The organism is Luteococcus sp. Sow4_B9, assembly GCF_052116585.1.
Taxonomy (GTDB): domain Bacteria; phylum Actinomycetota; class Actinomycetes; order Propionibacteriales; family Propionibacteriaceae; genus Luteococcus.
Map to the genome: position 1 here is coordinate 114,731 of NZ_JBQKKT010000004.1, position 112,037 is coordinate 226,767.

The following is a 112,037-nucleotide window of genomic DNA, read 5'->3' on the forward strand; positions in this document are numbered from 1 at the left end:
ACGATCACCGACTGATCGACGGCGCCAAGGCCGCGCTCTTCCTGGCCGCGGTGAAGAACCGCCTGGAGGAGGGCGACTTCGCCGGCGAGCTCGGCGCCTGATCCCAGGAGCCCGCAGCACCGAAGGACCCGCACGGGCCCGCACCCCATGGGGTGCGGGCCCGTGCCCGTCCCGGGTCGGGGCGGTGGTGGGCTGGGCCGCTGCGCGAACCCAGCCCCCCCAGGCGGTCCCGCTCTGCAAGAAGGCTGAGGAAGGCTAGGATTGGCAGCCGGCGGCCGCGATGGCCACCACCAACGTCGAGCGATGATCCGGAGCAATGATGGCGAGCGAGAAGGCCAAGGAACTGGCGGCCAAGCAGAAGGCCCAGGTCAAGGCGGAGAAGGAGCGCAAGAAGAACTCCACCGACCCGCGTGACTGGGGTCAGATCCGCCAGATCAAGGAGAGCTACCGCATCACCGCGGAACACGACCCGCAGTTGCCGATGGTGCTGGCGGCGGGCTTCTTCGGCCCCTTGTTACTCGGCATCCTGCTGGGCTTCCTGGTCAAGCCGATGTGGGCCTGGGTGCTCCTGGGCATCATGGCCGGCCTGACCCTGGCGATGTTCCTGTTCACCCGTCGGGTCAAGAATTCCGTCTACAAGCGCTATGAGGGGCAGCCCGGTTCGGCCGAGATCGCCCTCAACATGCTGCCCAAGGGGTGGAGCTCGACGCCCGTCATCAACGCCACCCGCCAGATGGACGTGGTGCACCGCGCCGTGGGTCCGGGCGGCCTGATCCTCGTCGGCGAAGGTGATCCCCAGCGTCTGAAGTCGCTGCTGGCCACCGAGGTCAAGCGTCACGAGCAGACTGCCTACGGCGTCAAGGTGCACACCATCCAGATGGGTGAGGAGCCGGGTCAGGTACCGCTGGCCAAGCTGGCCGACCACATCAAGAAGATGCCCAAGCAGCTGGACCAACTGCAGATCGACGACGTGAACAAGCGTCTGCGCGCCATGGACGCCGTCCGTTCGCGGATGCCGCTGCCCAAGGGTCCGCTCCCCCAGCAGACCTCGCGTCGTGCCATGCGCGGCCGCTGACCCGTGGCAGCCCAGAACATCCTCAATGCCGAACAGGTCACCAAGACCTACGGCACCCGCACCCTGCTGGACCAGGTCTCGCTCGGCCTGGCCAAGGGAGACGTGATCGGAGTCGTCGGACGCAATGGCGACGGGAAGTCCACCCTGCTCAAGGTGCTCACCGGCGCGATCGAACCCGATTCCGGCCGGGTGACCCGCACCGGCAGTGTGTCGATCGGGGTACTCACCCAGGCCGAACAGGTCCGTGAGGGCGAGACGGTTCGCGACCTGATCGTCGCGGGTGAGCCCGACCACGTCTGGGCCCGGGACGCCTACCGTCGGGCCGTGGTGGAGCACCTGCTGGCCGACATCGACCTGGACGCCGAGCTCTCCCGACTGTCCGGTGGTGAGCGTCGACGTGCCGGGCTGGTCAGCCTGATGTTCGGCAACCATGACCTGCTGGTCCTCGACGAGCCAACCAACCATCTGGACGTTGAGGCGGTGGCGTGGCTGGCGGACCACCTGAACACCCTGCAGCAGCGCAACATCGCCATGTTGGTGGTCAGCCATGACCGCTGGTTCCTGGACGCCATCTGCAACCGGGTCTGGGAGGTGCATGACGGCGTCGTGGATCCCTACGACGGTGGCTATGCCGCCTACGTGCTGGCCCGGGCGGAGCGGGCCCGACAGGCCGCCGCCAACGAGGCCCGCCGCCAGAACCTCGTCCGCAAGGAGCTCGCCTGGCTGCGTCGCGGTGCACCGGCCCGCACGTCGAAGCCGAAGTTCCGGATCGAGGCGGCCAACACCTTGATCGAGGACGTTCCTCCCCCACGGGACCGGTTGGCGCTCGAACAGTTCAGCGTGAGCCGTCTGGGCAAGGACGTCTTCGATCTGGAGGACGTGACGCTGCGCTTCGGGGAACGGACCCTGCTCAACCAGCTCACCTGGTCGATCGGTCCGGGAGACCGGATTGGGCTGCTGGGCGTCAACGGGGCCGGGAAGACCACGCTGCTGAGCCTGCTCTCCCACGATCTCGAACCCACGTCGGGGCGGGTCAAGCAGGGCAAGACGCTGCGGCTGGGCCATCTCAGCCAGCATGTCGGTGAGCTCGACGACGGCGAGACCGTGCTGGAGAGCGTGAACCGCATCAAGGCGGAGACCAAACTGGCCACCGGCAAGGACGCCAGCGCCTCCAACCTGTTGCAGGAGTTCGGCTTCACCGGCGAGAAGCTGGTCACCCGCATCGGTGAGTTGTCCGGCGGCGAGCGGCGTCGGCTGAGTTTCCTGCGGATCCTCATGCAGGAGCCCAATGTCCTGCTGCTGGACGAGCCGACCAATGACCTGGACATCGACACCCTGACCGTGATCGAGGACTATCTGGACACGTGGCCGGGAACGATGATCGTCGTCAGCCATGACCGGTACTTCCTGGAGCGCGTCACCGACCACATCTACGCCCTGATGGGCGACGGCCGGTGCGTGCTGCTGCCGGGCGGAGTGGACCAGTACCTCGAGCACCGACGCACGCGGGACGCGGGCCCGGGCAAGAGTGTCACCGTGGGAGCCACTGCGGAGGTGCCGGCCAGCGGTGCTCCGTCCGGCCCCAGCGCGGCACAGGTGCGTCAGGCCAAGAAGGAGATGAACCGGATCGACGGGCAACTCACCAAGCTGCGGGCCCGGATGGAGAAGTTGCACGCGCAGATGGCGGGCGCGGCGAGCGACTACACCCGACTGGCCGAACTCCAGGCGGAACTCCAGGTGGCCACTGACGAGGCCGACGAGTTGGAACTCGCCTGGTTGGAGGCTGCCGAGACGGCTGAGGGCTGAGCCGGCAACTTCGTTCATCTGCTTAGCTGGTTGGAAAGCGTGCGTCAGATCTTGGTCGGCACGTCACCCGCACGTCACTGTTGCATCCATAGCGTGGTGCTGCGCCCATCGGGGCGCAACACCCCCCTTGGAAGGAAGAACAGCGATGTCCACTCCTGCCCGCTCCCGTCGTGCCGCCCTGCTGGGCGGCCTGTCCGCGCTGGCGCTGACCGCCAGCCTGGTCTCCCCCACACCCGTCGCCAGCGCCGTTCCCGAGCAAGCTGCCGACCAGACCTACCGCGGCTCCGTCCAGGTGGTCCCCGGCAAGAACCCGAAGTCGCGCGTGCTGAAGGGCACCGTCTACGTGGATGCCGACCGTGACTCGGTCAAGGATGCCGATGAGAAGGGCATCCGCGGCGTGGCGGTCTCCAATGGTCGCGATGTCGTGACCACCGATCGCAACGGCAACTACACCCTGCGCGTGGATGACAACACCACCGTCTTCATCACCCAGCCCGCCGGCTACCAGGTTCCGGTCGACGAGGCGAATGTGGCGCAATTCTTCTACAACCACATGCCCCAGGGCTCGCCGAAGCTCAAGTTCGGCGGTATCAAGCCCACCGGCCCGCTGCCCAAGGCCGTCAACTTCGGCCTGGTGGAGAGCCCCGCCACCGCCTCCGGTGAGCAGGACTGCATCATCGGTGGTGACATCCAGACCTACAAGAAGAAGGAGGCCGAGTACGCCGCGAAGGGCGCCTTCACCGATCTGGCTGCCCGTGACGACTACCGCGGCTGCGGCGCCCTGTTCATCGGCGACATCGTGGGCGATGACCTGAGCCTCTACCCCGGCATCCGCGAGCTGACCAGCAAGCTCAACGGCCCGGCCCGTTTCCTGCCCGGCAACCATGACCTGGATTTCGACGCCAAGAGCCGCTCGCACGCCTTTGACACCTTCCGCAACAACTTCGGCCCCACCTACCACTCCTACGACGTCGGCCGTGCCCACGTCATCTCGCTCGACACCGTGCAGTACCCCGCTGTGGGCCGCAACTACAACGGCGCCCTGGGCAAGCAGCAGATCGAGTGGCTCAAGAAGGACCTGGCCCGCGTGCCCAAGAACAAGCTCATCGTGGTGGCCGGCCACATCCCGCTGCTGACCTATGCCGACCAGGGCAGTGAGCAGCACCAGATCGACGAGGTGGCCCAGGTCTACAAGCTCCTCAAGGGCCGCAAGGCCGTCGCCGTCTCGGGCCACACCCACAGCATCGAGAACATGGTCAAGGGCGACTCCCTTGCTGGCTGGGAGGACATCTTCGGCGTCGCCGGTCTGCCCTTCCACCACATCACCTCCGGCGCCATCTCCGGTGACTGGTACAGCGGCCGCCTCCTGGAGGGCGGCTACCCCGTGGCTGTCCAGCGCGACGGTGGCCTGCCGGGCGTCGTGACCCTGGACATCAAGGGCAACCGCTACACCGAGCGGTTCACCGTGCGCGGTGACAAGGGTGGCGACCAGATGGCCCTGGGCCTGAACACCCCCGCCTACCGCGAGTGGTACCGCAAGAGCCGGCCTGCCAAGGGCAAGCCGAAGCCGGGCAATGCCGCCGCCATGGCCGATCCGCTCAAGGTGTCCAAGGCTGACCTTTCGGGCAGCTGGCTGACGACGAACTTCTTCATGGGCTCCACCGGCTCCACCGTCAAGGTCTCCATCGACGGCGGCCGGGCCCAGACGGCAGTCCGCACCCAGCCGATGACCGGTGAGGGCCAGTACGTCGGACCGGAATACTCCGACCCGTCCGCGGTGCAGGAGCAGCTGGTCAATGGCGGTTCACTGGCCGACCGCTCGATGCACCTGTGGCGCCAGAGCCTGCCGACCGACCTGGAGGTGGGCAAGCACACCGCCACCGTCCGCGCCACGGACCGCCACGGCCGGGTCTCCACGGAGAAGATCACCTTCGAGGTGACCGAGTGATCTCCTGACCCGTCAGGCGCAGCGAGGCCGCGACCCGATGGGTCGTGGGCGTCGTCGCTCTTCCGGGCAGCCCGGCGGTCAGGACCCTGTGACGTCGGCGTAGACCTCGCCCAGCTCCTGCGCGATCCGCTCCGGGGCGAAGCGAGCCACCACATCGGCGCGGATGTCCTCGCGATTCCAGTCCCGGAAGTGTCCAACGAAGGTTGCGAGGTCCCTGGCCACGGACTCGGCACAGGTGCAGTCGGCGAACATGCCGACCCCCTCGTGGATGATTCCCTCCGGCCCGCCGGCCCCGCTGGCCGCCAGGACGGGCAGGCCCGATGCCATCGCCTCGATGTAGACCACGCCGAAGGTCTCCCACTCGCTGAGCATGCAGAAGCCGTCGGCCCGGGAGAACTCTTCGGCCATCTCTGCCCGGGAGAGTTGTCCGCGCAGTTCCACGCGTCCTTGCAGACCGGCCCCGGCGATCCGGCTCTCGATGGCGGCGCGCTCCGGCCCCTCGCCGATCAGGGTGAGGCTGACCTCGGGGCGCTGCGCGAAGGCCAGCGCGAAGGCCTCCACCAACAGCTCCATCCTCTTGCGGGGCAGCAGATTTCCCGCGCTGACCAGACGGATGCCGTCATGTGGGCGCGCCGGCCGTGCCGCGAAGGTGTCCACGTCGACGATGTTGGGCACCACCCGCACCGGACGGTGGAAATTGTCCGTCAGCACGTCGGCCAGGGCCTGGGAGACGGCCACCACGGCATCGGCGCCCCGGTAGGCCTCGGCCGCCTTCAGGCGCAGCCCAAAGGGGATGTGGTGTGGGTGGAACTTGGAATTGTGCTCGGTGACCACCAGCGCAAAGCGGTTGCGGCGCGCACTGCGCGAGGCCGCCAGCGCGTACTTGGTGAAGTGGGCGTGCACCACGTCGGGACGGCCGTGCCGCTGCACGATCCGGTCCAGCGCCAGATCGAAGGCGCGGTCCAGCACGGCCTGGTCGACCGCGTCGGGCACCCGCCCCAACGGAATGCTGACGGTGTGCACGTCGATGCCACCGACGACGCGGTGGAAGATGCCGAAGGGCCGCAGGCGACGCACCGAACGCACGTCGAGGGCGGCGATCGCCACGCGGTGGCCGGCCGCCCGCAGTGCCCGCGCCTGATCCAGCTCGAAGATGCCCCACAGCGGGGTTCGACGGCTCGGCACCCCGCGGGCGACGATCACGATGAACACGGCAACTCCCGTCGTCAGCGGCGGTTGATCACGACGGTGCCGAGCGACAGGTCGTCGAGACCCCGACGATCTGCCCCGATCACCACCGCCGGCAGGAGGACGACCTTCATCAGGGCGCGCAGGAAGGACTTGGCCCAGCCGATCTGTTGGTGGTCGAGCCGCACCACGGCGATCCGGCACAGCAGCTGGCCGAAGGATCCGGAGGTGAGGGCGGTCAGCACCGTCTTCTGCAGGAAGTAGATCCCCATCGGCGCGAATCGCCGCCAGTCGAAACCGTGCAGCACCGCGTCGCCGAAGAGGAGCTGCGCGAGGATCATGCTGGCCGCCCAGTCGATCACCAGTGCGGCCAGGCGCGAACTCCAGCTGGCCAGCGATCCGCGTCCGTGTTCGGGCAGGCCGATCCCTTCGCCCGGATACCCGTCGTCCTCGACCACGCTCGCACTCATGGGGGCGAGCCTACCGGGTGGGCCGTTGCCGGAGCTGGAGGGTGTAACACCGCTGTTACACCCCCGGAACCCTTGGGCAATCCGGTCCGGGTAGCGTCATGGCAACACCCGAGAAGTCCATCTGGAGGAAACATGTTCCAAGGCGCCGATGACCTGTTGGCCTACATCAAGGATGAGGCCGTCGAGACCGTTGACGTCCGATTCTGCGACCTGCCCGGTGTCATGCAGCACTTCACCGTGCCCGCAGCCGCCTTCGGCCCTGAGGTCTTCGAGGAGGGCCTGTCCTTCGACGGCTCCTCGATCGTCGGCTTCACCAAGGTCCACGAGTCCGACATGGCGCTGATGCCCGACCCCACCACCGCCTACATCGACCCCTTCCGCCGGTCCAAGACCCTGGTGGTCAACTTCTTCGTGCACGATCCGATCACCAAGGAGCCCTACGCCCGCGATCCCCGCACGATCGCGAAGAAGGCCGAGGCCTACTTCGAGTCGACCGGGCTGGGTGACACGGTCTACTTCGCTCCCGAGGCCGAGTTCTACGTCTTCGACGACGTGCGCTTCGAGACCAAGACCAATGGCTCCTTCTACGAGATCGACTCCGAGGCCGGCGCCTGGAATACCGGGCGCGTCGAGGAGGGCGGCAACCGCGGTTACAAGGTGAAGCTCAAGGGCGGCTACTTCCCCGTGGCCCCCGTCGACCACTTCTGTGAGCTGCGTGACGAGATCGTGGCCCACATGGAGGCGCTGGGGATGCAGACCGAGCGTGCACACTCCGAGGTGGGCACCGGTGGCCAGGCCGAGATCAACTGGCGGTTCGACACGCTGCTGGCCAGCGCCGACAAGGTGATGCTGTTCAAGTACATCGTGAAGAACACCGCCTGGGTGAACGGCAAGACGGCCACCTTCATGCCCAAGCCGATCTTTGGTGACAACGGCTCCGGCATGCACGTGCACAGCTCGCTGTGGTCCGGTGGACAGAACATCTTCTACGACGAGAACGGCTACGGCCAGCTCTCCGACGTGGCCCGCTGGTACATCGGCGGCATCCTGAAGCACGCCCCGGCGCTGCTGGCCTTCACCAACCCGTCGACGAACTCCTACCACCGTCTGGTGCCGGGCTTCGAGGCACCGGTGAACCTGGTCTACTCGGCCCGCAACCGCTCGGCCTGCATGCGCATCCCGCTGACCGGTTCGAATGCCAAGGCCAAGCGCGTCGAGTTCCGCTGCCCCGACCCCTCGGCCAACCCCTACCTGGCCTTTGCCGCCATGCTGCTGGCCGGGATCGACGGCATCCAGAACCGCATCGAGCCGCCGGAGCCGATCGACAAGGACCTCTACGAGCTGCCCCCCGAGGAGCACGCCCAGGTTGCCCAGGTGCCCGCGTCGCTGGACGAGGCCCTGAAGGCGCTGGAGGCCGACCACGAATTCCTGCTGCAGGGCGATGTCTTCACCCCCGACCTGATCGAGACCTGGATCGACATCAAGCGCGGCGAGATCGACGAGATCCGCCAGCGCGTGCACCCCTACGAGTTCGACCTGTACTTCGCGATCTGATCCTCCAGCGATCCGATCGACGCAGTCACTGACGGTGGCCGTCGCCCCAGCCCGGGCGGCGGCCACCGTCGTGTCCCGGGCCGTGCGGGGCCCGGTGTGCTCGAATGGGGTGGTGATGCCCGTTGCCGTCGAGGATGCCGGTCCCCCGGACCCACCGTCGTCCGCTCCCCGCACCGGACTCGTGCCCGACGAGCCGGTGCTGCGGATCGATCTGGACTCTGCCGGCCAGGCGTCACTGGCGGAACTGGCCGCACCCGCACCCGGTGACCTGCTGCGGATCGCGATCCACTGCGAGACCGACGGTGACGACTTTGCCGCCACCCGGGTGTGGCCCGCCGTCAAGACCAACGCCCGGACTCACCGGCTGGCGGACCAGCACGGTCACCGGCCCGATGCCGATGCGCCGGTGACCTGTCTGGTGGCGGAGCAATGGAATCTGCTGGAGTGTCCCCTCCCCCACGACGCGGTGACCACGGAGCCACTCCACCTGGTGCTGGACTGCCCGCAGGGCCGAGGCCGGGTCTGGGTCCAGCTGCTCGGGGTGGCTGCCCCACCGCCAGATCCGCAGTCGCCGGTCGAGCACGTGCGAACCACCCGAGGGACCCACTCCGGGCCGCGGATGAGCCGCGGCAACACGCTGCCGGCCACCTGCCTGCCGCACGGTGGCGTGCTGCTCACCCCCGTGACCGATGCCCGCACCCACCGATGGATCTACCAGTGGCACCCGCCGGGTGGGCTGGCCCTGGAGGCACTGGCGATCAGTCACCAGCCGAGTCCGTGGATCGGTGAACGAGGCGCCGTGCAGGTGATGCCCTGGCAGGGCTTGCCGCACGTGGCGCCTGGCGACCGTCGCATTGCGTTCCGCCACGACGACGAGTACGACCGGCCCCACCACTACCGGGTCCGGCTGGCCGACGACTCGACGGCCGAGATGGTGCCCACCCTGCACGGCGGCATGATGCGGTTCACCTTCCCCGACGACCACGGATCCGCGGCAGGCCAGAGCGGGGTCATCCTGGACATGCCCGGGCACGGCCGCTGGTGGTCCAGGCCACTACCCGACGGTCGGTTGGCGGTCTGGGCGCGGATCGAGCCGGAGCCGGCCTTCGGTCGTCGACGACGTGACCCCGTGACCTTCTGCTACGGCGAGACCCGCCAGAGCGCATCGGTGCTGCCCCAGCGCTGGCCGCGCCGCCGGCAGGCCATGGTGCTGCGCCATGAAGGTCGCGGCGTGCTGGAACTGACGCTGGCCACCAGCCACATCAGCGTCGATCAGGCCCGGCACAGCCTGACGATCGAGACGCAGAGTGCCAGCTTCGACGAGCTGCGCGACCGCGCGCGCCAGACGTGGGACGAGCTCCTGGGACGGCTGGAGCTGCCGTCGGCCACCCGGCAGCAACGCACCACGGCGTGGAGCAACCTGTACCGGTTGCACTGCTGGCCGATGGCCTTCCACGAGAATGCGGGCACCGTCCAGGAGCCGCGCTGGGTCCATGCCTCACCGTTCGCCCCGGCCAGTGACCTGCAGCGCTGGCGGACCCCAGCCACCCACACACATCTGCCGGTGCTACCCGGCGAGCTGTATGTCAACAATGGCTTCTGGGACACCTACCGGACCTGTTGGCCGGCGCTCGGACTGTTCTTCCCAGACCTGGCTGGAGGTCTCGTCGATGGCCTGCTGCCCGCCTTCCGGGAGAGTGGCTGGATGGGCCGGTGGACGGCTCCCGGCCACGTCGACTCCATGGTGGGCACCAGCAGCGATGTCATCCTGGCCGACGCCGCCGTCCACGGCCTGGCCTTCGACGAAGTCACCGCGCACGCCTCGGCGCTGCGCAATGCATCCTGTCCGCCGCCCGACGTGACCGTGGGACGCAAGGGCATCGGCGAAGCCCGCTTCCTGGGCTGGGTTCCCAGCGAGGTGCAGGAGGGCTTCAGCTGGAGCATCGAGAACTCCATCTGCGATGCGGCGCTGGCCCGGTGGAGTCATCGCCTGGCGCAGCGGGCCCAAGGTGCGCGATGTGCAGAACTGATGGCACAGGCCTACTGGCTCGTGAATCGGGCGTTGGCCGTGCAGCAGCTCTTCGATCCCGGCACCGGTTTCCTGCGGGGACGGCGTCGCGACGGCCGGTGGAGCAGCAGCCACCATGATCCCCTGCGCTGGGGCGGCGACCACACGGAGAGCACCGCCTGGACGATGAGCGCCAGCCTGCCCCATGACGGAGCCCTGCTGGCCCAGCTGCACGGGGGGATGGAGCAGGATCCTGCCGCAGGGGAAAGGGCCCTCGCCGCACACCTCGACGCGCTCTTCAAGACCCCCGAACGAGCGGACCGTCCCGGCGGATACCGTCGCGTGATCCACGAGATGCGCGAGGCACGGGCATTGCGGATGGGCCAGTGTGCCCTGTCCAACCAACCGGCCCACCACCTGCCCTTCATGCATCTGCACGCCGGGCAGCCCTGGCGCAGCCAACAGATCGTGCGCGAGCTCTTGGACCGGGCCTTCGTCGGCGACGAGATAGGCCAGGGCCATCCCGGGGACGAGGACAACGGGGAGATGAGCGCCTGGTGGCTGCTGGCAGCCTCGGGCCTGTTCCCCCTGGCGCCGGGCAGCGGCGAATACGTGCTGGGTGCACCCCTGTTGCCCACCACCTGGCATCGTCCCCACGGCGCGCTGCGGGTCACCACGAGCGGCAGGGGGCAGCACGTCGCGGCGGTGCGGATCGACGGCCGGGCATGGGAGTCGGTGACCGTGCCGGTGGAATGCCTGCAGGGTGAGGTCCACCTGCACGTCGAGCTGTCCGAGCAGCCTGCCGGGTGGGGAACCGCGAGTCACCCATCGAGCCTGTCCACGGGCGCCCTCGCCCGGGAATGGGGCGGTTGGCGCCCGGATCGATCAGCGGAGGCGGACTGGGCCCACCGCAGTCTGGTGGACGACATCGGTGACCATCCGGTCTGCCTGCCGCCTGGGAGCGTGCTCCGTGGTGAGTGGGCTGCTGCTTGGTCGGCTCGGCTGGTGACCGTGACCGCGGCTGATGCTGCCGAGGTGCTGGTGCGGGTCCGTCGCGTGGGCGGATGGGAGGATCAGGCGCAGCGGCTGCCCGCGGCCCGGTGGCCCGGACAGACGGTTCCCTCGCTGCTGGCGAACTGGCCGGCGCCGGTGGATGCGATCGAACTGGTGCTCCCGGGCGGCGGACGTCTGTTGCAGGTGGAGGTCTACTGAGGCGTCGTCACTGCACCGCGCGCAGCGGTGACTGGTCGCGACGCATCCGGCCGGAGGATCCGCGCACGGCAAGTTCGGGCAGGACACCAATCTGGGTGGTCGGCTCTCCCCCTTCGGAGAGGGCCACCAGCGCTTCGGCAGTCAGCGCACCCATGGCTTCGGAACGCCGACGCAGCGCACTGATTCCCGGCCGCAGCATCCGCAGGGCCGGCGCATCCTCGAAGCTGGCCATGGCGACGTCCTCTCCCACCTGCAGACCAACGTCATGGCAGGCTGCGACACCACCCATCGCCAGCAGCTCGTTGTCATAGAGGACCGCAGTGGGCGCTTGAGTGCCGCGCAGCAATCGTTGGCTGGCGCGCATCCCGGCCATTTCGTCGCCGGAGTCCACGTGCACCACCTGGGCAGCCATCTGCTGGCTGCGCGCCCGGGCGCGGAAGGCGTCCGCACGCCAGGTGACGTAGTAGCGGGCCCTGGGTCCCGTGACATAGGCGATGCGGCGATGGCCTCGGCTGGCGAAGTGGTCCACCAGGAGGTTGGTGGTGGTGACCTCGTCGGCGCAGACCGAGCCGATCCGGCTGGTCTGGGGCCCGCCCATCATGATGCCGGGCATGCCGATCTCCTCGAGGGCCTCGGCGCGCCCGTCGCCCAGGGCGGGGCGCAGGAGCACGACGCCGTCGACGCGCCCCTCTCCCCACCAGGTGCGGTAGGTCTCGATCTCGTCCTGGACGGAGGTCACCAATTGGAAGACCACGGTGCGTTCCATGGGCTGCAGGGCTTCCTGGAGACCTGCCATGAAACGCATCACGAAGGTTTCCGTGAAGTCCTCACCGGGACCACGTTGCAGGGCGATCCCGAAGGCGCCGGCGCGGCGGGCGCTCAGCGCGGCCGCCGCGGCGCTGCGTTTCCAGCCCAGGTCCATCGCCACCTGCTTGATCCGGGCTCGCGTCTCGTCGGAGACACCGGGACGATCGTTCAGCGCGAAGGAGACCGCACCGGGGGACACGCCAGCCACGCGGGCGATGTCCTTGATCGTCGTTCTCTTCACAGCTCCACTATTCCGTCCGTACGGTACGGCTTCAACGCCGGACGGCTCTTCAGACACAATCCGGCAGAAGATCACCCCGCGGAATCACCCCGCACGTCCCACCTGGCCCCGCCGCGCCGTGGAGCACACCTGGCCGCACCCCTGTGACATAATGCCCACTGGCGAGCACCAGCACGCCCCCAGAACTGAAGAATCGGTCCCGAGGATGTGAGGAAGCCGGACGAGCCGGCACGGTCGCGCCACTGTGTCCACCCCTGCCAGCAGGGGTGGGAGTCAGGAACTCCACCCCGGGACAGACCCGAACGACGAGACGCGCAATCTCGAGAAGGAGTCAACCCCCATGCACATCGCAGAAGGTTTCCTGTCCCCCGCACAGTGTGTCCTCTGGTACGCCGCCAGCGCCCCCTTCGTGGTGCACGGCGCCAGGGCCGTGATCGAGGAATCCCGCAAGAGCCCGGAGAACAAGCTCCTGCTGGCCGCCGCCGGTGCATTCACTTTCGTGCTTTCGGCCATCAAGCTGCCCAGCGTCACGGGCAGCTCCTCCCATCCCACCGGCACAGGTCTGGGAGCTGTTCTCTTCCGCCCCCCGGTGATGGCCTTTCTGGGCAGCGTCGTGATGCTCTTCCAGGCGCTGCTGCTGGCGCACGGCGGCATCACCACTCTGGGGGCCAATGTCTTCTCCATGGCCATCGCGGGCCCGTGGATCGGGTGGACCGTCTTCGTGCTGTGCCGCCGAGCCCACCTGCCGTCGACGGTGGGGATCTTCGGTGCGATGTGCTGTGCCGATCTGGGCACCTATTGCGTCAGCTCCGTGCAGCTGGCGCTGGCCCACCCCGACGCCGTGAGCGGCTTGGGCGGAGCGCTGGCCAAATTCCTGGGGACCTTCGCCGTCACCCAGATCCCGCTGGCGGTGATGGAGGGCCTGCTGGGTGTGCTGGTCTTCCGCTTCCTGTCCCGCGTGGCACTGCCCGACCTGCAGCGTCTCGGTGTCGTCGCCCACCAGCAGCCCGCCACCCCGGAGGCCGTCCGTGTCTGAGAACCACCTGTCTGAGAACCACCAGTCTGACAACCACGCGCCTGACAACCAGCTGCCCGAAAGCCGTGCCGTTGACCCCCGGCGGTTCGCGAGGCGCACCAGGGATGTCTGGGTCACCGCCGCCCTCGTGGCGGGCATCGTGGCCATCTTCCTCACCAGCCTGGCGCTGGCTCCCCGATCGGATGCCCCGGAGGGTGAGGCCTTCCCCGGTACCGATGCCGTGGTCACCGACACCCTCTCCCAGGGTGGTGTGGAGCCATGGTTCGAGCCCATCTTCGAACCCGGCTCCAGCGAGGTGGAGTCAGGCCTGTTCGCGCTGCAGGCGGCGCTGGGCGCCGGCGTGCTCGGCTACGCCCTGGGCAATCTGCGGGGCCGACGGGCCGAGCGCGAGCAGCCCCACACCGTGGACCGCTGAGGTGGCCCTGACGAGCGTCGACGACGCCGCCTGGGCCAGCCCGTGGCGTCGACGACGAGTGGGCGAGAAGGCGCTGTTGAGCCTGGGGCTGGTGCTCACGGCGCTCTTGGCCCCGCCCTGGCCCGGCACGGTCCTGGTCTCGCTGGTGGCCATCGCCGCCATGCTTGGTCCTGCCCGCATCCAGCCCATGGTGCTGGCCACCGTCATGCTGGCGCCACTGGCCTTCCTGCTGGTCGGGGCCCTGTCCGTGGCGGTGGGGATCGGCTCCACGGCCCCCGAGAGCGCCCTGCTGTGGCGGTGGGGGCCGTTCAGCCTGGGCCTCGACGGGCTGCGTCGCGCCGCAGAACTGCTGGGGCACGGCATCGCCGGGGCCCTGGCCCTGATGGTGCTGGCCACCACCACCCCCATGGTGGACCTGCTGGACTGGGGCCGACGCTGGCACATTCCCGATCCCCTGCTGGAGGTGGCCTCCCTGACCTACCGCCTGCTGTGGGTGCTGCTGGCCAGCACGATGGCCATCAGGGCCGCCCAGCGGGCACGGCTGGCGGACAGCGCCCCCCTGCGTCGACGGTTTGAGGCTGCCGCGAGTGCCACGGGCGCCGTGCTGGTGCGCTCCTGGGAGCGGGCCAGGCGCCTGGAGGACGGACTCGCGGGGCGCGGTCACGAGTCGACGCTGGCGACGCTGCCGCTTGAGCGCCAGCCCTCCCCCGCCTTCCTGCTGGCGACGTTGACCACACTCGCCGGCATCTGGGCGCTGGCGCTGACCGTCGGAGGTCACCGGTGAATCTCCCCCACGGAGCGGATCCGTCCGCAACGCCTTTGGTGCGCGCCATCGAGCTGACCGCGGGCCACCCCGGCCATGACGTCCTGCGCGGCGCCTCGTTCAGCCTGCCGCACGGGTGCAGACTGGCCCTGCTGGGGGCCAACGGTTCCGGCAAGACCACGCTGCTGCGGTGCCTCTCCGGCGCCCATCGGCCCAGCCGCGGCCGGGTGGAGGTGGAGGGCAGGGTGCTGCGCCATGACCGAGCAGGCCTGCGCGAGCACCGACGCCGGGTACAACTGGTACTGCAGGATCCGGACGACCAGTTGTTCAGCGCCGACGTGGCGCAGGATGTCTCCTTCGGGCCGATGAATCTGGGGCTGGACGTGCCCCAGGTTCGCAACCGGGTCTCGGAGGCCCTGGAACTGCTGGGCATCTCCCACCTGTCCGAACGACCCACCCACCAGCTCTCATACGGGGAGCGCAAGCGCGTGGCGATCGCCGGCGCCGTGGCGATGCGGCCGCGCGTGCTGCTGCTGGACGAACCCACGGCGGGTCTGGACCCGGCAGGCGTCGAGGAACTGCTCGAGGCGCTGGATCGCCTCATGGAGCAGGGAACCACCGTCGCACTCTCCACCCACGACGTGGACCTGGCACTCGCGTGGGCACAGGAGGCGGCGGTGGTCCGCGACGGTATCGTGCAGCAGGGCCCGGCTCCTCAAATCCTGGCCGACGCGGACCTGCTGCGCGCCGCCCGGCTGCACCGGCCCTGGCCGCTGGAACTGGCCCACCGGCTGGGCCTGCGGTCACATCCGCGGACCCTGGACGAGGTGCTGGCCGTACTACCCGGCGCCCCATCACAACACGGTGAACCGCCACAGACCTTGTCCGCCCCCACCCAGCCGTCACTGCCCTGACCGACGACACCGAACCCACCCCGCCGAACCCACCCCGCCGAACCCACCCGATCGAGGAATCACATGGACCAGTCCACCGAAGCTCCCCCAGCCAGCCTTGCCGCCCTGGTGCCCGGCACGGTCACCCTGGTGGGCGGCGGCCCCGGCGATCCCGGACTGCTGACGGTGGCAGGTCTGCGTGCCCTGGAACAGGCGGACGTGGTCCTGGTGGACCACCTGGCACCGCAGGAGTCTCTGGCGCACTGCCGCCCCGACTGTGAGCAGATCTGGGTGGGCAAACTGCCCCGCGGCGAGTTCGTCCCGCAGGAGCGGATCAATGAACTCCTGGTGGAGCATGCCCGGGCGGGCCGACGCGTGGTGCGGTTCAAGGGCGGCGACAACTTCGTCTTCGGCCGCGGCGGTGAGGAATGGCAGGCCTGCGCGCAGGCCGGGATCGCGGTGCGGGTCATCCCGGGCGTGACGTCCAGCGTCGCCGCACCGGCCCTGGCCGGCATCCCGGTGACCCACCGCAGCCTGGTGCAGGGCTTCACCGTCGTCAGCGGCCACGTGCCGCCGGGCGACGAGCGGTCCCAGCTGGACTGGAGTGCCCTGGCCCGGACGCGCACCACGCTCGTGGTGCTGATGGGTGTGAAGTACCTGCCGGAGATCACCCGGGAGCTGCGCGCCGCGGGCATGGCAGCAGACACACCCGTCGCCGTCATCGCGCAGGCAGGCCACCCGCAGATGCGGCAGGTCCGCGGACCGCTGGACCAGATCGCGGAGCTGGCCCAAGATGTCCGGCCGCCCGCTGTGACCGTGATCGGCGAGGTGGCCGGGCTTCAGCTGGGCTGAACCTGCGCCACCCACGCAACCAGGTCGTCCAAGGAACTGGTCTGGGCCCCGGGCTGGGCCGGCCGACGGAGCATGACGACGTGCACGCCCAACTGTGCGGCCGCCACCAATTTGGGGGCGTGCGAATCGCCACCCAGATCGCGCACCACCATCACCCGTTTGCCGCGCAGCATCGCCAGCTCGCGCTGCAGGTCCAGGGCACCGCGAACCTCCACCACCCGCCAGCCGGCCGGGCGCGGGAAACCATCGTCGACGAAGACCCGCGCGGTGACCGGCTCCGGCAGCAGGTGGTAGTGCCACAGTGGTTGCCGGCCCACGCCCAGCAGCACCGGCGCCCCCACCTGACCGGCCACCCGGCAGGCCTCCTGATGGCTGTCCACCCAAGTCCATGACCGGGCGTCGGCACGAGCGCTCCAACTGGGGCGCGTGAACCGCATGATCGGGATCCCCAGCAACTGGCAGACCCGGTGCGCCGTGCGGGTCATCGTGCGCGCATAGGGATGCGTGGCGTCCACCACTGCCGTCACTCCTTCCCGACGCAGGCACTCGGCAAAGCCCGCCTCCCCACCAAATCCGCCCCGACGGACCCGGCCCGGGGGCAGTTCGTCGACGGAGTCCGCGGGCAGCGAGCTGAGGACGTCGAGGCCCAGGTGGTGGAGCGCCACCGCAGCGCGACGTCCGACGGTGGTTCCGGAGAGCACCAGCACGGTCATGCGCCCATCCAAGCACCCAGCGGTGCCCCCACAGCTGCACGTGAGCGCGGATCAGTCCAGCCCCAGCTCGAAGTCCCCCCAGGCAATCTCCCCCAACTCGATCTCCCCCAATCAGGGCTCGAGCCCATCCGGCCGCCCCAGCCAGACACTGGCGGGCATGCCCACCTCGTGCTCGGTGAGCAGCACGTCGTGGAAGGCACGCTCGATGCGGCTACGCGTCTGGGCGTCGGCTCCGGTGACCAGGATCCGCGTCCGGCGACGCGCCCCATTCCACCGGCCGGCCGTCATCGGGTCTGCTTGCGGCCGTAGCGACGGTTGAACTTCTCCACCCGACCCTCGGCGTCGATGGTGCGCGAGCGGCCGGTCCAGAAGGGATGGCTGCCGCTGGAGATCTGAACGTCCACCACCGGCAGTACCCGCCCGTCGTGCCTCTCGACAGTGGGGTGCCCTTCGGGCCGGGAGGCCACCAGGGTGCTGCGCGTGAGGAAGCTCTGGTTGGCCGACCGGTCTCGGATGACGACGGGGCCGTAGTCCGGATGGATGGACGACTTCATGGGTGAATCCACTCCCTTGGTGCTGCTGGAACCCCGGATGTGGAGTTCATCGGGTTGACGTTGCATTGCGCATGATTATCATTTTCAGCCTCGCTGTCAAACAACCACTGCCAACCAACAACAAGGAGGACCCCATGGCACGAAAGTCCGATGTGCGCCCCATCATCAAGCTGCGCAGCACCGCAGACACCGGCTACACCTACGTCACCAAGAAGAACCGCCGCAATGACCCCGACCGCCTGACACTGCGCAAGTTCGATCCGGTGATCCGCCAGCACGTCGAGTTCAAGGAGACCCGCTGATGGCCAAGACATCCACGATCGCCAAGGACCGACAGCGACGAGAGATCGTCGCGCGCTTCGCCGAGCGCCGCGCCGAACTCAAGGCGACCATCAAGAATCCGAAGACCAGCCAGGAGAAACGCGAGGCCGCCCAGCTGTCACTGCAACGACTCCCCCGCGACGCGTCACCTGTGCGACTGCGCAATCGCGATGCAGTCGACGGCCGCCCCCGCGGCTACCTGCGCAAGGCCGGAGTGAGCCGCGTGCGCTTCCGCCAGATGGCGCACGACGGGGAGCTGCCCGGCATCACGACGTCGAGCTGGTGATCGCATGGACGCCCCGGGCGCACGATGTCCGGATCAACGGCCTCGTCACAACGCGACGACGAGGCCCTCCCGGCGTGACGAAAGCGCGAGACATAGCAGACCAAGAACAGCACCAAACCCAACCAAACAGACATTTGCCCAAACTTCGATCCCGCCATTCCCAGGAGCACGGCGCGTGGGGTAACTTCTGCCGGAAAGACACCCGACGAGACCGCCGATGGTCCGTCGCGGACGTGTCCCAGCAGGGAATCGCGGGTGACACCCCGCACGAACGAAGGATTCATCCATGGCCACAGAACAGGCCAGGCAGATCATCGAGCAGATCGGTGGGCCTGGGAACATCAAGAGCCTGACGCACTGCGCCACCCGCCTCCGATTCGAGCTGAACGACGCCTCCGTGGTGGACAAGGCGAAGGTGGAGTCGATCCCCGGCGTCATGGGCGCGGTCCCCCAGTCCGGAGACCGCTACCAGGTGGTCATGGGCGGTGCCGTCGCCAATGCCTACAGCGAGATCATGGCGCTGCCGGAGATGTCGGGCGCCGGCAATGCCACCAAGACCACCAAGAGCGCCGAGGACATCAAGGCCGAGGCACGCGCCGGTGGCGTTCGTGGAAGCCACGCCAAGGTGGACGCCTTCTTCGAGTTCCTGAGCGACTCCTTCCGCCCGATCCTGGGCGTGCTGCTGGGCGCCTCACTCATCATCGCCATCACCGCGGTCCTCGACGCCCTGAAGATCGTCGACTTCCGCGCCGCCGACAAGTCGGCCAGCTGGGTCTTCGTCGATGCGATGTGGAACAGCGTCTTCTACTTCCTGCCGATCATGGTGGCCTACAACGGCGCCAAGAAGCTCAAGGTGGATCCGTGGATCGGCGGCGCCATCATGCTGGCCCTGATGACGCCCGACTTCGGCAAGCTGGCCAACGCTGCCAACACCACCTGCGTCACGCCCTCCTTCGGCGGTGACCCCATCTGCACCGCACACATCTTCGGCCTGCCGATGAAGCTCGCCAACTACGGCGGCCAGGTCTTCGTTCCGCTGATCATGGTGGCCGTCCTGGCCCTGCTCTACCGCTTCCTGCAGAAGATCTTCCCGGCCAACCTCCAGATGGTCTTCGTGCCCTTCTTCTGCCTGCTCATCATGATCCCGCTGACCGCCTTCCTGATCGGCCCCTTCGGCGTCTGGCTCGGCTCGACGATCGGCGCAGGACTGGCCTACATCAACACCCACTTCCCCTTCGTCTTCGCCCTGATCATCCCGATGGTCTACCCCTTCCTGGTGCCGCTGGGCCTGCACTGGCCGCTGAACGCCATGATGCTGGTCAACATCAACACCCTGGGCTATGACTTCATCCAGGGCCCCATGGGTGCCTGGAACTTCGCCTGCTTCGGTGCCACCGCCGGCGTGCTGGCCCTGTCACTGCGTGACAAGGACATCGTGATGCGCCAGACCGCCTCCGGCGCCCTGGCCGCCGGCCTGCTGGGCGGCATCTCCGAGCCCTCGCTCTACGGCATCCACCTGCGCTTCAAGCGGATCTACCCGTCGATGCTGGTGGGTTGTTTCGTGGGCGGCCTGGTGATCGCCGTGGGAGGCGCTCTGGGCCTGGCCGCCGGTGGCATCAAGACCAACGCCTTCGTCTTCACCAGCCTGCTGACCATCCCGGTCTTCAAGCCGATGATGCTCTACGTCGTCGCCATCGCCGCCGCCTTCTTCACCGCCATGGCCACGGTGATGGCTCGTGGCTACATGACCAAGGAGGAGCGCGCCGAGGCGCTGGCCGAGCGTCAGGCCGCCGCATCGGATCCGCTCGCCGCCGCGTCCGGCATCGAACCGGCCCCTGTGCCCGGGGCTGCCGTCGCCGGCCATGACACGGCAACGACGGGAGCGGCAACCGTAGCCGCTGCCGGCACCGCCACGGACACCGCAGTGGCCGACAAGCCCGCCAAGCAGCCCAAGCCCGCGATGGTTCCCGGCACCGTCACCGAGGTGACCGCCCCGCTGGCCGGCCGGGTGATGCCCCTGGCCGAGGTGCCCGACCCCGTCTTCAGCGCCGGCACCGTCGGTCTGGGCGTCGGCATCGATCCCACCGGTGACACGGTCTACGCGCCGGCCGCCGGCAAGATCGTCGTCGCCCAGAAGACCGGGCACGCCTTCGGCATCCAGCTGGACAGCGGCGTGGAACTGCTGGTCCACGTCGGCATCGACACCGTGAACCTCGAGGGCCGCGGCTTCGACGTCAAGGTCGCCCGCGGCGACCGGGTGGAGGCCGGCACCCCGCTGGTCACCTTTGACCGCTCGGTGATCGAGGAGGCCGGCTACTCACTGGTCACCCCGGTGCTGGTGACCAATGCCAAGAAGTTCGCCGCGGTGGACCAGCTGGCCACCGGTGAGGTGCAGGTGGGCGACCGTCTGCTCAGCACGTCGGCAAAGCCGGCCGCCTGACCATCCAGCACGCACGAGGGCGGGTTGGGTCCGGTTGGACCCAACCCGCCCTCGTCGCATCCTGCCCCGGGAGCTGTCCGCCCGGCTCATGATCAGGGACGGATCTCCCGGGGTCATGATCAGGGACGGATCTCCAGTGGTTCATTGAGCTGGTCAGTGAGGCGGCGCGCCAGCCGATGCAGGGTGGCCACCTCGTCGGACTGCCAGCCGGAGACGGCCTGCTCCAGCAGCTCCAGCCGCTGGTCGTGCACGTCCTTGAGGGTCTGGCGGCCGGCCTCGGTCAGCGTCGCCACCTGCACCCGCCGGTCGCCGTCCTGGGCCACCTTCTCGACGAGCCCTCGCTCCACCAGCCGCGAGATGCGGCGGGAGACGGTGGACAGCTCGTGATTGCCCATCTCCGCCACGTCACCGATGCGGCGTGGGCCGGCATGCAGGTCGATCAGTAGCGCCAGATGCCCCTCGTCCAGCCCGGGGGCTGCCCGCCGGTCCGCCTCCCGCGTGACGCGCAGCGCCCGCGCAAGACCGCAGAGGGTCTCGACGAGATCGAGTTCGGGCTGCTCGTGGAAAGTCACACCGTCGATTGTGGTGGACAGTGATGAAAAGCCCAAATAGTTGATCCTTCACCTATTTGGGAGAACTCTGGCCTAGACCGGGAGCTTCTTCCAGATTCCCTGTGGCACAAGGGAAGCCAGCGCCATCGCCGGCCCGAAGAGCTTGGGCACGTGCACCACCGATCGGCCCGAGCGCAGGGCCGCGACCGTGGCGCGCGCCACATCGCAGGGCTCGACGGTGAAGGCCACCGGCTTGTTGCCCGCGATCATCCCCGTGGCCACCGCCCCCGGCCGCACCACCAGGACCCGCACCCCGGTGCCCGACAGGGCGGTGCCCAGGTTCAGGTAGAAGGCGTCCATGGCCGCCTTGCTGGCACCGTAGACGAAATTGGAGCGACGCACGCGCACCCCCGCCACCGAACTCAGGGCGATGATCGTGCCGCCTGCCTGCCCGGCCATCGCCGCGCCCAGGGCCACGCCGATGCCGACGGCCGCTGTCGCATTGATGGTCACCAGCCGTTGGGCCGTCGCCACCCGCCTCCAAGCCTCCTCCTGGTCTCCCAGCACGCCGAAGGCCACCACGGCATGGCTGATGCGACGGCCAGAGAAGACCTCGTCGACGAAGGCCTCGTGGCCCCCCAGGGCCTCGGCATCGAAGTCGACCGCCTCCACCCAGCTGGCACCGGCCGCGCCGAGCCTGGTGGCGAGCGCCGCATCCTCGTCGCCACCGTCGGGACGGGGGCGACGGGCCAACACCACCTCGGAACCGGGGTGCTCGGCCAGCAATTCCTCGACGATGGCCAGGCCAATCCCGGACCGTCCGCCCAGCAGCAGGATCGCGCTCATCGGTCCCCTCCCCAGAAGTAGGTGTCGACCACCTGGCTGGCATGGCGGGTGGTACGGCGGTACTCGTCGAGCAGCATCGACGCCTGGCCCCGCTCGTGCCCCAGCAAGGTGGCGATGGCCTCCACCTCGCGGGTGTCACTGGGGATCACGTCGCTCGCCCGGCCCCGCACCAGCATGATCTTGTTGCGCAACCGGCTCGCCAGGCGCCAGGCGTCCTCCAGCGATCGGGCGTCGTCAGCCTCCACCAGCCCTTCCTCGACGGCTGCATGAAGCGCGCCCATGGTGGAGGTGGTGCGCAGCGAGGGCAGCCGGTGGCCGTGCTGCAGTTGCAGGACCTGCACGGTCCACTCCACGTCGGAGAGCCCGCCCGGGCCCAGCTTCGTGTTGCGCCGGGGATCGGTGCCGCGCGGAATCCGTTCGGTCTCCATCCGGGCCTTCAGGCGACGGATCTCCGCCAGCCGGGTCCGGTCCAGCCCGCCCTCGGGATAGCGCAGCGGCGCCACCATCTCCAACAGGGCCCCCGTGAGCTCCTCGGAGCCCGCGCCGTGCGAGGCGCGGACCAGCGCCTGGGCCTCCCAGGTGACCGACCATCGCTCGTAGTAGGCCCGGAAACTGGACAGGCTGCGCACGATCGGGCCGTTCTTGCCCTCCGGGCGCAGGTCCGGGTCGATCTCCAGCGCCGGATCCGGCCCTCGGGCGGCCAGCATGGTGCGCAGCTTCCCGACGAGGGCCGTGGCGCGGCGGCCCGCCTCCTGGTCGTCACTGTCGGCCATCACGAAGATCGCGTCGCAATCGCTGCCCGGGCCCATCTCGCGGCCGCCCCAGCGCCCCATGGCCACCACACCGATCTCCGGTGCATCCGGGATGCTGCGTCGCGCCACCGCCAGGGCGGCATCGATCGTCGCGCCCGCCAGATCGGCCAGACCGGTGCCCAGGTCATCCAGACTGACCACGTCCAGGATGTCGCCGGCCACCAGACGGAAGAGCTCGGCGCGACGAACGGCGCGCACCGCCGCGATCGCCTCGTCCGAGTCGTCGTAGCGTTTCACGGCGCTCTGCATCGACGCCGCCAGCTCCTCCCTGGTGCGGGGAACCAGGTCTTCGTCCCGGGCCAGATAGCGGACCGTCTCGGGGGCTCGCTTCAGCAGGTCCACCGCGAACCGGCTCGACGAGAGCAGCCGCGCCAGTCGTTCGGCCATCTTGCCCTCGTCGCGCATCGCGCGCAGGTACCAGGGGCTGGCGCCCAGTGCCTCCGAGAGCTGCCGGAAGCTGAGCATGCCGTGGTCCGGATTCGGCCCCTCGGCAAACCAGGACAGCATGGCCGGCATCAGCTGGCGCTGGATCTCCACGGCCCGGTTGCCACCGGTCGTCAGGGCCTCGACGTGGCGCAGGGCGGCCGCCGGATCGCTGAACCCGATCACCCGCATGCGGTCCTTGGCCTGCTCGGTGGTCAGCTTCAGCTCGTCGGTCTGCAGGCTGGTGACCGCGGCCAGCAGGGGCGAGTAGAAGACCCGCTGGTGCAGCCGCAGCACGCGACGGCTGGTGGACCGCCACGTCTTGAGCAGTTCCTCTGGGCCGCCCTGCATCCGCAGGGCGCGGCTCATCACACGCAGCTCCCGCTCGTCGTCGGGCAGCAGGTGGGTGCGGCGCAGCTTGTAGAGCTGGATCCGGTGTTCCAGCGCCCGCTGGAAGCGATAGGCGGCGTCCAGTTCAGCGCCGTCGCTGCGCCCGATGTAGCCATGAGCCACCAGCGACGTGAGCGCCGGTAGGGTGCCGCGTTCATGCAGACGGTCGTCTGCGCGGCCGTGAACCATCTGCAGCAGCTGGACGGAGAACTCCACGTCGCGCAGGCCACCCGGGCCCAGCTTGATCTCGCGATCCACCTGGTTGGCCGGCAGCAGGCTGATCACCCGCTGTCGCATGGCCTGCGTCTCGGCCAGGAAGTGTTCCCGCTCCGCGGCGCGCCAGACCAGGGGACCCACGATCTCGACGAACTGCTGCGCCACCGCCCGATCCCCCGCCATGGCCCTGGCCTTCAACATGGCCTGGAATTCCCAGTTCTTGGCCCACTTGCCGTAGTAGGCCTCCATGCTGGCCAGGCTGCGCACCAGCGGCCCCTGCTTGCCCTCGGGACGCAGGTTCGCGTCGAGCTGCCAGATGGACCCGGCCGCCGAATGGGCCGAGCAGATCTGGGCCAACTTGGCCGCCAACCGGGTGGCGATGGCCACCGCCTCGGCCGACGTGGTCTGCTCATCGGCCGGCTCGGCCACGTGAATGACGTCCACATCGCTGATGTAGTTCAGTTCCTGGGCCCCGCACTTGCCCATGGCGACGATCCCCAGCCGCACGTGCTCATGGCCCGGCACCTGGCTACGGGCAATGGCCAGGGCGCCGTCCACCAGCGCATCGGCCAGATCTGCGAGTTCAGCGGCAATGTCATCCACCACGGCCGACGGGTCATCACTGGTGAGGTCGCGGGCGGCGATGCGCACCAGCTGGTCACGGTTGGCGAGCCGCAGCGCATCTGCGGCGCGCTGACCGTCCGCCACCGGCACCTCGGCCCGCGGGTCCGCGCCGATGGCCGCCAGTACCGATTCACGGATCCGCTGCGCGTCATGCCGCTCCGGCCCGTTGCGCAGCACGGACAGGGACATGGGATGGGCCACCAGGTGCTGGTTCAGCGCCTGCGAGCCACCCAGCACGGCCAGCAGTCTGGCCTGAGCGGGCTCGTCAGTCAGCACACTGGCCAGGAGCTCCGCCACCGATGCGTCCTCGCACTCGTCCAGCCGGTCGAGCCCCCGCAGCGCCAGGTCCGGGTCTGCAGTCTGGTCGAAGCGACGCAGGAACTCGGTGACGTCCTGCGCGCCATCACCGCCGAGCGCGCCGATCCGGCCCCGCTCACCGATGGCGCGCAGGGCCACCAGGGACTGGTCCACCTCCAGGAAGCCCCGACGGGCCAGTTCCCCCGGTGTCGTGGAGATCCGCATCGATTCCTCCTGCTCGTCGCTCACCGGAAACCATCATGCCCCCACCGGACCTCACCCCGCAGGGTGGAGACCGTTCGAACTAGCACTGCTTGCAGCTCGAAACCAGTCCCCAAATGCGGTTTGATGAGGGAAGATGAGGATTTCTCATTCGTCTGCAGGTCATGTCGGGGTAACTGTATGGAAACCCACGTGACAAAGAATCAGGAGCATGAGCATCATGGCTGCACGGAGCGATCGCACCCTGCGCACCACCTGCGAGGTGGTCGTCGGGCAGTGTCGCGTGCTCAGCCAGGAAGACATCTCGATGCACCCGCTGGCCCGGGCCCGCGTCGTCGTGCTCCTCGACGACCTGCTGCAGGTGATCGAGAACCCCACCACCTCCCGCGCCCAACGCTGGACGCACCTGCTCGAGAACCGCGATCTGGTGCGCAACGAGAACCGGGTCCGCCCGCTCGACGAGCTGACCCGGGAGCTGGCCGAGAACAACTCGCCAGCGGTGCTGCAGCGGCTGGCCGCCGCTCGAGCGGCAACCCTGCAGGCCAGCGTCGAGGGCCCGCTGCCGATGAGCGTGAACACCCAGTTCGGGCAGAGCCTGACGGTGGACTACCTGCGCGCCACGCTCGTGGAGCTGGCCGTGATCGCCGATTCCTCGGGCCGGGGAACCCTGCAGCCCGCTGCGCTGCGGATGTGCGTGCGTCTGCTCTCGCAGGCGCTGGGTGAGCGCTTCGCCGGACAGACCATCGAAGTGCGGATCCCCCCGGCCAGCGCCGTCCAGGTGGGTGCCTTCGGGGAGGGTCCGCGACACACCCGGGGCACCCCGCCCAATGTGGTGGAGACCGACGAGCTGACCTGGCTGCGTCTGGCCACCGGACTCACCACCCTCGACGAGGCTCTGGACCAGGCCCGAGCCACGGCCTCCGGCACGCACTACCGTGCGCTGGAACGGATGCTGCCCGTCGTGCCCCTTCAGCACATCGCGGGCTGACGCCGCACGGGCCTTGACCCTGACCAGTCCTCCTCGCCAGTCGTCCCGGTCAGTCGTCCTCGCCGTAGTCCAGGCGACGCACCCCGACACCGCCCCAGAAGGCCACGCCCGTGATGGTCACCACCGGAGCATCCGGTGGCAGGGTGGACGGGTTGATCGCTGGGCCCTCCATGCCGAAGCCGCCCATCACCGGGAGTCCCTGGATCCGCACAGCCACGTCGGGCGGCACGATCACCTCGATCCCGCCCATGATGGCCACCGCGTAGATCGTCGTGGACTGCTGGTTGAAACGCGCCTCGCGAAGGTCCAGGGTGACGCCGCCCATGATCGCCACGGCCGTGTGCGTCCCACCAGCCACCCACAGGCCAGACCGTTCGGTCCCGGACATGATGCCGATCGTCACCGGCAGGCCAGCCTGGTCCGTGACCCTGGGGCCACCAGTGGCCGGCAGCGCGCCGTGGCTCCGCTGCAGCGCCTGGCCAGGCGTGCTGCTGGCAGAGGGGAGGTCGGCGGCGAGCTCTGACAGTTCGTCCAGGTGCACGCAGCCCCAGGCCCGCTCCGTCCGCTCGCTGAACTCGTCCAGACTCAGCATTCCCGCCTGGTAGGCATCCGAGAGGCGCGCGACGACGGCCTCGCGGTCACTGTCACCGGCTCGCAGGCGCGGCAGGCGCCCCTCCTGATCCATGCGTCCAGCCTAGGGCCGGACAGGTCAGGGACCGGCCGATCCGTCCCCGGCAGAAGCCAACCGTCAGGCCTCAGAGCCTGGGCAGCAGGGTGGCCAGCTCGTGGGCCGTCACCTGCCGTCGATAGGAGTCGAACTCCGCCCTCTTGTTGCGCAGGAAGAAGTCATAGACGTGCTCCCCCAGGGTGCTGGCCACCAGCTCCGAGTTCTCCATCTCACGGATGGCCTCGTCCAGGTTGCGCGGCAGGCTCCTGATGCCCATGGCCCGGCGCTCACGGGCGGTGAGGGCCTCCACGTCCTCCATCACCTCGTCGGGCAGCTCCATCTCGTGCTCGATGCCGGAAAGACCGGCCGCCAGGGTCAGGGCATAGGCCAGATAGGGATTGGTGGCGGAGTCCAGCGAGCGCAGCTCGATGCGGGCACTGGAGGACTTGTCCGGCTTGAACATCGGGATGCGCACCAGCGCGGTGGAGTTGTTGCGACCCCACGAGATGTAGGACGGGGCCTCACCCTCCCCCGCCAGCCGCTTGTAGGAGTTGACCCACTGGTTCGTGACCGCGGTGATCTCCGGTGCATGGTGCAGCAGCCCCGCGACGAACTGCTTGCCGATCCGCGAGAGTCGGTACGCGTCCGAGGCGTCGTAGAAGGCATTGTTGTCGCCCTCGAAGAGGCTCATGTGGGTGTGCATGCCGGAGCCAGCGTGCTGGGTGAAGGGCTTGGGCATGAAGCTGGCCTGGATGCCCTGGCTGACGGCCACCTCCTTCATCACCACCCGGAAGGTCATGATGTTGTCGGCCATGGTGAGCGCATCGGCATAGCGCAGGTCGATCTCGTGCTGCCCGGGGGCTGCCTCGTGGTGGCTGAACTCCACACTGATGCCCATCTGCTCCAGCATCTGGATGGCATCGCGACGGAAGTCCGTCCCGTCGCCCAGTGTGGTGTGGTCGAAGTAGCCGCCGGTGTCCAGCGGGGTGGGCTCGACGCCCGGAAGCACGGGCTCCTTGAACAGGAAGAACTCGATCTCCGGGTGGATGTAGTAGGTGAAGCCCATCTCCGAGGCCTTGTCCAGCGCACGCTTGAGCACGTGTCGCGGATCGGCGAAACTCGGGGATCCATCGGGCAGCGAGATGTCGCAGAACATGCGAGCCGTGTTCGCCTCGGTGCGCCACGGCAGCATCTGGAAGGTGGACGGATCCGGGTGGGCCACCATGTCCGACTCGTAGATGCGGGCATAACCCTCAATGGCCGACCCGTCGAAGCCGATGCCCTCCGCGAAGGCGCCCTCGAGCTCGGCCGGGGCGATGGCAACGGACTTCAGGAAGCCCAACACGTCGGTGAACCACAACCGGACGAACCTGACGTCGCGTTCCTCCATCGTGCGCAGTACGTACTCTGTCTGCCTGTCCATGGCCCCAGTCTGCCAAGGATCGTGTTTCAGGCGGGTTACGGGTACCTGCCGACGGGACGCGGCACCGCACCTGCCGGGCACGGATTGCGAGGAGACCTAGGATTGGGGTCATGTCGATGCCTGGCTGGTACCCGGATCCTGCAGGAACACCGGGCCGTTTCCGCTACTGGGACGGCACCTCGTGGTCTGCGGAGACCACTGGCGATCCTGCCTCTGCCCCGCGCCCGGGGCAGCAGCCCCAGGCCTTCGCTGGCGGCGCCTCCGGTTCCGGCGGCCAGAACTCGTCGAACCGCGGCCTGCTGGTGGGCATCGCCGTGGTGCTTGCCCTGGCCCTGCTGGTCTGGGCCCTGTTCTTTCGCGGCGACGGTGGCTTCAAGGCCGTTCCCGAGGACACCAACAGCTCCTCGCCCCAGGGGCCGGTCTGGGACGAGACCTCACCACCCACCCCGGAACCGTCGGGCATCAGCGAGCCGGCCCCCACGGGCGGCGCCATGGTGAAGTGCCCGATGGACAGCGGCTCGGTCCTGCCGATCCAGGGCGACGAGCTGCACGGCGGCGGGCTGGTCATTCCCCGCCTGGGCGGCTGGGACGAGGCCACCCGCTCCACCTTCCTGCTGCCGTGGACGGAGAACCTGCAGGCCCAGACCAAGACCATCTACTCCTCGCCCCTGGGCACCCGCTGGTTCTCGGTGCAGGCGGTCGGGGCACTTCCGGTCGCGGAGGGCTTCGAGGAGCCCCGCAACAGCGCCCGGATGATGATGAGCTGCTTTGCCACCTCCGGCTACTACTCCGGCTTCATCGGCCGCAAGGACCTGCAGAGCAAGGCCGTCGACATCGACGGTAAGAAGGGCTGGCACCTGCGCAGCGAGGTCTACGTGGAGATGCCGGACCTGCCCCAGGTGGAGGGGGATGTGATCGACGTGATCGTCGTGGACACCGGCTCCCCCGAATCCCTGGGCGTCTTCGTCAGCTCCGCCACCATCGGGGACGCCGAGACCCTGGCAGAGATCGACGACTCGATCAGCCGGATGCGCCCGGAGTGACGCAGCGGGCGCCGACCCGGTCCTGACCGAGCCGACGCCAGGGGTGATCCTCAGTCCTCGATCGGACTCCCGTCGAAGCGGACGCGCGGCTCGTCGTCCTTCTCCTCGTCCTCGTCCTCATCGGGATCGTTGAAGCGGGGATCGGTGACCCACTGGTCATTGCGCTCGGCCACGTGCTCCATGGCCTTCTCTGCATCCTCACGCGTGCGGTACGGGCCCAGGCGGTCCTCCGCCTTCTCCTCGCCCTCACCGACGACGCGGTGCTGCCTCAGGGACCAGTACCACTGCTCACGCTCGGCCATGATTGCCTCCTGACTAGACTGCTCGGGTGACTGTCATCAAGCCCTTTGCCATCAGCCCTCGTCGGGCCGTTCCGTCCTCGATCGTTCGTCCCGAGTACGTTGACAGGCCTGCTCCCCAACCGTACATGGGCAGCAATGTGCAGTCGCCGGAGATCATCGAGAAGATGCGTGAGGCCGGGCGGATCGCCCACGGAGCCATGCACGAGGCCGGCAAGGCCGTCGCCCCCGGCGTGACCACCGACGAGCTGGATCGCATTGCCCACGAATACATGCTGGACCACGGCGCCTACCCGTCCACGCTGGGCTACCGGGGCTACCCCAAGAGCATCTGCACCAGCGTCAACGAGGTCATCTGCCACGGCATCCCCGACGCCCGCCCGCTGGAGGACGGTGACATCGTCAAGATCGACGTGACCGCCTACAAGGACGGCGTGCACGGGGACAACTGCTACACCTTCCTGTGTGGCGACGTCGACGAGGAGTCGCGGCTGCTCGTCGAGCGCACCCAGGAGGCGATGAACCGGGCCATCAAGATGTGCCGCCCCGGCCGCCCCATCAGCGTCATCGGCCGCGTCATCGAGAGCTTCGCCAAGCGTTTCGACTACGGCGTCGTGCGCGACTACACCGGCCACGGCGTGCACACCGCCTTCCACTCCGGCCTGGTCATCCTGCACTACGACGAGCCGCGCCTCGACACCCCGATGGAGGTGGGCATGACCTTCACCATCGAGCCGATGCTCTGCCTGGGCGACTACCGCAGCCACCAGTGGGACGACGGGTGGACCGTGGTCACCAATGACGGCTCCCGCGTCGCACAGTTCGAGCAGACCATCGCCATCACCCCTGACGGCGCGGAGATCATCACCCGGCTGGACTGACGGCTGGACCGACGGCGCCGCCTGCCGACGATCCTTTCCTGAAGTTTCGCGGAATCGCCCCGGGGCTGACCCCATCCTGTGGCCCCGGGGCATTTCGAAGCATGCAAGGGATCGGGGCATTGGGGCGCGCGACGATGTCGCGTCGCGCAGCCACGGGGGCACGAAACTCCCGAAATACTTCCCCCGTGGTCACACGACCACATGGCCGTTTCTCGGGGGAGATCCACATGACCATGTCTCGTCGCACCTTCCTGCGCGCCAGCGCAGCCGGGGCCATGACGCTCTACACCACCAATGCGCTCGGTCTGCCCGAGGCCGTGGCCGAGGGGATTCCCGGAGGGAGCCTGCCGGCCACCCAGATCCCGCAGTTCCGCAACCGGCTGGTGGTGCCACAGATCGCCCCCTGCTGGAATCGAACCTGGACCAACTACGGCGCAACCGACTACTACGAAATGTCCCTGCGCCAGTTCCGTCAGCAGATGCTGCCGACGGGCATGCCGCAGACCACGGTGTGGGGCTACGGACCGAGCTATGACGACGGCCGCGGCTTCCATGCCCCCGGGCTGACCATCCTGGCCCGTGCCGGCGGCGCGGTCCGCATCAAGTGGACCAATGACCTGGTGGACGCCAACGGCAACTACCTGCCCCACCTGTTCGCCGTCGATCCCACCCTGCACTGGGCCAATGTGCCCCAGGAGCCCGCCGGTGGCATGCGGATGACCGACATGAAGCCGGACTACACCGGCCGTCGCTATGTGCGCCCGGAGAACTACACCGACCCCACCACGCAGTACACCTCCTACACCGGCCCGGTGCCGATCGTCACGCACCTGCACGGCGCCGTGGGCGTCAAGGACCACTCCGACGGCTACTCCGAGGCGTGGTACCTGCCCAATGCCCGCAACATCCCCGCCGGCCACGCCCGACACGGCCGGTGGTGGGACTTCCTGGCCGCAAAGGCACGCCGCGAAACGGGCGTCGTGTGGAGCGACGGGCAGCAGGTCGCGACCTATCCCAACGGCAATCGGGTGAGCACCCTGTGGTTCCACGACCACGCGATGGGCCTGACCCGCCTCAATGTCTACTCGGGCGCCACGAACTTCTACCTGGTGCGCGGCACCAATGACGACGTCCTGGACTCCCGGACCGGCCGGACCGCCATCGCACCGTGGCTCAATGAGCGCGACGAATACCTCAAGAGCTCGCCCAACCCCGGGCACGACATCCCGCTGGCCATCCAGGACCGCTCGTTCAATGCCGACGGCTCGCTCTTCTACCCCGACTCGCGCGCCTTCTTCGACAACTACCAGGGCCCGTACTACCCCGAGGCCCCGGGCATCGCCCCCAACTGGGTGCCGGAGTTCTTCGGCAACACCCTGATCGTGAACGGTCAGACCTGGCCCTTCCACCGTGTCGAACAGCGCCGCTACCGCTTCCGGGTGCTCAACGGCTGCGGCTCGCGCACGCTCTACCTGGACTTCCGGGGCATCCCGGGCGTCGAGGTCTGGCAGACCGGCAATGACGGCGGCATGCTGGACCGCGCCGTCAACGTCTCGGCGCTGCCTGGCTGGAAGGCCAACCGCGTGATGCTGGCCCCAGCCGAGCGCGTCGAGCTGCTCGTCGACTTCACCCGCGTCCCGACCGGCCGCCACATCCTGCGCAATGTGGGCCCTGACGCCTTCTTCCCGGGCGGCCGCCCTGCCGAGAATGGCGAGACGCCGCGCGTGAAGCTCTATCCCTTTGCCGAGCGCGACGTGGTCTTCCCGCCGGCCGATCCCGCCACCACCGGCCGTGTGATGGCCTTCGACGTGGTGCCGCCCACCAGCGTGGACACCACCACCCCGGGGCGCTATCTCCAGATGCGAGCCGTCCCCAAGCTGCCCGCCCCCGTGCGGACACGGCGCCTGTCCACCACCATGAGCTTCCACCAGGTGGGAACCGACCCGGCCCCCTATGCCTCCCACACCATGCTCGGTGTGCTCAGCGGCACCCCCGGCGGCCAGATGAAGATCACCGGCACCATGTGGGGCGATCCCGTCACCGAGAACCCGGCCGTGGGCGACGTGGAGGACTGGGAGATCTACAACCTGGTGCAGGACGCCCCGGTCCCCCACCCGATCCACGTCCACGAGACCACCTTCGAGGTCATCGAACGCCGCATGGTGCACTACGACTGGGAGACCGGCCAGATGACCATGGGGCCGCAGGTTCCGCTGGAGCCGGGTGAGACCGGCCGCAAGGACACCGTCTTCGTCTACCCCGGCGAGATGATCCGGATCCGGATGAAGTTCACCACCGCCGGCCAGTACATGTGGCACTGTCACCTGCTGGAGCACGAGGACAACGAGATGATGCGGCCCTTCCGCGTCGGCCCGTGGCAGGACGGCCAGCCCGCCGACATGGACCACCACGGCACGCACGAGATGTGACACGACGATGGCCCCGATCCAGTGGACCGGGGCCATCGTGCTGTCTGGGGAACGAGTCCGCCTGTAAGCCGGGTTCTGTCCTCGCGGTTGCCCGCGATGGGTGACCATCCATCTACGACGCCTGTTGCCAGACGCCTTCGACTCGCGTCGTGCGACCTACCCGGACGCTCGGGCGGGCAGCCCTCGATCACGTCCGCGACCCACCGCAATGGGTCTTCTTGGTCTTGCTCCGGGTGGGGTTTGCCTGGCCAGCCCAGTCACCTGGGCTGCCGGTGGTCTCTTGCACCGCCGTTTCACCCTTACCAGCCACCACCCTCTCGGATGGCCACTGGCGGTCTGTTCTCTGTGGCACTGTCCCGCGGATCACTCCGGGTCGGTGTTACCGACCACCCTGCCCTGTGGAGCCCGGACTTTCCTCGACGGGATCACTCCCGTCGCGGCCACCCGGCGAACTCGTCCGTCGTCCAGTCTACGACCCGGCCGGTGTGAACGTGACCACGCCGCGCTCCAGGTCCGCATCCTTGACCCGCACGGTGATCTCGTCGCCCAGGGCGATGCCCTTCATCCGGAAGCGGGCCTCGGTGGCCGGCTCTGCGATCGAGATGGTGCCCTCGCCCTTCTTGGAATCATAGTCAACGACGGTTCCGGTGAAGGTCTTGCCGGCATGACTGGACAGCACCAGCGCCTCCACCAGGTCCACGATGCCGCGCTCGAACTTCTTGGCGCGCTGGTCGCTGGCGCGCATCTCGTCGGGCAGGGCCGGGAGCGCCGTCAGCACCCACTCAGGGATGGGGCTGCCGGCACACAGGTGCACGCAGATCTCGCCGACATAGCGATCCACCAGACGGCGCAGTGGCGCCGTGCAGTGGGCGTAGTTGGCGGCCAGCGCATTGTGCTTGAGGTTCTTGCCCACGGACTCCTCGTCCAGCACCGTGTAGGCGGCGCCGCGGAAGAGGCGCGTGCAGGAGGTCATCATGGCCAGATGAGTGGGCTTGCTCACGTCGAGCGAGCGGACGAAGTCCGGATAGTCCATCGATCCCGGCCAGCTGATCCGCAGGCCCTTCGCGATGCCGCGCAGCCGATCAACGTCACGCTGCTCGGCCGGCGGCAGCGTGCGCAGCACACCGGTGCCCGCCTCCAGCATGATCCCCGCGGCCGCCATGCCGGTCAGCAACGAGATCTGGGCATTCCACCCCTCCACCGGCAGCGGGGAACGGAACTCGACGTGCCACTGGTCACCGTCGGCGACGATCTCCTGCTCCGGCAGGTCCAGGCTCACGCCACCCCGGGTGATCTCCTGCTGCTGGCGCAGCTGGCCCACCTCACGCAGCAGAAGCAGCCATTCGGGCGCCTGAGCGTCGTCCAGCATCTGCTGCACACCGGCATAGGTCAGCTTCTCCCGCGAGGTGACCATGGCCCGCTGCACCGTGGCCGAACGCTGCGCACCATCGGCGTCGAGCTCCACCTGCCACAGCAGGGCGGGGCGCGGCTTCCCGTCGGCCAGCAGGCTGGCGGCTCCCTCCGAGAGGACGCTGGGATGCAGCGGCACCCGCTCGGCCGGAGCGTAGAAGGTCTGGCCGCGGCGGTGCGCCTCCAGGTCCACCGCGCCACCCGGCTCCACCCAGGCCGCGACGTCGGCGATGGCGTACCAGACGCGATAGCCGTCATCGGCTCGCTCGATGAACAGGGCCTGGTCAAGATCCATCGATCCCTCGGGATCGATGGTCACCAAGGGCAGGTCGGTGCGATCGATGCGGTCGCCCAGGCCCCAGACCTGCGGATCGACGCCACGAATGGCCGCTTCCTCGGCGGCGCGCTGCACGTCCGACGGGAAGTCCCGCGGCACCTCCAGCTCGTCGCGCAGACGATCAATCCCGGCCCGAATGGCCTCGGGCACCTGCTGGACGATCCTGATGTGTCGTGCTGGCATGTGGTCTCCTCAGGTGGCGGGCGGTCGGCGGATGGTCATTCCGGCAAGCCGGATTCCCTCTTGACGGTCATTCCGGCAAGCCGGATTCCCTCTTGACGGTCATTCCGGCAAGCCGGATTCCTTGGTCCTCACGAGGATGCGGTCGCACTCCTCGCAGCGCAGCACCTCATTCGGTGCGGCGGCGGCATAACGACGCAGATCGGCCAGACTGGCCTCCAGCTGGCAGCCGGTGCAGCGCTTGGCCTTGAGCTCGGCGGCACCGATCCCCATCCGGTCACTGAGCCGCTGGTAGGTGGCAACGAGCGGGGCCGGCAACAGCCGGACGGTTGCCTCGCGCTCGGTGCGACGCTCCGCCAGCTCCGCATCCAGATCCTTGAACTGCGAGTCCCGCTTGGCCATCAGGCCACGAATCCGGTCCTCCAGCTCCTTGCGTCGCCCATCGATGTCATTCACCTCGGCCGCCAGGTCCTCCACCACCTGCATGGCGTCCAGCTGGTCATCCTCCAGCTTGCGGATCCGGCCACCCAGGTGGTCGATCTCCTCGGTCAGGCCCCGCAGTGCCTTGGGATCCCCGACGCTGCCATCGTCGACGCGCTTCTGGTTGCGCTCCAGACGCTCCCGGGCCGGGACCAGGTCATCCTCGACGCGCTTGGCGTCCAGCTCCGCGTCGCTCAACCGGGTCTGCGCAGCCACCTGCTGCTCCACCAGCTGGGCGCGCTCCGCCATCAGGGTCTTGATGGTCTCCAGCTCGGGCAGCGTGCGGCGGCGATGCTCCAACTGGTTCACCTGCAGGTCAAGGGCGGCAAGGTCGAGCAAGCGCAGCTGGTCAGCCGGTTCGGCGAGCATGGTCTTCTCCTCAGTACATCCGGGTGAACGGTGGCGCACCCGTGGTGGAAGCCTACCCATTCAGCGCGTCGGACTACGCTCATGAGGCATGAGCACGCCCCACCAGAGGTTCCCACGACGGGTCTACCAGCAGGGCGACGACCCGGATCCGCGTTTCTCGCTCGCCAACGAACGCACCTTCCTGGCCTGGATCCGCACCTCGCTGGCCCTGATCGCCGGCGGCACGGCGCTGGCCATGATGGCCGACAAGACGTCCACCCCGGTCCGGTGGGCGGCCATCCTGCTGATGCTCGCGGGCATCCTGGGGCCGATCCAGGCATGGCTGAGCTGGTCGCGCACCGAACTGGCCATGCGGCTCGGACGCCCCCTGCCCAGCTCGCCGCTGGCCGTGCCGCTGGGCGTCGTGGTGATGCTCGCCGGACTGCTGGTGCTGTGGACCATGCTGTGACTCCTTTCGATCCGGGCCTGCAACCCGAACGCACTGCCCTGTCCTGGCAGCGGACCAGCCTCGCCCTGCTGGTCGGCTCCCTGACGGCCGCCCGGGTCGCCATGCCCGCGGCGGGGCGCTGGGCCCTGCTGGCCGGCGCTCTGGGGTGCACCTGTGCCCTGCTGCTGATGGCGCTCTCGCGACGACGTCACCGCCGCGGCACCGCCTCCCTGGAGGGGCCGGGGCACTTCCTGGCCACCGGCGGGTGGCTGCCCCTGGCGGCCTCACTGATGACCTTGGCCGGCGGGCTCTTCCTGACCGTGGTGCTCCTGCTCGGGTGAGCGGGAGATGGTGAGGAATCCCCACCGCCCAGCGTTCTGCCCTGTGCGTAAAGAGCCTTGCGAGACTGACATCGGGCATCGGGGGACACATAGCCTGAGGTGAATTCCGGTGCCAGCCGTGCCGGATCCCAGCCCTGTCCGCCCACTCCCCTGAGCGAGGTTCCGTGCTCGAGATCCTGAAGCAGGCCGGCGCTTTCCTGGTCACCGTCTTCGTCCTGACCAGCATGCTCAACGTCGGCCTGACCCAGAAGCCGTCCAAGATCCTCGGCCATCTGGACAACCGCGGCTTCCTGGCCTCCATGGTGCTGGCGAACCTCGTCGTGGTGCCCGCCCTGATGGTCTTCGCACTGGAACTGGTCCCGCTGGCGGCGCCCTACGTGGCCGGCCTGTTGATCTTCAGCCTGGCCGCTGGCGCACCCTTCCTGATCAAGCTCACCGCCGTCTCCGAGCACGACATCTCGCTCGGCGCCACCGTCCTGATGGTGCTGATGCTGGCCACCGTGGTGGTGATGCCGGTGCTGCTGCCACTGATGCTGGAGGGGGTCACCGTCGATGCCTTCGCCATCACCAAGGCGCTGCTCCTGCAGATGATCGCCCCGATGCTCGTGGGAATGGTGATCGCACAGCTCCTGGATCGATTCAATGCGCTGATCCAACCGTGGGTGGCCAAGCTCTCCAACATCGCGCTCTACGGCCTGATCGCCTGCCTGCTGATCGGTTATTCGCCGCAGCTGCTCGACCTGGAGCTGTGGAAGGCCATCGCCGTCGGGCTGGTGGTGCTGCTGGTCGGCTTCTACGTCGGCTACATGATGGGCGACGGCACCGACCGTCTCAAGGACATCGGCGGCCTGGGCACCGGGCAGCGGGGCACCGCCGCCGCGATGATCGTGGCCGGCCAGAACTTCGACGATCCCCGCGTGCTGCTGGTGATCACCATCGTCAACGTGCTCGGCATCGTGCTGCTGATAGCCGCCGCCAAGAGCCTGTCGAAGGACAACGCCTTCTCACCGCTCGACCCCATTGCCGCGGACCGCCCGCACCGCCAGACCCACTGATCCAGACCCACTGAGGAAGGAAGAATCATGAGCCGTCCTGATCGTCCGAATGTCCTGGTGTTGTGCATGGACCAGTGGGACATGCACATGGAACTGCCCGACGGCGTGGAGCTTCCCACGCTGCGCCGGCTGGAGTCCATGGGTGTGACGCTGGACCGCCACTACTGCACCGTGGCCATCTGCACCCCGTCGCGCACCACCATGTGGACCGGCCAGCACGCCAAGACGCTCGGCATGTGGGACAACACCAACTTCCCGTGGGTGCAGAGCCTCGACCCCGAGGTGCCGACGCTGGGCGACATGATGCGCGAACAGGGCTACTACACGGCCTTCAAGGGCAAGTGGCACCTGTCCGACGTGCCGCCGCTGAGCACTGAGGGACTCGAACCCTTCGGCTTCTCCGACTACCAGCTGTGGGGCGACATGTACGGCGCACCGCTGGAGGGCGTCACCAAGGACGGCACCGTGGCGATGGAAACCGTCGACTGGTTGGCGCACAAGGCCCCCCCAGGACCAGCCCTGGCTGATGATCAGCTCCATGGTCAATCCGCACGACGTGATGTACCTGGCCGAGGAGGGCGAGTTCCCGGGCGCCGGCGACAATGCCCTGTTCGCCGGGGCGCTGCACCACTCGCAGGACATGCACATGACCCGCGCATGGTGGGATCCGGAACTGCCCGCCAATTTCGAGGACGACCTCTCCCAACAGCCCTATGGCCCCAAGGCCTACAAGCAATTCGTCGAGGACCACTACACGACGGTGCCCGACGAGGACCGGGAACTGTGGAAGAAGCGTCGCAACTACCTGATCAACTGCATGCGGATGGTCGACGCCGAGTTCGGCAAGATCGTCGACGAGTTGGACCGACAGGACCTGTGGGAGAACACCGTGGTGATCTTCACCTCCGACCACGGTGAGATGAATGCCGCCCACAAGATGCACCAGAAGGGCGGCATCCCCTTCCAGGAGGCCACCGTGGTCAACATGACCGCCGTGGTTCCCGGCGGTGCCCAGGGTGTGCGGACCAGCGCCGTCGGCTCACACCTTGACCTGACCCCCACGGTGCTCGCCTTTGCCGGCGTCGACGACGAACGACGCCAGGAGCTCTACCCCGCCCTGCCCGGCCGGGATCTCTCGAAGGTCTTCACCCGCCCCGAGCAGGCCACCGCCCCGCGCGGCACCGCCGAGGAGCCCGGCGACGGAGCGCTGCTGATGTGGGATGGCCTGCACCAGCAGGACCCGGACTGGACCCGGGCCGGCGGCATGAAGGGACTGCTGAACCTGCCGCCCGATCCGCAGCTGCGGACCAAGGCCCTGCTGGCCAAGGGCCAGGAGATGGGCGCCCCGGACCTGGCCAAGCGCACCTTCTTCCGCGCCGTGGTGGATGGTCGCTACAAGCTGGTGCGGTGGTTCTCCCCCCTGGAGTACGGCGCCCCCACCAGCGTCGACGAGCTCTACGAGACCTCCGACGTGACCCTGCACGACCTGGTGGCGGATCCCGACGAGATGGAGAATCTGGGCAATCCTGAGCACCCGCAGCACGACCCGCAGCTGGTCGATCGTCTGCTGGTCAAGCTGAATGCCCTGATCGAGCGCGAGCTCGGCACGGACGCGTGCCCGATGGACCTGGACATGTTCGGCACCCGCGACGTGCTCTACGGGGAAGGAGCCCTCGGTGGCCGGTGAACGTCGCTCCGGACTCAGCAGGCAGTCCTTCACCGGCAAGCACCTCAAGAATGACGTGGTGGCCGGGCTGGTCAATGGCGTCGTCTCGGTGCCCGACGGGCTGGCCGCTGGCGCCCTGGCGGGGGTCTCCCCCGTCACGGGCCTGTATGCCTCGATCACCGGCCCGATCGCCGGTGGTGTGCTGCAGACCACACACATGATGTCGATCGCCACCACCTCCGCGGCTGCCATCGCCGCGGGCCAGGCGGTGGCAGCCGCACCGGAGGGGCAGCGCGAACCGGCGCTCTTCCTGCTGGTGCTGCTCACCGGCGCGATGCTGGCAGTGATGGGCCTGCTCAAGGCTGGTCGGCTGGTGCGCTATGTCCCCTATTCGGTCATGCAGGGCTTCCTCTTCGGCGTCTCGTTGGTGCTGGTGCTGGACCAGTTGGCGCCCATGCTGGGCTACTCACCCAAGGGCAGCAATGAGATCACCCAGTTCATCGACCTGGTCACCCATCCTGGCTCCTGGGATCCACAGACCGTCGTCATCGGTGTGGCCGCGCTGGTGCTGGTGGTGGCCCTGTCCTTCACGAGACTGGAGACCTGGGCCAGCCTGATCGCACTGGTGCTGCCCACTGCGGCGGCCCTGGCGCTGGGCTGGAACCAGGTGGAGCAGGTGGTGGACACCAGCCCGATCCCCCGGGGCCTGCCCGCCCTGACCCTGCCGGACCTGGGTCTGTTGAGCGTCGATCTGGTGCTGGGCGCCTTCTCCCTGGCGGCCGTGATCGCCATCCAGGGTGCCGGTGTCTCGCAGTCGGTGGAGAACCTGGACGACTCCCGGATCAGCACGTCGCGCGACATCCTGGCCCAGGGCGCCGCGAACGGCGTGTCCGGACTGTTCGGTGGCCTGCCGGTGGGCGCCTCCGTGGGTCAGACGGCCCTGAACATCTCGGCCGGTGCCCGGACCCGGTGGGCGTCGATCTTCTCCGGCATCTGGATGCTGGTCTTCGTGCTGCTGCTGGCCCCGGTGATCGAGAAGGTGCCGATGGCAGTGCTGGGTGCGCTCATGGTCTTTGCCGGTGCAGCCTCCATGAAGGTGGGGAACATGCTGTCGGTCGTCCGCACCGGGATCGCCCCGGCATTGGCCTTCGTGGTGACGCTGGTGGTCTCGCTGGTCGCGTCCGTGCCGATGGCCGTGGTGGCGGGCGTTCTGCTGGCCATCGTGCTGCACGTCGTGACCGCCAGCGGCGACGTCGCGCTGCACCTGCTGCGCACCGACGAGCAGGGACGCGTGGTGGAGGAGGAGGTGCCGCAGACGCTGCCAAGCAACCAGGTGAGCGTGATCACCGTGCGCGGCGACCTGTTCTTTGCCGGCGCCAATGCCCTGGAGGACCAGCTGCCCGAGGTGAGGGGCACCGAACGCCCCGTGCTGGTGCTGCGGATCCGCGGCCAGCAGGTGGTGGGAGCAACCCTGATCGACGTGCTGGATCGCTATGCGGAGGAACTGGAGAAGGTTGGCGGCCGCCTCTACCTCTCGGGCGTGCATCCCGACGTGGCCGCCCAGTTGAGCCGCTCCGCCAAGCTCGACCTGGGCGACGAGGTGCACGTGCACGCCGCGACGCCGGTGATCGGCGAATCCAGTCAGCTGGCCGTGGCCGAGGCGCGCCAGTGGCTTGCCGGGCACACCAGCCGCCAGGTGGAGGACGACCCTGAGACGGCTTCTGCCCGGCGCTCGGCGGAACGCCTGAACCGCCCGGGCGTGCTCTTCGTGCCGGAGGGCACGGTGCGTCTGCCGCGGCACGCCCCCGCGGACGCCGCGAAGTGACCTCGACTGGCTCGGGGACCGGACACCAACGCTCTCCGAGCCTGTCGAGGGGTCAACCGAGCACGTCGGAGGCGACGCCCCCGGTGCGCACGGCGTGCGCCATCCGGGAGACCACCGGGGCGGCGTGTTCGAAGAAGGCCTGGTAGCCCGCACACAGATGGTTCTGGCCGGCTTCCCCGTCGACGCTGGTGGTGAAGCGATCCTTGGGGCAGCCCCCGTGGCAGGCCCAGCGCACGGGACAGCGACGACACTGGGCGGTGAGCCCGTCCTTCTTCTGCTGCCCGAACTGCTGCTGGCACTCGCTGTGCAGCATCTCCTGGAAGCCCCGCTCGGCCAGGCTGCCCAGCTCGAAGCCGGGCTCGACGAAGTGGTCACAGGAGTAGACCCCGCCGTCGAACTCGACGGCCAGAGCAAGTCCGCAGGTGGGGGCATGCACACACAGGCCGTACTGGCCCAGGTAGTTGCCCACCATGGTGTCGAAGTGTTGGACGAAGACCTCGCCCACGTCGTGCGCGAGCCACTCGTCGAAGATGGTGACCAGGAAGGTGCCCCACTGCTGGGGATCGACGGTGCGGGAGGTCACCTGGCTGCCGCTCTGGGTGTAGAGCACCCGTCGGCCTGCCTCGTCGCGCCAGCCCTGTTCCGCGACCGGAAGTTCGTCGGCGGTGGCCCGCTCGACGATCGGGATGAACTGCAGATGGCGCGCCCCCAGGTCGTCGCGGAAGTGCCGGTAGACCTCCAGGGGGTGACCCGCATTGGCGGAGTTCACCGTGCACAGCACATTGGCCTCGACGCCGTGCTGCTGCAGCAGGTGCCAGCCACGCAGCACCATGTCATGGGTGCCACGGCCCGCGAGGTTCGTGCGGTGCTGGTCGTGCAGCCAGGCGGAGCCGTCGATGCTGACGCCAACCAAGAAGTTCTCCCGGGCCAGGAAGGTGGCCCACTGCTCGTCGATCAGCGTGGCATTGGTCTGCAGGCTGTGCCGTACCCGCTGGCCGGGACGCCGTAGCTCTTCTGCCCGCGCCACAGCCCGCTCGAAGAAGGGGAGGCCACGCAGGGTCGGTTCGCCGCCCTGCCAGCCGACGATCACCTCCCCGTCGGGCTGCGCGGCCAGGAAGCGGCTGAGGAAGAGGTCGAGCTGCTCGTCGGTCATCGTCTGGGACTGGCCGTCGTGCAGCACCTCCTTGGACAGGAAGAAGCATTTAGGAGCAGTCCAGATTGCAGGCAGCTCCGGTTGGCTTGGCCAGCACCGAGAAGGGCAGCTGGCGGCGGTCTCCGGGCGTCGGAGGTCCCCCTGTCATGCACGGAGCTGTCATGCACCGATCCTGCCACCTGCACCTCGCGCGATGACCGGACCCGATCGCTTCGACGAGTTCACACCGTCCAGCCGCGAGCCCTGATCAGCCCTCGTGGAACTCCAGCCGGTGCATGGGGTGGCCCGGCTGCATCCCGTGTCTGCTGATCGCCAGCGTTCTCGCTCAGGCATTCCAGCGAATGATGGCCGGCGACTCCTTCTCATAGCCCAGCACGCAGACCGAACCAGTCGCGAGCGGGAAGGACTGACCACGGGCAATGTCGATGCCCAGCCAGCACAGGGCCAGCACCCGTGAGGCATGACCGTGGCTGAAGCAGATGGCCTTCTCGACGCCTGAGTCCTGCACCCGCTGCACCACCTGCGTCAGCCGGTTGATCACCTGGGTGCGGGTCTCACCACCGGGAATCGGGTGTGTCCAGATCCGCCAGCCGGGCACCTGCTCGCGGATCTGGTTGCTGGTCATGCCCTCATAGTCGCCGTAGAACCACTCCGCCAGGTTCTCGTCGATCTGTGGCGTGAAACCGGCGAGTTCCGCGGTGCGACGGGCTCGCAGGCGCGGACTCGAGAGAACCAGGTCGAAATCGGCCGGGTCCAGGCGTTCGCGCAGGCTGCTCGCCTCCTCCACGCCATGGTCGGTCAAGTCCAGGTCGGTCACCGAGGTGTGCTGCCCGGACTTGCTCCAGGCCGTCTCACCGTGTCGTACGAGGTAGAGCTGGGTCATGCCCCCACCCTGCCAGCCCGGGCCGTCTGGTCCAATGGCGGGCCGGATCGCTCCGCCGTGAGCTGATCTGCCGCCCCACCGCGGGTGGCCGTGCCTGCAGCCGTCGTGTGCCGCAGCTGCACGAGCGTCGATTCACCGGCCTAGAATGCCTCCGGTGGCCGGGCAGACGCCCGCCCCGGCACCGGACGAGCGGAGATGACCATGAGCGACGAGCAGCCCAAGCTCCCGAACCGACAAAACCCCTTCTCGGAGGCCTTCCGCGAGTTCATCCCGATCCAGTGGGCACCCTATTCGCAGGTGATGCCGGACAGGCTGCCGGCCAGTACCGCCGCCGAACCCCGCCGCACCGCGCTGGCCGAGGCCTTCCCCGGCGAACGCCTGGTGGTGCCCGCCGGCGGCCTCAAGGTGCGCAGCAATGACTGTGACTACGTCTTCCGGCCGCACTCGGCCTTCGCGTGGCTGACCGGGCTGGGCGCAGACCGCGAACCAGACGCCGTGCTCGTGCTGGAGCCCACCGATGCCGGCCACCAGTCCACCCTGTACTTCAAGCCGCGCGCTCCGCGCACCGATCCGGAATTCTACGCCGACGCGCGCTATGGCGAGATGTGGGTGGGACAACGCGAGAGCCTCGACGAGATGCAGGCCATGACCGGGATCAGCTGCGCCCCGATCAGCGAGCTGCCTGCCGCCCTGGCCAAGAACGCCAACTCCACCACGATCCGGGTCCTGCGCGCTGCCGACGAGCAGGTCACCGCGCAGGTGGACCGGGTGCGTTCCGAGAACGGCCAGCAGGAGAACGCGCTGGAGTCCGACGACCAGCTGGAGGTGAAGCTCTCGACGATGCGGCTGGTCAAGGACGACTTCGAGGCCGAACAGATGCGCGAGGCCTGCCGCGCCACCGCCGTCGGTTTCGAGGCCGTCGTCGCCGATCTGCCGGAGGCCGTGCGCCGGGGCCGTGGGGAGCGCTGGGTGGAGGGCATCTTCGGCCTGCACGCCCGTCACCACGGCAATGGCGTCGGCTATGACTCGATCGCCGCCGGCGGTGACCACGCCAACACCCTGCACTGGATCCGCAATGAGGGAGACCTGCGCGAGGGCGATCTGCTGCTGCTGGACGCCGGCGTGGAGCTCGACACCCTCTACACCGCCGACGTGACCCGCACCCTGCCGGTCAGCGGCCGCTTCTCCCCCGCGCAGCGCAAGGTCTACGACGCCGTGCTGGAGGCCCAGGAGGCGGGCATCGCCGCCGCCAGGCCCGGCAACAAGTTCTCCGACGTGCATGCCGCGGCCATCGCCGTGATCGCACGGCACCTGCACGCCTGGGGTCTGCTGCCCGTCACCCCCGAGGAGTCGCTCGGCCCCGACGGTGGCCAGCACCGCCGTTGGATGGTGCACGGCACCAGTCACCATCTGGGCATCGACGTGCACGACTGTGCCCAGGCGCTGCGGGAGGACTACCGCGACGGGATCCTGCAGCCCGGCATGGTGATTACCGTGGAGCCCGGGATCTACCTCAAGGCCACCGACCTGCTGGTGCCGGAGGAGATGCGCGGCATTGGTGTGCGGATCGAGGACGACATCCTGATCACCTCCGACGGCAACGAGAACCTCTCGGCCATGCTGCCCCGGACCGCCGACGACGTCGAGGCGTGGATGGCTCCCCTGCTGCAGCAGGGAACCACGACCGGCACGGTCCATGGCTGACACCCGGCGACTGATCCCGGGGCTCCTGGGCCCCGCACGCACGCCCATCCCGTCGCGCCGTCAGACCGCACGCCAGTGGCAGACCACCCCCGACTCGATGGTGGCCTGGGGTTGGTACGTGGACGGCGTGAAGCAGCAGGGCATCGGGCTGGACGCCGCCACCGAGCACGCCAAGGACGGTGAGGGCTTCGTCTGGCTGGGCCTGAAGGACCCCACCGACGAGGACATGGCGAGCTTCGTGCGCAGCTTCGACCTGCACCCGCTGGCCATCGAGGATGCCGTCGAGGGACACACCCGAAGCAAGCTGGAGCAGTTCGACGACACGCTCTTCTGCGTGATCTCCACCGTGGCCTATGTGGACCACGAGGCGGTGACGGCCACCAGTGAGATCGTCTCCACCGGCCAGATCATGGCCTTCGTCGGGGAGAACTTCATCCTCACCGTGCGCCGGGGGGAGAACACGCCGCTGCGGACCCTGCGCCACAGTCTGGAGGCCGAGCCGGAAGACCTGGCCATCGGCCCCGCCTATGTGCTGTACAAGGTGCTGGACCGGGTGGTGGACACCTACCTGCAGGTGGTGGCCGCCTTCGATGATGACATCGACGAGGTGGAAGAGGACATCTTCAGCGTCCACGGCACCACCGGTATCGATCGGGTGTACAACCTCAAGCGTGAGCTGATCGAGTTCAAGCGGGCCGTGGTGCCGCTCTCCCTGCCCCTGCAGGCACTGGCCACCCGCAGCTATCCGGTGGTTCCCGACGAGGTACGCGCCTATTTCCGCGAGGTGGCAGACCACCACACGGATGCCCGCGAATCGATCCTGTCCTTCGACGAAGTGCTCTCCACGATCCTGCAGGCCGGTCTGGCCCGGGTCTCGGTGGCGGACAACCAGGACATGCGGCGCCTCTCGGCGATCGTCGCGATCCTGGCGGTGCCCACCACGCTGGGCGCCGTCTACGGCATGAACTTCGACAACATGCCGGAGCTGCACTACCGCTACGGCTACTACGTCGTCCTGGTGGCGATGGTGGTGGGCATGATCGCCGCCTATGCCTACTTCCGCCGACGCCGCTGGCTCTGAGTGCCCAGCCGGTCATCCGGCCCGGCACGGGAGTCATCCGAGGGGGAACGGGAGCGCCTCAGCCCTTCTTGCGCTGACCCAGCACCTGCAGCACCGAGCCCAGCCCCTGGTGGCCCATCCCCTCGAAGATTCGTCGCTCCGTGAGGCGGACGTCAAGATCAAGTCCGGGCCAGTCCGCGAGCACCCGCTCCCGGGTCATCAGCACCTGCTCGTCGCTGGGGCCTCCGGTGCCCAGGGTCAGCTGCGCGGGCGTGTAGGCCTCCATGATCAACTTCCCCTGCGGGGCGAGTCGCTCGGTCAGGGTCTGGGCCACGGACTGCCGCAGCTGGGGCTGCAGGTGCAGGAAGATCCACACGATGCCATCCCACGGGCCCTGCGCGGCGGGCTCGTCGAGCCAGGTGGCCAGGTCTCCGACGTGTGCGTCCACGCTGACATTGCGCTCGATCGCCAGGTCCTTGGCCTTGTTCACGCCCACCACGGACAGGTCGACGGTGGTGACGTGGTGGCCCTTCTGCGCGAGCCAGACACCATTGCGCCCCTCCCCATCGCCGAGCACCAGCAGACGACTCTCGCGACGCAGCATCACCTCGGCCGTGACCAGGAAGTCATTGGGCCGGTAGCCGTAGTAGTTGTTCGGGTGCGAGTAGCGGGCATCCCACAGCTCGCGCTGGGCGTCGGCTTGCGTCACTGCTGGCCCTCCCCACCCTGCTGGTCATAGCGGTCCGGCTCTCCCACCTGGCCCTGCTGGTTGGTGGGGCCCTGCTGGTTGGTGGGGGTAGGGGGCCAGGGCGTCGGGGAGACGGGCTGCAGTGGGGCCTGCCCCAGCGCCTCACGGGCCTGGTGCACGACGGTGCTCTCGCCCAGCACTTCATAGCGGGTGGCGACGATGGCCTGGACGGACTGGAAGTCGCGCTGCCCACCGGTCATCGCGTAGCCCAGGCCGGCGGTCAGCACGCTGACGCCGACGCCGATCAGCACACCCATCAGCAGCGACTGCGTGAGCGGGATGGCGGTCATGAACAGGCTCAGCACGAAGCCGATGAACAGGCCGCTGCCCAGACCCGAGATGGCGCCCTGCGCGATCACCTTGCCAAGGGTGAGACGCCCCAGGACGCGCTCCACCTGCTTCAGGTCGGTGCCCACGATGCACAGGTTCTGCACCGGGAAATTCTTGTCGGCCAACAGGTCGACGGCACGCTGGGCCTCTGCGTAGCTGGGATAGGTGGCCACCGACATCGGGTACTTGAGCGGCATCACCGTCGCGGCCGCCTGCATGCGGGAAGACATGCCGTCCACCCTACCGGCGTCCACCGACACCAGACGCAAGCGCGGAGGTCCGCACGTCGAAGGGCAGCAGTCTCAGACCCGAGCGCCGATCTTGGCCAGCGTCGCGCGGGCCACCGCGAGCCCCGCGCCGTCCACCATCTCGTCGTCGACGACGATGGCGCCGACCGCTCCCCCGGCCTCGGCCGTGGCGTGTCGGTACTCCTCGACGATCCGCCGGGCGCGCTCCACATTCTCGGCGGGCGGCGTGTAGATCTCGTTGCCGGCCTCCACCTGCGAGGGGTGCAGCACCCACTTTCCGTCGTAGCCCAACGCCGCGGAACTCATCGCGGAGGTGCGGAAGCCGTCCAGGTCACGGATGCCGACGAAGGGTCCGTCGATCGCCTGCAGCCCGTGCGCCCGGGCCGCCACCAGCATCTGCATCTGCACGTGGTGGAAGGCGTCGCCCGCATAGCCTGGCGGCTGCGAACCGACGTTGAGGGTCTGCATGCCCATGCTGGCCATCCAGTCGCCGGGGCCATAGACCAGGCTCTCCGTGCGGGGGCTGGCGGCGGCGATCTCCACGACGTGCAGCAGGCCGCGCGCCTCCTCAATCTGCAGCTCGAGCCCGATCCGGCCCACCGGCAGCCCGGCGGCCTGCTCGGCCTGGGTGAGCACCAGGTCCAGGGCCTTCACCTGGTCTGCATCGGTCACCTTGGGCAGCACGATGCAGTCGACGTGCGCACCGGCACCGGAGACCACTTCCACGACGTCCATCGTGGTCCAGGGCGTGGACCAGTCGTTCACGCGATAGGTGACCGTGGGGGCCTGCCAACCCTGCGGGTCGTTCAGGGCGTCGACGATCCGCTGCCGAGAGGCCTCCTTGACCGGCGGGGCCACCGCGTCCTCCAAGTCCAGGAAGACAGCATCGACGTCCATCTGCCGACTCTTGGTGATGAAACGGTCGCTGGATCCGGGGACGGCGAGGATGGTGCGCCGGGCGCGTACTGGTCTGGTCACGCATCCACCCTAGACGGCCCCCGCGAGTGCCGGGCAGGGTCTTGCGGGGACGGGTTAGATTTGCCGGGTGAGCGTCTCCTCGTCGGCAGTCTTCATCTCCCGCATCCAGGGGCTTCCCGTGCTCGACGCCTCGGGAGACCAGGTGGGCCGGGTGCGCGATGTGGTCATCCAGCTGCGCACCCAGGGCCGCGCGCCACGTGTGAAGGGCCTGGTCGTGGAGCTCTTTGCCCGCCGCCGCATCTTCGTCCCCATGCCCCGGGTCCGAGCCATCGACGCCACCCAGATCGCGATCGAGGGCCAGGTGGACACCCGACGCTTCGGCAAGCGGGATGCCGAGACCCTGGTGGTGGACGAGCTCTTCGACCGCACGGTGAACCGCCGTGATGCCCGTAGGGCCGCCATCTACGACGTGTCGATGCGCCCCACCCGGGCCCGCGAGTGGGAGGTGGACGACGTCGCCCTGCGTGAGGTGACCACCACCGGGCGCTTCGGCATCGCCAAGCGGGGCGCCACCACGATCGTCGACTGGTCGGAGATCCCGAACCTGGTGCTGAACGCCGCCCAGGTCAACGACAACATGATCGCCCGCATGGTGGACATGAAGCCGGCCGACATGGCCCGCGAGCTGCACGACATGGCACCGGAGCGACGCGCCGAGATCGTCGAGCAGCTGGACGACGAGCAGCTGGCCGATGCCCTGGAGGAGCTGCCCGAGGACGAGCAGGTGGAGCTGCTCACGGCGCTGGACACCGAACGCGCCGCCGACGTGCTGGAGGAGATGAATCCCGACGACGCAGCCGACCTGATCAAGGAACTGCCGACGGAGATGGCCGAGGACCTGCTGCAGCGCATGGAGCCCGAGGATGCCGCCGACGTGCGCGAGCTGATGATCTACGCCGACCTGACCGCCGGCGGCATGATGACGCCCGAGCCGGTGATCCTGGCCCCCGACGCGACCGTGGCCGAGGCCCTGGCGAAGGTGCGCGACGAGGAACTGACCCCGGCCCTGGCCTCGATGGTCTTCATCTGCCGTCCGCCGCTGGACACGCCGTCGGGACGTTTCCTGGGGTTGGTGCACACCCAACGCCTGCTTCGGGAGCCTCCCTCCCTGATGGTCTCCGGGATGGTCGACGACGGGCTGGAGCCGCTGCGTCCGCACAGCGACCTGGCCGAGGTGAGCCGCTACTTCGCCACCTACAACCTGGTGGCGGCACCGGTGGTCAATGACGAGAACCAGCTGGTGGGGGCGGTGGCGGTCGACGACCTGCTGGACCACATGCTGCCCGAGGACTGGCGTGGCGACCAGATGGACGGCGAGGACGAGGCGGTGACCCGTGGCTGAGCGTGAGCGGCTGAACACGCCGGGAGACCGACGTCGACACCTCTTCCCCAAGGTGGAACTGGACCCGGACTCCTTCGGCCGGTTCGCCGAATGGGTGGCCCGCTTCATGGGCACCGCCAAATTCCTGGTCTGGATGACCATCGTGGTGATCCTGTGGGTCACGCTGAATGTCGTCAGCATCTGGCACTGGAAGTGGGACCCCTATCCCTTCATCCTGCTCAACCTGTTCTTCTCCACCCAGGCCTCCTATTCCGCGCCGCTGATCCTGTTGGCGCAGAACCGGCAGGAGGCCCGCGATCGGTTGACCATGGAGGAGGACCGCCGCGTGGCGGCCCAGAGCCGTGCCGACATGGACTTCCTGGCCCGCGAGATCGCGGCCCTGCGGATGAACATGGGTGAGGTTGCCACCCGCGACTATGTTCGTGGTGAGCTGCGCAGCAGCCTGCGCGAGTTGTTGTCCGAGCTGGAACGCGATGATGCCGCCGAGGACGAGCAGCGCAAGGAGTCCTGGCTGCGTGAGCAGCGGGGCAAGGACCGGCGATGAGCCGGCCCGGGAGCTGGGACCGGCGATGAGCCGGCCCGGGAGCTGGGACCGGCGATGAGCCGCCGCATGATTTGCAATACGAGAACCTGAGGAAAAGACTCGAGACATGAGCCAAGAGAATCCGCTGCTGGGCCAGATCCGCGCCGCCCTGCACACCGTCGACGATCCGGAGATCCACCGCCCCATCACCGAGCTGGGGATGGTCGACGACGTCACCGTCGACGACGCCGGCGTGGCGCGCATCCGCATCCTGCTGACCGTCTCGGGGTGCCCGATGCGCAACACCATCGACACCGAGGTCCGCAAGGCCGTCGGGGCCGTCGAGGGCGTCAGCGACGTCCAGCTGGAGATGGGGGTGATGGACGACGAGCAGCGCGCCGCCCTGAAGCAGACGCTGCGGGGCGGACAGCCCGAGCGGGAGATCCCGTTCGCGCAGCCCGGCAACCTCACCCAGGTCATCGCCGTGGCCTCCGGCAAGGGAGGTGTGGGCAAGAGCTCCATCACGGTGAACCTGGCCACCGCCCTGGCCAACATGGGCAAGAGTGTCGGCATCCTCGACGCCGACATCTACGGCCACTCGGTGCCCGACATGCTGGGTCTGGGCGAGGCCAAGCCCACCCCGGTGGACGACATGATCATGCCCGTGCCCAGCATGGGGATGAAGGTGATCAGCGTCGGCATGCTGAAGCCGGACCGTGACCAGGTGATCGCCTGGCGCGGACCGATCCTGGACCGCGCCCTGCACCAGTTGCTCACCGACGTGTACTGGGGTGACCTGGACTACCTGGTGCTGGACCTGCCGCCCGGCACCGGCGACGTGGCCATGAGCCTGGGCCAGAAGATCCCCAACAGCGAGGTGATCGTCGTCACCACCCCGCAGCAGGCCGCCAGTGAGGTGGCCGAGCGCGCCGGCACCATGGCCGCGATCATGCAGCAGCGCGTGATCGGCGTGGTGGAGAACATGAGCTATCTGGAGGTCACCAGCCCCAGCGACGGCCACACCTTCCGCGTCGACCTGTTCGGCACCGGTGGTGGTCAGAAGGCCGCCGACGCGCTGAGCGAGCGCTTGGGCTATGAGATCCCCGTCCTGGCCCAGATTCCGCTGGAGCAGGAATTGCGTGAGGGTGGCGACGCCGGTGCGCCGATCGTGGTGAACCAGCCCGATTCGGCCTCGGCCAAGGCCCTGCAGGCCCTGGCGGAGAAGATCGTCGGGCGCAAGCGCGGCCTGGCCGGCAAGCAGCTGGGAGTGACCCCGGTCTGACGGATCGACGGGCCTGTCCTTGCCGTGGTGGTGCTGGCTTCACCGGGGCGAGGACAGCCCGTTCGGCTTCCGGCTCGCCCACTGGCGGGCTAGGTTGCGTCGACGTCCCAGGGCACCGGCACCGCGCCCGAGGCCACCTCGTCGTAGTGACTGGCGCTCTCGAACTCGTGGCGTACGTCCTCACCGAGCATCCGGGCGTCGCGGACACTGCCGTCCAGGTCCGTGCGCACCTCCGAGAGGTCCGACTTGATGTCGTCGATGTCTGCCTGGAGCTCGTCCAGCAGGTGCTTCTGCACGAAGTTCTTGGGGTTCAGGTCCCGCAGCTCCAGGTCTGCGTACTGCGGGCCGAGCTCTGCCCGCAACTGGTCCTGGGCATTGTTGGCGATGTTGCGCAGGAAGTGGATCACGCGGGCGGCCTTGCGGCTCAGCTCCGGAACCTTCTCGGGCCCGAACATGATGATGGCCAGCACCACCAGGGTGATGATCTCGGGAAGGCCAAAGCTGGGCACGTGGTCAGCCTAGTCGGGGGCGGGGGCGGTGGCCAATGGGGCGTCGCGCCCTCAGCGGCCGCGTTCCCCGGTCAGGGTCTGCAGACCAAGCCGGACCCGCTCGTCGACGCCCTCGCCGGTCACCGGTTCCTCGTGCGGGAAGGCCTGGGCGGCCACCTGCGCGGCACCTCGACTGCTGGCCTGCATGCAGAAGACCCATTCGCCGGACTGCCAGTGCAGGGTGCACTCGTCCTCGCCGGGGCGGGCCTGTTCCAGGCGGCCGTGCTGCTGCACGACGACCACCTGCTGCCGACCGAAGCCGTAGCGGGTCTGCGCCACCGTGGTGCCCGTCGGGGTGTCCACGGCCAGCTGGACCAGGGGGAGGCCCAGCACCTGGGCGGGACACTGCACCTGGGATGGGCACTGGTCCAGCCTGCGCTGCACCAGTCGACGTTCCGCCAGCGCGCCGATGGAGACCGACGAGGCCACCGGCGTGGCCATCGAACTGCCGAGCTCGCCCACATTGACCTGGCCTGCTTGGTCATCCTCGGAAGCCAAGGAGGCTGCCTCCCCCAGACTCGGGAATCCGGCGCCGCTGGCGTCCAGATCCGCGATCACCGGGAGCTCCGGCGCCAGCAGGGTCAGCCCGCCCAGGGCACCCACCACACCCGCCGTGGCCATCGACAGTCCGGCCAGGGCACGGTTGCGGCGGCGACGACGAAGGCTCGGCAGTTCACCGTCGCGCTCCGGCGCCAACCACAGTTCACGGTCGGCCTCGTCCCCGGCAATCGCCACCAGGCGATCCGCCAGGTGTCCGGGAGCCGGCGCCGGATCACTGGTCCGCGCGGCCAGGTACAGCACGGAGCTCACCCGGTTGATCTCCCGCAGCTCGTCACGGCAGGGATGGCAGTCCACCAGGTGGCCCGCCACCTGGTCCCGACGCCAGTCCGGCAGGGCCTGGTCCGCATAGGCGGTCAGGTCCCGACGAATCCCCCGACAGATCCTCGTCTCCACCGGCGTCACATCCCCGGCGCAACCAGGTGCTCGTCGCGGCTGGCGCTGACCCCCAGGTAGCGCTCACGGTCAGGGGTGGGACGGCGATGTTCCAGCGCGGTGCGCAGTTGGGAACGGCCCCGGTGGATGCGGCTGCGCACGGTGCCCACCTTCACGTCCAGCACCTGCGCGATCTCGTCATAGCTGAGGCCCTCGATGTCGCACAGCACCACGCACACGCGGTATTCCGGCGAGAGCGCGGCCAGGGCGGCGGCGACGTCGGCGTCCATGCTGGCCTCGTCGAAGAGTTCGCCGGGCGACGGCTGTTCCTCGACGACGCGCTCGCTGGCGTCGGCCATCGGATCGATCCGGATGCGCTGCTTGCGGCGTGCGCCGTCCAGGAAGAGGTTGGTGGTGATGCGGTGCAGCCAGCCCTCGAGGGTGCCGGGGGTGAAGGTGTGGATGGAGCGGAAGACCCGGACGAAGACGTCCTGGGTGAGGTCCTCGGCGTCGGGGCGATTGCCGGTCAGGCGCAGGGCCAGTCGGTAGACCTGGTCGGAATGGTCACGGACCAGTTCCTCCCAGGTGGGCGGCGTCCATTCCTGCTCGGCCACCGGGGCCGGCTGACGCTTGCTCTTGAACATCCTGCTCCCTCCGTCGCCCTCCATGAGAGCCCACCGTGCCGTGCGGGGACCGCGACGACACTGCCGGTTCACTCCCAGCGAACCCACCACCACGACGAGATGGCAGGAGAGCCGTCCGGGCGAACGCTTCACCCTCACAACGTCCGGGAGCCCCCAAGGGTTCCCGGACGCGGAAGACTCACAGCTTTCACAGGTCGGCAACGTCCAGCAGGGCCGCAAAGGCTGCCTGCTCGGCCTCGGTTGCCTCCGGCAGCGGGGCCCGCAGACCCCCCACCGGGAAGCCCTGGTGGGCCAGCCCGGCCTTGACCAGCATCACGCCCTGGGTGGCGAAGACCCCGGTGTAGACGGGCAGCAGCGCCTGGTGCAGGGCCAAGGCCTCATCCATCCGCCCGGCCACGAAGGCGTCGATCATCTGCCGGGTCCGGCGCCCGGTGAAGTGCGTCGAGGTGCCCACCACGCCCACGCCGCCCACGGCCAGCAGCGGCAGCGTCATCGCGTCATCACCGGAGTAGTAGGCCAGGGTGGTCTCCGCGATCACCCGCGAGGACGCCGCCAGATCGCCCTTCGCGTCCTTGACGCCCACGATGTTCGGGTGGTTGGCCATGTCCACCAGCGTCGCCGACTCGATCTGCACGCCGGCCCGGTGCGGGATGTCGTAGGCCAGAATCGGCAGCTCCGTGGCATCGGCCACGTCCAGGAAATGACGCAGGATCCCGCGCTGCGGGGGCTTGGAGTAGTAGGGGGTCACCACCAGCAGGCCGTCGGCGCCAGCCTCGTCGGCCTGGCGCGCCAGCTGGATGGTGTGCGCCGTCTCGAAGGTGCCCACACCCGCCACCACCTGGGCACGCTCCCCCACCTCCTCGACGACGGCCGCCACCAGGGCCCGCTTCTCGTCGTCGCTGGTGGTGGGTGACTCGCCCGTGGTGCCGTTGACGACCAGGGCGTCATTGCCCTGCTCGTCCACCAGTCGGGCGGCGAGCTGCCGGGCCCGGGGCAGGTCAACCTGTCCGTCCGCCGTGAACGGGGTGACCATGGCGGTCAGCACCCGTCCGAAGATCGGCTCGGCCAGTTCGTCAGCCTGGGCTTCCATGTCGTCGTCCATCACGCCTCGTCAATCATGATCATCGGGTGGCCTGCAATGCCCCAATCCTAGGCCCCGGGCGGCAGTTCGGTCTCGGACCACAGCATCCGAACATCCCCGCACCCAGGTCAGTCCGCCCTCCAGTGCTACCTGAGGCTTCCGGCGGTGGCGACGCCCCGCTTCGGTAGTCTGTCAGCCGTGAGCCAGCCGAACACCCCGAACCAGACCTCCCCCGCGGCGCTCGACGCCCGCTCGTGGGACCACGCCGAATCCTTCGTGCAGCCCGGTGACGTGCTGCGCGACGCCCGAGACAAGGCCGTCGAGCTCGGCCTTGCGCCCATCAGCACGGGCAGCATCACCGCCCTGCGCTTCATCGCCCGCCTGGTGCAGGCCCGCGCCGTCGTCGAGATCGGCACCGGCACGGGCGTCTCCGGACTGGCCATCTTCGAGGGCATGGGCCAGGAGGGAATCCTCACCTCCATCGATCCCGAGCCGCAGCGTCAGGATGCCGCCCGCCAGGAATTCCGCGCCGCCGGCATCCCGAGCAATCGTTTCCGCCTGATCGCCGGCATCCCGCTGGACGTGCTGCCCAAGCTGCGTGACGGCGCCTACGACATGGTCTTCATCAACGGTGACAAGCTCGAGTACGTGGAGTACGTCGCCCAGGCCCTCCGCCTGCTGCGCCACGGCGGCGTCGTCGTGCTCAACGATGCGCTCTGGAAGGGTCTGGTGGCCAACCCGGACAATGAGGACGACGAGACGCTGATCATCCGCGAGGCGCTCGCCGCAGTGGCCGAGACGGAGGAGTTCACCTCCATGCTGTTGCCCGTCGGCAACGGGCTGCTCGCCGCGATCAAGGCCTGAGCGCCGCCTCCGCCAAACGTCGGGACCAGACGCCGAAACACCAGGCACCCAACACCACGACGGGGCCGGGTGCGATCCAGCTGGATCGCGCCCGGCCCCGTCGTCTGTCGGCGGTTCTGGACGCGCTCGGCTCAGAGGTCGAGCGGCGGGATCTGGATACCCTTGCCCACCACCGTGATGCCACCAGCGCTCACGGTGAAGCCACGGGCACGGTCGTACTCATGGTTCACACCGATCTCCACGCCATCGGGGACGATGACGTTCTTGTCGAGGATGGCGTTGTGGACCACCGCATTGCGGCCGATGCGGACGCCCGACATCAGGATCGAGCTGTCGACGCGCGCCCACTTCTCGATGCGCACGTCCGGGCTCATCACGGTGCGGTCCACGTCGCCACCGGAGATGATGCAGCCGGGCGAGACGATCGAGTCCTCGGCATTGCCGCGCATCGTGAACTTGGCACCCGGCGCCTGCACCTGGGTGGTCCAGATGGGCCACTGGGAGTTGTACAGGTTGAACTGGGGCACGACGCTGACCAGGTCCATGTGGGCCTCGTGGTAGGCGTCGATCGTGCCCACATCGCGCCAGTAGTCGCGATCCTCGTCGGTGGCGCCGGGGACGACATTCTCACGGAAGTCGTAGACCTGCGCCTCACCCTTGGCGACGAAGGACGGGATGATGTCGCCACCCATGTCGTGACCGGCATTGGGGTTGGCGGCGTCAGCCTCCAGGGCGTCGATGAGCGCCTCGGTGCTGAAGATGTAGTTGCCCATGGAGGCGAAGGACTCGTCGGGCGAATCGGGCAGGCCGGGCGGATCGGCCGGCTTCTCCAGGAACTGCTTGATCTTGCCGCCGTCCTCGGCATCGATGATGCCGAAGGCGTGGGCCTCGGAACGCGGAACCCGGATGCCTGCGACGGTGCACTGCAGCCCGGACTCGATGTGGGCGTCGAGCATCTGGCTGACGTCCATCCGGTAGATGTTGTCGGCCCCGAAGACGACGATGTAGTCGGGGTTCTCGTCACGGATGAGGTTCATCGACTGGTAGATGGCGTCGGCGCTGCCCTGGTACCACTGCGGCCCCAGGCGCTGCTGCGCCGGCACCGGGGTGACGTAGTTGCCGAGCATCGTCGACATCCGCCAGGTCAGCGAGATGTGACGGTCAAGGGAGTGGGACTTGTACTGGGTCAGCACGCAGATCTGGCGCAATTCCGAGTTGGCCAGATTGGACAGCACGAAGTCGATCAGGCGGTACGTACCCCCGAACGGCACTGCTGGCTTTGCACGGTCGGCGGTGAGGGGCATGAGTCGCTTGCCCTCACCTCCGGCGAGAACGATGGAGAGCACCTTAGGTCTTGTGGACATACCCAAAACCTATGGCGTGACAAGGTCTTTCGACAAGCATTCGACAGGAGTTGCCATCGGTTGTTGGACGATCCTTCATTCAGTTGTCCAAGTGTGGCGTATTGCACTGACAAGCCATTGTGGCCGGCGCGCGGCTGTGGAAGCATCGGGTCATGCGCGTATCCATCCTCACTCGTGAGTACCCACCGTCCGTCTACGGAGGAGCCGGCGTGCATGTCGCCCAGCTCGTCCCCCAGCTGCGCAAGTTCATCGACGTCGATGTCCAGTGCATGGGCGAGCCGCGCGACGGTGCCACCGCCCACGCCGAGAACTACCCCGCCGGTGCCAATGCCGCACTGCGCGTCTTCGGCGCCGACCTCTCGATGGTGGCGGCCGTCCCCGAGGACGTCGAACTGGTCCACTCGCACACCTGGTACGCCAACCTGGCCGGCCACCTGACCGGCCTCTTCCGCGACGTGCCGCACGTGGTCAGCGCGCACTCGCTGGAGCCCGACCGGCCGTGGAAGGCCGAGCAGCTCGGCGGCGGCTACCGCCTCAGCTCGTGGGCCGAGCGCACCGCCTACAACGGCGCCGATGCCGTCATCGCCGTGAGCGAGGGCATGAAGAAGGGAATCCTGGCGGCCTACCCGGAGCTGGAGCCGGAGAAGATCCACGTCGTGCTGAACGGCATCGATCCGGAGGAGTTCAAGCCGGACACGAACACCGACGTGTGCGAGCGGATCGGGATGGACCCCACCAAGCCGTCGGTGGTCTTCGTGGGCCGCATCACCCGTCAGAAGGGCCTGGTGCACCTGGTGCGCGCCGCCCAGCACCTGGACCCGGAAACCCAGCTGATCCTGCTGGCCGGTGCCCCGGACACCCCGGAGATCGCCGAGGAGTTCAACCAGGCCTTCGGCGCGGTCAAGGAGAGCCGCGGCGGCGGGGTGGTCTGGGTGCAGGAGATGCTGCCCCGCGCCAGCGTGCGTCAGGTGATGAGCAATGCCACCGTCTTCGCCTGCCCGTCGATCTACGAGCCGCTGGGCATCGTGAACCTCGAGGCCATGGCCACCGAGACCGCCGTGGTGGCCAGCGCCGTGGGCGGCATCCCGGAGGTGGTCGTCGACGGTGAGACCGGCTTCCTGGTGGACTACGATCCGGCCCGAGCCGACGATGCCGACTACATCGCGGCCTTCGAGCAGACCTTCGCGGACCGGATCAACGAGCTCACCCGCGATCCGGACCGCGCCGAGGCCTTCGGCAAGGCTGGCCGTCAGCGCTGCATCGACAAGTTCAGCTGGGAGACCATCGCACAGCAGACCGTCGACGTCTACCGGGCGGCCATCGATCGCCACGCTGCCCGCAGCGCCGGCTGACCCGTCACCCGGAACACAGAAACGGCGTGTCCCCCTGGGGGACACGCCGTTTGCGTCTGGTGCCCCTGCACGTGCAGGGGCGAAGGGACATTCAGCCCACGATCTCCTGCAGGCACTTGAGCAGGTCCTCGGCCTCGGTGGCGTTGAGCTCGACCACGAGACGGCCTCCGCCGTCCACGGGAACACGCATCACGATGCCACGGCCTTCCTTGGTGACCTCCATGGGACCATCACCCGTTCGGGGCTTCATTGCAGCCATTGCGCTTCCTCATCTCTTCGACGGCTTTTCACCCATTATTCCGTATTCCGGCAAACAACCCCACTTCACACCCGCGGGGTGGTGTCCTACGGGAGGTTGGATTCATCGTCCAGGGTCCGGCGACGCGGTGCGGCGGGAGCCTCGTCGAGCTGCTCAATGAGCCGTGCCAGCAGCAGGTCGACGTCGCGCATCGAGTAGCCGCGGGGCACCACGTCGAAGCGGACCTCGCGCAGGTCGTCGGCGCTGATGGGTCCGGGACCGGGCAGCCGGGAGTGCTGCTCGTCGGGCAGTTCCGGCATGGAACCCCACCGTCCGGAACCCACCACGAAGGCCGCCCCCAGGATCGCCACCACCACCAGTGCCAGGAACCACGTCATGCGCCCATCGTGGCACAGGGGTCAGCCATCGGCCCCGAGGACGTGCTCGACGGCCTGCACTTCGTCGTCGGTCACCAGGAAACGGTCCAGGTCCGACTCGTGGATGTAGCCCTCGGCCAAGCACCGCTCGCGCAGCCAGCCCACCAGGCCGGTCCAGTAGTCGCTGCCAAAGAGCACCACGGGGAAGTCCTGCACCTTGCCGGTCTGCGCCAGGGTGAGCGCCTCGAAGAGCTCGTCGAAGGTGCCCAGACCGCCCGGCATCACGATGAAGCCCTGCGCATACTTCAGGAACATCACCTTGCGGACGAAGAAGTAGCGGAAGTTGATGCCCAGGTTGACGTGCGGATTCATCGACGCCTCGAAGGGCAGCTCGATGCCCAGGCCGACGGAGGTTCCTCCGGCCTCGTCGGCGCCCTTGTTGGCGGCCTCCATGATGCCGGGGCCACCACCGGTGATCACCGCGTGCCCGCGCCGCACCAGTTCCGCCGCCATCCGCTCGGCGGCGGCCCAGTGCGGCGAATCGGGCCGGGTCCGGGCCGAGCCGAAGATGCTGATCGCCGGGCCCAGTTCGGCCAGAGCGTCGAAGCCCTCGACGAATTCCGACTGGATGCGCATGGTCCGCCACGGGTCGCTGTGCGCCCAGGAGGTGTCATTGCCGCCGGCCAGGAGGCGCTGGTCCGTGGTGGAGTCGGCGCCCTGGTGGTCGCGCCGGACCACCGGGCCCTGCACGATCCGGTCGCCGGGGCCGGGGGCATTGTCATAGGGGGCATTGCGGTGCGGGCTCATGGGATTCTCCTTGGGTCCGGTTGGGTCTTGCCTGGGGTCATTGCGGCTGTCCTGCAGGCTGCAACCAGCGACGCAGTGCAGCGGCACAGGTGTGCAGGTCCTCGACGGGGCAGAACTCGTCGTCGGTGTGGGCCCGGCTCGGGTCGCCCGGGCCGAAGTTCACTGCGGGGATGCCCAGCGCGCTGAACCGGGCCACATCGGTCCAGCCGTACTTGGGGCCCGGGGTACCCCCGACGGCGTCGACGAAGTCCCGGGCCATCGGCAGGTGCAGGCCCGGGCGGGCGGCCGGCGAGAGGTCAACCCAGTCGAGCTCGAAGCCGTCGAAGAGCCGCTCCATCACCGCTCGGGCCTCGATGACCTCCCTGTCCGGGGCATAGCGGTAGTTGACGTGCACCCGGCACTCGTCGGGGATGACATTGCCGGCCACTCCCCCGCTGACCTGCACGGCATTGAGGCCCTCCCGGTAGGCCAGCCCGTCCACCTCGATGGTGCGCTGCTCGAAGCCGACGATCCGCTCCAGGACATGGCGCAGATCGTGGATGGCGTTGTGCCCCATCCAGCCGCGGGCACTGTGCGCGGCCACCCCTCGGGTGGAGACCCAGAAGCGCAGCGTCCCCTGGCAGCCGCCCTCCACCAGGGCTCGGGTGGGTTCCATCAGGATGGCGAAATCGGCCTGCACCAGCTCCGGGTGGGCGTCGGCGGTCAGCCCCAGTCCGTTCAGCGGACCGGAGACCTCCTCGTTGTCGTAGAAGATCCAGGTGACGTCATGGCGGGGCTGGCGCAGTTCTGCGGCAAGCTGCAGCGCGACGGCGACGCCGCCCTTCATGTCGCAACTGCCGCGGCCGTGGATGCGCTGCTCCCCGTCGGTGGTGCGCAGCTGGCTGGGCAGGTTCCCGGCCACCGGCACCGTGTCCAGGTGCCCGGCCACCACCACGCGCTGGGGCCGGTCCAGCTCGGTGCGTGCCACGACGGTATTGCCCAGACGGGTGACGTGCAGGTGTGGCTGCCGCTCCAGCGCCCGCTCCACCAGGTCTGCCAGCTGCTGCTCATTGCCGCTCACGGATTCGACGTCGACCAGTGCCCGCAGCAGGGTGGGCAGGGGCTGCTCGAGATCCAGGGCGTCCATGGCGCCGAGACTAGCGCGTGAACAGCACCAGGCAGATGGCGATGTAGTGGCACACGGCCGCCAGCACCGTGCAGCTGTGGAAGATCTCGTGGAAGCCGAAGGTGCTGGGCCACGGGTTGGGGCTCTTGCGGCCGTAGACCACGGCGCCGACGGAGTAGATGAGTCCACCCAACGCGATCAGGAAGACCACCCAGGGGCCGCCCGCCTGCCAGAACTGCCCCAGCCAGCCCACCGCCGCCCACCCCATCGCCAGGTAGAGCGCGACGTAGAGCCAGCGGGGGGCACTGATCCAGAAGACCCGGAAGAGCACACCAGCCAGGGCGCACAGCCAGATCATGGTCAGCAGGATGCGCAGGCTCCGCCCGTGCAGCATGCCGACGGCCAGCGGGGTGTAGCTGCCCGCGATGAAGACGAAGATGTTCGCGTGGTCCACCCGTCGGAAGACCGCGAGGGTGCCCGGCGACCAGGTGCCCCGGTGGTAGAAGGCGGAGTTGCCGAACAACAGCACGGCGCTCAGGGTGTAGACGACGCTCGCCAGCCGCTCGTCGAGCTGCGGGGCGAAGGCGACCAGCAACAGGCCGGCGACGAGCACGATGGGCGCAAAGACCTGGTGCTGCCACCCGCGCAGTCTCGGTTTGACGCGGTCGACGAGGTCCTCGACCGTCTCGCGCAGGTGATCGCCCCTGGAGCTCTCCGCGGTTCGCATGGAACCTACGCTAGCGTAGGTTAGAGCCTGCTGAGACCACCCCGCCCAAATTCCGCACCGAGTGCCCCTGACAGCCGCAAGCACTAGTCTGGAAAGCATGAACCGGCTGGATCGCCTCACCGAGACACTCGACAGGATGCATCCGTCGGGCCTGCTCTACAGCACCTACGAGACGCGTCTGATCGCCGAGATCGACAAGGATCGACTGCCCCGCCACGTCGCCGTCCTGGCCGACGGGAATCGCCGTTGGGCCCGGATGAATGCCCCGGACCAGCCCCTGGTGGCCGGCTACCAGGCAGGCGCGGACAAGCTCAAGGACTTCGTCGGCTGGTGCGACGCCGCAGGCATCGAGGTGGTCACCCTCTGGGTGCTCAGCCCGGACAACCTCAAGCGCTCCACCGACGAGGAGGTGCGCCCCCTGCTCGGCGTGATCGAGCAGCTGGTGGTGGACCTGGCCGACGACGGCCGCTGGCCGGTGCAGGCGGTGGGAGACATGTCACTGCTGCCCCCGGAGATGGCCGCCACACTCGAGCGAGCCCGCCAGCACAGCGCGCAGAACGAGGGCATGGTGGTCAACGTGGCAATCGCCTACGGCGGCCGCCACGAGCTGCGCGATGCCGTGCGCTCCCTGCTCAAGGAGGAGGCCGCCAAGGGCCGCACCCTGGAGGAGGTGGCCGAAAGCCTGGAGATCGACCACATCGGCGGACACCTCTACACCAAGGGCCAGCCGGACCCGGATCTGATCATCCGCACCTCGGGCGAGCAGCGCCTCTCGGGATTCCTGATGTGGCAGAGCGCCCACAGCGAGTTCTACTTCTGTGAGGCCCTGTGGCCGGATTTCCGACGGGTGGACTTCCTGCGCGCCCTGCGCTCCTTCAGCCAGCGCGAGCGCCGCTTCGGACGCTGATCCCCCCAGCCGCGCACGCGGGGGCCCGTCAGCCAGCCGCGCTCAGCAGCGCGTCCACAGTGGGGTCTTGAGCTCGGTGTAGTCCGTGGTCGGCTCCAGGCAGACCTCACCGCGGCAGACATGGGCCGTGGCCTGCCCGTCTCGCGCCTCGCGCCCGTCGAAGAGGTGACCGAAGCCATCGGTCCCGGCCCGTCCCACCACGATGGCCGAGCCTGCCGGCGCCATCCGGAAGGCGGCGGTGGCCAGCCGGTCGATCCCCTCGGACCCCTCGGGCAGCACCACGACGACCTGGGCCGGGCGAAGCCCCCGGCGCGCATCCTCCAGCACCAGCGCATCGGCCAGCGACCAGCCGGCGAAGCGGGGCTGGTTGGCCACCAGCGGCCAGGTGGTGCGGGCGGCCTGATCGGCCCGCTCCACCAGATCGGGACGGCAGGCCAGCAGGCCCACCAGGCGCAGCGCGGCCACCATGGAGCTGGTGCCCGACGGGGTGGAGTTGTCCGTCAGGTCCCGCGGGCGGGTGAACAGCTCGTCGGTCTGCGCCGCGTCGAAGAATCCACCATCCTCGGCCCCGAACAGGCGCAGGGCCCGCTCCACGAGCCACACGGCGCGCTCCTGCCAGACGGCATCGCCGGTGGCACCCGCCAGCCGGGCCAGTCCCAGCGCAAGGGCCCCATGGTCCTCCGTCACGGCCGGTGACGTGCCGGCCAGACCGTCGCGGGAGGTGCGCACGAAGACATCGGTTGTCTGGTCCACGTGGACCGCCCAGACGGCCTCGGCAGCATCCCGGGCCAGCTCCAACCAGCCGGCCTCACCGAAGACCATCGCGGCCGTCACCAGCGAGTCGATCAGCAGGCCATTCCAGGCCGCCACCACCTTGTCATCACGGCTGGGGCGGAAGCGGTTCTCCCGTTCGGCGCGCAGCTTCTCCAGCACTGCCGTCAGACGCCCCCGGTCCGGTGAGCCGTGCAGCTGCAGCGTGGACAGGCCGTGCTCGAAGGTTCCGGCGTCGTGCACGTGGAAGACCTGGCGGGCCCAGCCGCCGTCCTGCTCCCCCAGCGCGTCCTCCAGTAGCTCGGGATTCCAGACGTAGTAGATCCCCTCGGCCACCATGCCGCGGATGTCGACGCTGTCCGCGTCCAGGCTGGCGGCGAAGGCACCACCGGGGCGGCCCTCGACGGACTCGGTGCGCATCTCGCGCTCCAGCCACTCGACGGTGGAGTAGATGACATGCTCATAGAGCTCGCGCTTGTAGCCGTCGTGGTCGGCGGTGCGCCGCCAGCAACGGGTGTAGCTGCCCAGCAGGAGGGCATTGTCGTAGAGCATCTTCTCGAAGTGCGGCACCACCCAGCCGACGTCGACGGCATAACGGTGGAAACCGCCACCCACCCGGTCATAGAGGCCGCCGCGCGCCATCATCTCGCAGGTGAGCTGGGCCATGTCCAGGCTCGTCGGGTCGCCCTTGACCAGCAGTGCGTCGAGCACCATGGCCGGCGGAAACTTCGGCGCCGTGCCGAAGCCGCCGTGGATCATGTCGTAGTCCTTGCCCAGCAGCTCGAGCGTCTCGCGCGAGCCGGGCACCTGGTCGCTGCTGGTGACCGGGTTCAGTTCCCGCAGCTGGGCGGTGATGCTCTGAGCGGAGCCCAGGACCTCGTCGCGGCGATCCTGCCAGGCACCGGCCAGTGCCTCCAGCACCTGACCAAAGCTCGGCTGGTTGCCGGTGGGCACCGGCGGGAAGTAGGTGCCGGCGAAGAAAGGGTCGCCGTCGGGCGTCAGGAAGACCGTCATCGGCCACCCGCCCTGGCCAGTGAGCGCCTGGGTTGCATTCATCAGGACCGCATCGACGTCCGGATTCTCCTCACGGTCCACCTTCACGCTGACGAAGTTCTCGTTCATCAGCACGGCCGTGTCGTGGTCGTCGAAGCTCTCGTGCGCCATCACGTGACACCAGTGGCAGGCCGCATAGCCCGTGCTCACCAGCAGCGGCAGATCCCGTTCACGGGCTGCGGCGAAGGCCTCGGGCCCCCAGGGGAACCAGTCGACCTCCTGGTGGGCATGCTGCTGCAGGTAGGGACTGGTGGACTCGGCAAGACGGTTCGGCACGCGCCCAGCCTAGCCAAAGCCACGCTGGGCGGACCCGGGACGGCATTCGGGGCGTGCACCGCGTATCCTGCAGCCATGAACCTGATGCTCGCCAGCGGAACGCTCAATCTCATCACCTTCCTGGTGATCGCCAGCTTCATCATCCTGGGTTCCATCAGCCTGCGCCGCCACACCCGCAAGATCGACCCGTCGATCCCCTACGAGGCAGACCTCACCGAGGAGGGTCGCAAGGCCCAGGCCTTCGAGCGCACCACCATCGAGGACTGACCCCCGCCGGTCAGATCTGCCAGTTCTCCGTCGGGTCGTCGGCCTTGACGCCACGCAGGCCCGCGAACAGGTCGTCCTCCGGCAGCGCGGTGGGCACCTGACTGAAGACCAGCTCGAAGTCCTCCGTCGGCCAGACCTGCTGCTGCACCTCGGTGGGGACGGCGAACCACGGACCGTCGGGGTCGATCTGGGTGGCGTGCGCCTTGAGCGCCGCATCACGCACGGGGAAGTACTCCCCGCAGTCGATCCGCGTGGTGATCCGCTTCTCGTACTCGAAGTCCTCCCACTTGGCGAGCCGCTCCACATAGGGCGAGTCGAGGCCCTTCTCGTGCATCGCCGCGTCCAGGGCAGCAAGCCGCAGACGGTGGAAGCCCATGTGGTAGTAGAGCTTCTGCACCTGCCAGGTGGGCCCCAGATTCGCGTGCTGGTTGGGATCACCAGCCTGCTGCACGGCCGCCATCGTCACCTTGTGGCACATGATGTGGTCCGGGTGCGGGTAGCCGCCCTTCTCGTCATAGGTGGTGACGACGTGCGGCCTGAACTCACGGATCAGCCGAACCAGCGGCTGGGCCGCCTGGTCCGGGTCCACCAGGCCGAAGCAGCCGCGCGGCAACGGCGGCAACGGATCCCCTTCCGGGAAACCCGAATCGATGTAGCCGAGCCAGCGCTGCTCGATGCCCAGGATCTCGCGCGCCGTGTCCATCTCCAGGTGGCGGATCGCAGCGATGTCCTGCCAGACCTCGGGCCGGTCCATCTTGGGGTTGAGGACACTGCCCCGCTCCCCTCCCGTGCAGGTGGCCACCATGACCTGCACTCCTTCGGCGACGTACTTGGCCGTCGTGGCGGCACCCTTGCTCGACTCGTCATCGGGGTGGGCGTGCACGTGGAGCAACCGCAGGGGCTCGTTCTCACTGGTCTTGGGCATGGCCACCATTGTGCCGAAGCCCACACCCGTCGTGGGCCGTCAGCCCCACCGTGGACAGCACCGGGCACAATGGGAGCCGTGACCACCGTGACCGACGCCGACCGTGCCCGCATCCAGGACCGCTATGCCGTCCCGCCGTCCCGGCGCAAGCTCTACCTGACGCTGGTGACGGTGCTGAGTCTCGCCCTGGCGGGGTGGCTGGTCTGGGCCGGCGGAACCTCGTCCACCCCGGACGTCACCGCGGACGTGTACGGCTTCCAGGAAACCGGGGAGCACGAGATCGTCGCTGACCTGCGCGTCCAGCGTCGCGATCCCGCCAAACCCGTGATCTGCGTACTGGAGGCCACCGCGGAGAACTTCGTGCGCGTCGGCGAGTACGAGGCGACGATCCCCGGCGGTACCGAGAAGATCACCCGCACCAAGATCCCGGTCAAGACGGTCAATCGCGCCGTGAGCGTGGAGGTGGCGAGCTGCCGGCTGGCCTGAGGTTCTTGGGACAATCTGCCGTCGATGATAGATTTCTCGAATGACTGAGAATGCAACCGACACCGTGTGGCTGACGCAGGAGGCCTTCGACAAGCTCTCCGCCGAGCTTGCACACCTCAAGGGCGATGGCCGCATCGAGGTCTCGACCAAGATCGCGCAGGCCCGCGACGAGGGCGACCTCTCCGAGAACGGCGGCTACCACGCCGCCCGCGAGGAGCAGGGCCAGATGGAGGCCCGGATCACCCAGCTCGAGGACATGCTGCGCCGCGCCCAGGTGGGCGAGGCCCCCAAGACCGGCGAGGCAGCTCCCGGCACCCAGATCACCGTCGCCTACTTCGACGACGAGGACGACACCGACACCTTCCTGCTGGGCTCCCGCGAGGTGATGGGCCTGGACGACTCCGTCGACATGCAGGTCTTCAGCCCGCAGTCGCCGCTCGGCGCCGCCGTGCTGGGCAAGAAGGTGGGCGAGCAGAGTTCCTACGAGGCCCCCAACGGCAAGACGATCGAGATCACCGTCGTGAAGGTGGAGACCTTCCAGGGCTGATCCCCAGCGCCACCACGAGCGCCCCGGTTGCACACGGATCGCGTCCCCCTCCTTGGGGGAGGGGGACGCGATCCGGTGTCCGGGGCCAGTCTGTGTCTGGGGCCGGTCTGTGTCTGGGGCCGGTCTGCGCGGCCGGGAAGGATTCAGCCGCGCAGCAGAGCTGCCGCCTCCGACGGGGAGATCCGGCCCGCTGCGACCTCGGCCAGCACCTCGTCGCGGGTGCGAGGCGTCGGGCCCCGCGATTCGGCGTCCTGGTCTTGCTCGGCTTCGGGCACGGTCGTCATCTCGTCGATGCCGAGACTGGCCAGCAGTGCGCTGAGACGGCCCCGCGCCGTCGGGTAGCTGACCTGCTGGTGCTTGGCCACCTCACGCAGGTTCCCGCGCGAGGCCAGGAAGACCGTGAGCAGCTCCAGCTGCTCCGGCTCCAGTGAGCAGAAGCGGCATCGCTCGAAGCGTCCGCCCAACTCCGTGCCGCACTCGTCGCAGCCCAGGCGCGTGGTCACCAGGTCTGCCGTGCAGACCGGGCAGTGGGCAGGTGCCCGATGCACCGGGTGGTTGTGGTTGCTCATCGCTCATCCTCCGAGTCAGTGCTTGGGTGCCCGTGCCCCTGCTGGCCAGCGGGCGATTCCTCCTGGTTGACGTCCCGCGGGTCCGTGGCCCCGGAGTCCTCCTCCACTCCCTCCTGGCGGACGCTCGCGGCCCCCATCACGACGGTCACGTCCAGCCTTCCGGCTCCCTCGCCCGCCTGGAACTCGTCGAGCGCAGCTCCCCCACCGGGCCAGGCGACCCGCCCCAGCTGGGCATCGGCGTGCACCACCACATTGGCGTCAGCCGTCAGGTCCACCACGGCATTGCCGGACTCCACCCGCACGCGCGATCGGCCACGATCCAGCGGTCCGCCCACGGTGGCACTGCCCGCCTGCACCAGGGCATCGGCCACCTGGTGGACCGATCCAAGATGCGCCCCACCAGCGGTGACCCGCACCCGCCCCAACCAGGGCACATCCTCGGTGGTCAGGCTGCCAGCCGTCACCTCCACGTCGACCGGGATCGAGGGATTGACCCGCAACAGCACCTCACGGCCCAGACCGATCGCCCGCAGGTCATCCAGCCCCAGGTTCTTCAGTCCCCCCAGCCCGTGGGTCAGCAGCGGGCCCCGCAGGATGCTGAAGCCGTCGCGAGAAGCCCCCAGCTCGCCATCGCAGGTGACCTCGAGCGTGCTGCCCACGCGACGCAGGACGTGCGGTCCGTCGGCCACCAGGGTGGCGATCGTCGGATCCCCCACGATGCGCACCCGTCGACCCGTCGCGCGCACGCTGACCCGCTGCACGCCCTGGTTGCCCGCAGGCTGCTCCGGGGTCACCGCCTCGACGTGCTCGCTGGCAGTGCGGATCCCGCCGGTGAGGTCCGTCGCACCAGCCGCCACTCCCTGCGCCAGGTCCTGCGCGGCATCGAACAGGTTGCGGGCGATCGATCCCCAGCTCGGCTCATCAGCGGCACCTGACGGCGCGGAGGCGGCGCCACCCGGGGTGCCGGGAGTGTCGTCCGGGAGGGCTTCGCCAGCAGGGCGGGCGGCCTGCAGCTCGTCGATGCGGCGGCTGGCCTCCGCCTGCGTGATACGCCCCGCGGCAAGGTCTTCGAGGATCGGAGTCAGGTCTTGGTTCATGCAATGAATGTAAAACCACCCCTTCCATTCCAGAAGGGGTGGTTCAACAAATGCGGGTCAGATCAGGGTCACAACCGGGCGGTGGCCTCGCCGACGCCACCCGCGGGAGCCGGCGAATCCCCGGGCTCCCCGTCCTCCAGCACCGGATCCTGCCCCTCCAGCACCGGATCCTGGGCGGGCGGGGCGATCTCGTCGGAATCCGCATGGTGCGAGGCCATGGCCTTCACAAAGGCATTGCCGAAGGCCAGCAGCGGCACGGCGAACAGCACACCGACGATCCCTCCCACCAGGCCACCGATCGCGATGCCGTAGAGCACCGCCAGCGGATGGATCGAGACGGCCTTGCCCAGCAGGAAGGGCTGCAACACATGGGCTTCCAACTGCATGACCAGGACGAAGACCACCAGCATGATGACGCCCTTGACCCAGCCCAGGGTGAGCAGCACCACGCTGGTGGAGACCAGCCCGGCGACGAAGGCGCCCAGCAGCGGGATGAAGGCCGTGATGAAGGTCAGCGCGAAGATCGCCAGGAAGAGGTTGGAGCCCACCAGCGCGGCGCCGATGCCCGCGCCCAACCCGTCGACGAAGGCGACGATGACGGCCGCCCGCACATAGGCCACCAGCGCCACCCAGCCGCGACGGCACGCGTCGACCACTCGGGCACGCGAGGAGTGCGGAATCAACGTGAAGCCGGTCTTGGCGATCTTCTCACCCTCGAAGAGGAAGTAGAACAGGGCGAACAGGGCCAGGGCGATCCCGGCGAAGAAGCTGCCCACCTGGGCGCCTGCGGAGGCGGCCATCCGGCCGGCCATCGACTGCTGGGTCTTGGCCCAGTCGGTGACCTTCTGGGTCCAGGCGTCGATCTGCGGCTGGTGGATGTTCAACGGACCATTGCCCAGCCAGTCCATGAACTGCGCGTAGCTGTCCACCGACGCCTTCGCCAGTTCCGAGGACTGCGAGGCGATCTGGGCACCCACCAGGGTGAAGATGCCGAAGACCAGCAGGAGCAGGAAGAGCAGGCTCAGCACCGTCGCCAGGGCACGGGAGACACCCTTGCGCTCCAGCATCGTCTTCAAGGGCCACAGCGCAGCCGTCAGCAGCACCGCCACGAGCAGCGGGATCACCACCGACGAGAGCAGTGCGAAGAGGTAGCCCAGCCCGGCGATGCCAGCGGCAATCACCAGCAGGCGCCAGAACCAGCCGGCCGCCAGCTTGATGCCGTGCGGCACCTCACCAGGGGTAGCGGCCTGCTGGGCCAGCAGGGCACGACGACCGGAGTCGTCCGAATGCGCGTCGTCCGTCGCCTCGGGACGGGGGGTGGGCTGGGCTGCCATGCATGGCCTTTCGTGCGAGCGCGGGCATCAGGATCGTCAGCAAGGCTAACCTGTGCCCGTGCCCAGCAGCCCTTCCGCCCGTTCACGCCGCCCAGCATGGCTGGCGCGTCCCGACGGGCTGCCCCGTGACGTCACGGTCCTGTCGGTGATCGCCTTCTGCGTCGCCGTGGGCTTCGGGGTGATGATCCCCGTGCTGCCGGTCTTCGCGCGCAGCTTCGAGGTGACCAATCTGATGGTGGGCATGGTGATCAGCGCCTTCGCCCTGATGCGGCTGGTCACCAGCCCCGGGGTCCCCCCGCTGATCGGGCGCTTGGGCGAACGCACCGTGCTGGGGGTGGGGATGTTCATCGTCGCCGCTTCCTCGGCCGCCGCCGGCCTGGCGACGAGCTACTGGGCCCTGCTGCTGATGCGAGGCCTGGGCGGCATCGGTTCGGCCATGTTCACCGTCGCCGCCATGTCCCTCCTGCTGCGCACCGTCGAACCGCGCCAACGCGGCCGCGCCAGCGCCCTCTACTCCGGCGGCTTCCTGCTGGGCGGCATGGCGGGCCCGGCCGTCGGCGGCATCTTTGCCAGCATCTCCCTCACCGCCCCCTTCTTCGTCTACGCCGCCACCCTGATGGCCGCCGGCATCGTCGCCCTGGCGATGTTGAGCAAGCCCGAACGGGAGGTGGAGAAGGTCGACAAGCCCCGGATGAGCCTTTCCGAGGCGCTGTCCGACGTGCGCTACCGGGCCGCCTGCCTGACCAACTTCGCCCAGGGCTGGCAGTCCTTCGGCGTGCGCAGCTCACTGGTCCCGGTCCTGGTGGTGGAGGGCCTGCACCGCAGCCCGTCGTGGACCGGCATCTCCTTCGCACTGGCCGCCATTGCCCAGACCGCGGTGCTGGCACCCGTCGGACGGGCCGTCGACACGGTGGGGCGCCGCCCGATGATGGTGATGGCGGGTCTGCTGACGGGCATCGCCGCCCTGCTGATGCCGTGGTCGGCGAGCCTGGGGCATGACTGGGGCATCTGGGTGCTCACCATCATCCTGTGCGTCTACGGCGTCGGTTCCGCCGCGCACTCCACCGCACCGACGGCCGTCGTGGGCGACGTGACGGCCGGCCGTGGCGGGGCGCCGATCGCCACCTTCTCCATGATGAGCGACCTGGGGGCCATCATCGGGCCGCTGGCGGCCGGCGCGATCGCCGACGCACTGGGGCTGGGCCCCGCCTTCGCCGTGGGCGGCGCGCTCCTGCTGGCCGGCGCCCTGTACTCGCTGCGGATGCCCCGCGAGACACCCACCGCCGAATCCACCCATGCCGTCGCCGCCGAGGAGAACCGATGACTGCCCGACCGCTGCGTGACCTGGTGGCCCCGGACTGGGCCGAGGCACTCGCTCCGGTGGAGGACCAGGTGCACCAGATGGGGCGCTTCCTGCGCGACGAGATCGCCGCCGGGCGCCAGTACCTGCCAGCCGGCCCGAACGTCCTGCGCGCCTTCTCCCGCCCGCTGGCCGACGTGCGGGTACTGGTGGTGGGCCAAGATCCCTACCCCACGCCCGGACATGCCGTTGGGCTGAGCTTCAGCGTCGACCGCCAGGTGCGGCCGATCCCCCGCAGCCTGCAGAACATCTACGCCGAGCTGCGCGATGACCTGGGCGTCGAACCCGCCCCGCACGGCGACCTGAGCGGCTGGTTCGACCATGGCGTGCTCCTGCTGAACCGGGTGCTGACGGTGCGCCCGGGGGCGGCCGGTTCCCACCGCGGCAAGGGATGGGAACCCGTCACCCAGTGCGCGATCGAAGCACTCGTCGCCCGCGGGGGTCCACTGGTGGCCATTCTCTGGGGGCGCGACGCGCAGTCGCTCACCCCGATGCTGGGTCAGGTGCCGGTCATCGCCAGCCCGCACCCCTCGCCGCTGAGTGCCCGCTCCGGATTCTTCGGCTCCCGACCCTTCAGCCGGGCCAATACGCTGCTGGAGGAGCAGGGCGCCCAGCCCATCGACTGGCGCCTGCCGGGCTGACACCGGCCTGATCTGCGTTGTCCCGGGACTGATCTGGGCTGTCCCGGGACTGATCTGGGCTGCCCCGGGACTAATCTGGGCGAGTGAGACGTCCTCTGCTCGCCGGTGCCCTGGCCAGCCTTGTATTGCTGGGCTGCGCGGCCACCTCGACGTCACCCGAGGCTGGCGCTCCCGCCTCGCCCCTGAGCCAGACCTCCCAGAACACCCAGACCTCCCAGAACACCCAGACATCCCAGCGCCTCGCCGTCGCGTCACCGACGCCCATGCCGACCCCGGGCGGCCCCAGCTCTCCCACCAGCACCGCAGTGGACTGTGCCGTGGCCAAGTGCGTGGCGCTCACCTATGACGACGGCCCCAGCACCCTCACCCCGCAGCTGCTCAAGGCCTTCACCGATCGCCAGGCCACCGCGACCCTGTTCATGCTGGGAAATGCCGCGCAGGCGCACCCGCAGATCGTCCGACAGGCGCACCGCCAAGGCTTCGAGATCGCCAACCACACCTATGACCACCGCGCGATCAGCGACCTGCCCGACGCCACGGTGGCCTGGGAGGTGGACCAGACCAATCGGGTGCTGGCACGCCTCACCGGCCAGCGGCCCACGCTCATGCGCCCGCCCCATGCGGCCCGCACCCAGCGCACCGACGCGGTCGTCGGGCGCTCTGGTCTGGCGGTGGTGGTGTGGAACAACTCCCCCGAGGACTGGTTGCCGGGCAATCGCAGTGCGGCACGGATCACCCAGCTGACCCTGGAACGCACCAGCCGGAACTCTATCATCCTGATGCATGACATCCACCCGTGGACCGTCGATGCGGCCCCCGCGATCATCGACGGGCTTCAGAAGCAGGGTTACACGCTGGTGACCGTCAGCCAGCTGCTGGGCAGCACGAAGGCCGGAGGCCTCTACCCCGCCTGACGAACCAGTCGGGAGCGCAGGTGTGGCTGCAACGGTTGGCCGACCGCCGCCATGTCGAAACGCGTCTCCAGCACGTCATCGGTCAGCACCATCACCCGTCGGCTGGCCTCCACCTGCTTCGCCGACGGGGTGTTGTCCACCCGGCAGTCCAGTTCCAGGCGCAGCGGATCGAGGGTGACAGTGCCCACTCCCAGTTCGGTCTGGCCGGTGGGCAGGGCCATCGTCAGCTCCACGACGCCGGGTTCGGGCGCGCGCAGGTAGCCGACCTCCACGTGCATCGGGCGGCCGTCGCTGCCCCAGGTGCGCTGGTGGTAGACGAGGAAGGGCTTGCCCACATCGACGAAGGTGACCTCCTCCGTGTAGTCGAAGGGGCTGATCGTCGGGTACTCGCCATGGCCCTCACCGCGCCAGGTGCCCACCAGGGGCTGGAGGCTCGCGATGGCGCTCTCCGCGGCGACGGGCGGGGTCATGGTCTGGGGACTGGTCTGGGGCTCCATGAACCGAGCCTAGGCCCTGGGGCGCCGACGCAGAAGCGCCCGAGGACCCCGCCCAGAAACGCCCGAGGTGCCAGCGCGGACGTGATTGCCCGGGCGAGCTAGCCTGTGCGGCATGATCTTCGGCCGTCCCACTCCACAGATCGTCGACCACGACCAGCCGCAGCTCGTCATGCCCTGCTATCACAGGATCTTCGGCGACCCAATGGACCGCGACTTCCCCGGTGCCCAGGTGGCCTACTTCGCCATGGGTTGCTTCTGGGGAGCCGAGAAGCTCTTCTGGCAGACCGACGGGGTGCTCTCCACCGCGGCCGGTTACATGGGCGGTTCCAACCGCAATCCCACCTATGAGGAGACCTGCACCGGACTGACCGGACATGCCGAGACCGTGCGGGTGGTCTTCGATCCCAGCAAGGTCTCCTACCGACAGTTGCTGGCTGTCTTCCTGGAGAACCATGATCCGACGCAGGGCGACCGCCAGGGCAATGATGTGGGCAGCCAGTACCGCTCGGCACTCTTCACGACGAGCGAGGAGCAGGCCGCGGCTGCCCGCGATGCCCTGGCCGAGTTTGGGCCGAAGCTGGCCGTGGCCGGCTACGGGCCCATCACGACCACCGTCGAGCCCGCACCCCAGTGGTACTGGGCGGAGGACTACCACCAGCAGTACCTGGACCGCGTGCCCAATGGGTACTGCCCGGTTCACGCCACCGGCGTCACCTGCGGCTGAAAGGCGTCCTGCTCGCGTTGCTTGAGGAGGCGACGGTGCACCCGCCAGGCCAGCAGGAGCGGGACCAGCGCGAGGGTCCACGCGGCTGGGGCGGCGATCACCACCCCCAGGAATCCGATCCGCTCCACCAGGAAGAGACCCACCACGCCGCGGGCCACCAGTTCCAGCACCCCCGCGGCCGTGGGGGCGGTGGTGGAGCCGAGCCCCTGGATGCTGTGCCGGATCACGAAGAGCACCGACAGGATGGCGTAGAGGGCCGCGTTCACCACCAGGTACTGATGCGCCAGAGCGACGACCTCCGGCTGGTTGGCCCCGACGAAGACCTCGACGAGGCTGGTGCCGAAGGCGAAGATGAGGGCGCCGAGCACCAGTGACATCCCCACGGAGAGCAGGAGCGCTTGGCGTACACCGTCGAGGATCCTGCGCCACTGCAGTGCACCGGCATTCTGGGCGACGAAGGTGGCCATGGCGACCCCGGTGCTCATCAGCGGGATGACGGCCATCTGGTCCACCCGCATGGCTGTGGTGAAGGCCGCCACGGCCGTCGAGCCCAGGCCGTTGATGCCGAACTGTAGCAGGGCGGCACCGATCGCGATGATCGACATCTGGAATCCCAGGGTGAAGCCCTGGCGTGCCGATTCGCGCAGCTGCACCGGGCCGACGACGAAGTCGGCACGGGTCAGGTGCAGCTCGGGCATCCGCCGCCAGACGAGCACCATGCAGAGCAGCACCGAGACCAACTGGGCGAGGACGGTGGCCAACGCCGCCCCTCCGACGCCCATCCCCAGGCCACCGATGAAGGCCAGGACGAGCACGACGTTCAGGACGCTGGCGATGATGAGGAAGACGAGCGGCGTGGTGCTGTCCCCCAGCGCACGGATCACCGACGAGAGGTAGTTGAAGCCCACGGTGGCCGCGGCACCTCCGAAGAAGACGCGCAGGAAGGTGGTTGCCTCCGGCACCAGCTCCGCGGGTGTTCCCAGCAGGCGCAGCATCGTCGGCGCGCCAAGGACTCCCACCAGCGTGATGGCCAGCGCCACACCAGTGCTGATGATGACGCCGGCGGCAACGGCCTGGCGCATCTGGCGGAGATCGCCGGCGCCGAAGTGGCGCGAGACGGGAATGGCCATGCCCGCCGAGCATCCCATCGCGAAGCCCATCAACAGGAACTGCAGGCTGCCCGAGGCACCGACTGCAGCGAGCGCCTGCACGCCGATCAGGCGACCGACGACGATGGTGTCCACCACCGCATAGGCCTGCTGGAAGACATTGCCCACCAGCAGCGGCAGGGTGAACAGGACGATGAGGCGGATGGGCGAACCGGTGGTCAGGTTCTTGGCCATGCAGCGGGCCTTCCGGGAGTTGGGCGGGGGACGATGCGCCGAGGTGCGATCGTACCCGTCGTGCCAACAGCGACCAGCAGTCTATGACGCCCCTGCTGTGGCCCCGCTGATGCCCCCGTCGCGTTCCACCAGGGTGTCGACGACGGTCGCGATCGCCGCGTCACCGGTGACATTGGTGGCAGTGCCGAAGGAGTCGATGGCGATGTAGGTGGCGATCATCAGGCCCACCTGCGCCTCGTTGAAGCCCAGCTGGCTGGTGAGCAGGGCGGTGGCGGTCATGATCGCGCCACCGGGGACGCCGGGGGCGGCCACCATCATGATGCCCAGCAGCATGATGAAGCCGACGATGACGCCGGCCTTGATCGGCATTCCGTAGAGGATCATCACGGCCAGGCTGAAGGAGGTGATCTTGATGGTGGATCCGGCCAGATGGATCGTTGCGCACAGCGGGATCACGAAGGAGGCGACGGGCTCGGAGACACCGGATTTGATGGCCTGGCGCAGGGTGACGGGGATCGTCGCGGCCGATGATGAGGTGCCCAGCGCGGTGGCATAGGCGGGCATCAGGGTCTTGAGCATGGTCAGCGGGTTGCGGTGGGCGATGGCGCCGGCGACGCCGTACTGGATCAGCAGCAGGACCATGGTCAGGGCGAAGACCATCACGATCACGCCGAGGAAGGTGGTGATGACCCGCCAGACCTCGCCGGCCGCGGTCATGTTCAGGAAGATGCCGAAGATGTAGAGGGGAAGCAGCGGGATGATCGCCTTGACGATCACAAGCTCGACGATCTCCCGGAACTCCACCAGGCCGCGACGAATCACGTCGCCCTGCACCACGGTCAGCGCGACGCCCACCACGAAGGCCAGCAGCAGTGCAGACATCACGCCCATCACGGGCGGCATCTCCACCTTGAAGAAGGGCGCCAGCAACGCGTCCTCCGGGTTCGCCAGGTCCACGACGGTCTTGCCCTCCAACAGCCGCGGAAGCACGGCCATGGAGACCCCATAGCCCATGAATCCCGCGAACAGCGTGGAGCCGTAGGCCAGCAGGGTGGTCACCGCCAGCCACTTGCCGGCACCACGGCCCAGTTCGGAGATGGCCGGCGCGATCAGTCCCAGGATGATCAGCGGGATCACGAATCCGAGGAAATTGCCGAACAGTCCGTTGAAGGTGACGAAGGCGCGCACCAGGAAGGTCGGGAAGAACTGGCCACAGATGATGCCCAGGACGATGGCGATCAGAATCCGAGAGAGCAGGCCCAGCCGTGCGTGTTCCTTCTTCATGGACTGAGAATAGGGCTCCTGTCCCCTCAGGGGAATGGCACCGCCCGCTGGGACCACCGATACTTGCTCCATGACTCCCGCCGTTCGCACCCTGACCGTGGCCGCCGCCCTCGGCCTGTTGCTGGCGACGGGGTGTTCGGCATCGACGCAGGTCGCCGAGCCCGCCGCGTCCAGTGAGCTGACGGGCGCGAACGAGCCCACCACCGTGCCCAACGAACCGATCGACCGGAGCCAACCCGATCCCTCCAGCTCGGCCCCCACTGCGGACTCCAGCAGTACCGATGTCAGCAGGGCCGATGCCAGTCCGGAACGGTCCGCGACGGCCACGGGAACCCCTGGCTCGCAGACACCGGGAGGCGGTTCGAGAGCGTGCACCGTGACGAGCACCGAATGGAAGGGCCAGCAGCGGTTCTGGACCGAGGACGAGTCCTGCTGGACCAGCCCCTGGTATGCCGGCAGCCACCGGGTGATGATCACGTTCGGCTGCAATGGCAGCCCCTGGTACAAGCCGTCCAGCCTGTGTGGTGGCCGCCACGGCTTCCACCACGGCGTGGACATCGACATGCCGGTGGGTACGCCGGTGACGGCCGGGGTCGCCGGGATCGTCGTGCTGGCCCCGCCGACCATGGGGGATGCCTACGGCGACAGGCCCGTGGTGGTGCGCTCCATGGGGGTGGACCACGTGCTGGGCCACCTCTCCGAGGTGCGCGTGGCCGACGGCGAGCAGGTCAACCCGGGGCAGCTCCTCGGACTTTCGGGGATGAGTGGCGCGGAGGAACTCGACGGCCCCCACCTGCACTTCGAGACCCGCCCTGCCGGCGAGACGGTGGATGCCGCCACCGACCCGTGGACGGCGCTGCAGGCCCGACGAGACTGACCCGGCCCCAGGGCGCTCCTCAGACGTCGATGCCGGCGGCGCGCGCCTGTTCGGGCGTGTCCACGTCGGCAAGGACCTGGTCGGGCAGCGAGACCGGCTGGAAGTCCAGGGCACCCAGCACGCGACGGACCGACAGGTCTCGGGTTGCCGGGGCGGCTTCGAGGGCGGCGAGCAGGGCGTCGGCCCGGTAGCAGGCCGCGAGCCACTGGGGCCAGCCGTGTGAGTCCACCGGGACGACCGCCTGGTGGCGGGTCAGGGCCCCCGCCTGAACCTCCCGGAGCAGGCTGTCCACGATGATCTCCACCTGCGGCAGGTCACAGGCAAGCACCAGCACCGGATCCAGACCGCTGGCCTGCAGGGCGGCGAGCCCGGCGGCGATCCCGGCCACCGGGCCACCGTCGGGCGGGTCCTCCAGGGTCACGACCACGCGCGGGTCGGACTCGATCCACTCGGCAGCTGGTCCGTCGGGGGCAACCACCGCGATCCGATCCGCGGCCGCACAGGCGTCGACAGCCAGCTGCAGGAGGCTTCTGCCTGCGACGTGGAGCGCCTGCTTCGGGCGCCGCATCCGCTCCGACCGGCCTCCCGCCAGCACCACCGCAAGAACCATCCTCCACCCCTCCTGCTCATCAGGAGTTCAACCACAGATTGCTCATTTCCCCTTGCCACAACCCAGACATGGTTGAAATCTCTGCTTTTGCCACAAAAATACCGGGGCAACTTCAAATGCCCCGGGGCGACATGCTTGGATGATGCCATGACTGACACCGCGCGCACCGATGGGGCGGCGTCCAACGCCCTGTTGAAGTTCGGACGTTTCTTCACCAAGTGGGACGAGACGGAGGACGGTCGAGCCGTCTTCCGCCAGGGCGGACGCCAGGGCGACGTCTTCTATCGCGACCGCTGGAGCCACGACAAGGTGGTCCGCTCCACCCACGGCGTGAACTGCACCGGATCGTGCTCCTGGAAGGTCTACGTCAAGGACGGGATCATCACCTGGGAGTCGCAGCAGACCGACTACCCCACAACCGGCGCCGACCGCCCGGAGTACGAGCCTCGCGGCTGCCCGCGTGGCGCGGCCTTCAGCTGGTACACCTACTCCCCCACCCGGGTCCGCTACCCGTACGCGCGCGCGTCACTGGTGGAGATGTACCGCGAGGCCAAGAACCGCCTGGGCGATCCCGTCGCGGCCTTCCGCGACGTCAGCACTGACCCCGAGAAGCGTCGTCGCTACCAGAACGGCCGCGGCAAGGGCGGTCTGGTGCGCATCAGCTGGGAGGAGGCCCTGGAGATCTCGGCCGCCAGCTATGTGAACACCATCAAGAACTACGGCCCGGACCGCCTGGTCTCCTTCAGCCCCATTCCCGCCATGAGCCAGGTCAGTCATGCCATCGGCACCCGCTTCACGCACCTGCTCGGCGGCGCGATGACCTCCTTCTACGACTGGTATGCAGACCTGCCAGTGGCCAGTCCGCAGGTCTTCGGCGACCAGACGGACGTGCCCGAATCGGGCGACTGGTGGGACTCCACCTATCTGATGATGTGGGGCTCGAATGTCCCACTCACCCGCACCCCCGACGCGCACTGGATGGCCGAGGTGCGCTACCGCGGCACCAAGGTCATCACGGTGGCCCCCGACTATGCCGACAATGTCAAGTTCGCCGACGAGTGGGTGCCCGCGCAGGCCGGCACCGACGCCGCGCTCGCGATGGCCATGGGGCACGTGATGCTCAAGGAGAACTACGTCGATCGTCAGGTGCCCTTCTTCACCGACTACGTGAAGAAGTACACGGACCTGTCGATGCTGGTCCGTCTCGAGGAGCACCCGGACGGTCACGGCCTCACGGCCTCGAAGTTCCTCGTCGCCTCCGACCTCGCCGAACACGCAGGACAGGCCGACGCCGCCTTCAAGACCGTCGTCTGGGACGCCGCCTCCGGACGCACCGTCGTGCCCAAGGGCTCGCTCGGCTTCCGCCACAACGCCGAGGACGAGGGCAAGTGGAACCTCAACCTGGACGGCATCGAGCCGGCGCTGTCGGTCCAGGACGTGCCGGGCGCCCAGGGCGTCGAGCTGGCACTGCCCTGCTTCGAGGATCCCCGCGGCGAGGGTTCGATCATCCGCCGTGGCGTGCCCACCATCGAGATCGAGGGCCAGCGCTACTGCACGGTGCTGGACCTGATGCTCGCCCAGTACGGAGTGGAGCGCGAGGGCCTGCCCGGCCAATGGCCCACCGGCTACGACGACGTCAACAGCCCCTACACCCCTGCCTGGCAGGCGGAGATCACCGCCGTGCCGGCCGAGCAGTGCATCCGGATCGCCCGCGAGTTCGCGAAGAATTCCGAGGAGTCCCAGGGCCGGACCATGATCATCATCGGCGCCGGCATCTGCCACTGGTACCACGCCGATGCCACCTACCGGGCGATCATGGCCCTGCTGATGTTGACCGGCTGCATCGGCCGCAATGGCGGTGGCTGGGCGCACTACGTCGGCCAGGAGAAGTGCCGCCCCATGACGGGCTGGTTCAACATGGCCAATGCCCTGGACTGGAGCCGCCCGCCGCGCACCATGATCGGCACGGGCTACTGGTACATGCACACCGACCAGTGGCGCACCGACGGTTTCAGCGCCGATGCGATCACCTCGCCCCTGAGCACGGGCCATCTGGACGGCCTGCACGCCGCCGACGCGCTGGCCACCGCCAACCGGCTGGGCTGGATGCCCTTCTACCCGCAGTTCAATCGCAACCCACTGGACCTGGCCGACGAGGCGCAGGCCGCCGTGGACCGTGGCGAGGCCGCCACCGTCCAGGAATGGGTGGCGCGGGAGCTCAAGGAGGGGCGCCTGAAGAGTGCGATCGAGGACGTCGACGCGCCGGAGAACTGGCCCCGCAACCTGATCCTGTGGCGATCCAACCTGTTCGGCAGCTCCGCCAAGGGCGAGGAGTACTTCCTCAAGCACCTGCTGGGCACCCACAACAATGTGATGGAGAACGGGCACGGAGCCGAGCACCGCCCCAAGGACATCACCTGGCGCGACGAGGCCCCCCAGGGCAAGCTCGACCTGCTGATCACCAGCGACTTCCGGATGACCAGCTCCACCCTGCTGAGTGACCTCGTCTTCCCGGCCGCCACCTGGTACGAGAAGTACGACATCTCCTCGACGGACATGCACCCCTATGTGCACGCCTTCACCCCGGCCATCGACCCGCCGTGGGAGGCCAGGAGCGACTTCGAGACCTTCAAGGCGCTTGCCACCGCGATCAGCCGGATGGCCAAGGGCCGGCTGGACACCCGCAAGGATCTCGTCGCCGTCCCGATGCAGCACGACACCCCCGGCGAGCTCGCACAGCCCGGCGGCCACGTGCCGGACTGGAAGGGCACGGACCTGCCGGCCATCCCCGGCAAGAACCTGCCGAACCTGATGGTCGTCGAGCGTGACTACACCGCCATCGTGGACAAGCTGTGCAGCGTCGGTCCGCTCGCGGACCGGCTGGGCTTCACCACCAAGAACGTCACCTTCGACGTCTCGCACGCGGTGGACCGGCTGGCGCAGCTGCACGGTGTCTTCAATTCCGGCCCCGCGGAGGGCCGCCCGGCCATCGACACCGACGCCCGGATGGCCGAGGCCATCCTGACCTTCTCCGGCACGACGAACGGCGAGCTCGCCACCCAGGGCTTCAAGACCCTGGAGAAGCGCACCGGCGTGAAGCTGGCGGACCTCAGCGAGGGCTCCGAGGAGAAGATCATCTCCTTCGTGCAGACCCAGCAGGCCCCGCAGCCGGTGATCACTTCCCCGGAATGGTCCGGTTCGGAAACCGGTGGCCGACGCTATGCGGCGTTCACCATCAACACCGAGCGGATGAAGCCGTGGCACACGCTCAGCGGCCGCATGCACTTCTTCCTGGACCACGACTGGATGATCGATGCCGGTGAGCAACTGCCCATCTACCGTCCACCGCTGAACATGGCACGCGCCTACGGCGAGCCCGAGATCGGCGAACGCGGCGAGAAGGCGATCACGCTGCGCTACCTGACGGTGCACAACAAGTGGTCGATCCACTCCGAGTACCAGGACAACCTGTTCATGCTCTCGCTGGGACGCGGCGGCCCCCAGGCCTGGCTCAGCGTCGAGGATGCGCAGTCGATCGACGTCAAGGACAACGACTGGGTGGAGTGCACCAATGCCAACGGCGTCTTCGTCGCCCGCGCGGTGGTCACCCACAAGCTGCCCGCCGGCATCGCCTACGTGCAGCACGCGCAGGAACGCACCATCGACGTCCCCAAGTCGGAGGCCACCGGACGCCGAGGCGGCATCCACAACTCCGTCACGCGAATCCTGTTCAAGCCGACCCATCTGATCGGTGGTTACGCCCACCAGGCCTATGCCTTCAACTACATCGGCCCCACCGGCGTCAACCGAGACATCATCTCCACCATCCGCAAGCGCTCCCAGGAGGTCCAGTACTGATGCGAGTCATGGCACAGGTCGCGATGGTGATGAACCTCGACAAGTGCATCGGCTGCCACACCTGTTCGGTCACCTGCAAGCAGGCATGGACCAACCGGGCCGGCACCGAGTACGTCTGGTTCAACAATGTCGAGACACGCCCCGGGCAGGGCTATCCCCGTCGTTACGAGGACCAGGAGAAGTGGCAGGGCGGCTGGGTCCGCACCGCCACCGGTGGCCTCAAGCTGCGCTCCGGTGGTCGTTTCAAGAAGCTGCTGAGCATCTTCGCCAGCCCGGTGCAGCCGGGTCTGGAGGACTACTACGAGCCGTGGACCTACGACTACGAGACCCTCACCAATGCCCCGCTGGGCGACGACTTCCCGGTGGCGCGCCCCAAGAGCCTGCTGACCGGCAAGGACACCAAGATCACCTACTCGGCCAACTGGGACGACGCCCTGGGCGGCACCCACGAATCCGGCCACGAGGACCCGGTGGTCCAGAAGCTGCGCCAGGAGAGCCAGGACAAGATCAAGTTCGAGTACGAGAAGAGCTTCATGTTCTTCGTGCCTCGCATCTGTGAGCACTGCCTGAACCCGTCCTGCATGGCCTCCTGCCCCTCCGGCGCGATCTACAAGCGCTCCGAGGACGGCATCGTGCTGGTCGACCAGGACGCCTGCCGCGGCTGGCGCCAGTGCATCACCGGCTGCCCGTACAAGAAGATCTACTTCAACCACCGCTCCGGCAAGGCCGAGAAGTGCACCTTCTGCTACCCGCGACTCGAGGCCGGCATCCCGACGGTGTGCTCCGAGACCTGTGTGGGGCGCCTGCGCTACATCGGCATCATCCTCTACGACGCCGATGCCGTCACCAAGGCAGCCGCCACCAAGGATGACCAGGACCTGTACCAGGCCCAGCTCGACGTGATGCTGGATCCGCACGACCCGCAGGTGCTGGCCGAGGCCCGCAAGTCCGGCATTCCGTCGGACTGGATCGCCGCGGCGCAGAAGTCCCCGGTCTACGCGCTGATCAAGCACTTCAAGGTCGCACTGCCGCTGCACCCGGAATACCGCACCATGCCGATGGTCTGGTACATCCCGCCGCTGTCCCCCGTCGTCGACCTGCTGCGAGAGCAGGGGCACGACGCCGAGGCCCCCGGCAACCTGTTCGGCGCCATCGACGCGCTGCGCATCCCGGTGGAATACCTCGCCGAGCTGTTCACCGCCGGCGACACCCAGGTGGTCACCGAGGTGCTGCAGAAGCTCGCCGCGATGCGCTCCTACATGCGCGGCGTGACCCTGCACAATGAGCGTGACCCGGAGCTGGCTGCCGCGGTGGGCCTGACCCCCGAGGCCATGGAGCAGATGTACCGCCTGCTCGCCATCGCGAAGTACGACGAGCGCTATGTCATCCCCAAGGCCCACATCGAACAGGCCCACAACCTGGAGGAGATGGGCTGCTCGCTCGACTTCGAGGACGGCCCGGGCATGGGCGAGGAGGGCCCCTTCGGGGGCGGTTCGCGCGGCCCGGTCCCGGTGGCGATCGAGACCTACCAGTCGATCAAGGCACGCCAGGCGGCTGCCGAGGCCGACGTCGCGCCGCCGCCGCTGACCCCCTCGGCCGACGGCCTCAAGGGCGTGGACTTCTCCAAGTTCGACGAGGATCCGCCGCGATGACTGCCCCATCCGTGACACCGCACGCCACCCGCGTGATGTACCAAGTGGCCTCGCTGCTGCTCAGCTATCCCGACGAGGAACTCCTGGAGCGCCTGCCGGTGCTGCGCGAGGCGATCGCCGAGACGCAGTGGAGCCCCTGGTTCGAGGCGACCCTGGCCCACCTGCAGGGGCAGCCGCTGACCGAGTCGCAGAGCTTCCACGTGGCGGAGTTCGACATCTCGCGTCGCCATGCCCTGCACCTGTCCTACTGGACCGACGGCGACACCCGGCGTCGCGGCGAGGTGCTGGCCGGCATCAAGCAGATCTACCGCGACTCCGGGCTGCTGGTGGACCTGGCCGGGGAGTTGCCCGACCACCTGCCCCTGGTGCTCGAGTTCGCCGCCCTGGGCGATCCGGAGCGCGGCACCGAGCTGCTCACCCGTTACCGGCCGAGCCTGGAGCTGCTGCGGATGCAGCTGGAACGCGACGAGCTTCCCCAGGCTGGCATCCTGCAGGCCATCTGCGCCACCCTGCCGGGGCGCTCGCCCAGCACCCGCGCCGAGGTGCAGGCCATGGTCGACGCGGCGATGCCGACGGAGAACGTCGGTCTCGAAGGCTACGGCGGACCCCAATTCGTGGAACTGGAAAGGCGATGAGCACCATGGACACCTTCCTGTGGGGGATGCTCCCCTACGCCTGCGTGACGTTGTTGATCGGCGGCACCATCTGGCGCTACAAGTACGACCAGTTCGGGTGGACCACCCGCAGCTCGCAGCTCTACGAGAGCAAGCTGCTCAAGATCGCCTCGCCGCTGTTCCACTTCGGCATCATCTTCGTCGCGATCGGCCACTTCATGGGGCTGGTGGTCCCCAAGGCCTGGACCGACGCGGTCGGCATCAGCCAGCACACCTACCACCTGGTGGCCCTGGGTGGTGGCCTGGCCGCCGGCCTCGCCACCCTGCTGGGCCTGGTGATCCTGATCTGGCGTCGTCGCACCACCGGTGAGGTCTTCAGCGCCACCACCGTCAACGACAAGATCATGTACATCTTCCTGACGGCCGCCATCGTGCTGGGCATCTGCGCCACGCTCTTCGGCAACCGGATGCCCAATGGTGAGGAGCACAACTACCGCGAGACGATCTCGCCGTGGTTCCGCTCGCTGTTCACCTTCCAGCCCGACGTGGAGGCCATGACCGGCGCGCCGCTGGTCTTCCACCTGCACGTGCTGGGCGGCCTGCTGCTGTTCGCCATCTGGCCCTTCACCCGCCTGGTGCATGCCTTCACCGCACCGCTGCACTACCTCTTCCGGCCCTACATCGTCTACCGTTCCCGCGACGCCCACGAGACCCCGTCCAGTCAGGGCACCGGCAGCCGACGCGGCTGGGACCCCATCGGGACCTCAGACCGGGAGCGCAGCAGGCGCTGAGCCTCCCTCCCCTTTGATGACCACATCCACACCACTCTCGGGCGCCGGCAGACTCGTCGGCGCCCGAGTCATGAGAACACTGGAGCATCCGTGACATCCACCGTCCCTGCCGGTTCGCCGGCCGCCCAGCCCCACACGGGCGAGGCACCGGGCTCGACCGCAGTCCTGACCCTGTCCACCATCGCCTTCACCGTGATGTTCGCGGTGTGGTTGATGTTCGGCATCCTGGGCAAACCGATCCAGAAGGAGTTCGGACTCACCGACGTGCAGTTGTCCTGGATCAGCGCCGTCGCCATCCTCAATGGATCGATGTGGCGCCTGCCCGCCGGCATGATCACCGACCGCATCGGTGGCCGCAAGGTGACCTCGGCCATCCTCGGCTTCTCGGCCGTCGCCTCCTTCGCGGTGGCCTTCGCGAACAGTTACCACATGCTGCTGGTGCTGGCCTTCCTGGTCGGCTTTGCCGGCAACTCCTTCTCGGTGGGCGTGGCGTGGAACTCCGCCTGGTTCACGAACAACCGCAAGGGATTCGCACTGGGCCTGTTCGGCGCTGGCAACGTCGGCGCCTCGGTGACCAAGTTCATCGGCCCACCCCTGATCGCCGCCACCGCCGGTGCCACCTGGTTCGGTGTCATCGAGGGCGGATGGCGCCTGATCCCCGTCATCTACTCCGCCCTGCTCATCCTGCTGCTGGTGCTGGTGCTGGTCGGCACCCCGCGCCAGGACCGAATGCCCGGTGCCACGAAGACCACCGCCCAGATGCTGGCTCCGCTCAAGGAACTGCGAGTCTGGCGTTTCAGCCTGTACTACGTGGCGGTCTTCGGCGCCTACGTGGCGCTGTCGGCTTGGCTGCCGAAGTACTACATGGACGTCTTTGGCGTCTCGCTCACCAAGGCCGGTCTGCTGACCGCACTGTTCATCTTCCCCGCCTCGCTGCTGCGCCCGGTGGGTGGCTGGTTCAGTGACACCTTCGGCCCTCGCAAGGGCATGTACTTCACCTTCACCGTGATGCTCGCCAGCAGCGCGCTGCTGTCGATCCCGAATCTGCTTGGCGTGGGGCTGTTCACCCTGGTGATCTTCGCCCTGGGGTGTGCCATGGGCATCGGCAAGGCCGCGGTCTACAAGCACATTCCCGACTACTTCCCGGACAATGTCGGTTCCGTGGGCGGTCTGGTGGGCATGCTCGGTGGTCTGGGCGGCTTCTTCCTGCCCCCGCTGTTCGCCTACGCGCAGCAATGGACCGGCGCCCCCACCAGCACCTTCGCCGTGTTGTTCATGCTGACCCTGGTCTGCATGCTCTGGATGCACCTGACCATCCACGCCATGCTCCACAAGCAGGCCCCGCACCTGTCCGACCATTTCGACGCCCCGTCATTCACCAAGGAGAAGTGATGAGTTCCACCACAGACAGCCGCACCGGCGGCGAATGGCTGCAGAACTGGAATCCTGAGGACGAGGTCACGTGGGACAAGCCGCTGGCCTGGCGCACCCTGTGGATCACCACTTTTGCCCTGACCCTGTGCTTCGTCGCCTGGTTCCTGCCCAGTGCGCTGATCCCCAAGCTGAACTCGATCGGGTTCAGCTTCACCAAGAGCCAGCTCTACTGGCTGGCGGCGATGCCCGGTCTGTCCGCCGGCATCACCCGACTGATCTGGATGATCCTGCCTCCCATCCTGGGGACGCGGAAGATGGTCGCCCTGACCACCGCCTTGCTCGCCGTGCCGGTGATCGGCTGGGGCTTCGCGGTGCAGGACTCCAGCACCTCCTACCCCGTGATGCTCCTGCTGGCCTTCCTGGCCGGCATCGGAGGCGGCGCCTTCAGTGGCTTCATGCCCTCCACCTCGTACTTCTTCCCCAAGCGCATGTCCGGCACGGCGCTGGGCCTGCAGGCCGGCATCGGCAACTTCGGTGTTTCGCTGGTGCAGCTGCTGACCCCGGTCTTCGTGGGCATGGGCGCGCTGGCGGTGGTCGGTGAGTCGCAGGAGCTGAAGTCGAAGACGGGGGCGGTCACCGAGGTCTGGTACCAGAATGCGGCCTTCATCTGGGTGCCCTTCATCATCATCGGCGCCCTGGCTGCCTGGTTCCTGCTGAAGTCGGTGCCGATCAAGGCCAACATCAAGCAGCAGTTCGACATCTTCTCCAACCAGGACACCTGGTGGATGACCCTGCTCTACATCATGACCTTCGGCACCTTCGCCGGGCTTTCTGCCCAGTTCGGTCTGCTGATGAACCAGCTCTACGGCGCCACGGGCAGCGCCGCCGAGGTAGCGGGCTACGTCCCGGTCGACGCGGTGAAGTATGTCTTCCTCGGCCCGCTCGTCGGTGCCGGTGCCCGCGTGCTGTTCTCGCCGCTCACCGACAAGATGGGCGGTGCCATCTGGACCCTGATCTCGGGCATCGGACTGATCGCCTCCATCGCCTGGACGATGACGGCACTGGACCCTGACCACACGTCGGCGGCCACCATGCAGTCGGACTTCAAGACCTTCCTGTGGGGCATGCTGGCGATCTTCCTGTTCTCGGGCATCGGCAATGCCTCCACCTTCAAGCAGATGCCGATGATCTTCGAGCCGCGTCAGGCCGGCGGAGTGATCGGGTGGACCGCTGCCATCGCCGCCTTCGGCCCCTTCCTGTTCGGAATCGGCCTGAGCATGATGCCGGCCACCACCTTCTACGCGATCGGCCTCGTCTTCGCCGTCGTGTGCGTGGTGATCACCTGGGTGCGCTACGCCCGGCCGGGAGCTCCCAAGCCCAGCTGAGCCCGCCTCGTCTGCAACCTCCGACTGCCCCGCACCTGCCCGTCAGGTGCGGGGCAGTCCGTTGTGCCGCCGTAGGACCCCGGATGCGCGACATCTAGGCTTGCGGCATGGCCCTGGCACCCCAATCCACCGCAAGTGTGAGCATCGAGGAGCACCGCGCCCAGCTACGTCAGCTGGTCTCGGCGCTGCCCGTGGTCGAGTTGCCGCTGCGGGACTGCGCCGGGTTGTGTCTGGCTCGCGACGTGGCGGCCAGCGTCGCGGTCCCGGCCTTCGACTGTTCGGCCATGGACGGCTTCGCGATGCGCTCCGGGGACCTGCGCTCGCTGCCCTGCACACTCACCGTTCACGGTGAGGTGCCTGCAGGCCGCGCCCCCATCACTCCCCCGCCCGGTGCCGCGGTGCGGATCATGACCGGCGCCAGGATCCCCGATGGCTGTGATGTCGTCATCCCCGTCGAGCAAACCGACGCCGAGCCCGGCGAGGGGCCGGTCCCCGTCACCGTCACCGTCCGACAGCACGACGTCCGCAGTCACATCCGACGGGCTGGCGAGGACGTTGCATCCGACGACGTCGTGCTCACGGCGGGAACCTTGCTGGACGCCACGCACCTGGCCGCGGCCGCTGCCACCGGCCATGCGATGCTGCCGGTTCGTCGGCGCCCACGGGTACTGGTGGTGACCACCGGCGACGAGCTGGCCACCCCCGGGCAGCCCTTGGGCCCGGCCCAGATCCCCGACTCCAACTCGGTGCTGGTGGCTGCCACCATCGCCCAGCTGGGCGGTGAGGTGATGGCAGTGCGTCACGCCGGGGACAGCGCCGCCCTGCTCGAGCAGGCGCTGGGCACCACGCAGGGCACGGCCGACCTGGTGGTGACCACGGGTGGGGTCTCCGTGGGTTCCCACGACGTGGTGCAGTCCTGGGCTGCACACTCCCCCCGCGCACACCTCACGTTGGGCCATGTCGCGATGCAGCCGGGCCGCCCCCAGGGATGGGGCCACGTCGAGCTGGACGGAGAACTGGTTCCTGTTGTCGCCCTGCCGGGAAACCCGGTGGCGGTGCATGTGGGGCTCCACCTGTTCGTCCGAGCCGCCCTCGATGCCCTGCAGGGGCAGGCGGATTCCCGACGCTGGCTGACCTGTGTGGCCGGCACCGACCTCGGCACCAAGCCGGGGCGCACCAGGCTGGTCGACGTGGAGCTGCGCGACGGGGTCGCCCTGCCCGCACCCGGCGGGCACGGCTCCCACCGGATCGGGACGCTGCACCGTGCCGACGGCCTGGCCGCGGTCACCGAACCGGTCAAGGCCGGCGACGAACTACGGGTACTGCTGACCAGGTGACCCCACTGGGGCCGGGGCCAGAGGGTGGCTCACAGCACCAGCGTCAGGGTGATGGCGGTCACCAAGGCGTTGTTGGCACAGTGCGCCAGCAGGCTCGCCCACAGCGTCTGGTGCCACACGCGCAGCAGTCCCAGCGCAAACCCCAACGGCAGGACATAGCAGATGACCTGCGGCGAGACGTGCACCAGCGCGAAGACCACGCCGCTGCCCAGCACCGCCAGCCAGGCGCCACAGCGGGCCCGGATGGCATCCAGCAGCATCCGACGAAACAGGATCTCCTCCATCAGGGGGCCCAGCACCACCAGGGCAAGGACCGTCATCGCCAGGAGCAGCGGGCGATCACCCAGGCCCTCCAGACTGCTGCCCGAGGCCCGCTCGGCGTCATTGGTGGGTGCCAGCCCGAACCACGGCCCCACCGTGGCCGCGAAGAGCGCTGATCCCAGCAGCATCACGGGAAGCTCCCAGCACAGGTGCCACAGACTGCGGCGAGCAGGAGTGAAGCCCAGCTCCCGCCACCCCCATCGCAAGCGCGTGTGCACCAGCCAGTACAACCCGGCAGCCATCACCAGCACGGCGACGGACATCGCGAAGGGCAGCAGCTGACGCGCCACCCCGAAGCGTCGCGCCAGCAACAAGCCGCCGACCAGTACGCCCACCGGCACGACCAGACCGAACGCGAAGGCGGCCAGCACGTCCCGCCATGCCGGAACCGGCAAACGTGTCTGCGTGGACGGGTGAGTCGGACTGGTCACGATCATGACGCCCACCCTATGAAGGGCACCCCGCCCCTCGCCTCGGGCGATCGGAGGCTGCCGCCCCGACGCGGGTCGCCACCGCACCCCTTCCAAGGTCGGGGTGCTTGGCCCGGGTGGATCGGCCCGAGCGGAGTGGATCAGCCGCCGGTGAAGGGAGGCAGGACGTCCACCACCTCGGCCTGCTGCGGCCAGGCGGCATCGCCGGGCAGCGCAGCCCCGTCGGCCAGGAAGGAGCACCGCTCCAGCACCGTCGCGGCCCCCGGACGCAGCTGCGCCAAGACCTCCCTGACGGTGCCCTGCTGGGCCTGCTGCACGCTCTCCTCGGTCACTCCTGCGGCATGCGCGGCACCGGCAAACCAACGAATCTGCATCTCAGCCTCCAATGGCATTCATGGGACGTTCGGGTTGGATGAAGTGCAGGCCGAAGCCGCCGGCATCGCTGCCATGGGCCCGCGGCTTGGCCCACATCGTCTCGGCCCACACCTGGGCGATCTCCTCGTCGCTCGCGCCGGAGCGCAGGGGGGTGCGCAGGTCGGTCTCCCGTTGTGAGAACAGGCACGAGCGCAACTGGCCGTCGGCGCTGATGCGGGTGCGGTCACAGGCCGCGCAGAAGGGTTCGGTGACCGATGCGACGATCCCCACCGTGCCGAGGGTGGCTCCCTGGGCGGAGAGCACCTCCCACCGCTGGGCCGGCGCCGGGCCGCGTCCGGGCAGTTCGCGCAGCCGATGACGCTGCTCGATGATGCCGCGGATGTCGGCGGCAGAGATCAGGTTCTCCCGTGCCCAGTCGCGCGTGGCGCCGATCGGCATCTGTTCGATGAAGCGCAGCTCGGAGCCCTCGGCCAGGCAGAAGTCCAGCAGGTCGTGCAGCTCGTGGTCATTGATTCCGGCGAGCAGCACAGAATTGATCTTGACCGGGTTGAGCCCGGCCTCGACGGCGCCCCGAATGCCGTCCAGGACCCGCTGCAGACCGTCACGCCGCGTCATGGCTGCGTAGGTCTCGGGATGCACGGTGTCGAGCGAGACGTTCACCCGGTGCAGGCCGGCACTGGCCAGCGCCTTGGCCTTCTCGGCCAGCCCGATGCCATTGGTGGTCAGCGCGATCTCCACGTCGGGGTGGGCCACGGCGATGGCCCGGATGATCTGGTCCAGGTCCGGTCTGGTCAGCGGCTCCCCACCGGTCAACCTGATCTTGGTGACGCCCAGCTGGCTGATGCCGATGTGGGCCAGACGAGCCAGCTCGTCGACCGACAGGATCGTGGCACGGGGCAACCAGGTCACCCCGGTGGCGGGCAGGCAGTAGGTGCAACGCAGGTTGCACACGTCGGTGACCGACAGGCGCAGGTCCGTTGCCGTGCGCCCGAAGCGGTCCACCAGCTGCCGAGAAGTCACGAGCCACATGCTACGGCCCATTCCGTGTTTTGTCGGATCGGGCCGCTAGGGTTTGGACCATGCCCCATGCTGCCGTGCTCGATACCGCGCTGGATCCTCGCCGGGCCCGCGATGCCGTGATGACCAGTACCGATGGCGCCTGCGTCCTGTTCGAGGGCGTGGTGCGCAACCATGACCACGGACGTGAGGTGACCGCGCTGGCCTACAGCGCCCACCCCGACGCCGCCCGAGCCATGGAGACCGTGGTGCGAGAGGTGGAAGAGGAATTCCAGGTGACCGCCTTCGCCGAGCACCGCGTCGGAGACCTGGTGATCGGCGACGTGGCGCTGGTGGCGGCCTGCTCCAGCGCCCACCGGGCGCAGGCCTTCACCGCCTGCGGGGCCCTGGTGGACCGGATCAAGGAACGCGTCCCGGTCTGGAAGAACCAGCACTTCGGCGACGGCAGCAGTGAATGGGTGGGGCTGGGTGACTGCTGACATGCCCACCACGACCTCCGGCTCCGCGGTGCCCGGCCAGTGGCACCGCCAGCGCCGCATCATGGGAGAGGCGGGCCAGGAGCGCCTCGCCCGCGCCCGCGTCCTGGTGGTGGGCTGCGGGGGGCTCGGCGCCGGGGCCATCCCGGCCCTCACCGCCGCCGGCATCGGCCAGCTGACCCTGCTGGACGATGACGTGGTCGAGAACACCAACCTCAACCGCCAGACCCTGTTCACCGCCCAGGACATCGGCCAGCCCAAGGTCGAGCTGGCCGCCCGACGCATGCGCGCCCTCTCCCCACAGGCCACGATCACCGCCCTGGACCATCGACTGACCGGCCAGGACGTCGAGCTGGTCGCCCAGCATGACGTCGTGGTCGACTGCACGGACCGCGCAGCCTCCCGTCAGGCGATCTCCGGGGCCTGCCGTGCAGCTGGGGTCCCGTGGGTTTGGGCGGCCATCGATGGCTGGACGGCGGTCCTCAGCGTCTTTGCCCCGGGAGGGGTGCAGTGGGAGGACGTGGTGCCGGATCCGACGGAGGCCCCGGCCCCACTGGACATCCTGGGATCCGCCCCTGCCCTGGCGGGAGCCTGGCAGGCGGCCGAGACCGTCAAACTGCTCACCGGTCTGGGCACCCCCTTGGTCGGGCGCCTGGCCGTCGTGGACCTGTTGGGCGCCGACGTCCGTTTCGTCGACCTGAGCGCCCGCTGAGCGCGACGATCCCGTCAACCTGTCAGCGGCCCCGCGCACCCGTCGAGTCCTGCCACAATGGGACCGCTCCCCCGGCAACGGGCGCCCGTGCCCGAATGAATCGACACAACACTGGAAGGCACATCCATGAGCTTCACCGAACAGCTGCTCGATCCGGCCAAGCGCCCGCAGGTGGTCGAGGCCATCTCCACCGTCATCGACCAGGAGGTCGAGTCCAAGGGTGGTCTGGGTGGCATGGCCATCAAGACGGCCTACGCCAGCGCCAAGAAGATGAAGGACGGCATCGTCCCCAAGGGCACCGACGCGATGCTCCCGGAGATCGCCTCCGCTCTGGCCCCCTACTGGGAGGCCAAGGGTGACCAGGACTTCGGCAGCTACCTGTCGAGCCGTTCGGGTGAGGTGGCCGACGCGCTGCTCGCCGTCGCCGATGCCAAGGCCGAGTCGCCCGACAACGCCGCCATCGCCAAGATCTACAAGCCGATCCGCGGCAAGGCCAAGGGCTACGTCGAGGAGGCCCTGCCCCGCCTGGCCACCGCGATCACCCCCTTCGTCAGCTGACGCAGTCGAAGAACAGACCCGACGGTGCCGGTGTCCCCATGGGGGCACCGGCACCGTCGTGCTTCCCGAGTCCAAGCCCACCACAGGCCTACGAGGTAAGACCATTTCGGGCAAAATGCGGCCCCGCCCCTCCGCGCGAACTCGAGCCCGCTAGTGTGGAGGTGCTGGTTCGGCCCATGCAGATGGGCCGTCGCAAGAGGGAATCCGGTGTGAATCCGGAACTGTCCCGCAGCGGTGAATGGGAACGACACCACCCGTCCGGCATGCGAGGGATCGCACGCCTCCAAGTGGCGCAGGCAACTGCACCACTGGACGACAAGCACTGGGTCTGGGCCTGGGAAGCGGTGGTCGAGGAAGACGCCTGACGGCGAAGCGCCCATGAGTCCGAAGACCTGCCAGTCGCGTCGCGCCAGCCAGGTGCGCCGCTGGAGACGACCCACCGCGAACAGTCCTGCAGGGTGTTCCCGGACAGGCCGTCACCGCCAGAATGAGCCGAGGAGCACTTCAGTCCGGTCGGAGGCCGAGAGGCCAGCCGACGACAACCTCATCGGAGCAGGAGTCCCATGACAACGACCGAGCAGGTCGCCCGCGAGGGAGCTGGAGAGTTCAAGCTCGCCAGCGACTTCGCGAAGCCGGGGATGGACACGTGGCGCGCTGCCGCCGCGAAGGTCCTCAACCGCGGGCGCCCAGAAGACAAGCTACTGACCGGCGACGAGGCCGTGGCCCGTCTCGTGACCACCACCGTCGACGGCATCGAGATCGCCCCCATCTACACGCTGGAGGATGCCCCGGAGGACCTCGGCGTCCCCGGCGTGGCCCCCTTCACCCGAGGCACCACCGTCCACAACGGTGAGGCAGACGCCTGGGACGTGCGTGCACTGCACGAGGATCCCGACGCCGCTTTCACCCGCAAGGCCGTGCTGACCGACCTCGAGCGCGGCGCGACGAGCCTGTGGTTCCGTCTGGACCCCGACGCCATCGCGGCCGACCAGCTCGGTGAGATGCTGGCCGACGCCATGCTGGAGCTCATCACGGTGGAGGTCTCCAGCCGCACCGACCAGGCCGCCGCCGCCGAGGCGCTGCTGGCCCTGGTGGAGGCGAACGACAAGCCGAAGAACCAGAAGAGCGTCGTGCTCGGCCTGGACCCGATCGGCTGCGCGGCCCTCAACGGCACCACCCCCCAGCTCGACGGGCTGGCCGAGTGGACCAAGCGGATCGACGGCATGCGCGCCTCGCGGGCCATCGTCGTGGATGCCACCATCTGGCACAATGCCGGCGCCGGCGACGTCCACGAGCTGGGCTTCGCCCTCGCCACGGGCGTCGAGTACGTCCGTGCACTGATGGCCCAGGGCCTGACCGCTGACCAGGCCTTCGACACGATCGACTTCCGCGTCACCGCGACCGTCGACCAGTTCGCCACCATCGCCAAGCTGCGCGCCCTGCGCACCGCCTGGTCCAAGGTGGGCGAGACCTTCGGCGTCTCCGAGGCCAAGCGTGGTGCCCGCCAGCACGCCGTCACCTCGTGGCGTGAGGTCACCCGTGACGACGCCTACGTCAACATGCTGCGCGCCACCATCAGCACCTTTGCTGCCGGCGTCGGTGGCGCCGAGGCGATCACCGTGCTCCCCTTCGACACCGCGTGGGGCCTGCCCGGCGACTTCAGCCGCCGCATCGCCCGCAACACGCAGATCGTGCTCGCCGAGGAGTCCAACATCGTCCGCGTCAATGACCCGGCCGGTGGCTCCTGGTACGTGGAGACGCTGACGCGCAAGCTCGCGGAGGCCGCCTGGGCCGTCCTGGGCAGGATCGACGCTGCCGGTGGCATGGCCAAGGCCGTCGTCGACGGACTGCCGATGAGCGAGCTCGAGCCGGTCATCGCCGAGCGCGCCAAGCGCCTGGCCAACCGCAAGAAGCCGATCACCGGTGTCTCCGAGTTCCCGAATGCCGGCGAGGCCGCGGTGACCACCGCCAAGCCGCGTCCGGAGGCCCCGGAGTACAAGGGCCTGCAGTGGAAGCGCGACTCGGAGGTCTTCGAGGCCCTGCGCGACGCCACCAAGGACAACGCGGATGCCAAGGTCTTCCTGGCCTGCCTGGGCGCGCGTCGTGACTTCGGCGCCCGCGAGGGCTTCGCCTCGAATGCCTTCCACGTCGCTGGCCTGGCCACGCCGGAGTGCGAGGGAGGCAGCGTCGAGGAGATCGTCGCCGCCTTCAAGACCACCGGTAGCCCGGTGGCCTGCCTGTGCTCCAGCGCCAAGGTCTACGCCGAGCAGGCGTTGCCCGTCGCCAAGGCCCTCAAGGAGGCCGGTGCCAAGACCGTCCTGCTGGCTGGCAACCTCAAGGAGCTGGGCGACAGCGCTGCCGAGGCCGAAGGTGTCATCGACGGCACCATCGGCATGGGCATGGACATCGTCGCGCTGCTCAACCAGACCCTCGACACGTTGGGAGTGTCCAAGTGACCGAGATCCGTTTTGATTCCGTCCCCCTGGGCGAGCAGGCCATCCCGGCCGACGCCCAGGCCCAGTTCGAGCAGCTGCTCGCCCAGGCTCCCGCCGTCGAACAGTGGGTGACCCCCGAGCAGATCCCGGTCGAGCACCTGTACGGCAAGGACGCGTACGAAGGCATGGACTTCCTGGAGACCATGCCGGGTCTGCCGCCCTTCCTGCGTGGCCCCTACGCCACCATGTACACCAACCAGCCGTGGACCATCCGCCAGTACGCCGGATTCTCCACCGCAGCCGAGTCCAATGCCTTCTACCGCCGCAACCTGGCGGCCGGCCAGAAGGGTCTGTCGATCGCCTTCGACCTGGCCACGCACCGTGGCTACGACTCGGACCACCCGCGGGTGACCGGTGACGTGGGCATGGCCGGTGTGGCCGTCGACTCGATCCTGGACATGCGCCAGCTCTTCGACGGCATTCCGTTGGACCGCATGAGCGTGTCGATGACCATGAATGGTGCCGTTCTCCCGGTGCTCGCCCTCTACGTGGTGGCGGCCGAGGAGCAGGGTGTGAAGCCGGAGCAGCTGGCCGGCACGATCCAGAACGACATCCTCAAGGAGTTCATGGTTCGCAACACCTACATCTACCCGCCCCAGCCGTCGATGCGGATCATCGCGGACATCTTCGCCTTCACCAGCGCGAACATGCCCAAGTTCAACTCGATCTCCATCTCCGGCTACCACATGCAGGAGGCCGGCGCGACGGCCGACATCGAGATGGCCTACACCCTGGCCGACGGCGTGGAGTACATCCGCGCCGGCGAGTCCGTGGGCCTGAACGTCGACCAGTTCGCCCCGCGCCTGAGCTTCTTCTGGGCCATCGGCACCAACTTCTTCATGGAGGTGGCCAAGATGCGTGCGGCTCGCATGCTCTGGGCCCGCCTGGTGAACCAGTTCGGTCCGAAGAACCCGAAGTCGATGAGCCTGCGCACCCACTCGCAGACCTCCGGTTGGTCGCTGACCGCCCAGGACGTCTACAACAACGTGGTGCGTACCTGCATCGAGGCCATGGGCGCCACCCAGGGCCAGACCCAGTCGCTGCACACCAATGCCCTCGACGAGGCCATTGCCCTGCCCACCGACTTCAGCGCTCGCATCGCCCGCAACACCCAGCTGTTCATCCAGCAGGAGTCGGGCAACTGCCGCGTCATCGACCCCTGGGCCGGATCGGCCTATGTCGAGAAGCTGACGCAGGACCTGGCCGAGAAGGCGTGGGCCCTGATCCAGGAGGTCGAGGAAGCCGGCGGCATGGCCAAGGCCATCGAGCAGGGCATCCCGAAGATGCGCATCGAGGAGGCCGCGGCCCGCACCCAGGCCCGCATCGACTCCGGCCGCCAGCCGGTGATCGGCGTGAACAAGTACCTGCTGGACAATCCCGAGCCGCTCGAGGTCCTGAAGGTCGACAACGCCAAGGTGCGCGCCGAGCAGATCGCAAAGCTGGAGAAGCTGCGCGCCGAGCGTGACGAGGAGGCCTGCCAGGCCGCCCTCGAGAAGGTCACCTGGGCCGCCGCCAACCCGGACCCGACCGATCCGGAGCGCAACCTGCTGAAGGTGGCCATCGACGCCATGCGCGCCCAGGCCAGCCTCGGCGAGCTGTCCGACGCGCTGGAGAAGGTCTTCGGGCGTTACACCGCGCAGATCCGTACGATCAGTGGTGTGTACTCCAAGGAAGCAACCGGATCCGAGGCCATGGACGAGGCCCGCAAGGCCGTCGAGGCGTTCGAAGAGGCAGAGGGCCGTCGTCCTCGCATCATGATCGCCAAGATGGGTCAGGATGGCCACGATCGTGGCCAGAAGGTGATCGCCACGGCCTTCGCCGACCTCGGTTTCGACGTCGACGTGGGCCCGCTCTTCCAGACCCCGGAGGAGGCTGCTGCCCAGGCCGTCGAGGCCGATGTGCACGTGGTGGGCGTCTCCTCCCTGGCAGCCGGACACCTCACGCTGGTGCCCGCGCTGCGTGCCGAGCTGGACAAGCTCGATCGCCAGGACATCCTGATCGTCGTCGGCGGCGTGATCCCCGAGCAGGACTTCGAGGATCTGCGCAAGGCCGGTGCCGTTGACATCTACCCGCCGGGCACCAACATCCCGGCGTGTGCCGTCAGCCTGATCGACAAGATGCGCCAGGCCATGGACGCCTGATCCAGGCGTCGTGACCCCCGCGTCGGGCGGTCCGAGTTCGCTCGGGCCGCCCGTCGCCGTTCATCCCACCGCTCGCCGGCCTTCCGCCAAAGGCCCGAGATCCCACCAAAGGCCAGACGCCCCACCGAAAGCCCGACGCCCCACCGAAAGGTTGCCCCGATGCCCCGCAAGATCGACGTCCCAGCCCTGGTCGAAGGTGTCCGGGAGGGAAGGCGCGCCGCCATTGCGCAGGCCATCACCCTCGTCGAGTCCCGCCTTCCGGCGCACCGCCCCTTGGCCCGTCAGCTCCTCACCGAGCTGACCCGCGAGCCCACCAGCGCCGTGCGCGTGGGCATCTCCGGCGTGCCGGGTGCCGGCAAGTCCACCTTCATCAACTCCATGGGGCAGCGGCTGGTCGAGCAGGGGCACAAGGTGGCCGTCCTGGCCGTCGACCCCTCCAGCACGCGAACCGGCGGATCGGTGCTGGGCGACCGCACCCGCATGGGCGAGCTGACCCAACTGGAGAATGCCTTCGTCCGCCCCTCCCCCAGCGGCAACCACCTGGGCGGCGTGGCGCGCGCCACCCGCGAGGCGATGCTCGTCGTCGAGGCCGCCGGATATGACGTCATCATCGTGGAGACGGTGGGTGTCGGGCAGTCCGAGGTGGCCGTGGCCGGCATGGTGGACACCTTCCTGATGCTGGCCCTCTCGCGCTCCGGCGACCAGCTGCAGGGCATCAAGCGCGGCATCCTGGAGATCACCGACGTGATCGCCGTGAACAAGGCCGACGGCGACAATGCCGGGGAGGCGCGCGTCGCTGCCCGCGAGCTGTCCATCGCCATGAAGCTCGTCACCCAGCAGAATGACGGCCGACGGGTGCCCGTGCTGACCTGCTCGGCCCTGCAGCGCATCTCGCTCGACGAGGTCTGGCAGGCGGTCATCGAGCACCGCGAGTGGCTCGATGAGACCGTGGGGCTGGCCCACCACCGGGCCCAGCAGCAGGTGGTGTGGATGCACTCCCAGATCGAGGCCACCCTGCTGGACTCGATGCGTTCCTCCCAGCAGCTGCGCGACCTGCGAGACCGGCTGGAGGAGGACGTGCGCGAGGGCCGCACCAGCGCCCTGGAGGCCAGCGGTGACTTCCTGCGGGAGTTCGCCACCCAGGTGCCGCAGATGGACTGGGCCCAGGGCAGGACGGTTCTCTGAGTCTGGGCCGCCGCTCATCGGCGCGCTGGCCGACTGGGCCACGCACCGCGGCATGACACGACGAAGGCCCCGGTCGCACCAGTTGGCGGGTGCGGCCGGGGCCTTCGTCGCTGTTGCCGCGTCAGAGGGGGCTGTTGCCCTGGTTTGCGGCATCGGCCATGCCGGCGGGGAATTCCTGCAGAGCCTGCTCGCCGATCCGGTTCATCATGTAGCCGTCGAGCACGCCGCCCACGGCGCCACCGATCACCGGGACGCCCTTGCCGAGCTTGGCCAGGGTGCCCTGACCGACGCTCTTCAGCAGGCGGAAACCGACCGCCTTGTTGACCATCATCATGGCCGGGCGCGGCAGGTTGCGCAGTGCCAGCGACGTGAACCGGCCACTGGCGGTGGTGACGCCGGCCTTGGCCAGCACGTCCTCCGCATTGGAGCCGACCAGCGTCAGCAGCACCGCGGTGCGGATGTTCGGCTGGCTGATGTCATAGCCACGCAGCTTGGCGACGGCCGCCGTCATCCGGGTGGCCTGCACGTAGAACTCCAGCAGGTTCGCGGGGATGGCGATCGGCATCGTGATGAAACCACCGATGCTGGTGATCAGGCCGCCTGCAGCGCCCGAGGTGATGTGACTGCGAACCACCTTGTTGACGGCCTTCTCGACGTCGCCACCGGCAGAGGACAGGGCGTCATCTGCCACCTCTGCGGCGGAGTCGAAGGGCTTCTTGCCGTCGATGCCGATCGACAGGATGCTCTCGATCAGGCTGCTGATGGCCCCGTCATCGGTGGAGGGGTCATTGGCCTGCTCCAAGGCACTCCGAGCAGTGCTGACGTCGGCCTTCTGTCCCTTGAGGATGTCGAACAGACCCATGGTCACCTACCTCAGTTCTGCTCCGGGTCCACGGCAACGCCGCGGGCCGCGAGCTCGCTCTTGTACTGGTTGCGGACGGCGCGGCCGGTGCGCGACGGGAGGCCGATGCCCCAGCCGAGCAGCAGGCCACCAAGGGCGGCCAGACCGGTCACGTAGTAGATACGCGTCGTCGGATCCTTGACGCCGGTGTTGTAACCGCGGACGGCGGCCATCAGCTTGCCCATGTCCCACACGACATTGGCCAGCATGGCGCCGCCAGCGATGAGGGCAGCAATGCCCAGCAGCATGAACAGCCATTTCAGAAACTTCATGCTGCGAGAGTAGTGCCCGACACTGCCGCTCGTTCACCGATCAGCTCAGCGGGAACACAGTTTCGCCCACAGCGTCAGAAGGGCCGGTGGGCGGGCCGTCAGACCGCCGGTTCGATGCGATCGAGCGCCTTGGTCCAGTGATCCTCGAATCGGGCCTTGTCCCCATCGACGAGCAGGTTCTCGTGGGTGATCTCGGTCAGGGTGGGGGTCTGACGGTCGCGGAGCCCGTGCCACCGTCGTCGCCCTCGGGATCCACCCATGGTCGCACGCCCGCGCAACACCCGGAGGGGTAGTCTTGCGGGGTGTTCCTGCCCCCCCGTTCGCCGTGCCTCCTGGCCCCCTGTCTGGGCTTGGCGATGGCCGTTGCGTTGGGGGCGTGCCAGACGCAGGATCCCGTTCCCCCCGCCTCAACCTCCACGGTGCCCAGTGCGTCGGCTACACCTCCGGTGGCCACGACGGACCTCACCCAGCCCGGGGCAGCCCGCAAGGCCGTGGGAGAACTCGTCCGGGCCGCCGGCGGACTGCCCGTCATCAAGCTGGACGTCTCCCGATCGACGGCCACCCTCAGTGCCCTGAAGGACGGCCGGATTGCCGCCTGGCAGTGGGACAAGGGCCTCGTTCGACCGGTCGAGAGCGACATCGAGTACATCCAGCAGGCCACCTTCTCCCCCGCCGACTACCAATTGGACGACTTGGGCCAGGTCTTCGACACCGCGGCAGAGCTGTCCGGCTCCCGCCAGAACCAGCAGCTGCAGATCGTCGAGTACGACCACGGCGAGGTGCTGATGACCGTCACCACCCGCCCCGAGTCGCGCACCGTCTTCCTCCGCCCCAACGGGACGCCGATCAACCAGCTCGACTTCAGCACCGCCGCAGGGTTCGAGGAGGCGATCCGCGACACCACCAAGGCCGACGTACCGGTGCTCGCGATGGGCTGGCATCCCGAGACGGGCTTCTGGAGCGACCGCCCCGGCGCCCAGAAGGGCGTCGTGCGGCGTACCACTCGTCAGGCCCGGCTGCCGGCCTGGTCGTCGGAGCGCAAGGCTGCCTCCGATGGCCCGGCCTTCCTCGCGTCCAGCGTTGACCCCGACGTGCTCACCAGACTCGTTGCCACCCTGCCCGCGGAACTGGGCCGGCCCGAGGCAACGGTGACCGTCGAGATCTCACGCCAGCACCAGATGGCGCTGCCGGTGATGACCTTCGACGTCGACGGCCAGAAGGTCGTCACCACCCTCTCCGGCACTGACATCACCCAGATGTTGGGCGGCTGAGAGCCTGGCGGAACAGCGGCGCGGAACGGGGAAACGCACACGACGGCAGCTCGACGCACGAGGCCCCGGCCAGCACGGCGATGGAGCCGTGGGCCGGGGCCTCTGGCCAGGCGGTTGCGAGCAGGATCAGGCTTCCAGGTCCTGCGCGGTGAAGGCCTGTGAGCAGACATTGGGATCACCGCTGGTGAAGCCCTTGCCCAGCCAGTTCTGACGCATCTTGGCCGAACCGTGGGTCCAGGTCTCCGGGTTCACCTGGCCGGCGGTGCTCGCCTGGATCCGGTCGTCGCCCACCGCCGCGGCGGCGTCGGCGATGCGATTCAGGTCGTCCTGGGTGACCTTGGCGATCGGGCTGTTGGGATCACTGGTGGAGTTCTTGAACCAGACGCCCGCGTAGCAGTCCGCCTGCACCTCGAGGCGCACCTGCGGCGAGTCGGGACCGGTCTGGTTGCCCGCCGACTGCACCTTCTGCAACTGGCCGGTGAGGGTCTGGATGTGGTGTCCGTACTCGTGGGCGATGATGTACGCCTCGGCCGAGTAGCCGCCCTGGGCGCCGAGCTGCTGCAGGAGCTGGTTGATGAACTCGGTGTCGATGTACACCTTCTGGTCTGCCGGGCAGTAGAAGGGGCCAACCTGGGAGTTCGCCGCGCCGCAGGCCGTGTTCACCGCGCCGGTGAAGGGCACCGTGGGGGCCGGCTTGTACTGACCCTGCTGGAACTGCGTGTTCCAGTAGCTCTGCACCGAGTTCACATAGGCCACCCAGCGGCACTCACGGTCCGCCTGCACGTCGGCGCCGGTCTGGCAGTGCTCGTACTGGTTCGACGCGGCACTGTTGTTGCCGGCATTGCTGGGCACGCCGCCCATGATGTCACCGGGATTGAAGCCAAAGATCAGGCCCAGGATCATGACGATCAGGCCCAGGCCACCGCCCAGCGCCACGCCACCGCCGCCTCCGCCGCTGCTCGGCTGCAGCTGCGAGCTGTCCAACTTGGCATTCGGGTTGAACTCCATGGTCGCCCTTCCTCGGCTCCGACGACACCCACCGACCCGGCAGGCATCCGTCCATCGTCTGGATCAGGGTACCCAACCGGGTGGCCCCGCGCCGAGAGGGGCGGGCGGAGCATCGCTGACGGCGTAGGCACCGCGGCCCGCCCTGCGGGGTGGCAGTAGGGGGCCACCGCCGAGAGCTGCCATGATGGATGAATGCGCATCATCGGAATCGGATCACCGGGAACCGGGGAACTGGTGCGCCTGCCCGTCGAGCACGGCCAGCACCCACACCAGCAGCTGTGGCGCCGCGGCCTCGTGGTGGCGGAGCTGTTGACAGCGGCCGTCGAGGACGGAGAGGTCGTGCTGACGGCCCGCGTCCTGCCGCGCACACCCTCGTCGCGACCACCCCGGATCAAGCACCGCGGAGTGGATCCGGATCTGGCCGTGCGGCCCGGGGAGAAGCCGGTGGACAACCAGCGGATCGCCGCCTACGCCGTCGTGCGTTCCTCCCGAGGCGTGCTGGGAACCGAGTGCAGCGACAAGACGGCGGTGCCGGGCCTGTGGCAGCTGCCCGGTGGCGGCCTCAACCCGGGCGAGTCGCCGTCGGAGGCCCTGATGCGCGAAGTGGCCGAGGAGACCGGACAGGAGGTCCGGATCAACCGACTGATCGACCTGCAGAGCGACCACTGGGTGGGCCGCGCACCGAATGGCGTGCTGGAGGACTTCCACGCGCTGCGCATCATCTACACGGCCACCTGTCTCAACCCGACCACGCCCAATGTGGTCGACATCGACGGCACCACCTCACGGGCGGCCTGGATCCCGCTGCGGGGATGGCGTTCACTGCCCTGGACCTCCGGCGCCCGGTCCTTGCTCGACAAGCACCTGGACAGCGTCCCCACCTGGTGATGCACCTTCCTGCGCCCTGTGTGACATGACTGCGGCCCCGCTCCCTCGTCGAGGAAGCGGGGCCGCAGTGGTGCGGACTGCTGGTGGAGTCAGTCGCGACGGAAGTAGCTGAGCAGTCGCAGGATCTCCGTGTAGAGCCAGACCATGGTGACGGTCAGGCCGAAGGCCGCGCGCCAGGACTCGCTGGCGGGGGCATTCATGGCGATGCCGCGCTCGATGTCATCGAAGTCGATGACCAGGTTGAACACGGCCAGACCGGCACCGAGCAGGGCGGCCACCAGGCCGATGACCCCCGAACGCATGCCCATGTTGATGCCGAAGAGCGCCAGCACGAAGTTGATCAGCATCACGCCGGCGAAGGCCGCGGTGGTGATGAAGACCATCCGACGCACCTTGCTGCTGACGCGGATGTTGAAGAACTTGTAGGCGGCCAGGGTTGCGCCGGCCGCGGCGAAGGTGCCCAGTACCGCCTGCGAGACGATACCCGGGTACTGGTACTCGAACATGGCCGAGAACGCGCCGATGAAGACGCCCTCGATCACCGAGTAGAAGAGCACCAGGGCCGGGTTGATCTTCTTGCGAGCGGCCACCAGCATGACGGTGACGAAGCCAACCAGGGCGCTCAGGATCAGTGCAGGCATCATCAGTGCCGGCGGCATGAACAGGAAGGCCGCGACGGCGGAGGCCATCAGGGTCAGCATGGTGATGCCGGTCTTGCCGATGACGTCGTCGAGGGTCATCGGCGGTTCCATCTGGCCGGGCTGCTGGAACTGCTGCGGCGCCTGGCCGTAGGCGTCGTAACCGGGCTGGCCGTAGCCCTGCTGGGGCTGGCCGTACTGCTGCCCGAACTGGGGCTGGCCGTACTGCTGCCCGAACTGGGGCTGGCCGTACTGCTGGCCGCCGCCGAACTGCGGCTGGGTGTAGGGGGCCTGGCCACCGTACTGCGGCGGGGCGTACCCCTGCGGCGCTCGGCGGCTGAAGGCGTCGGGCTGGGAAAGAATGGGATTTGCCATGGTGGCTGAGTGTTCCTTCTGGTCAGGGACGTGCATCCAGTGTATTCAACGCCCCCATGAGCATCCCCCATTCCCGTGCTGCCCCTGAGTCGCCCCTGATCCGCGGGTCTCGCGTCGCGTGGGATTGTCGGCCCCGCGTGGCTTCCAATACCTTCCCCCAGCCCCGCGTGGGTTCCAACACCCCGCGACTGATACAGCACACGCGAGAACACCAAACCCACGCGAACTGGACCAAGGGGCACCAAACCCACGCGCGGCGACGGGTGAACACTCAAACCCACGCGACGGGAGAACACTCAAACCCACGCGACGGGTGAACACCCAACCCACGCGACGTTCGAACCCCGGGCCGATCACCAGCGGGCGCCCGACCGACCCACCCGGCCCACGCAGAGGTAGGCCCACGCACAAGCAGGCCACGCAAAGGCAGGCCACGCAAAGGCAGGCCCGTGCAAGAACAGACCCGCGCAAGGACAGACCCGCGAAAGCACCCCCGATGGGATTCGAACCCACACTTGGGCGGGTTTAAGCCGCCTGCCTCTGCCGGTTGGGCTACGGGGGCCCGGCTCCCGAGTCTAGGCGAGCGGTTCCGATGCCAGCAGCTCCTGGGCGAGGGCGTCGAGGATGTCGGATTCGCTGACCACCATGGGTTCGCCGACGCGATCGGCGATGCAGGCCAGGATGAGGGCACCAGCGCAGATCACCTCGGCGCGCTTCATCGGCAGACAGGTACCCGCCTCGATCCCCGCGACGGGCGTGGCCAGCAATACGTCGGCCAGGTGGGCGATCTCGTCGAGCTCCAGGTGGGAGCCGTGCACCTTGGCACGGTCGTAGCCGGGCAGACCCTGTTGGATGGCGGACAGGCTGGTCGCGGTACCGGCCACGCCGATGAACCGCTTCACGGCAGGAAAGTCGACCCCACTGCCATCCAGCAGCGCGTCGATCAGGTCGGCGGCCTGATCCACCTCGTCGCGCATCGGCGGATCGCTGTGCAGCAGGCGCTCCCGCAGCCGCACCGAACCCACGTCCAGGCTGGTGGCGTGCTGGATCCGTCCATCACGGCCCCCGACGATGAGCTCCGTCGAGCCACCCCCGATGTCGACCACCAGGACCGGTTCGTCGTCGGGCCGGATTCCAGACAGTGCCCCGGCGAAGCTCAGCCTGGCCTCCTCGGCGCCGGGGATGATCTCCACCTCGATGCCCAACCGATCGCGGATGCCCTGGAAGAAGGTCTCGCGGTTGTGCGCATCCCGGGCGGCGGAGGTGGCGACGAAGCGAATCCGGTCACACCCGTGGATGCGGATCACCGCGGCGCAGTCGTCGACGGCCGCAAAGGTGCGTTCCAGTGCGTCGGGGTGGAACTCCCCCGTCGCGTCGACACCCTGCCCCAGCCGGACGATCTGCAGGCGACGGTCCAGCTCGACCATCTGCCCATCCGCTCCCGCCTCGGCGATCAGCAGTCGGATCGAGTTGGTGCCGCAGTCGATCGCGGCGACGCGCATCAGTTGCCCTCGACGGGCTCGGGGATCGAACCAGGCTCGGGCGACGCGGGGTCCTGGAGGCAGGGCCGCGACCAGAAATCGCCCAACTTCTCGACGGCCTCATCACCCAGCGGGTTGACGCCGGGGCCGGCGGCCAGGGAGTGGCCCACCAGCACGTGCAGGCACTTGACGCGGGTCGGCATGCCCCCGGCGCTGATCCCCTCGATCTCCGGTACCTCACCGAGCTCGGCCCGATCCGCCAGAAAGGCCTCGTGGGCCGCGCGATAGCTGTCGGCCAGCTCCTCGTCCCGGCCCAGCCGTTCGGTCATCTCCGCCATCAGACCCGACGCCTCGAGCGTGGAGCAGGCCGATGTGGCCCGGGGGCAGGTCAGGTAGTAGGTGGTCGGGAACGGCGTCCCATCGGGCAGCCGGGGCTCGGTGGCCACCACGCCGGGCTTACCACACGGGCACCGCCAGGCGACGCCAGCGACGCCGCGGGGCATCCGTCCCAGCTGTTCGTGGATCGCCTGCTCGTCGGCGGAGGTCATCGGTTCCAGGTCTGCCATCTGTACTCGTCTTCTATCGCTTCGTCGTGGGCGTGGGGGTGCTGCTTGCTGATGTGGATGGCGACGGGGAGTCCTCGGACGCCTTCACCACCGGAGCCTGGGTCTCCTCGGGAACCAGTGGCTCATCGGCGGCGGAGACGGATCCGGAGAGCCGGTCCCACCAGGCCGTGCCGTGCTCGCCCTGCGGAATGGTGCTGGTGGTCTGGATGGAGATGGTGCTGTCGAGCGGCTTGCCGTTGGCATCCACCACCCGGTAGCCCACCTCGCCCGGCACCACCCAGCCCAGCCGCTGGCGGGCCTGGGCCTTGACGAAGTCCTCGTCCTGCCAGCGCTTGATCTCGTCGCCGAGTTCCGCATTGGCCGCGGTGCGCTCGGCAATCAGCTGCTGGGCCACGGCCAGTTCCCGCTCCTGGCGCAGGTAGACGCGCAGGCTGGAGGCATAGCTGAGCAGCAGGATCGCGCAGACCACCAGCAGCACGATGGCGCGACGAGTGAAACCGACTCCGCGGATCAGCCTCGGAACGGCGGCGACCGCCGCCACCGGTGACTGGTTCTCGTCGGGGCGGACCACGCGACGGGTGGAGCGACCCGCCCGTTCCGCCTGCCGGGCGGCGGTGCGGGTCCGGGGCGAGTCGGACTTCCGGGCAGACGCAACGGCCCGGGTACGCGGCGTGCCGCGACCCGGACCGTTGTGTGTGGGCTTGTTCATCTACCCAGTGTTACAGGTTTCCTGCAGTGCTCAGGCCTTGAACCGCGGGAAGGCGGAGGCTCCGGCGTACACCGCGGCGTCGTCGAGGTCCTCCTCGATGCGCAGCAGCTGGTTGTACTTGGCCACGCGCTCCGAACGGGCCGGGGCGCCCGACTTGATCTGGCCGCAGCTGAGGGCGACGGCCAGGTCGGCGATGGTGACGTCCTCGGTCTCGCCCGAGCGGTGCGACATCATCGAGGTGAAGCCGGCGCGGTGGGCCATGTTCACGGCGTCGATGGTCTCGGTCAGCGAACCGATCTGGTTCACCTTGACCAGCAGGGCGTTGGCGGCATTCTCGTCGATGCCGCGCTGCAGGCGCTCGACATTGGTGACGAACAGGTCGTCGCCGACCAGCTGCACCTTGTCGCCCATCTGCTCGGTCATCTTCTTCCAGCCGTCCCAGTCCTCCTCGTTCAGCGGGTCCTCGATGGACACCAGCGGGAAGGCCTCGACCAGCTCGGCGTAGTAGGCGACCATCTCGTCGGCCGACTTCTTGCCGCCCTCGAAGTTGTAGGTGCCGTCCTCGTTGTAGAACTCGCTCGCGGCGACGTCCAGGGCCAGGGCGATCTCCTTGCCGGGCTCGAAGCCGGCCTTCTTGATGGCCTCGACGATCAGCTCCAGGGCGGCGCGGTTGCTCTCCAGGTTCGGGGCGAAGCCGCCCTCGTCACCCAGACCGGTGGCCAGGCCCTTCTCCTTCAGCACGGACTTCAGGGCGTGGTAGACCTGAGCACCCTGCTGCAGGGCCTCCTTGAAGCTGGAGGCGCCGATCGGGGCGATCATGAACTCCTGGATGTCGACATTGCTGTCGGCGTGCGAGCCACCGTTGAGGATGTTCATCATCGGGACAGGCAGGATGTTGGCGGTGGGGCCACCCAGGTAACGGTACAGCGGCAGGCCGGCCGACTCGGCGGCGGCGTGCGCGACGGCCAGGGAGACACCCAGGATCGCGTTGGCGCCCAGCTTGGCCTTGTTGTCCGTGCCGTCCAGCTCCAGCATGGCCTGGTCCAGCAGACGCTGCTCGGAAGCCTCGAAGCCCAGCACCTCCTCGCCGATGGTCTCGATGACGTTCTCGACGGCCTTGAGGACACCCTTGCCCTCGTAACGGCCCTTGTCACCGTCACGGAGCTCGACGGCCTCGAAGGCGCCGGTGGAGGCACCCGAGGGCACGGCGGCGCGACCCTCGGCGCCGTCGTCCAGGATGACCTGGACCTCGACCGTGGGGTTACCGCGGGAGTCCAGGATTTCCCGGGCGTCAATGAATTCGATGGTTGCCATCTGATCTGCCTTTCGCAAGATGGAAGATTTTCCATCGCCAGCCTAGCGGGCCCCCAGAGCAGCGGACAGGCGGACTGCTCATTGGGGGTCTGTGGTTCTCCGGCCGGTCACCTGCTGGTCACCCTGCTCGACGCGCACCACCTCGGCCTCGAAGGCCCGCAGCGCCTCACGGGCCGCCTGATCGGCATCGACGCCACTCGCGTGGGCGCGCTGCACGAGCTGCAGCACCTGCCGGCCCACCTCCTCGGCCGTGATCGGCTCGTCGGCCATGGCGACGGGCACGTGGTGGTTGCGCGTCCGCGAGGTCACCTTGGTTGCCCGGGCCAGCACCGACAGGTGCTCCGCGATCCCCTGCAGGGCCGACGTGCGACCCTTCTCGGCCCGCTTGCGGGCCTCCCAGGTGGCATTGAGGTCCTCCGGCACGACGGAGTCGGGTTCGAAGACATAGGGGTGGCGATGCACCAGCTTGTCGCTGATGCCGCGGGCGACATCATCCAGCGTGAAGCGTCCCTGCTCCGCGGCGATCTCGCTGTGGAAGACCACCTGCAGCAGCAGGTCGCCGAGTTCCTCGCGCAGGTCGGTGTCGTCGCCCAGCTCGATGGCGTCCAGCACCTCACCGGTCTCCTCCACCAGATAGGTGGCGAGGCTGCGGTGGGTCTGCTTCGCGTCCCAGGGGCACTCCTGGCGGAGCCGGTGCATCACCTGCACCAGACGGTGCAGCTGGTCAGGCTCGTCCATGGCGCGGGTCAGCCGCCGAGGATCTCGCCGAAGCTGACGTCCTCCATGGACAGCGAGCCCGAGGTGCCGCTGAAGGTGCCCGTCGAGGAGTCCCAGTTGCCGAAGCGCGGGTTCACCTTGACGTCCAGCCCGCGAATGATCGACTGCACCTTCTCTTGTCCGACCGCCTCGTTGATGGCCGCGAAGTCCGCGAACCCGTTCACCGCGGTGGCGCAGTCGGCGTCGGCGGTGAGCGACTCGCCCTGCAGCGCGGTCAGTGCCTTGCTGCGCATCGCCGGGGTGATCTGGGTTCCGGTCTTCTCGGCGACGGCCTGCGCCACCTCACCGGTGAGCAGCATGCGGGCGATCTCCCCGGTCAGCGACCCCTCCTGCTGCTGCACCAAGCGCTCGCAGCCGGCCGACGAGGTGTTCACCTGGTCCATCGTCACGGTGTTGTCCGCCACCTGGAAGGCGACGCCCGCGCTGGGCGTCGAGCAGCCGGCGAACAACGCCAGGGCGGCCATGGGAACGGCGACACGCGTGAGCTTCATCAAGGCTTCCTTCCGGGCGACGCCCTGGCCAGTGGGGCCGGGCTGACGGTGCGATTCTAACCACACCGGCTCTGCCACCCCACAGCGGCGCACGACGTCCGGGCGTCAGCCCGCACCCCCGACGACCCGGGCGTCAGCCGGCTCACCCGATGTCAGGCAGCGGCTCCGCGCCGAAGATGTCCACCACCACCCGGGTGGCCCATTCCAGGAGTTCCCGCCCCACCACCGGCTTGCCGGTGACCGGAGCCGTCGTCGGCCGCGGCACCAGCAGGAAGCCGGCGGCGCGCTTGATGACACTGCCGGGGTACAGCCTTCCCAGGCGCAGCTCCCGCGATTCGGGCAGATCGGCCGGGCTGAACCGGATGTTGTTGCCCTGCCCCACCACCTCCGTGATGCCCACGGTGCGGCAGAGCAGGCGGAAGCGGGCCACCTCCAGGAGGACCTCCGTGGGGCCGGGCAGCGGGCCATAGCGGTCGGCCAGCTCTGCCCGCACCTCCGCGATGTCCTCGACGCTGCGCACCTCGGCCAGTCGCTTGTACATCTCCAGCCGCAGCCGTTCGGACTCCACGTAGTCATTGGGCAGGTTGGCATCCACGGGCAGCTCGATGCGCATCTCCGTCTCCGGCTCGGACTCGCCATCACCCCGGAAGTCGGCCACGGCCTCCCCCACCAGACGGATGTACAGGTCGAAGCCGACGTCGGCGATGTGGCCGGACTGCTCTCCGCCCAGCAGGTTGCCCGCACCTCGGATCTCCAGGTCCTTCATGGCGATCTGCATGCCGGCGCCCAGGTCCGTGTGCGCCGCCATGGTCGCCAGCCTGTCGTGCGCCGTCTCGGTCAGGGGCTTCTCCGGCGGGTAGAGGAAGTAGGCGTAGCCACGCTCACGCCCACGCCCGACGCGGCCGCGCAACTGGTGCAGCTGGCTCAGGCCCATCAGGTCCGCCCGCTCGATCAGCAGGGTGTTCGCCGTCGAGATGTCGATGCCGGCCTCGACGATGGTGGTGGAGACCAGCACATCGGCCTGCCGGTCCAGGAACTGCTGCATGACGTCCTCGAGCTGGTGCTCGTTCATCTGGCCGTGGGCCGTGACGATGCGGGCCTCGGGGACCAGTTCGCGCAGCCGCGCCGCGGTCTTCTCGATGGACTGGACACGGTTGTGCACGTAGAAGACCTGTCCCTCGCGCGCCAACTCGCGGCGCACGGCGGCCACCACCTGCCCCTCGTCATAGGGTCCGGCGAAGGTCAGCACCGGGTGACGTTCCTCCGGCGGCGTCGCGATCACGCTCATCTCACGGATGCCGGTGATCGCCATCTCCAGGGTGCGGGGAATCGGCGTCGCCGACATGGCCAGCACATCCACATTGAGTCGCAGCTTCTTCAGGGCCTCCTTGTGCTCGACGCCGAAGCGCTGTTCCTCGTCGATGATCACCAGGCCGAGGTCCTTGAACTGCATCTCGCCGCCGAAGAGCCGGTGGGTGCCCACCACGACGTCCACCTTGCCCGACGCGATGCCGTCCTTGACCGCCTTGGACTCTGCCTCGGTCTGGAAGCGCGAGAGCTGGGCGACGTTCACCGGGAAGCCCGCATAGCGTTCGGAGAAGGTGGCGTGGTGCTGGTTCACCAGCAGGGTGGTGGGCACCAGGACGGCCACCTGCTTGCCGTCCTGCACGGCCTTGAAGGCGGCCCGCACGGCGATCTCGGTCTTGCCGTAGCCCACGTCGCCACAGATCAGGCGGTCCATCGGCACCACCTGCTCCATGTCGTGCTTGACCTCCTGGATGCAGGCCAGCTGGTCCGGGGTCTCGACGTAGTTGAAGGCGTCCTCCACCTCCCGCTGCCAGGCGGTGTCCGGGCCGAAGGCGTGCCCACGGGTGGCCTGCCGGGCGGCGTAGAGCTTGATCAGTTCCGCAGCGATCTGCTTGACGGCCTTGCGGGCACGGCTCTTGCGCTTGTTCCAGTCGGCTCCGCCCATCTTGTCCAGGGTGGGGGCCTCGCCGCCGACATAGCGGGTCACCTGGTCCAGCTGGTCCATCGGCACGAAGAGCCGGTCCCCCGGTTGGCCGCGCTTGCTGGCGGCGTACTCGATCACCAGGTACTCACGGGTGGAGCCCGCCACCGTGCGCTGCACCATCTCCACATAGCGTCCGACGCCGTGCTGCTCGTGCACCACCGGATCGCCCGCCTTCAGCTCCAGCGGGCTGATCTGGTTCTTGCGTCGGCTCGGCATGCGTCGTTCCGACTTGTCCGCCGGTCGGTTGCCGGCCAGATCGACGGTGGTGAACAGGCCCAGGCTCAGGCCGGGAGCACGGAAGCCATGGCGCTGCGTGGTGGGGACGATGGTCACGGTGCCCCGCTCCGGCGCCTCGACGAGACCGTCGACGATGTGCGAGCCGATCTCGTGGTCGGTCAGCACCTCGTGCATGCGGCTGGCCAGACCCTTGCCCTCGACGCCCAGCACCACCGACTCGCCCGCGGTCACCGCCTGACCGATCTCTCGCACCGCTGCCTCGGTGTCACCCTTCCAGCTGTCGGCCGCCTTCCAGTCCAGCACGTGCGATTCGACACCCCGCACGTCCAGATGCCCCACGTCGATCCGCGTGCCGTCCTCCGCATACAGCTCCTGCCCGGCATCCGGGGCGGCGGAGAAACTGGACAGGCTCCACCACGACTGGCCGCGCTCCAGCACGTGCGAGCGCACGTCGGCCAGGTTCCAGTAGGCGGAAGCGCCCAGGTCGATCGGGGCCTTGCCGCCCGCCGCCGCGGCGGCCCACGAGGCGTGCAGGAATTCCTGGCTGGTCTGCACCAGGTCATGGGCACGAGTGCGCACCAGCTCGGGATCGCTGACCACCACCATGGCATCGTCCGGCAGCACGTCGACGAGCATCTCCAGCCCGTCCACCAGCGCCGGGGTGAGGGCCTCCATACCCTCCACGGCATGGCCGTCGGCCAGTTTCTCCAACATCTCCGCCAGTTCGGGATGCTCGGGCAGCAGCGCCCGGGCCCGGGCGCGCACCCCCTCGTCGAGCAGCAGCTCCCGGCATGGGGAGGCGATGATCTCGGTGATGGCG

General features: G+C 68.5%; 106 protein-coding genes, 1 tRNA gene, 1 other RNA gene, 2 pseudogenes and 1 riboswitch (2 of these 111 running past the window's edge). Of the genes and pseudogenes, 55 read left to right on the forward strand and 55 right to left on the reverse strand.

Features of this window, described 5'->3' with window-relative positions; genetic code table 11:
- The 4 genes from sucB to ACTQ49_RS04285 all read left to right on the forward strand — a co-directional run.
- Positions 1-101, forward strand: the 3' portion of a protein-coding gene (sucB, locus tag ACTQ49_RS04270) for a 2-oxoglutarate dehydrogenase, E2 component, dihydrolipoamide succinyltransferase (protein WP_441826603.1). The gene continues 1,693 nt to the left of window position 1, outside the view; only the last 101 of its 1,794 coding nucleotides appear in the window; its start codon lies beyond the left edge, outside the window; the stop codon is at positions 99-101.
- 215 nt (positions 102-316) lie between these two features.
- Positions 317-1,075: a DUF4191 domain-containing protein gene (locus ACTQ49_RS04275; protein ID WP_441826604.1), complete on the forward strand. Its 759-nt coding sequence runs from the start codon at positions 317-319 to the stop codon at positions 1,073-1,075.
- Between the two features lie 3 nt (positions 1,076-1,078).
- Positions 1,079-2,881 carry an ABC-F family ATP-binding cassette domain-containing protein gene (locus ACTQ49_RS04280; protein ID WP_441826605.1) on the forward strand — a complete coding sequence of 601 codons (1,803 nt, stop codon included), beginning with the start codon at positions 1,079-1,081 and terminating at the stop codon, positions 2,879-2,881.
- A 145-nt stretch (positions 2,882-3,026) separates the two neighbouring features.
- Positions 3,027-4,829, forward strand: a complete 1,803-nt coding sequence (locus ACTQ49_RS04285; RefSeq protein WP_441826606.1) for a calcineurin-like phosphoesterase C-terminal domain-containing protein — start codon at positions 3,027-3,029, stop codon at positions 4,827-4,829.
- Between the two features lie 78 nt (positions 4,830-4,907).
- Here the strand turns inward: ACTQ49_RS04285 and ACTQ49_RS04290 are convergent, their stop codons facing one another.
- Together ACTQ49_RS04290 and ACTQ49_RS04295 are read right to left on the reverse strand one after the other, a co-directional pair.
- Positions 4,908-6,041 carry a glycosyltransferase gene (locus ACTQ49_RS04290; protein WP_441826607.1) on the reverse strand — a complete coding sequence of 378 codons (1,134 nt, stop codon included), beginning with the start codon at positions 6,039-6,041 and terminating at the stop codon, positions 4,908-4,910.
- A 14-nt stretch (positions 6,042-6,055) separates the two neighbouring features.
- Positions 6,056-6,487 carry an RDD family protein gene (locus tag ACTQ49_RS04295; protein WP_441826608.1) on the reverse strand — a complete coding sequence of 144 codons (432 nt, stop codon included), beginning with the start codon at positions 6,485-6,487 and terminating at the stop codon, positions 6,056-6,058.
- Positions 6,488-6,619: 132 nt separating this feature from the next.
- On the opposite strand from ACTQ49_RS04295, the gene glnA reads away from it, so the two are divergent.
- Together glnA and ACTQ49_RS04305 are read left to right on the forward strand one after the other, a co-directional pair.
- Positions 6,620-8,041: a type I glutamate--ammonia ligase gene (gene glnA, locus ACTQ49_RS04300; protein ID WP_441826609.1), complete on the forward strand. Its 1,422-nt coding sequence runs from the start codon at positions 6,620-6,622 to the stop codon at positions 8,039-8,041.
- A gap of 34 nt (positions 8,042-8,075) precedes the next feature.
- On the forward strand, positions 8,076-11,261 hold the full coding sequence (locus tag ACTQ49_RS04305; RefSeq protein ID WP_441826610.1) for a GH92 family glycosyl hydrolase: 3,186 nt from the start codon (positions 8,076-8,078) through the stop codon (positions 11,259-11,261).
- 7 nt (positions 11,262-11,268) lie between these two features.
- Here ACTQ49_RS04305 and ACTQ49_RS04310 read toward each other — a convergent pair whose 3' ends face one another.
- Positions 11,269-12,309 carry a LacI family DNA-binding transcriptional regulator gene (locus tag ACTQ49_RS04310; protein WP_441826611.1) on the reverse strand — a complete coding sequence of 347 codons (1,041 nt, stop codon included), beginning with the start codon at positions 12,307-12,309 and terminating at the stop codon, positions 11,269-11,271.
- A 340-nt stretch (positions 12,310-12,649) separates the two neighbouring features.
- Between ACTQ49_RS04310 and ACTQ49_RS04315 the strand changes: the two genes are divergently transcribed.
- The 5 genes from ACTQ49_RS04315 to cobA all read left to right on the forward strand — a co-directional run bounded on the left by ACTQ49_RS04315 (position 12,650) and on the right by cobA (position 16,268).
- Positions 12,650-13,345 (forward strand): energy-coupling factor ABC transporter permease, encoded by a 696-nt coding sequence (locus ACTQ49_RS04315; RefSeq protein WP_441826612.1) that lies wholly within the window; start codon positions 12,650-12,652, stop codon positions 13,343-13,345.
- A complete protein-coding gene (locus ACTQ49_RS04320; protein WP_441826613.1) occupies positions 13,338-13,760 on the forward strand; it encodes an energy-coupling factor ABC transporter substrate-binding protein in 423 nt (140 codons plus the stop codon). Before ACTQ49_RS04315 ends, ACTQ49_RS04320 begins: the two co-directional genes overlap by 8 nt.
- A gap of 1 nt (position 13,761) precedes the next feature.
- The gene (gene cbiQ / locus ACTQ49_RS04325; protein WP_441826614.1) at positions 13,762-14,544 is read left to right on the forward strand and encodes a cobalt ECF transporter T component CbiQ; all 783 of its coding nucleotides are present in this window, start codon (positions 13,762-13,764) and stop codon (positions 14,542-14,544) included.
- Entirely contained in the window at positions 14,541-15,437 is an 897-nt protein-coding gene (locus ACTQ49_RS04330) for an energy-coupling factor ABC transporter ATP-binding protein (RefSeq protein WP_441826615.1), read from the forward strand. Before cbiQ ends, ACTQ49_RS04330 begins: the two co-directional genes overlap by 4 nt.
- Positions 15,438-15,500: 63 nt before the next feature.
- Positions 15,501-16,268: a uroporphyrinogen-III C-methyltransferase gene (cobA, locus tag ACTQ49_RS04335; RefSeq protein WP_441826616.1), complete on the forward strand. Its 768-nt coding sequence runs from the start codon at positions 15,501-15,503 to the stop codon at positions 16,266-16,268.
- On the opposite strand, the gene ACTQ49_RS04340 is transcribed toward cobA, so the two are convergent.
- From ACTQ49_RS04340 to ACTQ49_RS04350, 3 genes are all read right to left on the reverse strand, one after another.
- Positions 16,256-16,981, reverse strand: coding sequence for a precorrin-6A/cobalt-precorrin-6A reductase (locus ACTQ49_RS04340; protein ID WP_441826617.1), 726 nt, complete (start codon positions 16,979-16,981; stop codon positions 16,256-16,258). The genes cobA and ACTQ49_RS04340 overlap by 13 nt on opposite strands.
- A gap of 111 nt (positions 16,982-17,092) precedes the next feature.
- Entirely contained in the window at positions 17,093-17,269 is a 177-nt protein-coding gene (locus ACTQ49_RS04345) for a hypothetical protein (RefSeq protein ID WP_441826618.1), read from the reverse strand.
- On the reverse strand, positions 17,266-17,535 hold the full coding sequence (locus tag ACTQ49_RS04350) for a type B 50S ribosomal protein L31 (protein WP_441826619.1): 270 nt from the start codon (positions 17,533-17,535) through the stop codon (positions 17,266-17,268). The genes ACTQ49_RS04345 and ACTQ49_RS04350 overlap by 4 nt, the downstream gene beginning before the upstream one ends.
- 134 nt (positions 17,536-17,669) lie before the next feature.
- Between ACTQ49_RS04350 and rpmG the strand changes: the two genes are divergently transcribed.
- From rpmG to ACTQ49_RS04365, 3 genes are all read left to right on the forward strand, one after another.
- Complete coding sequence (gene rpmG, locus ACTQ49_RS04355; RefSeq protein ID WP_441826620.1) at positions 17,670-17,837, forward strand: 50S ribosomal protein L33; 168 nt, start codon at positions 17,670-17,672, stop codon at positions 17,835-17,837.
- The gene (rpsN, locus tag ACTQ49_RS04360; protein ID WP_441826621.1) at positions 17,837-18,142 is read left to right on the forward strand and encodes a 30S ribosomal protein S14; all 306 of its coding nucleotides are present in this window, start codon (positions 17,837-17,839) and stop codon (positions 18,140-18,142) included. Before rpmG ends, rpsN begins: the two co-directional genes overlap by 1 nt.
- 286 nt (positions 18,143-18,428) lie before the next feature.
- Complete coding sequence (locus ACTQ49_RS04365; protein ID WP_441826622.1) at positions 18,429-20,582, forward strand: glucose PTS transporter subunit IIA; 2,154 nt, start codon at positions 18,429-18,431, stop codon at positions 20,580-20,582.
- Between the two features lie 119 nt (positions 20,583-20,701).
- Here ACTQ49_RS04365 and ACTQ49_RS04370 read toward each other — a convergent pair whose 3' ends face one another.
- From ACTQ49_RS04370 to ACTQ49_RS04380, 3 genes are all read right to left on the reverse strand, one after another.
- Positions 20,702-21,154: a MarR family winged helix-turn-helix transcriptional regulator gene (locus ACTQ49_RS04370; RefSeq protein WP_441826623.1), complete on the reverse strand. Its 453-nt coding sequence runs from the start codon at positions 21,152-21,154 to the stop codon at positions 20,702-20,704.
- Positions 21,155-21,226: 72 nt separating this feature from the next.
- A complete protein-coding gene (locus ACTQ49_RS04375) occupies positions 21,227-21,979 on the reverse strand; it encodes a decaprenylphospho-beta-D-erythro-pentofuranosid-2-ulose 2-reductase (protein ID WP_441826624.1) in 753 nt (250 codons plus the stop codon).
- A complete protein-coding gene (locus ACTQ49_RS04380; RefSeq protein ID WP_441826719.1) occupies positions 21,976-24,966 on the reverse strand; it encodes a bifunctional [glutamine synthetase] adenylyltransferase/[glutamine synthetase]-adenylyl-L-tyrosine phosphorylase in 2,991 nt (996 codons plus the stop codon). Before ACTQ49_RS04380 ends, ACTQ49_RS04375 begins: the two co-directional genes overlap by 4 nt.
- 208 nt (positions 24,967-25,174) lie before the next feature.
- Here ACTQ49_RS04380 and ACTQ49_RS04385 point away from each other — a divergent pair, with 208 nt between their 5' ends.
- Positions 25,175-25,951, forward strand: a complete 777-nt coding sequence (locus ACTQ49_RS04385; protein WP_441826625.1) for a sterol carrier family protein — start codon at positions 25,175-25,177, stop codon at positions 25,949-25,951.
- A 49-nt stretch (positions 25,952-26,000) separates the two neighbouring features.
- Here the strand turns inward: ACTQ49_RS04385 and ACTQ49_RS04390 are convergent, their stop codons facing one another.
- Both ACTQ49_RS04390 and ACTQ49_RS04395 read right to left on the reverse strand, forming a co-directional pair.
- On the reverse strand, positions 26,001-26,636 hold the full coding sequence (locus ACTQ49_RS04390; RefSeq protein WP_441826626.1) for a DUF1707 SHOCT-like domain-containing protein: 636 nt from the start codon (positions 26,634-26,636) through the stop codon (positions 26,001-26,003).
- A 70-nt stretch (positions 26,637-26,706) separates the two neighbouring features.
- Positions 26,707-28,008: a glutamine synthetase family protein gene (locus ACTQ49_RS04395; RefSeq protein WP_441826720.1), complete on the reverse strand. Its 1,302-nt coding sequence runs from the start codon at positions 28,006-28,008 to the stop codon at positions 26,707-26,709.
- A 143-nt stretch (positions 28,009-28,151) separates the two neighbouring features.
- Here ACTQ49_RS04395 and ACTQ49_RS04400 point away from each other — a divergent pair, with 143 nt between their 5' ends.
- Complete coding sequence (locus tag ACTQ49_RS04400; RefSeq protein WP_441826627.1) at positions 28,152-29,084, forward strand: DUF2510 domain-containing protein; 933 nt, start codon at positions 28,152-28,154, stop codon at positions 29,082-29,084.
- Between the two features lie 50 nt (positions 29,085-29,134).
- Here the strand turns inward: ACTQ49_RS04400 and ACTQ49_RS04405 are convergent, their stop codons facing one another.
- Positions 29,135-29,386: a hypothetical protein gene (locus tag ACTQ49_RS04405; protein WP_441826628.1), complete on the reverse strand. Its 252-nt coding sequence runs from the start codon at positions 29,384-29,386 to the stop codon at positions 29,135-29,137.
- A gap of 26 nt (positions 29,387-29,412) precedes the next feature.
- Here ACTQ49_RS04405 and map point away from each other — a divergent pair, with 26 nt between their 5' ends.
- Both map and ACTQ49_RS04415 read left to right on the forward strand, forming a co-directional pair.
- Positions 29,413-30,264: a type I methionyl aminopeptidase gene (map, locus tag ACTQ49_RS04410; protein WP_441826629.1), complete on the forward strand. Its 852-nt coding sequence runs from the start codon at positions 29,413-29,415 to the stop codon at positions 30,262-30,264.
- 227 nt (positions 30,265-30,491) lie between these two features.
- Complete coding sequence (locus tag ACTQ49_RS04415; RefSeq protein WP_441826630.1) at positions 30,492-32,693, forward strand: multicopper oxidase family protein; 2,202 nt, start codon at positions 30,492-30,494, stop codon at positions 32,691-32,693.
- Positions 32,694-32,741: 48 nt separating this feature from the next.
- On the opposite strand, the gene rnpB is transcribed toward ACTQ49_RS04415, so the two are convergent.
- The 3 genes from rnpB to ACTQ49_RS04430 form a co-directional block, all read right to left on the reverse strand.
- An RNA gene (gene rnpB / locus ACTQ49_RS04420) (RNase P RNA component class A) lies at positions 32,742-33,149 on the reverse strand.
- A 13-nt stretch (positions 33,150-33,162) separates the two neighbouring features.
- Positions 33,163-34,623, reverse strand: a complete 1,461-nt coding sequence (locus tag ACTQ49_RS04425; protein ID WP_441826631.1) for an RNB domain-containing ribonuclease — start codon at positions 34,621-34,623, stop codon at positions 33,163-33,165.
- A gap of 99 nt (positions 34,624-34,722) precedes the next feature.
- The gene (locus ACTQ49_RS04430) at positions 34,723-35,469 is read right to left on the reverse strand and encodes a zinc ribbon domain-containing protein (RefSeq protein WP_441826632.1); all 747 of its coding nucleotides are present in this window, start codon (positions 35,467-35,469) and stop codon (positions 34,723-34,725) included.
- Between the two features lie 88 nt (positions 35,470-35,557).
- Here ACTQ49_RS04430 and ACTQ49_RS04435 point away from each other — a divergent pair, with 88 nt between their 5' ends.
- The 6 genes and pseudogenes from ACTQ49_RS04435 (at position 35,558) to ACTQ49_RS04460 (ending at position 40,783) form a co-directional block, all read left to right on the forward strand.
- Complete coding sequence (locus ACTQ49_RS04435) at positions 35,558-35,917, forward strand: YidH family protein (protein WP_441826633.1); 360 nt, start codon at positions 35,558-35,560, stop codon at positions 35,915-35,917.
- Positions 35,914-36,237: a DUF202 domain-containing protein gene (locus ACTQ49_RS04440; RefSeq protein WP_441826634.1), complete on the forward strand. Its 324-nt coding sequence runs from the start codon at positions 35,914-35,916 to the stop codon at positions 36,235-36,237. Before ACTQ49_RS04435 ends, ACTQ49_RS04440 begins: the two co-directional genes overlap by 4 nt.
- Before the next feature lie 134 nt (positions 36,238-36,371).
- A complete protein-coding gene (locus tag ACTQ49_RS04445) occupies positions 36,372-37,292 on the forward strand; it encodes a bile acid:sodium symporter family protein (RefSeq protein WP_441826721.1) in 921 nt (306 codons plus the stop codon).
- A 27-nt stretch (positions 37,293-37,319) separates the two neighbouring features.
- Positions 37,320-37,634 (forward strand): annotated as a pseudogene (locus ACTQ49_RS04450) (sulfatase-like hydrolase/transferase); the annotation flags it as partial.
- A 184-nt stretch (positions 37,635-37,818) separates the two neighbouring features.
- On the forward strand, positions 37,819-38,979 hold the full coding sequence (locus ACTQ49_RS04455; RefSeq protein ID WP_441826635.1) for a sulfatase-like hydrolase/transferase: 1,161 nt from the start codon (positions 37,819-37,821) through the stop codon (positions 38,977-38,979).
- Positions 38,969-40,783 (forward strand): SulP family inorganic anion transporter, encoded by a 1,815-nt coding sequence (locus tag ACTQ49_RS04460; RefSeq protein WP_441826636.1) that lies wholly within the window; start codon positions 38,969-38,971, stop codon positions 40,781-40,783. The genes ACTQ49_RS04455 and ACTQ49_RS04460 overlap by 11 nt, the downstream gene beginning before the upstream one ends.
- Before the next feature lie 52 nt (positions 40,784-40,835).
- Here ACTQ49_RS04460 and ACTQ49_RS04465 read toward each other — a convergent pair whose 3' ends face one another.
- Complete coding sequence (locus ACTQ49_RS04465) at positions 40,836-42,011, reverse strand: anaerobic sulfatase maturase (protein ID WP_441826722.1); 1,176 nt, start codon at positions 42,009-42,011, stop codon at positions 40,836-40,838.
- Positions 42,012-42,261: 250 nt separating this feature from the next.
- Positions 42,262-42,819, reverse strand: a complete 558-nt coding sequence (locus ACTQ49_RS04470) for a histidine phosphatase family protein (protein ID WP_441826637.1) — start codon at positions 42,817-42,819, stop codon at positions 42,262-42,264.
- Between the two features lie 201 nt (positions 42,820-43,020).
- On the opposite strand from ACTQ49_RS04470, the gene ACTQ49_RS04475 reads away from it, so the two are divergent.
- Positions 43,021-44,523: an aminopeptidase P family protein gene (locus ACTQ49_RS04475; RefSeq protein WP_441826638.1), complete on the forward strand. Its 1,503-nt coding sequence runs from the start codon at positions 43,021-43,023 to the stop codon at positions 44,521-44,523.
- A complete protein-coding gene (gene corA, locus ACTQ49_RS04480) occupies positions 44,516-45,604 on the forward strand; it encodes a magnesium/cobalt transporter CorA (protein WP_441826639.1) in 1,089 nt (362 codons plus the stop codon). Before ACTQ49_RS04475 ends, corA begins: the two co-directional genes overlap by 8 nt.
- Before the next feature lie 58 nt (positions 45,605-45,662).
- On the opposite strand, the gene ACTQ49_RS04485 is transcribed toward corA, so the two are convergent.
- The 3 genes and pseudogenes from ACTQ49_RS04485 to ACTQ49_RS04495 all read right to left on the reverse strand — a co-directional run bounded on the left by ACTQ49_RS04485 (position 45,663) and on the right by ACTQ49_RS04495 (position 47,887).
- Entirely contained in the window at positions 45,663-46,292 is a 630-nt protein-coding gene (locus ACTQ49_RS04485) for a class I SAM-dependent methyltransferase (protein ID WP_441826640.1), read from the reverse strand.
- Positions 46,293-46,414: 122 nt separating this feature from the next.
- Positions 46,415-46,891, reverse strand: a pseudogene (locus ACTQ49_RS04490) (general stress protein); the annotation flags it as partial.
- A gap of 72 nt (positions 46,892-46,963) precedes the next feature.
- A complete protein-coding gene (locus tag ACTQ49_RS04495; RefSeq protein ID WP_441826641.1) occupies positions 46,964-47,887 on the reverse strand; it encodes an HpcH/HpaI aldolase/citrate lyase family protein in 924 nt (307 codons plus the stop codon).
- Positions 47,888-47,954: 67 nt separating this feature from the next.
- Between ACTQ49_RS04495 and ACTQ49_RS04500 the strand changes: the two genes are divergently transcribed.
- From ACTQ49_RS04500 to ACTQ49_RS04510, 3 genes are all read left to right on the forward strand, one after another.
- Entirely contained in the window at positions 47,955-49,229 is a 1,275-nt protein-coding gene (locus tag ACTQ49_RS04500) for a magnesium transporter MgtE N-terminal domain-containing protein (protein WP_441826642.1), read from the forward strand.
- Positions 49,222-49,773, forward strand: a complete 552-nt coding sequence (locus ACTQ49_RS04505) for a DUF1003 domain-containing protein (RefSeq protein ID WP_441826643.1) — start codon at positions 49,222-49,224, stop codon at positions 49,771-49,773. The genes ACTQ49_RS04500 and ACTQ49_RS04505 overlap by 8 nt, the downstream gene beginning before the upstream one ends.
- Before the next feature lie 106 nt (positions 49,774-49,879).
- On the forward strand, positions 49,880-51,034 hold the full coding sequence (locus ACTQ49_RS04510) for an Mrp/NBP35 family ATP-binding protein (RefSeq protein WP_441826644.1): 1,155 nt from the start codon (positions 49,880-49,882) through the stop codon (positions 51,032-51,034).
- Between the two features lie 89 nt (positions 51,035-51,123).
- Here the strand turns inward: ACTQ49_RS04510 and ACTQ49_RS04515 are convergent, their stop codons facing one another.
- The 4 genes from ACTQ49_RS04515 to dapA form a co-directional block, all read right to left on the reverse strand.
- On the reverse strand, positions 51,124-51,489 hold the full coding sequence (locus ACTQ49_RS04515; protein ID WP_441826723.1) for a Sec-independent protein translocase subunit TatB: 366 nt from the start codon (positions 51,487-51,489) through the stop codon (positions 51,124-51,126).
- Between the two features lie 105 nt (positions 51,490-51,594).
- Positions 51,595-52,536: an anti-sigma factor family protein gene (locus tag ACTQ49_RS04520; RefSeq protein WP_441826645.1), complete on the reverse strand. Its 942-nt coding sequence runs from the start codon at positions 52,534-52,536 to the stop codon at positions 51,595-51,597.
- Between the two features lie 5 nt (positions 52,537-52,541).
- Positions 52,542-53,159: an RNA polymerase sigma factor SigE gene (sigE, locus tag ACTQ49_RS04525; RefSeq protein WP_441826646.1), complete on the reverse strand. Its 618-nt coding sequence runs from the start codon at positions 53,157-53,159 to the stop codon at positions 52,542-52,544.
- A gap of 187 nt (positions 53,160-53,346) precedes the next feature.
- Positions 53,347-54,228: a 4-hydroxy-tetrahydrodipicolinate synthase gene (gene dapA, locus ACTQ49_RS04530; RefSeq protein WP_441826724.1), complete on the reverse strand. Its 882-nt coding sequence runs from the start codon at positions 54,226-54,228 to the stop codon at positions 53,347-53,349.
- Positions 54,229-54,438: 210 nt separating this feature from the next.
- Between dapA and ACTQ49_RS04535 the strand changes: the two genes are divergently transcribed.
- Positions 54,439-55,104, forward strand: coding sequence for an O-methyltransferase (locus tag ACTQ49_RS04535; RefSeq protein ID WP_441826647.1), 666 nt, complete (start codon positions 54,439-54,441; stop codon positions 55,102-55,104).
- Between the two features lie 131 nt (positions 55,105-55,235).
- On the opposite strand, the gene glgC is transcribed toward ACTQ49_RS04535, so the two are convergent.
- Positions 55,236-56,468 carry a glucose-1-phosphate adenylyltransferase gene (glgC, locus tag ACTQ49_RS04540; protein ID WP_441826648.1) on the reverse strand — a complete coding sequence of 411 codons (1,233 nt, stop codon included), beginning with the start codon at positions 56,466-56,468 and terminating at the stop codon, positions 55,236-55,238.
- Between the two features lie 152 nt (positions 56,469-56,620).
- On the opposite strand from glgC, the gene glgA reads away from it, so the two are divergent.
- Positions 56,621-57,820 carry a glycogen synthase gene (gene glgA / locus ACTQ49_RS04545; protein ID WP_441826649.1) on the forward strand — a complete coding sequence of 400 codons (1,200 nt, stop codon included), beginning with the start codon at positions 56,621-56,623 and terminating at the stop codon, positions 57,818-57,820.
- A 91-nt stretch (positions 57,821-57,911) separates the two neighbouring features.
- Here the strand turns inward: glgA and ACTQ49_RS04550 are convergent, their stop codons facing one another.
- From ACTQ49_RS04550 to trhA, 5 genes are all read right to left on the reverse strand, one after another.
- On the reverse strand, positions 57,912-58,079 hold the full coding sequence (locus ACTQ49_RS04550; protein WP_441826650.1) for a DUF3117 domain-containing protein: 168 nt from the start codon (positions 58,077-58,079) through the stop codon (positions 57,912-57,914).
- 86 nt (positions 58,080-58,165) lie between these two features.
- A complete protein-coding gene (locus ACTQ49_RS04555) occupies positions 58,166-58,456 on the reverse strand; it encodes a DivIVA domain-containing protein (RefSeq protein ID WP_441826651.1) in 291 nt (96 codons plus the stop codon).
- 21 nt (positions 58,457-58,477) lie between these two features.
- On the reverse strand, positions 58,478-59,242 hold the full coding sequence (locus ACTQ49_RS04560; protein ID WP_441826652.1) for a TIGR00730 family Rossman fold protein: 765 nt from the start codon (positions 59,240-59,242) through the stop codon (positions 58,478-58,480).
- A 37-nt stretch (positions 59,243-59,279) separates the two neighbouring features.
- The gene (gene dapE, locus ACTQ49_RS04565) at positions 59,280-60,368 is read right to left on the reverse strand and encodes a succinyl-diaminopimelate desuccinylase (RefSeq protein ID WP_441826653.1); all 1,089 of its coding nucleotides are present in this window, start codon (positions 60,366-60,368) and stop codon (positions 59,280-59,282) included.
- A gap of 10 nt (positions 60,369-60,378) precedes the next feature.
- Positions 60,379-61,074: a PAQR family membrane homeostasis protein TrhA gene (gene trhA, locus ACTQ49_RS04570; RefSeq protein WP_441826654.1), complete on the reverse strand. Its 696-nt coding sequence runs from the start codon at positions 61,072-61,074 to the stop codon at positions 60,379-60,381.
- Positions 61,075-61,171: 97 nt separating this feature from the next.
- Between trhA and ACTQ49_RS04575 the strand changes: the two genes are divergently transcribed.
- The gene (locus tag ACTQ49_RS04575; protein WP_441826655.1) at positions 61,172-61,981 is read left to right on the forward strand and encodes an isoprenyl transferase; all 810 of its coding nucleotides are present in this window, start codon (positions 61,172-61,174) and stop codon (positions 61,979-61,981) included.
- Positions 61,982-62,023: 42 nt separating this feature from the next.
- Here the strand turns inward: ACTQ49_RS04575 and ACTQ49_RS04580 are convergent, their stop codons facing one another.
- A complete protein-coding gene (locus tag ACTQ49_RS04580) occupies positions 62,024-64,081 on the reverse strand; it encodes a thioredoxin domain-containing protein (RefSeq protein ID WP_441826656.1) in 2,058 nt (685 codons plus the stop codon).
- Between the two features lie 75 nt (positions 64,082-64,156).
- Between ACTQ49_RS04580 and ACTQ49_RS04585 the strand changes: the two genes are divergently transcribed.
- A complete protein-coding gene (locus ACTQ49_RS04585; protein ID WP_441826657.1) occupies positions 64,157-64,348 on the forward strand; it encodes a hypothetical protein in 192 nt (63 codons plus the stop codon).
- A 10-nt stretch (positions 64,349-64,358) separates the two neighbouring features.
- On the opposite strand, the gene mca is transcribed toward ACTQ49_RS04585, so the two are convergent.
- Positions 64,359-65,282: a mycothiol conjugate amidase Mca gene (gene mca, locus ACTQ49_RS04590; protein WP_441826658.1), complete on the reverse strand. Its 924-nt coding sequence runs from the start codon at positions 65,280-65,282 to the stop codon at positions 64,359-64,361.
- 69 nt (positions 65,283-65,351) lie between these two features.
- On the opposite strand from mca, the gene ACTQ49_RS04595 reads away from it, so the two are divergent.
- Together ACTQ49_RS04595 and greA are read left to right on the forward strand one after the other, a co-directional pair.
- Entirely contained in the window at positions 65,352-65,759 is a 408-nt protein-coding gene (locus ACTQ49_RS04595; protein ID WP_441826659.1) for a DUF4307 domain-containing protein, read from the forward strand.
- Positions 65,760-65,799: 40 nt separating this feature from the next.
- Positions 65,800-66,306 (forward strand): transcription elongation factor GreA, encoded by a 507-nt coding sequence (greA, locus tag ACTQ49_RS04600; RefSeq protein ID WP_441826660.1) that lies wholly within the window; start codon positions 65,800-65,802, stop codon positions 66,304-66,306.
- Positions 66,307-66,449: 143 nt separating this feature from the next.
- Here the strand turns inward: greA and ACTQ49_RS04605 are convergent, their stop codons facing one another.
- The 3 genes from ACTQ49_RS04605 to ACTQ49_RS04615 form a co-directional block, all read right to left on the reverse strand.
- Positions 66,450-66,875, reverse strand: coding sequence for a DUF2089 domain-containing protein (locus tag ACTQ49_RS04605; protein ID WP_441826661.1), 426 nt, complete (start codon positions 66,873-66,875; stop codon positions 66,450-66,452).
- Entirely contained in the window at positions 66,872-67,972 is a 1,101-nt protein-coding gene (locus ACTQ49_RS04610) for a hypothetical protein (RefSeq protein ID WP_441826662.1), read from the reverse strand. Before ACTQ49_RS04610 ends, ACTQ49_RS04605 begins: the two co-directional genes overlap by 4 nt.
- Before the next feature lie 68 nt (positions 67,973-68,040).
- Positions 68,041-69,306: an AI-2E family transporter gene (locus tag ACTQ49_RS04615; RefSeq protein ID WP_441826663.1), complete on the reverse strand. Its 1,266-nt coding sequence runs from the start codon at positions 69,304-69,306 to the stop codon at positions 68,041-68,043.
- Positions 69,307-69,364: 58 nt separating this feature from the next.
- Here ACTQ49_RS04615 and ACTQ49_RS04620 point away from each other — a divergent pair, with 58 nt between their 5' ends.
- The 3 genes from ACTQ49_RS04620 (at position 69,365) to ACTQ49_RS04630 (ending at position 72,221) form a co-directional block, all read left to right on the forward strand.
- Positions 69,365-70,630 carry an MFS transporter gene (locus ACTQ49_RS04620; RefSeq protein ID WP_441826664.1) on the forward strand — a complete coding sequence of 422 codons (1,266 nt, stop codon included), beginning with the start codon at positions 69,365-69,367 and terminating at the stop codon, positions 70,628-70,630.
- Complete coding sequence (locus ACTQ49_RS04625; RefSeq protein ID WP_441826665.1) at positions 70,627-71,307, forward strand: uracil-DNA glycosylase; 681 nt, start codon at positions 70,627-70,629, stop codon at positions 71,305-71,307. The genes ACTQ49_RS04620 and ACTQ49_RS04625 overlap by 4 nt, the downstream gene beginning before the upstream one ends.
- Before the next feature lie 83 nt (positions 71,308-71,390).
- The gene (locus ACTQ49_RS04630; RefSeq protein WP_441826666.1) at positions 71,391-72,221 is read left to right on the forward strand and encodes a polysaccharide deacetylase family protein; all 831 of its coding nucleotides are present in this window, start codon (positions 71,391-71,393) and stop codon (positions 72,219-72,221) included.
- Here ACTQ49_RS04630 and ACTQ49_RS04635 read toward each other — a convergent pair.
- On the reverse strand, positions 72,209-72,718 hold the full coding sequence (locus tag ACTQ49_RS04635; RefSeq protein WP_441826667.1) for an FABP family protein: 510 nt from the start codon (positions 72,716-72,718) through the stop codon (positions 72,209-72,211). The two genes, ACTQ49_RS04630 and ACTQ49_RS04635, sit on opposite strands and share 13 nt — an antisense overlap.
- 112 nt (positions 72,719-72,830) lie before the next feature.
- Between ACTQ49_RS04635 and msrA the strand changes: the two genes are divergently transcribed.
- Positions 72,831-73,442, forward strand: coding sequence for a peptide-methionine (S)-S-oxide reductase MsrA (gene msrA, locus ACTQ49_RS04640; RefSeq protein WP_441826668.1), 612 nt, complete (start codon positions 72,831-72,833; stop codon positions 73,440-73,442).
- Here msrA and ACTQ49_RS04645 read toward each other — a convergent pair.
- A complete protein-coding gene (locus ACTQ49_RS04645; protein WP_441826669.1) occupies positions 73,415-74,785 on the reverse strand; it encodes an MATE family efflux transporter in 1,371 nt (456 codons plus the stop codon). The genes msrA and ACTQ49_RS04645 overlap by 28 nt on opposite strands.
- 81 nt (positions 74,786-74,866) lie before the next feature.
- Positions 74,867-76,069, reverse strand: coding sequence for a dicarboxylate/amino acid:cation symporter (locus ACTQ49_RS04650; RefSeq protein WP_441826670.1), 1,203 nt, complete (start codon positions 76,067-76,069; stop codon positions 74,867-74,869).
- A gap of 70 nt (positions 76,070-76,139) precedes the next feature.
- On the opposite strand from ACTQ49_RS04650, the gene ACTQ49_RS04655 reads away from it, so the two are divergent.
- Positions 76,140-76,946: a M23 family metallopeptidase gene (locus tag ACTQ49_RS04655; protein ID WP_441826671.1), complete on the forward strand. Its 807-nt coding sequence runs from the start codon at positions 76,140-76,142 to the stop codon at positions 76,944-76,946.
- Between the two features lie 19 nt (positions 76,947-76,965).
- Here ACTQ49_RS04655 and mobA read toward each other — a convergent pair whose 3' ends face one another.
- Positions 76,966-77,556: a molybdenum cofactor guanylyltransferase gene (gene mobA, locus ACTQ49_RS04660; protein ID WP_441826672.1), complete on the reverse strand. Its 591-nt coding sequence runs from the start codon at positions 77,554-77,556 to the stop codon at positions 76,966-76,968.
- 147 nt (positions 77,557-77,703) lie between these two features.
- Between mobA and ACTQ49_RS04665 the strand changes: the two genes are divergently transcribed.
- From ACTQ49_RS04665 to ACTQ49_RS04695, 7 genes are all read left to right on the forward strand, one after another.
- Positions 77,704-81,414 (forward strand): nitrate reductase subunit alpha, encoded by a 3,711-nt coding sequence (locus ACTQ49_RS04665; protein ID WP_441826673.1) that lies wholly within the window; start codon positions 77,704-77,706, stop codon positions 81,412-81,414.
- Positions 81,414-83,066, forward strand: a complete 1,653-nt coding sequence (gene narH, locus ACTQ49_RS04670; RefSeq protein WP_441826674.1) for a nitrate reductase subunit beta — start codon at positions 81,414-81,416, stop codon at positions 83,064-83,066. Before ACTQ49_RS04665 ends, narH begins: the two co-directional genes overlap by 1 nt.
- Entirely contained in the window at positions 83,063-83,701 is a 639-nt protein-coding gene (narJ, locus tag ACTQ49_RS04675; protein ID WP_420175878.1) for a nitrate reductase molybdenum cofactor assembly chaperone, read from the forward strand. Before narH ends, narJ begins: the two co-directional genes overlap by 4 nt.
- Positions 83,698-84,471, forward strand: coding sequence for a respiratory nitrate reductase subunit gamma (narI, locus tag ACTQ49_RS04680; protein ID WP_441826675.1), 774 nt, complete (start codon positions 83,698-83,700; stop codon positions 84,469-84,471). Before narJ ends, narI begins: the two co-directional genes overlap by 4 nt.
- Before the next feature lie 90 nt (positions 84,472-84,561).
- On the forward strand, positions 84,562-85,863 hold the full coding sequence (locus tag ACTQ49_RS04685; protein WP_441826676.1) for an MFS transporter: 1,302 nt from the start codon (positions 84,562-84,564) through the stop codon (positions 85,861-85,863).
- On the forward strand, positions 85,863-87,230 hold the full coding sequence (locus ACTQ49_RS04690; protein WP_441826677.1) for an MFS transporter: 1,368 nt from the start codon (positions 85,863-85,865) through the stop codon (positions 87,228-87,230). The genes ACTQ49_RS04685 and ACTQ49_RS04690 overlap by 1 nt, the downstream gene beginning before the upstream one ends.
- A 107-nt stretch (positions 87,231-87,337) precedes the next feature.
- The gene (locus tag ACTQ49_RS04695; RefSeq protein ID WP_441826678.1) at positions 87,338-88,567 is read left to right on the forward strand and encodes a molybdopterin molybdotransferase MoeA; all 1,230 of its coding nucleotides are present in this window, start codon (positions 87,338-87,340) and stop codon (positions 88,565-88,567) included.
- Positions 88,568-88,596: 29 nt separating this feature from the next.
- Here ACTQ49_RS04695 and ACTQ49_RS04700 read toward each other — a convergent pair whose 3' ends face one another.
- From ACTQ49_RS04700 to moaA, 3 genes are all read right to left on the reverse strand, one after another.
- Complete coding sequence (locus ACTQ49_RS04700; RefSeq protein WP_441826679.1) at positions 88,597-89,325, reverse strand: CPBP family intramembrane glutamic endopeptidase; 729 nt, start codon at positions 89,323-89,325, stop codon at positions 88,597-88,599.
- Between the two features lie 134 nt (positions 89,326-89,459).
- Positions 89,460-89,693, reverse strand: coding sequence for a MoaD/ThiS family protein (locus tag ACTQ49_RS04705; RefSeq protein ID WP_441826680.1), 234 nt, complete (start codon positions 89,691-89,693; stop codon positions 89,460-89,462).
- A gap of 1 nt (position 89,694) precedes the next feature.
- Positions 89,695-90,723: a GTP 3',8-cyclase MoaA gene (moaA, locus tag ACTQ49_RS04710; protein ID WP_441826725.1), complete on the reverse strand. Its 1,029-nt coding sequence runs from the start codon at positions 90,721-90,723 to the stop codon at positions 89,695-89,697.
- Positions 90,724-90,773: 50 nt separating this feature from the next.
- Between moaA and ACTQ49_RS04715 the strand changes: the two genes are divergently transcribed.
- The 6 genes from ACTQ49_RS04715 (at position 90,774) to meaB (ending at position 98,278) form a co-directional block, all read left to right on the forward strand.
- A complete protein-coding gene (locus ACTQ49_RS04715; RefSeq protein WP_441826681.1) occupies positions 90,774-91,190 on the forward strand; it encodes a molybdenum cofactor biosynthesis protein MoaE in 417 nt (138 codons plus the stop codon).
- 1 nt (position 91,191) lies between these two features.
- Positions 91,192-91,899, forward strand: coding sequence for a HesA/MoeB/ThiF family protein (locus ACTQ49_RS04720; RefSeq protein WP_441826682.1), 708 nt, complete (start codon positions 91,192-91,194; stop codon positions 91,897-91,899).
- Between the two features lie 126 nt (positions 91,900-92,025).
- Positions 92,026-92,457, forward strand: a complete 432-nt coding sequence (locus ACTQ49_RS04725; protein ID WP_441826683.1) for a DUF6918 family protein — start codon at positions 92,026-92,028, stop codon at positions 92,455-92,457.
- Positions 92,458-92,605: 148 nt separating this feature from the next.
- Positions 92,606-92,871, forward strand: a riboswitch (cobalamin riboswitch).
- A 149-nt stretch (positions 92,872-93,020) separates the two neighbouring features.
- The gene (mutA, locus tag ACTQ49_RS04730; protein WP_441826684.1) at positions 93,021-94,913 is read left to right on the forward strand and encodes a methylmalonyl-CoA mutase small subunit; all 1,893 of its coding nucleotides are present in this window, start codon (positions 93,021-93,023) and stop codon (positions 94,911-94,913) included.
- Positions 94,910-97,093, forward strand: coding sequence for a methylmalonyl-CoA mutase (gene scpA, locus ACTQ49_RS04735; protein ID WP_441826685.1), 2,184 nt, complete (start codon positions 94,910-94,912; stop codon positions 97,091-97,093). Before mutA ends, scpA begins: the two co-directional genes overlap by 4 nt.
- Before the next feature lie 159 nt (positions 97,094-97,252).
- A complete protein-coding gene (gene meaB, locus ACTQ49_RS04740) occupies positions 97,253-98,278 on the forward strand; it encodes a methylmalonyl Co-A mutase-associated GTPase MeaB (protein WP_441826686.1) in 1,026 nt (341 codons plus the stop codon).
- A 121-nt stretch (positions 98,279-98,399) separates the two neighbouring features.
- Here meaB and ACTQ49_RS04745 read toward each other — a convergent pair whose 3' ends face one another.
- The 3 genes from ACTQ49_RS04745 to ACTQ49_RS04755 all read right to left on the reverse strand — a co-directional run bounded on the left by ACTQ49_RS04745 (position 98,400) and on the right by ACTQ49_RS04755 (position 99,711).
- Positions 98,400-99,140, reverse strand: a complete 741-nt coding sequence (locus ACTQ49_RS04745; RefSeq protein ID WP_441826687.1) for an EcsC family protein — start codon at positions 99,138-99,140, stop codon at positions 98,400-98,402.
- Positions 99,141-99,151: 11 nt separating this feature from the next.
- Positions 99,152-99,451 carry a hypothetical protein gene (locus tag ACTQ49_RS04750; protein WP_441826688.1) on the reverse strand — a complete coding sequence of 100 codons (300 nt, stop codon included), beginning with the start codon at positions 99,449-99,451 and terminating at the stop codon, positions 99,152-99,154.
- Between the two features lie 98 nt (positions 99,452-99,549).
- On the reverse strand, positions 99,550-99,711 hold the full coding sequence (locus ACTQ49_RS04755) for a hypothetical protein (RefSeq protein WP_441826689.1): 162 nt from the start codon (positions 99,709-99,711) through the stop codon (positions 99,550-99,552).
- Positions 99,712-99,897: 186 nt separating this feature from the next.
- Here ACTQ49_RS04755 and ACTQ49_RS04760 point away from each other — a divergent pair, with 186 nt between their 5' ends.
- A complete protein-coding gene (locus tag ACTQ49_RS04760; RefSeq protein WP_441826690.1) occupies positions 99,898-100,722 on the forward strand; it encodes a hypothetical protein in 825 nt (274 codons plus the stop codon).
- A 126-nt stretch (positions 100,723-100,848) separates the two neighbouring features.
- Here the strand turns inward: ACTQ49_RS04760 and ypfJ are convergent, their stop codons facing one another.
- The gene (ypfJ, locus tag ACTQ49_RS04765) at positions 100,849-101,730 is read right to left on the reverse strand and encodes a KPN_02809 family neutral zinc metallopeptidase (RefSeq protein ID WP_441826691.1); all 882 of its coding nucleotides are present in this window, start codon (positions 101,728-101,730) and stop codon (positions 100,849-100,851) included.
- 192 nt (positions 101,731-101,922) lie between these two features.
- Between ypfJ and ACTQ49_RS04770 the strand changes: the two genes are divergently transcribed.
- Complete coding sequence (locus tag ACTQ49_RS04770; protein ID WP_441826692.1) at positions 101,923-102,618, forward strand: NUDIX hydrolase; 696 nt, start codon at positions 101,923-101,925, stop codon at positions 102,616-102,618.
- An 89-nt stretch (positions 102,619-102,707) separates the two neighbouring features.
- Here ACTQ49_RS04770 and ACTQ49_RS04775 read toward each other — a convergent pair whose 3' ends face one another.
- From ACTQ49_RS04775 to mfd, 9 genes are all read right to left on the reverse strand, one after another.
- On the reverse strand, positions 102,708-103,631 hold the full coding sequence (locus tag ACTQ49_RS04775; protein ID WP_441826693.1) for a Bax inhibitor-1/YccA family protein: 924 nt from the start codon (positions 103,629-103,631) through the stop codon (positions 102,708-102,710).
- 488 nt (positions 103,632-104,119) lie between these two features.
- Positions 104,120-104,193: transfer RNA gene (locus ACTQ49_RS04780), tRNA-Leu, on the reverse strand.
- Between the two features lie 13 nt (positions 104,194-104,206).
- Entirely contained in the window at positions 104,207-105,133 is a 927-nt protein-coding gene (locus tag ACTQ49_RS04785) for a Ppx/GppA phosphatase family protein (protein WP_441826694.1), read from the reverse strand.
- Positions 105,133-105,678 carry a DUF501 domain-containing protein gene (locus tag ACTQ49_RS04790; RefSeq protein ID WP_441826695.1) on the reverse strand — a complete coding sequence of 182 codons (546 nt, stop codon included), beginning with the start codon at positions 105,676-105,678 and terminating at the stop codon, positions 105,133-105,135. Before ACTQ49_RS04790 ends, ACTQ49_RS04785 begins: the two co-directional genes overlap by 1 nt.
- Positions 105,679-105,691: 13 nt before the next feature.
- Entirely contained in the window at positions 105,692-106,387 is a 696-nt protein-coding gene (locus tag ACTQ49_RS04795; protein WP_441826696.1) for an FtsB family cell division protein, read from the reverse strand.
- A 30-nt stretch (positions 106,388-106,417) separates the two neighbouring features.
- On the reverse strand, positions 106,418-107,701 hold the full coding sequence (eno, locus tag ACTQ49_RS04800) for a phosphopyruvate hydratase (protein WP_441826697.1): 1,284 nt from the start codon (positions 107,699-107,701) through the stop codon (positions 106,418-106,420).
- Positions 107,702-107,779: 78 nt separating this feature from the next.
- Positions 107,780-108,439, reverse strand: a complete 660-nt coding sequence (locus tag ACTQ49_RS04805; RefSeq protein WP_441826698.1) for a MazG family protein — start codon at positions 108,437-108,439, stop codon at positions 107,780-107,782.
- An 8-nt stretch (positions 108,440-108,447) separates the two neighbouring features.
- Positions 108,448-108,969 carry a hypothetical protein gene (locus ACTQ49_RS04810; protein ID WP_441826699.1) on the reverse strand — a complete coding sequence of 174 codons (522 nt, stop codon included), beginning with the start codon at positions 108,967-108,969 and terminating at the stop codon, positions 108,448-108,450.
- Between the two features lie 142 nt (positions 108,970-109,111).
- Positions 109,112-112,037, reverse strand: partial view of a transcription-repair coupling factor gene (gene mfd, locus ACTQ49_RS04815; RefSeq protein ID WP_441826700.1) — the 3' portion only. The gene runs 659 nt beyond the window's last position; 2,926 of the gene's 3,585 nt are visible here — the last part of the coding sequence; its start codon lies beyond the right edge, outside the window — the gene reads right to left on this strand; its stop codon occupies positions 109,112-109,114.

Bases quoted from the DNA above. Each gene is read 5' to 3' on its own strand.
- ACTQ49_RS04775 (WP_441826693.1), bottom strand. From the start codon at position 103,631: ATGGCAAATCCCATTCTTTCCCAGCCCGACGCCTTCAGCCGCCGAGCG.
- ACTQ49_RS04390 (WP_441826626.1), bottom strand. From the start codon at position 26,636: ATGGATCAGGAGGGGCGCCTGCCGCGCCTGCGAGCCGGTGACAGTGAC.
- ACTQ49_RS04650 (WP_441826670.1), bottom strand. From the start codon at position 76,069: ATGAAGAAGGAACACGCACGGCTGGGCCTGCTCTCTCGGATTCTGATC.
- ACTQ49_RS04715 (WP_441826681.1), top strand. From the start codon at position 90,774: ATGCCCCATGCTGCCGTGCTCGATACCGCGCTGGATCCTCGCCGGGCC.
- ACTQ49_RS04395 (WP_441826720.1), bottom strand. From the start codon at position 28,008: ATGGAGGAACGCGACGTCAGGTTCGTCCGGTTGTGGTTCACCGACGTG.
- ACTQ49_RS04635 (WP_441826667.1), bottom strand. From the start codon at position 72,718: ATGGAGCCCCAGACCAGTCCCCAGACCATGACCCCGCCCGTCGCCGCG.
- ACTQ49_RS04425 (WP_441826631.1), bottom strand. From the start codon at position 34,623: ATGCCAGCACGACACATCAGGATCGTCCAGCAGGTGCCCGAGGCCATT.
- ACTQ49_RS04625 (WP_441826665.1), top strand. From the start codon at position 70,627: ATGACTGCCCGACCGCTGCGTGACCTGGTGGCCCCGGACTGGGCCGAG.
- ACTQ49_RS04455 (WP_441826635.1), top strand. From the start codon at position 37,819: ATGATCAGCTCCATGGTCAATCCGCACGACGTGATGTACCTGGCCGAG.
- sigE (WP_441826646.1), bottom strand. From the start codon at position 53,159: ATGTTCAAGAGCAAGCGTCAGCCGGCCCCGGTGGCCGAGCAGGAATGG.
- meaB (WP_441826686.1), top strand. From the start codon at position 97,253: ATGCCCCGCAAGATCGACGTCCCAGCCCTGGTCGAAGGTGTCCGGGAG.
- ACTQ49_RS04285 (WP_441826606.1), top strand. From the start codon at position 3,027: ATGTCCACTCCTGCCCGCTCCCGTCGTGCCGCCCTGCTGGGCGGCCTG.
- ACTQ49_RS04700 (WP_441826679.1), bottom strand. From the start codon at position 89,325: ATGATCGTGACCAGTCCGACTCACCCGTCCACGCAGACACGTTTGCCG.
- narH (WP_441826674.1), top strand. From the start codon at position 81,414: ATGCGAGTCATGGCACAGGTCGCGATGGTGATGAACCTCGACAAGTGC.
- ACTQ49_RS04705 (WP_441826680.1), bottom strand. From the start codon at position 89,693: ATGCAGATTCGTTGGTTTGCCGGTGCCGCGCATGCCGCAGGAGTGACC.
- ACTQ49_RS04345 (WP_441826618.1), bottom strand. From the start codon at position 17,269: ATGACGGCCGGCCGGTGGAATGGGGCGCGTCGCCGGACGCGGATCCTG.
- eno (WP_441826697.1), bottom strand. From the start codon at position 107,701: ATGGCAACCATCGAATTCATTGACGCCCGGGAAATCCTGGACTCCCGC.
- ACTQ49_RS04470 (WP_441826637.1), bottom strand. From the start codon at position 42,819: ATGACCCAGCTCTACCTCGTACGACACGGTGAGACGGCCTGGAGCAAG.
- mobA (WP_441826672.1), bottom strand. From the start codon at position 77,556: ATGGTTCTTGCGGTGGTGCTGGCGGGAGGCCGGTCGGAGCGGATGCGG.
- trhA (WP_441826654.1), bottom strand. From the start codon at position 61,074: ATGCGAACCGCGGAGAGCTCCAGGGGCGATCACCTGCGCGAGACGGTC.
- ACTQ49_RS04585 (WP_441826657.1), top strand. From the start codon at position 64,157: ATGAACCTGATGCTCGCCAGCGGAACGCTCAATCTCATCACCTTCCTG.
- ACTQ49_RS04745 (WP_441826687.1), bottom strand. From the start codon at position 99,140: ATGGGTCTGTTCGACATCCTCAAGGGACAGAAGGCCGACGTCAGCACT.
- ACTQ49_RS04435 (WP_441826633.1), top strand. From the start codon at position 35,558: ATGAGCACGCCCCACCAGAGGTTCCCACGACGGGTCTACCAGCAGGGC.
- ACTQ49_RS04785 (WP_441826694.1), bottom strand. From the start codon at position 105,133: ATGCGCGTCGCCGCGATCGACTGCGGCACCAACTCGATCCGACTGCTG.
- ACTQ49_RS04665 (WP_441826673.1), top strand. From the start codon at position 77,704: ATGACTGACACCGCGCGCACCGATGGGGCGGCGTCCAACGCCCTGTTG.
- ACTQ49_RS04350 (WP_441826619.1), bottom strand. From the start codon at position 17,535: ATGAAGTCGTCCATCCATCCGGACTACGGCCCCGTCGTCATCCGAGAC.
- ACTQ49_RS04720 (WP_441826682.1), top strand. From the start codon at position 91,192: ATGCCCACCACGACCTCCGGCTCCGCGGTGCCCGGCCAGTGGCACCGC.
- glnA (WP_441826609.1), top strand. From the start codon at position 6,620: ATGTTCCAAGGCGCCGATGACCTGTTGGCCTACATCAAGGATGAGGCC.
- ACTQ49_RS04550 (WP_441826650.1), bottom strand. From the start codon at position 58,079: ATGGCTGCAATGAAGCCCCGAACGGGTGATGGTCCCATGGAGGTCACC.
- cobA (WP_441826616.1), top strand. From the start codon at position 15,501: ATGGACCAGTCCACCGAAGCTCCCCCAGCCAGCCTTGCCGCCCTGGTG.
- mca (WP_441826658.1), bottom strand. From the start codon at position 65,282: ATGGTGGCCATGCCCAAGACCAGTGAGAACGAGCCCCTGCGGTTGCTC.
- ACTQ49_RS04770 (WP_441826692.1), top strand. From the start codon at position 101,923: ATGCGCATCATCGGAATCGGATCACCGGGAACCGGGGAACTGGTGCGC.
- ACTQ49_RS04795 (WP_441826696.1), bottom strand. From the start codon at position 106,387: ATGAACAAGCCCACACACAACGGTCCGGGTCGCGGCACGCCGCGTACC.
- ACTQ49_RS04690 (WP_441826677.1), top strand. From the start codon at position 85,863: ATGAGTTCCACCACAGACAGCCGCACCGGCGGCGAATGGCTGCAGAAC.
- ACTQ49_RS04385 (WP_441826625.1), top strand. From the start codon at position 25,175: ATGAGCATCATGGCTGCACGGAGCGATCGCACCCTGCGCACCACCTGC.
- ACTQ49_RS04475 (WP_441826638.1), top strand. From the start codon at position 43,021: ATGAGCGACGAGCAGCCCAAGCTCCCGAACCGACAAAACCCCTTCTCG.
- ACTQ49_RS04655 (WP_441826671.1), top strand. From the start codon at position 76,140: ATGACTCCCGCCGTTCGCACCCTGACCGTGGCCGCCGCCCTCGGCCTG.
- ACTQ49_RS04375 (WP_441826624.1), bottom strand. From the start codon at position 21,979: ATGAGCGCGATCCTGCTGCTGGGCGGACGGTCCGGGATTGGCCTGGCC.
- ACTQ49_RS04805 (WP_441826698.1), bottom strand. From the start codon at position 108,439: ATGGACGAGCCTGACCAGCTGCACCGTCTGGTGCAGGTGATGCACCGG.
- glgC (WP_441826648.1), bottom strand. From the start codon at position 56,468: ATGTCCACAAGACCTAAGGTGCTCTCCATCGTTCTCGCCGGAGGTGAG.
- ACTQ49_RS04275 (WP_441826604.1), top strand. From the start codon at position 317: ATGATGGCGAGCGAGAAGGCCAAGGAACTGGCGGCCAAGCAGAAGGCC.
- ACTQ49_RS04295 (WP_441826608.1), bottom strand. From the start codon at position 6,487: ATGAGTGCGAGCGTGGTCGAGGACGACGGGTATCCGGGCGAAGGGATC.
- ACTQ49_RS04380 (WP_441826719.1), bottom strand. From the start codon at position 24,966: ATGCGGATCTCCACGACACCGGGGGAACTGGCCCGTCGGGGCTTCCTG.
- ACTQ49_RS04695 (WP_441826678.1), top strand. From the start codon at position 87,338: ATGGCCCTGGCACCCCAATCCACCGCAAGTGTGAGCATCGAGGAGCAC.
- ACTQ49_RS04750 (WP_441826688.1), bottom strand. From the start codon at position 99,451: ATGAAGTTTCTGAAATGGCTGTTCATGCTGCTGGGCATTGCTGCCCTC.
- ACTQ49_RS04605 (WP_441826661.1), bottom strand. From the start codon at position 66,875: ATGAGCAACCACAACCACCCGGTGCATCGGGCACCTGCCCACTGCCCG.
- msrA (WP_441826668.1), top strand. From the start codon at position 72,831: ATGATCTTCGGCCGTCCCACTCCACAGATCGTCGACCACGACCAGCCG.
- ACTQ49_RS04315 (WP_441826612.1), top strand. From the start codon at position 12,650: ATGCACATCGCAGAAGGTTTCCTGTCCCCCGCACAGTGTGTCCTCTGG.
- ACTQ49_RS04610 (WP_441826662.1), bottom strand. From the start codon at position 67,972: ATGAACCAAGACCTGACTCCGATCCTCGAAGACCTTGCCGCGGGGCGT.
- ACTQ49_RS04365 (WP_441826622.1), top strand. From the start codon at position 18,429: ATGGCCACAGAACAGGCCAGGCAGATCATCGAGCAGATCGGTGGGCCT.
- ACTQ49_RS04340 (WP_441826617.1), bottom strand. From the start codon at position 16,981: ATGACCGTGCTGGTGCTCTCCGGAACCACCGTCGGACGTCGCGCTGCG.
- ACTQ49_RS04615 (WP_441826663.1), bottom strand. From the start codon at position 69,306: ATGGCAGCCCAGCCCACCCCCCGTCCCGAGGCGACGGACGACGCGCAT.
- moaA (WP_441826725.1), bottom strand. From the start codon at position 90,723: ATGTGGCTCGTGACTTCTCGGCAGCTGGTGGACCGCTTCGGGCGCACG.
- ACTQ49_RS04555 (WP_441826651.1), bottom strand. From the start codon at position 58,456: ATGACGTGGTTCCTGGCACTGGTGGTGGTGGCGATCCTGGGGGCGGCC.
- ACTQ49_RS04755 (WP_441826689.1), bottom strand. From the start codon at position 99,711: ATGGGTGGATCCCGAGGGCGACGACGGTGGCACGGGCTCCGCGACCGT.
- narJ (WP_420175878.1), top strand. From the start codon at position 83,063: ATGACTGCCCCATCCGTGACACCGCACGCCACCCGCGTGATGTACCAA.
- ACTQ49_RS04725 (WP_441826683.1), top strand. From the start codon at position 92,026: ATGAGCTTCACCGAACAGCTGCTCGATCCGGCCAAGCGCCCGCAGGTG.
- ACTQ49_RS04415 (WP_441826630.1), top strand. From the start codon at position 30,492: ATGACCATGTCTCGTCGCACCTTCCTGCGCGCCAGCGCAGCCGGGGCC.
- rpmG (WP_441826620.1), top strand. From the start codon at position 17,670: ATGGCACGAAAGTCCGATGTGCGCCCCATCATCAAGCTGCGCAGCACC.
- ACTQ49_RS04645 (WP_441826669.1), bottom strand. From the start codon at position 74,785: ATGGCCAAGAACCTGACCACCGGTTCGCCCATCCGCCTCATCGTCCTG.
- glgA (WP_441826649.1), top strand. From the start codon at position 56,621: ATGCGCGTATCCATCCTCACTCGTGAGTACCCACCGTCCGTCTACGGA.
- greA (WP_441826660.1), top strand. From the start codon at position 65,800: ATGACTGAGAATGCAACCGACACCGTGTGGCTGACGCAGGAGGCCTTC.
- dapE (WP_441826653.1), bottom strand. From the start codon at position 60,368: ATGGACGCCCTGGATCTCGAGCAGCCCCTGCCCACCCTGCTGCGGGCA.
- ACTQ49_RS04405 (WP_441826628.1), bottom strand. From the start codon at position 29,386: ATGGCCGAGCGTGAGCAGTGGTACTGGTCCCTGAGGCAGCACCGCGTC.
- ACTQ49_RS04510 (WP_441826644.1), top strand. From the start codon at position 49,880: ATGAGCCAAGAGAATCCGCTGCTGGGCCAGATCCGCGCCGCCCTGCAC.
- narI (WP_441826675.1), top strand. From the start codon at position 83,698: ATGAGCACCATGGACACCTTCCTGTGGGGGATGCTCCCCTACGCCTGC.
- rpsN (WP_441826621.1), top strand. From the start codon at position 17,837: ATGGCCAAGACATCCACGATCGCCAAGGACCGACAGCGACGAGAGATC.
- ACTQ49_RS04575 (WP_441826655.1), top strand. From the start codon at position 61,172: ATGAACCGGCTGGATCGCCTCACCGAGACACTCGACAGGATGCATCCG.
- ACTQ49_RS04515 (WP_441826723.1), bottom strand. From the start codon at position 51,489: ATGTTCGGGCCCGAGAAGGTTCCGGAGCTGAGCCGCAAGGCCGCCCGC.
- ypfJ (WP_441826691.1), bottom strand. From the start codon at position 101,730: ATGGAGTTCAACCCGAATGCCAAGTTGGACAGCTCGCAGCTGCAGCCG.
- mutA (WP_441826684.1), top strand. From the start codon at position 93,021: ATGACAACGACCGAGCAGGTCGCCCGCGAGGGAGCTGGAGAGTTCAAG.
- corA (WP_441826639.1), top strand. From the start codon at position 44,516: ATGGCTGACACCCGGCGACTGATCCCGGGGCTCCTGGGCCCCGCACGC.
- ACTQ49_RS04400 (WP_441826627.1), top strand. From the start codon at position 28,152: ATGTCGATGCCTGGCTGGTACCCGGATCCTGCAGGAACACCGGGCCGT.
- ACTQ49_RS04560 (WP_441826652.1), bottom strand. From the start codon at position 59,242: ATGAGCCCGCACCGCAATGCCCCCTATGACAATGCCCCCGGCCCCGGC.
- ACTQ49_RS04810 (WP_441826699.1), bottom strand. From the start codon at position 108,969: ATGAAGCTCACGCGTGTCGCCGTTCCCATGGCCGCCCTGGCGTTGTTC.
- ACTQ49_RS04430 (WP_441826632.1), bottom strand. From the start codon at position 35,469: ATGCTCGCCGAACCGGCTGACCAGCTGCGCTTGCTCGACCTTGCCGCC.
- ACTQ49_RS04790 (WP_441826695.1), bottom strand. From the start codon at position 105,678: ATGGCAGACCTGGAACCGATGACCTCCGCCGACGAGCAGGCGATCCAC.